Source organism: Aerococcus suis, from assembly GCF_900176325.1.
Taxonomy (GTDB): domain Bacteria; phylum Bacillota; class Bacilli; order Lactobacillales; family Aerococcaceae; genus Aerococcus; species Aerococcus suis.
The window spans coordinates 1-97,003 of record NZ_FWXK01000006.1; the positions used below are offsets into that span (position 1 = coordinate 1).

Annotated in this window: 85 protein-coding genes, 2 pseudogenes, 2 riboswitches and 1 other annotated feature; of the genes and pseudogenes, 71 read left to right on the forward strand and 16 right to left on the reverse strand. The window is 38.2% G+C overall.

Translation table 11 applies throughout. The features are described 5' to 3' along the window. Positions 1-217 (reverse strand): annotated as a pseudogene (locus B8955_RS05580) (IS6 family transposase); the annotation flags it as partial. Positions 218-381: 164 nt separating this feature from the next. Here B8955_RS05580 and B8955_RS05585 point away from each other — a divergent pair. The 7 genes from B8955_RS05585 (at position 382) to proS (ending at position 8,230) form a co-directional block, all read left to right on the forward strand. Continuing rightward, entirely contained in the window at positions 382-1,722 is a 1,341-nt protein-coding gene (locus tag B8955_RS05585; RefSeq protein WP_084099254.1) for an alpha-amylase family glycosyl hydrolase, read from the forward strand. Beyond that, positions 1,715-2,521 (forward strand): Cof-type HAD-IIB family hydrolase, encoded by an 807-nt coding sequence (locus tag B8955_RS05590; RefSeq protein WP_084099255.1) that lies wholly within the window; start codon positions 1,715-1,717, stop codon positions 2,519-2,521. The genes B8955_RS05585 and B8955_RS05590 overlap by 8 nt, the downstream gene beginning before the upstream one ends. Positions 2,522-2,582: 61 nt before the next feature. Further along, positions 2,583-4,580 carry a transketolase gene (tkt, locus tag B8955_RS05595; RefSeq protein ID WP_084099256.1) on the forward strand — a complete coding sequence of 666 codons (1,998 nt, stop codon included), beginning with the start codon at positions 2,583-2,585 and terminating at the stop codon, positions 4,578-4,580. Positions 4,581-4,751: 171 nt separating this feature from the next. Beyond that, complete coding sequence (locus B8955_RS05600; protein ID WP_084099257.1) at positions 4,752-5,366, forward strand: NUDIX hydrolase; 615 nt, start codon at positions 4,752-4,754, stop codon at positions 5,364-5,366. 1 nt (position 5,367) lies between these two features. Continuing rightward, positions 5,368-5,952, forward strand: coding sequence for an ECF transporter S component (locus B8955_RS05605; protein WP_084099258.1), 585 nt, complete (start codon positions 5,368-5,370; stop codon positions 5,950-5,952). A 16-nt stretch (positions 5,953-5,968) separates the two neighbouring features. Then, a complete protein-coding gene (locus tag B8955_RS05610) occupies positions 5,969-6,493 on the forward strand; it encodes an acyl-CoA thioesterase (protein WP_084099259.1) in 525 nt (174 codons plus the stop codon). Positions 6,494-6,532: 39 nt separating this feature from the next. Continuing rightward, positions 6,533-6,731, forward strand: a binding site (T-box leader). A gap of 44 nt (positions 6,732-6,775) precedes the next feature. Next, a complete protein-coding gene (proS, locus tag B8955_RS05615; RefSeq protein WP_084099260.1) occupies positions 6,776-8,230 on the forward strand; it encodes a proline--tRNA ligase in 1,455 nt (484 codons plus the stop codon). Between the two features lie 80 nt (positions 8,231-8,310). Here proS and B8955_RS05620 read toward each other — a convergent pair whose 3' ends face one another. Continuing rightward, entirely contained in the window at positions 8,311-9,600 is a 1,290-nt protein-coding gene (locus B8955_RS05620) for a uracil-xanthine permease family protein (RefSeq protein ID WP_084099261.1), read from the reverse strand. Between the two features lie 436 nt (positions 9,601-10,036). Here B8955_RS05620 and B8955_RS05625 point away from each other — a divergent pair, with 436 nt between their 5' ends. Further along, the gene (locus tag B8955_RS05625) at positions 10,037-10,930 is read left to right on the forward strand and encodes a LysM peptidoglycan-binding domain-containing protein (protein WP_084099262.1); all 894 of its coding nucleotides are present in this window, start codon (positions 10,037-10,039) and stop codon (positions 10,928-10,930) included. A gap of 92 nt (positions 10,931-11,022) precedes the next feature. Here B8955_RS05625 and B8955_RS05630 read toward each other — a convergent pair whose 3' ends face one another. Then, positions 11,023-11,262 carry a DUF896 domain-containing protein gene (locus B8955_RS05630; RefSeq protein ID WP_084099263.1) on the reverse strand — a complete coding sequence of 80 codons (240 nt, stop codon included), beginning with the start codon at positions 11,260-11,262 and terminating at the stop codon, positions 11,023-11,025. A gap of 196 nt (positions 11,263-11,458) precedes the next feature. Between B8955_RS05630 and tsaB the strand changes: the two genes are divergently transcribed. From tsaB to tsaD, 4 genes are read left to right on the forward strand one after another with little or no spacing between them, the layout of a single operon-like run. After that, positions 11,459-12,196: a tRNA (adenosine(37)-N6)-threonylcarbamoyltransferase complex dimerization subunit type 1 TsaB gene (gene tsaB, locus B8955_RS05635; protein WP_084099264.1), complete on the forward strand. Its 738-nt coding sequence runs from the start codon at positions 11,459-11,461 to the stop codon at positions 12,194-12,196. Further along, the gene (gene rimI / locus B8955_RS05640; RefSeq protein WP_084099265.1) at positions 12,177-12,761 is read left to right on the forward strand and encodes a ribosomal protein S18-alanine N-acetyltransferase; all 585 of its coding nucleotides are present in this window, start codon (positions 12,177-12,179) and stop codon (positions 12,759-12,761) included. The genes tsaB and rimI (B8955_RS05640) overlap by 20 nt, the downstream gene beginning before the upstream one ends. Continuing rightward, positions 12,754-13,218 carry a ribosomal protein S18-alanine N-acetyltransferase gene (gene rimI, locus B8955_RS05645; RefSeq protein ID WP_084099266.1) on the forward strand — a complete coding sequence of 155 codons (465 nt, stop codon included), beginning with the start codon at positions 12,754-12,756 and terminating at the stop codon, positions 13,216-13,218. The genes rimI (B8955_RS05640) and rimI (B8955_RS05645) overlap by 8 nt, the downstream gene beginning before the upstream one ends. After that, on the forward strand, positions 13,196-14,203 hold the full coding sequence (gene tsaD / locus B8955_RS05650) for a tRNA (adenosine(37)-N6)-threonylcarbamoyltransferase complex transferase subunit TsaD (protein ID WP_143238412.1): 1,008 nt from the start codon (positions 13,196-13,198) through the stop codon (positions 14,201-14,203). The genes rimI (B8955_RS05645) and tsaD overlap by 23 nt, the downstream gene beginning before the upstream one ends. A gap of 225 nt (positions 14,204-14,428) precedes the next feature. Here the strand turns inward: tsaD and B8955_RS05655 are convergent, their stop codons facing one another. Further along, positions 14,429-15,055 carry a redox-sensing transcriptional repressor Rex gene (locus tag B8955_RS05655; RefSeq protein ID WP_084099268.1) on the reverse strand — a complete coding sequence of 209 codons (627 nt, stop codon included), beginning with the start codon at positions 15,053-15,055 and terminating at the stop codon, positions 14,429-14,431. A gap of 318 nt (positions 15,056-15,373) precedes the next feature. On the opposite strand from B8955_RS05655, the gene B8955_RS05660 reads away from it, so the two are divergent. After that, positions 15,374-17,320 carry an ABC-F family ATP-binding cassette domain-containing protein gene (locus B8955_RS05660; protein WP_084099269.1) on the forward strand — a complete coding sequence of 649 codons (1,947 nt, stop codon included), beginning with the start codon at positions 15,374-15,376 and terminating at the stop codon, positions 17,318-17,320. A gap of 56 nt (positions 17,321-17,376) precedes the next feature. Here B8955_RS05660 and B8955_RS05665 read toward each other — a convergent pair whose 3' ends face one another. Continuing rightward, positions 17,377-17,580 (reverse strand): DUF4305 domain-containing protein, encoded by a 204-nt coding sequence (locus B8955_RS05665; protein ID WP_084099270.1) that lies wholly within the window; start codon positions 17,578-17,580, stop codon positions 17,377-17,379. A gap of 201 nt (positions 17,581-17,781) precedes the next feature. Here B8955_RS05665 and B8955_RS05670 point away from each other — a divergent pair, with 201 nt between their 5' ends. The 8 genes from B8955_RS05670 to B8955_RS05705 all read left to right on the forward strand — a co-directional run bounded on the left by B8955_RS05670 (position 17,782) and on the right by B8955_RS05705 (position 27,055). Continuing rightward, positions 17,782-18,051 (forward strand): co-chaperone GroES, encoded by a 270-nt coding sequence (locus B8955_RS05670; protein WP_084099271.1) that lies wholly within the window; start codon positions 17,782-17,784, stop codon positions 18,049-18,051. Between the two features lie 51 nt (positions 18,052-18,102). Then, a complete protein-coding gene (groL, locus tag B8955_RS05675; RefSeq protein WP_084099272.1) occupies positions 18,103-19,728 on the forward strand; it encodes a chaperonin GroEL in 1,626 nt (541 codons plus the stop codon). A 149-nt stretch (positions 19,729-19,877) separates the two neighbouring features. Continuing rightward, positions 19,878-20,420 carry a TIGR01440 family protein gene (locus tag B8955_RS05680; RefSeq protein WP_084099273.1) on the forward strand — a complete coding sequence of 181 codons (543 nt, stop codon included), beginning with the start codon at positions 19,878-19,880 and terminating at the stop codon, positions 20,418-20,420. Positions 20,421-20,515: 95 nt separating this feature from the next. Continuing rightward, the gene (locus B8955_RS05685; RefSeq protein WP_084099274.1) at positions 20,516-21,745 is read left to right on the forward strand and encodes a hypothetical protein; all 1,230 of its coding nucleotides are present in this window, start codon (positions 20,516-20,518) and stop codon (positions 21,743-21,745) included. Between the two features lie 120 nt (positions 21,746-21,865). Then, positions 21,866-23,260, forward strand: a complete 1,395-nt coding sequence (locus B8955_RS05690) for a sugar transferase (protein WP_200804275.1) — start codon at positions 21,866-21,868, stop codon at positions 23,258-23,260. Positions 23,261-23,492: 232 nt separating this feature from the next. Continuing rightward, the gene (locus B8955_RS05695; protein WP_234983537.1) at positions 23,493-24,914 is read left to right on the forward strand and encodes a nicotinate phosphoribosyltransferase; all 1,422 of its coding nucleotides are present in this window, start codon (positions 23,493-23,495) and stop codon (positions 24,912-24,914) included. A 2-nt stretch (positions 24,915-24,916) separates the two neighbouring features. Continuing rightward, entirely contained in the window at positions 24,917-25,744 is an 828-nt protein-coding gene (gene nadE / locus B8955_RS05700; protein ID WP_084099276.1) for an ammonia-dependent NAD(+) synthetase, read from the forward strand. Positions 25,745-25,939: 195 nt separating this feature from the next. Further along, the gene (locus B8955_RS05705; protein WP_084099277.1) at positions 25,940-27,055 is read left to right on the forward strand and encodes a lactate oxidase; all 1,116 of its coding nucleotides are present in this window, start codon (positions 25,940-25,942) and stop codon (positions 27,053-27,055) included. 43 nt (positions 27,056-27,098) lie between these two features. Here B8955_RS05705 and B8955_RS06890 read toward each other — a convergent pair whose 3' ends face one another. The 3 genes from B8955_RS06890 to tenA form a co-directional block, all read right to left on the reverse strand. Beyond that, positions 27,099-27,263: a hypothetical protein gene (locus B8955_RS06890; protein ID WP_159444441.1), complete on the reverse strand. Its 165-nt coding sequence runs from the start codon at positions 27,261-27,263 to the stop codon at positions 27,099-27,101. Between the two features lie 12 nt (positions 27,264-27,275). Beyond that, a complete protein-coding gene (locus tag B8955_RS05710; RefSeq protein ID WP_084099278.1) occupies positions 27,276-27,923 on the reverse strand; it encodes a YigZ family protein in 648 nt (215 codons plus the stop codon). A 101-nt stretch (positions 27,924-28,024) separates the two neighbouring features. Continuing rightward, a complete protein-coding gene (tenA, locus tag B8955_RS05715; protein ID WP_084099279.1) occupies positions 28,025-28,726 on the reverse strand; it encodes a thiaminase II in 702 nt (233 codons plus the stop codon). A gap of 60 nt (positions 28,727-28,786) precedes the next feature. After that, positions 28,787-28,875, reverse strand: a riboswitch (TPP riboswitch). Positions 28,876-29,090: 215 nt separating this feature from the next. Here tenA and B8955_RS05720 point away from each other — a divergent pair. From B8955_RS05720 to whiA, 30 genes are all read left to right on the forward strand, one after another. Continuing rightward, positions 29,091-29,936, forward strand: coding sequence for a DegV family protein (locus B8955_RS05720; protein WP_084099280.1), 846 nt, complete (start codon positions 29,091-29,093; stop codon positions 29,934-29,936). Positions 29,937-30,038: 102 nt separating this feature from the next. Then, positions 30,039-31,388: an ATP-dependent helicase ComFA gene (locus tag B8955_RS05725; protein WP_084099281.1), complete on the forward strand. Its 1,350-nt coding sequence runs from the start codon at positions 30,039-30,041 to the stop codon at positions 31,386-31,388. Next, positions 31,381-32,073: a ComF family protein gene (locus B8955_RS05730; protein ID WP_084099282.1), complete on the forward strand. Its 693-nt coding sequence runs from the start codon at positions 31,381-31,383 to the stop codon at positions 32,071-32,073. Before B8955_RS05725 ends, B8955_RS05730 begins: the two co-directional genes overlap by 8 nt. A 107-nt stretch (positions 32,074-32,180) precedes the next feature. Then, positions 32,181-32,744 carry a ribosome hibernation-promoting factor, HPF/YfiA family gene (gene hpf / locus B8955_RS05735; protein ID WP_084099283.1) on the forward strand — a complete coding sequence of 188 codons (564 nt, stop codon included), beginning with the start codon at positions 32,181-32,183 and terminating at the stop codon, positions 32,742-32,744. Positions 32,745-32,930: 186 nt separating this feature from the next. Next, positions 32,931-35,309 (forward strand): preprotein translocase subunit SecA, encoded by a 2,379-nt coding sequence (gene secA, locus B8955_RS05740; protein ID WP_084099284.1) that lies wholly within the window; start codon positions 32,931-32,933, stop codon positions 35,307-35,309. Between the two features lie 63 nt (positions 35,310-35,372). Continuing rightward, a protein-coding gene (prfB, locus tag B8955_RS05745) for a peptide chain release factor 2 (RefSeq protein WP_143238405.1) occupies positions 35,373-36,486 on the forward strand; the annotation gives its coding sequence in 2 pieces (ribosomal slippage) (positions 35,373-35,444 and positions 35,446-36,486; 1,113 coding nt in all). A gap of 61 nt (positions 36,487-36,547) precedes the next feature. After that, positions 36,548-37,303, forward strand: a complete 756-nt coding sequence (locus tag B8955_RS05750; protein ID WP_084099286.1) for a response regulator transcription factor — start codon at positions 36,548-36,550, stop codon at positions 37,301-37,303. Beyond that, on the forward strand, positions 37,304-37,747 hold the full coding sequence (locus tag B8955_RS05755) for a hypothetical protein (RefSeq protein ID WP_084099287.1): 444 nt from the start codon (positions 37,304-37,306) through the stop codon (positions 37,745-37,747). Between the two features lie 111 nt (positions 37,748-37,858). Beyond that, positions 37,859-39,094, forward strand: a complete 1,236-nt coding sequence (gene pnpS, locus B8955_RS05760; protein ID WP_327078281.1) for a two-component system histidine kinase PnpS — start codon at positions 37,859-37,861, stop codon at positions 39,092-39,094. 158 nt (positions 39,095-39,252) lie between these two features. Next, positions 39,253-40,101 carry a substrate-binding domain-containing protein gene (locus B8955_RS05765; protein WP_084099289.1) on the forward strand — a complete coding sequence of 283 codons (849 nt, stop codon included), beginning with the start codon at positions 39,253-39,255 and terminating at the stop codon, positions 40,099-40,101. Positions 40,102-40,226: 125 nt separating this feature from the next. Continuing rightward, on the forward strand, positions 40,227-41,099 hold the full coding sequence (pstC, locus tag B8955_RS05770; RefSeq protein ID WP_084099290.1) for a phosphate ABC transporter permease subunit PstC: 873 nt from the start codon (positions 40,227-40,229) through the stop codon (positions 41,097-41,099). After that, positions 41,099-41,914 carry a phosphate ABC transporter permease PstA gene (gene pstA, locus B8955_RS05775; RefSeq protein WP_084099291.1) on the forward strand — a complete coding sequence of 272 codons (816 nt, stop codon included), beginning with the start codon at positions 41,099-41,101 and terminating at the stop codon, positions 41,912-41,914. The genes pstC and pstA overlap by 1 nt, the downstream gene beginning before the upstream one ends. Positions 41,915-41,949: 35 nt before the next feature. After that, entirely contained in the window at positions 41,950-42,717 is a 768-nt protein-coding gene (pstB, locus tag B8955_RS05780) for a phosphate ABC transporter ATP-binding protein PstB (RefSeq protein ID WP_084099334.1), read from the forward strand. Between the two features lie 153 nt (positions 42,718-42,870). Beyond that, complete coding sequence (uvrA, locus tag B8955_RS05785) at positions 42,871-45,690, forward strand: excinuclease ABC subunit UvrA (RefSeq protein WP_084099292.1); 2,820 nt, start codon at positions 42,871-42,873, stop codon at positions 45,688-45,690. Between the two features lie 76 nt (positions 45,691-45,766). After that, entirely contained in the window at positions 45,767-46,189 is a 423-nt protein-coding gene (locus B8955_RS05790) for a cupin domain-containing protein (protein WP_084099293.1), read from the forward strand. Between the two features lie 337 nt (positions 46,190-46,526). Then, positions 46,527-47,870 (forward strand): APC family permease, encoded by a 1,344-nt coding sequence (locus tag B8955_RS05795; protein ID WP_084099294.1) that lies wholly within the window; start codon positions 46,527-46,529, stop codon positions 47,868-47,870. A gap of 116 nt (positions 47,871-47,986) precedes the next feature. Further along, positions 47,987-49,132 carry an exonuclease SbcCD subunit D gene (locus B8955_RS05800; RefSeq protein WP_084099295.1) on the forward strand — a complete coding sequence of 382 codons (1,146 nt, stop codon included), beginning with the start codon at positions 47,987-47,989 and terminating at the stop codon, positions 49,130-49,132. Beyond that, the gene (locus tag B8955_RS05805; RefSeq protein ID WP_084099296.1) at positions 49,133-52,216 is read left to right on the forward strand and encodes an AAA family ATPase; all 3,084 of its coding nucleotides are present in this window, start codon (positions 49,133-49,135) and stop codon (positions 52,214-52,216) included. A gap of 505 nt (positions 52,217-52,721) precedes the next feature. Then, positions 52,722-54,113: a DUF4097 family beta strand repeat-containing protein gene (locus B8955_RS05810; RefSeq protein WP_084099297.1), complete on the forward strand. Its 1,392-nt coding sequence runs from the start codon at positions 52,722-52,724 to the stop codon at positions 54,111-54,113. A gap of 42 nt (positions 54,114-54,155) precedes the next feature. Beyond that, a complete protein-coding gene (locus tag B8955_RS05815; RefSeq protein WP_084099298.1) occupies positions 54,156-54,434 on the forward strand; it encodes a PspC domain-containing protein in 279 nt (92 codons plus the stop codon). Further along, the gene (locus tag B8955_RS05820) at positions 54,435-54,791 is read left to right on the forward strand and encodes a phage holin family protein (RefSeq protein WP_143238409.1); all 357 of its coding nucleotides are present in this window, start codon (positions 54,435-54,437) and stop codon (positions 54,789-54,791) included. A 137-nt stretch (positions 54,792-54,928) separates the two neighbouring features. Next, positions 54,929-55,855, forward strand: coding sequence for an HPr(Ser) kinase/phosphatase (gene hprK / locus B8955_RS05825; RefSeq protein WP_084099299.1), 927 nt, complete (start codon positions 54,929-54,931; stop codon positions 55,853-55,855). A gap of 15 nt (positions 55,856-55,870) precedes the next feature. After that, positions 55,871-56,719, forward strand: a complete 849-nt coding sequence (gene lgt / locus B8955_RS05830) for a prolipoprotein diacylglyceryl transferase (RefSeq protein WP_084099300.1) — start codon at positions 55,871-55,873, stop codon at positions 56,717-56,719. 11 nt (positions 56,720-56,730) lie between these two features. Further along, entirely contained in the window at positions 56,731-57,801 is a 1,071-nt protein-coding gene (locus B8955_RS05835; protein WP_084099301.1) for an NAD(P)H-dependent glycerol-3-phosphate dehydrogenase, read from the forward strand. Between the two features lie 3 nt (positions 57,802-57,804). Next, a complete protein-coding gene (gene galU, locus B8955_RS05840; protein WP_084099302.1) occupies positions 57,805-58,680 on the forward strand; it encodes a UTP--glucose-1-phosphate uridylyltransferase GalU in 876 nt (291 codons plus the stop codon). Between the two features lie 62 nt (positions 58,681-58,742). Further along, on the forward strand, positions 58,743-59,675 hold the full coding sequence (trxB, locus tag B8955_RS05845; protein WP_084099303.1) for a thioredoxin-disulfide reductase: 933 nt from the start codon (positions 58,743-58,745) through the stop codon (positions 59,673-59,675). Between the two features lie 137 nt (positions 59,676-59,812). Beyond that, complete coding sequence (locus B8955_RS05850) at positions 59,813-61,540, forward strand: phospho-sugar mutase (RefSeq protein WP_084099304.1); 1,728 nt, start codon at positions 59,813-59,815, stop codon at positions 61,538-61,540. A gap of 80 nt (positions 61,541-61,620) precedes the next feature. Continuing rightward, complete coding sequence (rapZ, locus tag B8955_RS05855; protein WP_084099305.1) at positions 61,621-62,505, forward strand: RNase adapter RapZ; 885 nt, start codon at positions 61,621-61,623, stop codon at positions 62,503-62,505. A 6-nt stretch (positions 62,506-62,511) separates the two neighbouring features. After that, positions 62,512-63,573: a gluconeogenesis factor YvcK family protein gene (locus tag B8955_RS05860; RefSeq protein WP_084099306.1), complete on the forward strand. Its 1,062-nt coding sequence runs from the start codon at positions 62,512-62,514 to the stop codon at positions 63,571-63,573. Positions 63,574-63,592: 19 nt separating this feature from the next. Then, a complete protein-coding gene (gene whiA, locus B8955_RS05865) occupies positions 63,593-64,525 on the forward strand; it encodes a DNA-binding protein WhiA (protein ID WP_084099336.1) in 933 nt (310 codons plus the stop codon). Positions 64,526-64,608: 83 nt separating this feature from the next. On the opposite strand, the gene B8955_RS05870 is transcribed toward whiA, so the two are convergent. Then, a complete protein-coding gene (locus B8955_RS05870; RefSeq protein ID WP_084099307.1) occupies positions 64,609-64,980 on the reverse strand; it encodes a single-stranded DNA-binding protein in 372 nt (123 codons plus the stop codon). Between the two features lie 109 nt (positions 64,981-65,089). Here B8955_RS05870 and B8955_RS05875 point away from each other — a divergent pair, with 109 nt between their 5' ends. From B8955_RS05875 to thiW, 5 genes are all read left to right on the forward strand, one after another. Next, a complete protein-coding gene (locus B8955_RS05875; protein WP_084099308.1) occupies positions 65,090-65,818 on the forward strand; it encodes a response regulator transcription factor in 729 nt (242 codons plus the stop codon). Then, a complete protein-coding gene (locus B8955_RS05880) occupies positions 65,819-67,264 on the forward strand; it encodes a sensor histidine kinase (protein WP_084099309.1) in 1,446 nt (481 codons plus the stop codon). Next, complete coding sequence (locus B8955_RS05885) at positions 67,245-68,429, forward strand: class I SAM-dependent rRNA methyltransferase (RefSeq protein ID WP_084099310.1); 1,185 nt, start codon at positions 67,245-67,247, stop codon at positions 68,427-68,429. The genes B8955_RS05880 and B8955_RS05885 overlap by 20 nt, the downstream gene beginning before the upstream one ends. A gap of 50 nt (positions 68,430-68,479) precedes the next feature. Next, positions 68,480-68,568, forward strand: a riboswitch (TPP riboswitch). A gap of 90 nt (positions 68,569-68,658) precedes the next feature. Then, positions 68,659-68,991, forward strand: a complete 333-nt coding sequence (locus B8955_RS05890; protein ID WP_084099311.1) for a hydroxyethylthiazole kinase — start codon at positions 68,659-68,661, stop codon at positions 68,989-68,991. Beyond that, positions 68,978-69,466, forward strand: a complete 489-nt coding sequence (thiW, locus tag B8955_RS05895; RefSeq protein WP_084099312.1) for an energy coupling factor transporter S component ThiW — start codon at positions 68,978-68,980, stop codon at positions 69,464-69,466. The genes B8955_RS05890 and thiW overlap by 14 nt, the downstream gene beginning before the upstream one ends. A gap of 105 nt (positions 69,467-69,571) precedes the next feature. On the opposite strand, the gene B8955_RS05900 is transcribed toward thiW, so the two are convergent. Together B8955_RS05900 and B8955_RS05905 are read right to left on the reverse strand one after the other, a co-directional pair. Further along, complete coding sequence (locus B8955_RS05900) at positions 69,572-69,787, reverse strand: hypothetical protein (RefSeq protein WP_159444442.1); 216 nt, start codon at positions 69,785-69,787, stop codon at positions 69,572-69,574. Between the two features lie 15 nt (positions 69,788-69,802). After that, positions 69,803-71,062: a BaiN/RdsA family NAD(P)/FAD-dependent oxidoreductase gene (locus B8955_RS05905; protein WP_084099314.1), complete on the reverse strand. Its 1,260-nt coding sequence runs from the start codon at positions 71,060-71,062 to the stop codon at positions 69,803-69,805. A gap of 176 nt (positions 71,063-71,238) precedes the next feature. Here B8955_RS05905 and B8955_RS05910 point away from each other — a divergent pair, with 176 nt between their 5' ends. The 9 genes from B8955_RS05910 (at position 71,239) to B8955_RS05950 (ending at position 82,751) form a co-directional block, all read left to right on the forward strand. Then, positions 71,239-71,895 carry a glycoside hydrolase family 73 protein gene (locus tag B8955_RS05910; protein ID WP_084099315.1) on the forward strand — a complete coding sequence of 219 codons (657 nt, stop codon included), beginning with the start codon at positions 71,239-71,241 and terminating at the stop codon, positions 71,893-71,895. Between the two features lie 80 nt (positions 71,896-71,975). Beyond that, positions 71,976-72,632, forward strand: a complete 657-nt coding sequence (locus B8955_RS05915) for a GntR family transcriptional regulator (RefSeq protein WP_084099316.1) — start codon at positions 71,976-71,978, stop codon at positions 72,630-72,632. 175 nt (positions 72,633-72,807) lie between these two features. After that, positions 72,808-75,273, forward strand: a complete 2,466-nt coding sequence (locus tag B8955_RS05920) for a UvrD-helicase domain-containing protein (RefSeq protein ID WP_084099317.1) — start codon at positions 72,808-72,810, stop codon at positions 75,271-75,273. Positions 75,274-75,300: 27 nt separating this feature from the next. Beyond that, positions 75,301-77,304, forward strand: coding sequence for an NAD-dependent DNA ligase LigA (ligA, locus tag B8955_RS05925; protein ID WP_084099318.1), 2,004 nt, complete (start codon positions 75,301-75,303; stop codon positions 77,302-77,304). A gap of 32 nt (positions 77,305-77,336) precedes the next feature. Further along, positions 77,337-78,452, forward strand: coding sequence for a CamS family sex pheromone protein (locus B8955_RS05930; protein WP_159444443.1), 1,116 nt, complete (start codon positions 77,337-77,339; stop codon positions 78,450-78,452). Positions 78,453-78,527: 75 nt separating this feature from the next. Continuing rightward, on the forward strand, positions 78,528-78,833 hold the full coding sequence (gatC, locus tag B8955_RS05935; protein ID WP_084099320.1) for an Asp-tRNA(Asn)/Glu-tRNA(Gln) amidotransferase subunit GatC: 306 nt from the start codon (positions 78,528-78,530) through the stop codon (positions 78,831-78,833). After that, the gene (gene gatA, locus B8955_RS05940; RefSeq protein WP_084099321.1) at positions 78,833-80,281 is read left to right on the forward strand and encodes an Asp-tRNA(Asn)/Glu-tRNA(Gln) amidotransferase subunit GatA; all 1,449 of its coding nucleotides are present in this window, start codon (positions 78,833-78,835) and stop codon (positions 80,279-80,281) included. The genes gatC and gatA overlap by 1 nt, the downstream gene beginning before the upstream one ends. A gap of 14 nt (positions 80,282-80,295) precedes the next feature. After that, positions 80,296-81,726 carry an Asp-tRNA(Asn)/Glu-tRNA(Gln) amidotransferase subunit GatB gene (gatB, locus tag B8955_RS05945; protein ID WP_084099322.1) on the forward strand — a complete coding sequence of 477 codons (1,431 nt, stop codon included), beginning with the start codon at positions 80,296-80,298 and terminating at the stop codon, positions 81,724-81,726. A gap of 548 nt (positions 81,727-82,274) precedes the next feature. After that, positions 82,275-82,751, forward strand: coding sequence for an S-ribosylhomocysteine lyase (locus B8955_RS05950; RefSeq protein ID WP_084099323.1), 477 nt, complete (start codon positions 82,275-82,277; stop codon positions 82,749-82,751). 54 nt (positions 82,752-82,805) lie between these two features. On the opposite strand, the gene B8955_RS05955 is transcribed toward B8955_RS05950, so the two are convergent. After that, a complete protein-coding gene (locus B8955_RS05955) occupies positions 82,806-83,360 on the reverse strand; it encodes a TetR/AcrR family transcriptional regulator (RefSeq protein ID WP_084099324.1) in 555 nt (184 codons plus the stop codon). A gap of 163 nt (positions 83,361-83,523) precedes the next feature. On the opposite strand from B8955_RS05955, the gene B8955_RS05960 reads away from it, so the two are divergent. Next, on the forward strand, positions 83,524-84,225 hold the full coding sequence (locus tag B8955_RS05960; RefSeq protein ID WP_084099325.1) for an ABC transporter ATP-binding protein: 702 nt from the start codon (positions 83,524-83,526) through the stop codon (positions 84,223-84,225). 13 nt (positions 84,226-84,238) lie between these two features. Then, complete coding sequence (locus B8955_RS05965) at positions 84,239-86,968, forward strand: ABC transporter permease (RefSeq protein ID WP_084099326.1); 2,730 nt, start codon at positions 84,239-84,241, stop codon at positions 86,966-86,968. Between the two features lie 85 nt (positions 86,969-87,053). Here B8955_RS05965 and B8955_RS05970 read toward each other — a convergent pair whose 3' ends face one another. Further along, the gene (locus tag B8955_RS05970; protein WP_084099327.1) at positions 87,054-88,538 is read right to left on the reverse strand and encodes a DUF1846 domain-containing protein; all 1,485 of its coding nucleotides are present in this window, start codon (positions 88,536-88,538) and stop codon (positions 87,054-87,056) included. Positions 88,539-88,725: 187 nt separating this feature from the next. Between B8955_RS05970 and rlmD the strand changes: the two genes are divergently transcribed. Next, positions 88,726-90,105 carry a 23S rRNA (uracil(1939)-C(5))-methyltransferase RlmD gene (gene rlmD, locus B8955_RS05975; RefSeq protein ID WP_084099328.1) on the forward strand — a complete coding sequence of 460 codons (1,380 nt, stop codon included), beginning with the start codon at positions 88,726-88,728 and terminating at the stop codon, positions 90,103-90,105. A 58-nt stretch (positions 90,106-90,163) separates the two neighbouring features. Then, complete coding sequence (locus B8955_RS05980; RefSeq protein ID WP_084099329.1) at positions 90,164-90,952, forward strand: CPBP family intramembrane glutamic endopeptidase; 789 nt, start codon at positions 90,164-90,166, stop codon at positions 90,950-90,952. A gap of 93 nt (positions 90,953-91,045) precedes the next feature. On the opposite strand, the gene B8955_RS05985 is transcribed toward B8955_RS05980, so the two are convergent. Together B8955_RS05985 and B8955_RS05990 are read right to left on the reverse strand one after the other, a co-directional pair. Further along, a complete protein-coding gene (locus B8955_RS05985; protein ID WP_084099330.1) occupies positions 91,046-91,690 on the reverse strand; it encodes a potassium channel family protein in 645 nt (214 codons plus the stop codon). An 8-nt stretch (positions 91,691-91,698) separates the two neighbouring features. Beyond that, on the reverse strand, positions 91,699-93,033 hold the full coding sequence (locus tag B8955_RS05990) for a TrkH family potassium uptake protein (protein WP_084099331.1): 1,335 nt from the start codon (positions 93,031-93,033) through the stop codon (positions 91,699-91,701). Positions 93,034-93,195: 162 nt separating this feature from the next. On the opposite strand from B8955_RS05990, the gene B8955_RS05995 reads away from it, so the two are divergent. Then, on the forward strand, positions 93,196-93,687 hold the full coding sequence (locus B8955_RS05995) for a prolyl-tRNA synthetase associated domain-containing protein (protein WP_084099332.1): 492 nt from the start codon (positions 93,196-93,198) through the stop codon (positions 93,685-93,687). A 52-nt stretch (positions 93,688-93,739) separates the two neighbouring features. Here B8955_RS05995 and B8955_RS07135 read toward each other — a convergent pair. Next, positions 93,740-94,501 (reverse strand): annotated as a pseudogene (locus B8955_RS07135) (nitroreductase family protein). Between the two features lie 508 nt (positions 94,502-95,009). Between B8955_RS07135 and B8955_RS06005 the strand changes: the two are divergent. Continuing rightward, a partial coding sequence (locus B8955_RS06005) for a G5 domain-containing protein (RefSeq protein WP_143238410.1) occupies positions 95,010-97,003 on the forward strand: 1,994 nt, incomplete at its 3' end.

A 97,003-nucleotide genomic window follows, 5' to 3' on the forward strand; every position in this document is an offset into this window, starting at 1 on the left:
ATGAATAAAAGGATTTTTTATTTTTCTTTTTCCAAATTTGATAGAGTAGTTTGCCATATTCTTGCACCCAACGATAAATCGTCGTATGAGAAACGTTAATGCCACGATCATATAAGATTTCTTGAACTTCACGATAGCTAAGGTTATAACGAAGATAGTAGCCCACGGCTACAATAATCACATCCTGCTGAAATTGCTTTCCTTTAAAATGATTCATCGTCATTCCTCCTGCTATCTTTTTCTATTATTCTACCTTATTTGATAGTAGATTTAAAACTTTGCAACAGAACCCTTTTGAATATGCTAAAATGAACTTAGTTTGAAAACGATACCGTTAGTTAGTCAAATCGATAACTAACGACGCATTGAGGAGTGCAAAATATGGCGAAAGTCACTAATTTAACTTTACGACATAAAGTGGTTTATTATCTCTACATTCGTAATTTTACTGAGGAAGGAACGTTTCGAGCAGTTATTCCAGAATTAGAGCGATTACGGGATTTAGGGATTGATATTATTGTCCTACAATCTATTTTTCCAACGACAGATATTGTGCAAGAACCTTATCAACACGGCAATCCTTTTGTAGTGAAGGATTTTGATCAAGTGAATCCGGAATATGGAACGCCTGGAGATTTCAGAGATTTGGTTGATGCGATTCATGACTTAGGGATGCAAGTTGTCATTAACTTACCATTATTTCACTTAGCCAAAGATTCGAAACTTGTCACTGAACAACCAGATTTCTTTTTAAAAGATGATGATGGTAACTTCGTAAGTCGAATTTCCTTATTTGATTCCTCTTATGATTTAAATTACAACAATCCAAAATTATGGGATTACTTAATCGAACGGTTAGAATATTGGGCAACGTTAGTAGATGGCTTCAGTACAAACCATGCGCAATTGATTCGACCAGAATTTTGGTCAAGTGCTCGTGCCGAAGTGGAAGATGTTCATCCTTACTTCTATTGGATTGCTGGCATTATGCCAGATGTTTTTATGCAAAATGTGCGAATTATTGGAATGCCTTACTTAACGTATCATGAATTATCTAGCTTTTTCGATTTAATCGATAATGGCGCTTATATGACTTGGTTAGAACGTTTTTATTCAGGTAAGGTTAGTCTAGAAAATTTTGCGTACTTTTTAAATTGGAGCGAGTTAAATTCGCCAACAACGCTCGTTCGTCTGCAAGCTTTAGAATACACTTATAGTGAACGATTAGCGAAACGTTGTCATGATGTCACAATGCTAGCTAATTGGACAGCATTTTCATTCTTCCAAAAAGGAACAGCTAGTTTAGTGATGGGGCAAGAATATGGTAGTGAAGAAGCTGTTAACTACTTGAGTGATGATGTCATTGATTGGACAGTTAAGCATGATTTAACACCACTGATTCACCAAATGGCTCAAATTAAGAAACGAGAAGAATGCAAAAACGGCTATTACTTTATTGAAGCCTACGATCAAGATGTGTTGAAATGTTCTTATCACTACTATGATCGCCATTTAATTGGAGCGTTTAAATTACGCCCTAACAGTACACCATCAGAAGTCCAAACCAATATTCCAGATGGAACGTATACCAATTTACTGACTGAAGATACTTTTACAATTAAAGATGGGAAATTCTTAATGGCTGATACGCCAATTATTATTGCTTATCAAGGAAAATTACCTGTGCCAACGCTAATGGATAAAGGAGAAACGTATGTATAAATTATTTGTTTTTGATATTGACGGGACATTGGTAAATGATGCGAAGGAAATTACGCCTAAGACGCATGCTGCTTTAGTGAAGTTACATGACTTAGGGTATCATGTCGTTATTAGTTCTGGCCGTCCTTTTCCAGGAGTGAAACGGGTGGCTGAAATGGTCGGTGGCGATTTAGTTCAATATGCAAGCTGTTTTAATGGCGGATTAATTAAAGATATCTACTCCCAAGAAACACTCGTGCAAAGTGAATTAGCTCCTGATGATGTCTTAGAATTATTAGATTTTGCGATTCAACATGGGGTAGACCCTCATTACTACAATGATGAGCATGTGCTAACACCTGTCGCACCAAAATTTGATTATATTCATGCGGAAGAAGATTTATCAGGACTATCAATGAAAGTGATGAATCCAGATGAAGAAGCGATTCATACGCCTAAATTGATGTTTACAGCACCTCCAGAAATTCTTGAACAGGCAGAAGCTCAATTGCCAGAAGACTATTATCAACGCTTCAGTATTGTGAAAAGTGAGCCGTATTTCTTAGAGTTTAATCCATTAGGTGTTAGTAAAGGAAATTCCTTAGCGATGTTAGCAGATAAATTAGGCATTAAACAATCAGAAGTGATGACCTTTGGCGATCAAAATAATGATTTAAGTATGATTGAATGGGCAGGTAAAGGTGTTGCCATGGGAAATGCGATTACGGATTTGAAAAATGTTGCTGATTATGTGACAGATACAAATGAAAATGATGGGATTGCGCAAGCCTTAGAAGAATTTGTGTTCTCAAAAGAATAGTATTACTACATGAGTTTTGATATACTCAAAATAAGACTAAGCGTATAAAGGAGCTTATATAATGAGTGAAAATATTAAGCAAGATGCCATTTCGGCAATTCGATTACTAAGTATGGATATGATTGATGAGGCAGCCTCTGGACATCCAGGTCTTCCTTTAGGAGCTGCTCCTATGGCCTATGTTCTATGGGCAAATCATATGCATCAAAACCCATTAAACAGTCAATGGCCTAACCGCGACCGTTTTGTATTATCAGCGGGGCATGGGTCTGCTATGTTATATAGTTTATTACATTTATCAGGTTACAATGTCAGCATTGACGATGTGAAAAACTTCCGTCAATACGGATCAAAAACGCCTGGACATCCTGAAGTTCATCATACTGATGGCGTTGAAGCAACGACTGGACCTTTAGGACAAGGGGTAGCTAATGCAGTCGGTATGGCAATGGCTGAACGTCATGATGCTGCTCGCTATAATACAGATGATTATCAAATCATGGATCATTATACATTTGCCTTATGTGGTGATGGTGACTTAATGGAAGGTGTCTCACAAGAAGCCGCTTCATTAGCTGGTCACTTACAATTAGGTAAGTTAATTATGTTATATGATTCAAATGATATTTCTCTAGATGGCGAAACCTCTCAAGCCTTTACTGAAAATGTTGGCCAACGTTTCGAAGCGTATGGTTGGGAACACATTTTAGTTAAAGATGGTAATGATTTAGAAGCTATCGATCAAGCGATTGCTCAAGCGAAAGCAACAACAGATAAACCAACCTTAATTGAAGTCAAAACAATTATTGGTTACGGTTCTGAAGATGAAGGAACTAATAAAGTACATGGTGCGCCTTTAGGAGCTGAAGGAAGCCAAGTTGTTAAAGATAAATTTGGTTGGGATTACGATAAATTTGAAATTACTGAAGCTATCTATAACCACTTTAAAGAAGTCATTTTAGAAGATGGTAAACAAGCTGAAGCCGAATGGAAAGAAACCTTCAATGCTTATGCTGAAGCTCATCCTGAACAAGCGAAAGAGTTCTTACGGGCATATTCTGGTGAATTGCCTGAAGGTTGGGATGCAGAATTACCAGTATACGAATATGGCGACGAAGCTAAGGCTTCTAGAAAAACGAGCCAAGCTGCTATTCAAGCTATCGGGAAAGCTGTTCCTGAATTCTGGGGTGGTTCAGCTGACTTAAGTTCATCTAATAATACGATGAATGATGCCGATAAAGATTTCCAACCTGGTCAATATGAAGGCCGTAATATTTGGTATGGTGTTCGTGAATTTGCGATGGGTGCAGCAATGAACGGTATTGCGTTACATGGTGGTTCTAAAACTTATGCGGGAACATTCTTCGTGTTCAGTGATTATGTTCGTCCAGCGATTCGTTTAGCGGCACTATCACAATTACCAGTAACTTTTGTCTTCACACATGACTCTATTGGCGTTGGAGAAGATGGACCGACTCACGAACCAGTAGAACAATTAGCTTCATTCCGAGCAATGCATAATTTAAATGTGTTACGTCCGGCTGATGGTAACGAAGTGAACGCGGCATGGCGAGTAGCGATGACAAGTACGGATCGTCCAACATTATTAGTTCTTTCTCGCCAAAACTTACCAGTACTAGAGCATACTCAAGAATTGGCAGATAATGGGGTGAAACATGGCGCATATGTCGTATCTCCAAGTGAAAAAGAAACACCAGATGGTATTTTAATTGCTACAGGATCTGAAGTCGCTCTTGCGATTGAAGCACAACAACAATTACGTGACAAAGGACAAGATGTTCGTGTGGTTTCAATGCCATCACAAGAAATTTTTAATGCTCAATCTGATGATTACAAAGAAAGTGTCTTACCAAAAGCTGTGACAAAACGTGTGGCTATTGAAATGGGCGCATCATTTGGTTGGGAACGTTACGTTGGTTTTGACGGTAAAATTATTGCTATCGACCAATTTGGTGCTTCTGGTAAAGGAGACGTCGTTCAAAAAGAATACGGCTTTACTCCTGAAAATATTGTTGAGACTTTCGAAACGATGAAATAATAAGGTTATCTTAAGAGGAGTCTTCTCATGAAGTTTTTCTTAGATACGGCGATCAGCATAACGATTTTTGATGCACATTTCTCTAAATTATGGGAACATACGTTAACTGATAAAGATATCGAAAACTTTATGACAGACTAGGAAACCTTTTGTTCTAAGAGGTAGAGGCGAATGATGGATTTAGAAACGATTTTTGCTAATTATCAACCAAAACCATTGGGAACAAAGCGTTTCTATGCTGTGATGATTCCTGTTATTGAAATTGCTGGAGAGCGCGTGATTCTATATGAATCGCGCGCTTATGGTATTTCTCAGGGAGGCGACACAGCGTTCCCAGGGGGACGTGTTGAAAAGGGAGAAAGTTTTCAAGCAGCAGCGGTTCGTGAAACAATGGAAGAATTTGGTGTTGCTAGAGAACAGATTCAGGTGCTTGGAGAAATGGATTATTTGGTTAGCCAAGGAAGTGTTGTGGCGTGTTTTGTTGCTAACATTCATATTTCATCACTATCGGAATTGATGCTTAATGAAGACGAAGTGGCGTATGTCTTTACAATGCCGATTCGTGAATTATTACAACAACGGCCAGAGAAATATATGTTGCGAGGCGAAGGGAAATTAGGACCAAACTTTCCTTTTGATCGCATTCCAGGTGGTAAAAACTATCCATTTAATCGAAAATTTAGACGTGTAATTCCTTTTTATGACGCCGGCGATCAGAGTTTATGGGGAATGACGGCACGATTAACAGAACGATTTATTGATATTATAAGAGAAGAGGCTATTTAGGGTGCAACGGACAGATACAAAACGACTCACTTGGTTAAGTTTACTTATTGCGTTATTGATTATTCAAACCTTTGTTCCAGGAATTGGATATATTCCAATTGGCCCAATGCAAGCAACAATCATTCATATTACCGTGATTATTGGGGCCATTCTATTTGGTCCTAAAGATGGTGCTATTTTAGGCCTATCTTGGGGGATTTTACGATTAATTAAAGCCTTCATTATGCCGGATGTTATGTCACCGGTGTTTATGAACCCAATGATTTCTGTCTTGCCACGATTTTTAGTTGGATGGTTAAGTGGCTTGATTTATGTCGCATGCAAGCGTAAAATAAACCCGCCTCTCTCTCAAGTGATGACAGGTGTGATTGGTTCATTAATTAATACAGTTGCGGTATTAGGTTTAATTTATGTTTTTGAAGCCGAATCTTATGCTGAAATTTTAAATATTCCTACCGCAGCTTTATTAGCAACACTTGGTGGTGTTGTAGCAACTAATGGAATTTTAGAGGCCATTGTGAGTGGTGTCTTAACACCAATCATTACCACACCTTTAACTAAAATTATTCAAAAAAATAAACGTTAATTGAAAGGGTTATTTCATGCAAGAAATCACGTGTAAAGAAACGCTAGCTGTCCAAACACATTTAATTTTACCGTCACATACGAATTCATTTGGCAATATGTTTGGCGGTCAGCTACTAGCATTTATTGATAATATTTCAGCGATTGCAGCCATGCGCGTGACCCGACATCGAATTATGACAGCAGCTTTAGATAATATGAACTTTATCAATCCACTACCTGAACGAAATTCTGTATGTCTAGAATGCTATGTTTCTGGAACAGGTACTCGTAGTATTGAGGTATTTGTTAAAGTATTAGGGGAAAATATGCTGAAACATGAACGGTATATTGCCGCAACTTCTTATCTAACGTTTGTTGTCGTGGATGACGATCCGGATTTTGAAATGCCACGTATTGTCCCTGAATCTGATGAAGAAAAATTAGTCTGTGAAGGGTACGAGGAACGACGTCAAGCACGTAAAATAAGTCGTCAAAAAGATAAAGAATTACAAGAACAATTGAGTACGGGGATTTTTTGGTTAGAAGATCATAAGAAATAAAGTTGACAAACCAAAGACCCTACGTCAGAATAGACATGAATAGATGTGTAGACTAGTATTTTTTGATGGGTTTAGCGAGTGTCTGGTTGGTGAAAAGACATCCCCGCTCAAAGAAGAACCTCCTACATAAATTGCTCTAATCCAGCACGGTAGGTCCGTTATCCCTGTTAAAGTGAAGTAAAGTAAGTAACATTATTTTATTTAATAAAGGTGGCACCGCGAGCATATCGTCCTTTGATTTGGATGATATGTTCTTTTTTTTATAGAGAAAGGATGAAAAATATGGAAAAAAAACCAGAAACCCATTTACAAGAAACTGACTTTTCAAAATGGTTTTTACAAGCGATTCAACAAGGGGATTTATTTGCTTATGGTCCGGTTCGCGGCACGATTATTTTTAAACCAGATGGCTATGAATTATGGGAACATTATCAAGAAGCTTTCAATAAAAAATTAAGAGCAGAAGGTATTCGTAATGCTTACTTCCCAATGTTAATCCCAGAAAGCTATTTCTTAAAAGAAAAAGACCATGTCGAAGGTTTTGCCCCAGAATTACCTTGGGTGACTGAAGCGGCAGGAGAAGAGCTGGAAGAAAAATTAGCGTTACGGCCAACGTCTGAAACAGTTATCGGTGGGGCGATGTCTGAATGGATTAATTCTTACCGTGATTTACCAATGGAATTAAACCAATGGGCGAATGTCTTCCGTTGGGAAAAACGGACCTTACCATTCTTGCGAACATCAGAATTTCTATGGCAAGAAGGACATACGGCGCATGCTAGTGAAGAAGAAGCCCGTGAACGGACAATGCGGATGCTAAATATTTATGCCGATTTATGTGAGAATTTATTAGCAATGCCTGTATATGCGGGACAAAAAACACCATCTGAACGTTTTGCTGGTGCGGTTGATACGTATTCAATTGAAGCGATGATGAAAGATACAAAAGCTGTTCAAGCTGGAACGTCACATTATATGGGCACTAATTTTGCGGATGCTTTTGATATTAAATATTTAAATAGTGATAACCAACATACGCTTGCTTATACAACTTCATGGGGAACATCTACTCGTTTACTTGGTGCTCTAATTATGACACATGGTGATGAACAAGGGCTTGTCTTCCCACCAAAAATTGCGCCAACTCAAGTGGTCTTAATTCCAGCAGGTAACATGAAGAAAAATCCTGACGTCTTAGATAAATTAAAAGATATCAAACGTGACTTACAAGATGCTGACTTACGCGTACGTTTAGATGACTCTAATAATTCTGCCGGATATAAATTTAATGATGCTGAAGTTCATGGTGTCCCATTACGGATTGAATTTGGTCCACGTGATATGGAAAACAATCAAGTGATGATTAAAATGCGTGATTTAGATGATAAAGAAGCGTTACCATTAGACGGTTTAGTAGATGCAGTAAAAGAACGATTAGATAAGATGCAAACACGTCTACTAGAAACGGCTAAAGAATTCCGTCAAGCACATGAACACTATGATATTGACACGCTAGAAGATCTACAAGCGCATATTGAAAAATGTGAAGCTAATGGTGAACGTCCTGGCTGGATTTTAGCTGGTTGGGATGGTACCGACGAATCTGAAGCAGCTATCAAGGAAGCAACTGGATTTACGAGTCGAAATATTCCATTTAATCCGCCAATGGAAAAAACAGTTGACCTTTATTCAGGAAAACCAGCGAAACATACCGTTTGGTTCGCACGTGCTTATTAAAAGAAATAGAAAAAGAGCCTCAAGAATTTCTCGAGACTCTGGTTCGTTAAACCCGATGGCAGTCGCCATCGGGTTTTTTATTAATCTTCATCATTATCAGGTAAAATTAAGTTTAAGACAATTCCAGTAATAGCCGCTAAAGCTGTGCCAGAGAAGGTAGCAAAACCTAAGTCAAGAACAGCACCACCTAGTCCTAACACTAACATAGCTGAGGCAATGATTAAGTTTCTTACTCGGTTAAAGTTGATACGTTCTTCGATTAAAACTTTCAAACCATTGCTGGCAATAACTCCATAAAGAAGGATAGACATACCACCTAGAACCGCATTAGGAATGGTTGTAATTAGTGCCGTAAATTTACCTAAGCAACTTAATAAGATAGCGAAGATGGCAGCGTTACGTAACACTTTAATACTAGCAATTTTAGTCATACCAATAACACCAGTATTTTCACCATAAGTAGTGTTAGCTGGACCACCAAGGAAGGCAGAAACGGCAGTTGCGACACCGTCACCAATCAACGTACGGTGGAGACCAGGATCTTTTAAGAATGGACGTCCAACAATTTCGCTTAATACGGTATGGTCTCCAATATGTTCAGAAATTGTCACAATGGCGACTGGTAAAATGGCTAACGCTTCAGGCCCGAAATAGAAATGATAAGAATCGAAAACGCCACCTGTTTCAAATGGTAAGTAGAATTCTGGAATTTGTAACCATGGTGCTTCCATAACTGGCGTGAAATCAACAATACCCACAAGAATGGCCACAATGTAACCACCGAAAATACCGACTAAGAAAGGCACGACTTTGATAAATCCTTTTCCCATCGTATTGACAAACGCACAGATTAGGAAGGTAATCGTCGCAACTAACATATTCCGCCAATCGCCACCTTCAACAAAGTCCGCATTGCTGACGGCAGTTCCGGCTAAACCTAAACCGATAACAATAATCATTGGACCAATGACTACTGGGGGTAGTAAACGGTCAATCCAACCGGTACCAATCCATTTCACTCCTAGAGCAACAAGAACGTAAATTAAACCGGTTAAAATAACTCCTGTTTGAGCAGCTGAGACATCGCCACCCATTTGTTCAATTGCATATTGCATCGCAGCAATAAAGGCAAAAGATGATCCTAAATAAACCGGCACTTTACTTTTCGTTGCGAATTGATAAATGAGAGTACCAACCCCACTACAGAATAGAGCCACAGAAACTGGCATTCCTAAAATTAATGGAACTAAAATTGTCGCTCCAAACATAGCAAAGATGTGTTGCACACTCATAATTAATCCTTTACCTAATGGTGGTGTATCTTCCGGATTATAGAGCATGTTGACCTTTTTAATATCTAAACTTTCCATTCGTGTCAATCTCCTTTTGGGCATACAAAAAAAGCCCTTAGTATTGAGAAGGACTTTTACACGCAAAAGTATGTGATTAACTTGCACTTTTCTTACCTCACGGGATAAGTTTAAAAGTCCTAAACTGGTAAGATTATAGCAAACACCTCGCTATCACGCAAGAGATATTATGATAAAATTCACAAACAATCTGTACTTTTAAAACTTATAAATAATGAAATCGTTTTATAAAAACCCTTTCATTATAAAACTAAAAGTGTTATACTTCATTTGAGGCAATCTTAACCTCTACTAGATTGCATCATCCTTTCATTTTTGTTTTTTCCTTTTTCACCCTCTCGAGATGGAGGGTGTTTTTTTATGTGTCTAACCTAAAGTGTTAGACCTTTTTTTTTGAGATTTAGGAATACAATAAATGTAAGGAGGAGAGGCTACTTTGAAAAGAAATCAATTAATCAAAAAAGTAGGACTAGGTTTATTAGTGGCATCATTATTAGGAGTGGCTAGTCTGTCGTCTACTGATTCAGCTAATGCCCAAGAAAATACTGGTTTTATGACGTATCAAATTCAATCCGGTGATTATTTATATAAAATTGGTAAGAAATTTGGCGTTAGTGTTGACCAATTGATGACTTGGAATCATTTAAAACCTGGTTATATGTTACATCCCGGTGATGTGATTAAAATTAAGACAGACAGTAGTGAAAATGATACGACTTATACGGTACAACCAGGTGATTCTTTATGGAAAATTTCGCAAAAATTTAATATGAGCGTTGCAGAATTGAAAAAACTCAATGGCTTAGGTGTTGTTTATATGCTTCATCCAGGAGATACGCTAAAAGTTATTGAACAGACGACTAGTGATGTCCCTGAGGATGCGCAACCATTACCAAAAGCAAATGCTATCCCTACGAATTTTGATTCTTATGTGGTTCAGCCAGGTGATTCCCTATGGAAAATTGCCAATCGTTTTGGTATTAGTTTAGGCGATTTAACCGCTTGGAACCAATTAGGATTACATCCTATGCTTCATCCTAATGATATTTTGACTGTTAAAACGGACCGATTGAATTGGGTGACCGATTCAAACAATACGGATGAATTAACCGGTTTTGCCTTCGATAAAATTCAACAAGCCAATGCTTGGAAATATTATGCCCCAGAATATACATATCAAGGAAAACGGATTGATAATGATACGGTCCAAGTCGATGTGTATGAAGACCGACCAGAACGGATTCTGTTAGATTCTAGTTATCGCTACAATAAGAAAACGAATATCCTATATAAAATGGATTGGGGAATGAACGAGTGGATAGCTCAATAATGGCTAACTTACTTAAATGATAAAAGTGTCAAAAAACCGAAGATAAGAACGTTGATATTTCAGTGTTCTTATCTTCGGTTTTTAGTTGATTATTAGTGATCGTCAGACTGACGATTTTTTTGAATATTTTTGACTTTATCAGGGGTAACGTCATTACCTTCAGGGTCTTGAACTTTCGTGTTTAGTAACACTTCTTTGAAATTACTCCGGAAACGTTTTAAATATTCTTGACGGAGTTTTTGTTGTTCTGCTTTTTCATCGTCAGTTAATGTGCCAGCTTTTTTCTTAGCAGCTAATTCATTAATCCGTTTAATCAGTTGATCCATATCCATAATGATAGGCTCCTTTCTTACACGTTTGTAGGTGGGCATCGATTTCTCGATACTGTTTGATTATAGCGTTATTAGTTATGTCATTTCAAGGTATCTTCATTATTGTTGGGTCTCTCAGCAAAAGATGAAGAATTGTTAAATGGTAAGGGGTTTGATAAAATAGGAACAATTAGAGATGAGTTAGGGAGGATTATTTATGCGGACTTTAGCGATTGATACCGCAACGCAATCATTAAGTGTGGCTTTACTAATAGACGGCCAACTAATTGCTGAGACAACGACTAATACACGAATTCAACATTCCACACAGTTACTACCTTTAATTGATAATTTGTTTTCAACCGTGAAATGGAAACCAGAACAATTAGAACAAATTATAGTAACTAGAGGTCCAGGTTCATATACAGGATTACGAATTGGAGTCACAGCGGCCAAAACGTTGGCACAAACTCTTAATATCCCATTATTTTCAGTATCTAGTTTAGAAGCTTTACTTCCACAAGTCGCTTTTGAAACTGGAAAAGTTGTTCTTCCTTTTATTAACGCTAGACGGCAAACAGTATTTGCTGGCGCTTATCGGTTAACAGCAGATGGGTACGAATGTCTTCTCCCTGTTCGTCATCAACGATTCCAAGATTGGTTAGATAAAGTAGCAACACTTGATATCGCTACTGACCAAATAGAATTAGTGAGTCCAGATACACATGAATTTAAAGAAGCCATTGTGCAACAATTCGGTGAGGACTTCTTTAATAAACAAGTGAAATTAGCGATTATCCATGCCAGTGATTTGCCTCAGTTACAATTACAAGCAGAGGATGTTGCCGTATTTATTCCTGAGTATGGGAAACTAGCCGAAGCTGAAGAAAACTGGCAAAGTGCTCATCCTGATCAGGCGAAAGAAGCGCAATCTTATGTGGAAAGAACTGATTGATTCCTTTTACCAATATGTGTTAACCAATTGGTGGGAAGACCCTATTTGGATAGGAACTTATTTACAATTTAATGCGGCAACTTATCATTTACCTTGTGGGAAAACATTAACGTTGAAGTTGTCGAATACGAATTATATTCGTGAAATGGTAGCGGTAGAAACAGCAGCTTACCATGGCGAGACGGCATGGGGAATGCGTGATATTTTATTTGATATGACCCATAATCTTCAATCGGTTTATATTCAAGGATTTATTGATCAACAACTGATTGGATTTATTGGGTTGCGTCAAGACGCTGATGATGTGCATATTACGAATATTGTGGTTCATCCTACGATGCAATCACAAGGAATTGGGCATATTTTTCTCTATGAGGCTCAATTTTTAGCCATTCAAATGCAACGACAACAACTTTCTTTAGAAGTGCGGTTATCGAATACACGCGCTCAATCGTTTTACAAACATCATGGGTTTGAGATTGTCGCGCAAAAGCCTCATTATTATAAACGAGGGCATGAAGATGCTTTGGTGATGATATGGAAATGGGGAGAACCACATGATTAGACAGCTAAATAGTGATGATTCTAAAGCTATTCACCAGTTATTTCTTGAGGCGTATAATGGACATTGGCAATGGTCTGAGATGGAGATTTCGCAATCATTCAATAAAAACTACTATTATTATTGGGGTGTTTATTGTGACCAACAATTAATTGGTGTGGCACAATTAACGCTCCTCTTTAATGAGGCGGAGTTGATTAATATTGCCATTCTCCCTACCCATCAACAACATGGGTTAGGCAAGCAATTATTACAAGCAGCTTTAGAACAACTAAAACAACAGGGTATGACACAATGTTTATTAGAGGTACGTGAATACAATCAACCAGCCAAAGTATTGTATGAAAAATTAGGATTTATAAAAATTGATCAACGTCCTCACTATTACACAGATACACAAGAAGCAGCCGATATTTATCAATGGAAAGGAAACGATGATGACAAAAATTTTAGCCATTGAATCAAGTTGTGATGAAACAAGTGCAGCAGTTATTGAAAATGGAACACAGCAATTATCGAATGTTGTGGCTAGTCAAATTAAATCACATATGCGTTTTGGTGGGGTAGTTCCGGAAATCGCTAGTCGCCACCATGTCGAACAAATTACGCAAATTGTTGATACTGCGATGGAAGAAGCCGATTGTACTTGGGATATGATTGATGCGATTGCTGTGACGCAAGGGCCGGGGTTAGTTGGTGCTTTATTAATTGGAATAACAGCTGCCAAAACACTAGCCTTTGCTCACCACAAACCACTCATTCCCGTCAATCATATGGCAGGTCATATTTATGCGAATCAATTGGTGCAACCAATGGAATTTCCTTTATTAAGTTTAGTCGTGAGTGGGGGACATACCGAATTAGTTTATATGCCTGCTGATGGCGAATTTGAGGTAATTGGTGAAACACGTGATGATGCCGTAGGGGAAGCCTACGATAAAATTGGTCGGGTCTTAGACTTACCTTATCCTGGCGGTAAAAAAATTGATGAAATGGCGCAAGAAGGTGAAGATGTTTATGACTATCCTCGTGCCATGATAACAGAAGAAAATTATGATTTTAGTTTTAGTGGACTAAAATCAGCTGTAATTAATCATTTACATAATGCTGAACAACGGGGGGAACAATTAGAACCTCAACATATAGCGGCTAGTTTCCAAGCAGCAGCTGTAGATGTGTTAGTGGAAAAAACGCTACGTGCTTTAAAAGAATATCCAGTGAAACAATTACTCGTTGCAGGTGGTGTAGCAGCTAACTCTGGGTTACGTCATGATTTAAAACAACGTATGGCAACAGAAGCACCTGATGTGGCGCTCTACTTTCCGCCATTATCGTTGTGTGGTGATAATGCAGCGATGATTGGAGCAGCTGCTTATCATTTATATGGACAAAAAGTTTATGCCGATTTAGATTTAGATGCTAAACCTGGTTTGTTATTAGGATAATAAAAAGTAACCCTCAAATGTCGTTTTCAAAGACCACATTTGAGGGTTAATATTTTATGATATTTTAAAAGGCGACTCCATGGCTAACCGCAAATGTTCACACCCTTTGTAGTCGGGTTCGAAAAAGCAGCCATGGCGTGCGTTTCCCAAAAGCCTCCAATTTCTTAGCAGAAATCTCCGGTTTTGGTCCAACGTCCATGGCTAAGCGCTTTTTCTCACACCCTTTTAGTGATTAGAGGTGTGAATGTAATAAATAAGTGTTTGTAGTTCGTTGGTTAGGTCGACGTTTTGGATATGGATATTGCTGTCGATGTCGATTCTAACTGAGGTGAAGTTTAGAATACCTTTAACATTAGCGGCTTCTAATTGGGGAGCTAATGATTGAACTTCTGTTTCAGGAACGGTAATAATAACCACTTCGATATCCATTGCTTGAAGTTGAGTTTCAAGTTCAGACATATCATAGACAGGAACTCCATTATGGATTGTGCCAATAATATCTTCATTAACATCGAAAGCAGCATCGATACGAATATTATTTGATTTTTTGAAATTATAATTCAATAGGGCATTTCCGAGGTTACCGACTCCAATTAAGGCAACAGTTTGAAGACGATCTTGGGCTAGCGTTTTACCAAAGAATTCGAGTAAATATTCAATGTCATAGCCATAGCCACGTTTACCTAGTGCACCAAAATATGAAAAGTCACGACGGATGGTAGCACTATCGACTTTTACGGCTTCACTTAATTCAGTCGAAGAAATGCGTAGTTTTCCCATGTCATGAAAGGCTTTAAGATAACGATGGTATAATGGTAATCGTTTCGCAGTTGCTTTTGGGATTTCTTTCATCAAACTTCCTCCATCTCTCGTATTAGTGAATGATTCACAATTTTATAGTCGCATTTATTGTAGCATGGAAATAGGAGAATACAACCAAAGTTATTTGAAAAATTTCACAAGCATATATAGAAAGTAAAAGAGTAAAATCAAGGATAATTTTATATATAAAGTACAAGTTTGTTCACTAAATGAAACAAAATTGTTTTCATGAGAAACTTGTGAGTTAATGAGCAAAAATCCTCTATGAGTTATTAAGATTTGATTATTTTAACGTTTATTGGGATATGCTAAACTTGATTATATATTTGTTCGGAAAGGATCATAGTGATGATAGTATTACAAGCTTCAAACCTCGAACGTCGCTTTGGAAGTGACGTCTTATTTTCTGATGTCAGTCTAGCCATTCAATCCCATAGCCGTATTGCTTTAGTTGGACGCAATGGGACAGGGAAATCAACCTTATTAAAAATGTTAGCTGGAATTGAAAAACCTGATGAAGGGACTATTTCAAAATCTCGCAATGTATCGATTTCATATATGGATCAACATACGGCTGTTAATAGTGAGCGGACGATTTATGAAGAAATGTTAGCTGTTTTTGCTCCGGTATTAAAACTATTGGATGAAGCGCAAGTAGCTGCTGAAAGATTAGCTGATGAAACGTTAATGGCTGATGAACAAGCTTATGCGGAAGCACTAACCAATTATGATCAATTACAGGAAAAATTAAACCGCTATAACGCCTATGGGTATGAGTCCGAAATTCGTATGGTGTTACATGGTTTTCAATTTTATGAAGACGATTATGATAAACCAATTAATGAGTTATCAGGTGGGCAACGGACGCGGTTGGCTTTAGCTAAAATTCTACTCGAAAAGCGTGATGTGATGATACTTGACGAACCGACGAACCACTTAGATATTGAAACATTAACGTGGTTAGAAGAGTATCTCCCTAAATATCCTGGTGCGATTTTAATTGTCAGTCACGACCGATATTTCTTAGATGCGGTAACGAATGAAACATACGAAATGACTCATCATCGCATGAATTACTATAAAGGTAATTATTCTTACTATCTGAAAGAACGAGCAGTCAGACTTGAGCAAGAGATGAAAGCTTATGAAAAGCAACAAGATAAAATTGCGAAATTAGAAGACTATGTTCAACGAAATATTGTACGGGCATCAACGACGAAAATGGCACAAAGTCGACGTAAACAGCTTGAGAAAATGGAAAAAATTGAAAAACCTCAAGCGGATCAACGGTCAGTTAATATTCGCTTTTCGACGGAATGTGAAAGTGGGAATGTGGTGTTAACTGCTGAACAATTAGCGATTGGCTATCAGGGTGAAGTACTGGCTGAACCGATTGATATTAATTTGCGTAAACAACAAGCCATCGCTATTGTAGGACCGAATGGCATTGGGAAATCGACCTTATTGAAAACCTTAATTCAAGAGATTCCGCCAGTTGCTGGAGAGGTTCATTTAGGCGCAAATGTCGATATGGGATACTATGACCAAGAGTTAGGTAATTTAAATTCTAAAAAAGATGTTCTTCACGAGTTATGGGATGAACATCCAACGACTCCTGAACAAGATATTCGAACGGTACTCGGAGGATTTCTATTTTCAGGGAATGATGTAGAAAAATCGGTTGGTAGTCTTAGTGGTGGTGAGAAAGCGCGTCTAGAATTAGCCAAATTAGCGATGGAACATGATAATTTATTAATTCTGGACGAACCAACGAACCACTTAGATATTGATTCAAAAGAAGTATTGGAAGATGCCTTGATTAATTATGATGGAACGCTACTATTTGTTAGCCACGACCGGTATTTTATTAACCGCATTGCGACACAAGTTATTGAAATCGATGAATCAGGTAGTACCTTATATTTAGGAGATTATGATTACTATCTCCATAAAAAAGCGGAAGAAGAATATTTGGAAGCTTTGCAAGCAGAAGAAACACCAGAAAGTTCTCCCGAAGTGACTACTGAGGGGAATAGTGGTCAAGAAAATTATCAACGGTCTAAAGAACAACAAAAACGTGAACGGAAGCTAAAACGACAAATGGCAACTCAAGAAGAACGTTTAGAAGCCATTGAAACAGAGATTGATCAACTGCATGAAGCAATGACAGAGCCCGATAATATGCAAGACCATGAGAAATTGCAAGCTTTAACAGCGCAAGTTGATGACTTAGAAGCAGAACAGCTAGAAGTTATGTCTGCTTGGGAAGAGACTGCTGAAGCTTTAGAAGAATAAAATAAAAAGCGATTGAATGGAATCAATCGCTTTTTGTGTATCTGGGTAAATAGCCTCTATTTTTTGAAATAGTCATTAATATGCTTTTGTATACGTAACAATTTAATGGCATTTGTAATGTCAAATGTGGCGAAAATAATTAAAATAATCGCAAAGATATTCCAACCATTATCGTTGACACTGCCAACCGCTAAACTGATAAATAGTACAGCAAAAAGGACTTTAAAAAAGGTATTTCCTAAGACAATTTTTTTGTTCATTTAATCATCCCTTCTTTGGCTCGTACTATATCCAAAATAACCTAGATGAAGCGATATTTCAAGTCTTTGATTCAATTGGTCAAAAAAAGTCAAAAAATGCTTGCAATTTAAAAATGAGTGGTTTATCATAATTTATAGAGTTAGCACTTGAGGTTAACGAGTGCTAATCAGACAATGAAAGCAATGTAGTGGAGGGATTTTATGTTAAAACCTTTAAATGGACGTGTCGTTATTCAAGTAGAAGAAACAGAAGAAAAAACCACTTCTGGCATTGTATTACCTTCAGCTGCGAAGGAAAAACCACAAGTTGGGAAAGTATTAGCTGTTAGTGAAGATACAGAAGACTTCAAATCACAATTAGCAGTTGATGACCGCGTATTATTTGAAAAATATGCTGGTGAAGAAATCGAATATAAAGACAATAAATACTTAATTATGCGTGAAGCAGATATCATCGCGATTATTGATTAAACAAAAGATGAAAACAAACATTTAAGCATTGAATATTGAGGTGGATAATTAATGGTAAAAGATATTAAATTTTCTGAAGATGCTCGTCAATCAATGGTAAATGGTATTGATACTTTAGCAAATACGGTTAAAGTTACTTTAGGACCTAAAGGACGTAACGTGGTTCTAGAACAAAGCTTTGGCTCTCCATTGATTACTAATGATGGGGTAACCATTGCAAAAGATATCGAATTAGAAAATCGCTTTGAAAACATGGGGGCTAAATTAGTCACTGAAGCAGCTTCTAAAACAAACGACATTGCTGGTGACGGAACAACAACAGCAACTGTCTTAACTCAAGCAATTGTTCATGAAGGGTTAAAAAATGTGACTGCTGGAGCTAACCCAGTTGGTATTCGCCGTGGAATTGATAAAGCCGTACGTAAAGCAACAGAAGGATTAAAAGCTAATTCTGTATTAGTTGATTCTAAAGAAGCAATTGCTAACGTTGCAGCTATTTCTTCTGGTGATGACGAAATTGGTCAATTAATTTCTGAAGCGATGGATAAAGTTGGTCAAGATGGTGTCATTACAATTGAAGAATCTAAATCAATTGATACTTCATTAGACGTTGTTGAAGGTATGCAATTTGACCGTGGTTACTTATCACAATATATGGTTTCTGATAATGAAAAAATGGAAGCTGTATTAGATAATCCATATATCTTGATTACTGACCGTAAAATTACCAATGTTCAAGACATCTTACCAATCTTAGAACATGTTGTTCAAGAAGGTCGTCCATTACTATTAATTGCAGATGACGTCGAAGGTGAAGCACTACCAACATTAGTTCTAAACAAAATCCGTGGAACATTTAATGTCGTAGCTGTTAAAGCTCCTGGCTTTGGTGACCGCCGTAAAGCGATGTTAGAAGACTTATCTGTCTTAACAGGTGCTAAAGTCATTTCTCAAGACTTAGGTCTAGAATTGAAAGATGCTACTATGGATCAATTAGGTTCAGCTAAACGTGTCGTTGTGACAAAAGACAATACAACAGTTGTTGAAGGTGCTGGTAACTCTGATGAATTAAATCAACGTGTTGAATTGATTCGTCACCAAATGAAAGAAACAACATCTGACTATGACCGTGAAAAATTGCAAGAACGATTAGCTAAATTAGCTGGTGGTGTTGCAGTCGTTAGAGTTGGTGCAGCGACTGAATCTGAACAAAAAGAACGTAAATTACGTATTGAAGATGCCTTAAATGCCACTCGTGCAGCTGTTGAAGAAGGTATTGTTGCTGGTGGTGGTACAGCCTATATCGCTGTTCAATCTGCTATTCGTGAATTAGTTGATAGTCTTGAAGGCGATGAACAAACTGGTGCATTGATTGTATTACGTGCATTAGAAGCACCAATTCGTCAAATCACAGAAAATGCCGGTCTTGAAGGTTCTATTATTATTGAAAAATTACGTACACAAGATGAAGGTGTCGGCTTCGATGCTGCCAAAGGTGAATGGGTAGATATGGTTGATGCTGGTATTGTTGACCCAACAAAAGTGTCACGTTCTGCTTTACAACATGCAGGATCTGTTGCTGGATTAATTCTATCAACTGAAGCAGTTGTTGCTGATCATCCAGAACCTGAAAATAACCAATCAGATGCTGGCGCAGGTATGGGCGGCATGTACTAATAAATAAGTGAATGATTAGGATAAACAATCATTAGACTCTCTAAGATTAGGAGACCAGGTTTTGCCTGGTCTTTTTTGTGTTTTTTAAATTTTTTCTATAGCAACACCATGTTATACTTTAGCTAAAGTATTTGGAAAGAAGTGACACAATGATAACCAAAGAAACCATACAAACGACATTAAAAGAGATAGTATCTGAAGTTTTAGCAGCAGCTAATTTAAAAAAAGATGATATTTTTGTGTTAGGATGCTCAACATCAGAAATTCAAGGAGATCAAATTGGAAAAAATTCAAGTCCAGAAATTGGTCAATGGATTATTGAAACGATGCGTTCTGAATTAGCTCCCTATCATATTCATTTAGCGGTACAAGGATGTGAACATATTAATCGTGCGTTAGTTATGGAACGTCAAGTGGCGATGGCTAATGGTTTTGAAATTGTAAATGTTGTTCCCCAATATCATGCTGGAGGGGCTTGTTCCGTAGCGGCTTTTGAACAATTTGACGATCCAGTTGAAGTTGAACATATTACGGCTCAAGCAGGATTAGATATTGGAGATACGAGTATTGGCATGCATGTTAAACATGTTCAAGTTCCAGTACGTCCGCAACAAAAAAGTCTTGGGAATGCACATGTTACAGCCTTACGGTCACGTCCTAAATATATTGGCGGGCCACGAGCAGGCTACTAATATTTAATTTTTCTTAAAAATATATAGAGATAGCTTAATGAACGACCAACGAATGCTATTCTATTAGTAAATAGCGAACACGGGAGACTCAAGAGATGAAACATAAACACAACCACACTAAACTGATTGTTTTAAGTATCGTTTCTATTATTGTGATGATTGGAGTTAGCTTCCTTGCAGTGAAAGCTTTTGGAGGGAGCGAGGAACAACAGCGTCGTGATATTCAAGCAGCTGCTGAAAAAGTCAATGATCTTTATTATGATGAGGCCTATGTCTTTCTTAAGGAAGGAATTTCAGAACAGGAGGTTAATGACGCTAAGGCAGCAGTTGTTGATCTGAAAACAGGTAAAGAAGAAGGTCAATTAGAGCAACGGCTTAATGATATTAATGAACGCTTTGCGGCTTTACAAGCCACTAATCAATTATTTGAAGCCTTAGATGATAAGCAACCTTTAAACGGGGCAACATTACAAGAGTATGTCTTGGTAAACGGTGATACTCAAGAAGGAAGTATTCAAACGATTAGAGATAAATATCGCGATCAATTACAAGCTGGTGATGATGGCTTTTATGTCACGATTAGTTTATTGCTGGATGAAGCAACCGAACAGTATAAAACCTTTACATCAATTGATGGCCAGCTAAATAAATTACGCGATAATAATGAACTGACTTATGAGGACTTAACGGAATCTTTAGATCGCTTACGCAAAGAACTAGCATCTGAAGAAAATCCTTATGTAAAAGCACGTATTTTAGAAAAGATTGGGAAAGCAGATAAGGAATTAGTAGACGCTATTACCGATAAACGTGTCCAAGCTGCACGAGATGCGAAGCGCTCGGCTGCTGAAATTGCTCAAATTGAAGCAGAAGGGAAGTCTCAACGAGATGCATCGGTTGAACGGGTAAAAATGGACACTGAAGAACAAAATAAATTACGAAAAACAAGGCATCAAGTACGTCCAATACCAGGAGGCTTTTCACAATCAAGTCATCAGTCATCGGCGTCTAACGCTCAACCGGCTAAAGAAAAGCCATCAGAAACGCCACAACCAGTAGAGCCATCGCAATCAGAATCAGAAGAATCATCGACAAGTCAGCCACCAGCAGCATCTGGGGAGTCACAACCGCCACATATTAAGGAAGATGACGATTCGGAAAAAGATGAAGACGAACCATCCATATCACATGAATGGGTTCCTGAAATTAATCGACCCGCACCAGATAATGATCATGGATCATCTGGAGAATCTTCAGTGGTGCCTGATAACCGAGAGGAAAGTATTCCAGACTCGCAACTGCATATTGTAGATGATAATCATTGATTTTATAAAAAATTAACGGTTGATTCAGCGCATTAATCGGTAACTATGCTAAAATAAGAAGATAACTAAAAAGGTCTAGTCAAATAGACCTTTTTGAATCGAAATGAAATGAGTGAAATTATGCAAAAAAATGGTGAATGGACAAATTGGTACCGCATCGTTATTGTTGCTACGGAAGCCTTAATTTTGTTCTTATCTTATTTGGTTTCTTTCTTTATTCGCTATGGTCGTTACGTGCCAGCACGAAATTTTGAAGCATTTCAAGGAGCCATTGGTTGGATAATAATCATCTTTATTATTTTTAATATTTTATTTGGGGTATATATTTTATATAATAAGTCTAAAGGTGATTTATTCTTTATAACGCTAATTATTCAGGCATTACTTTCCGTTGTCGCTATGATGTTAAGTTTTGCTGGACGTTGGTTGGCTTTTCCACGTTCTGTTGTCTTAATTAATTTTGCTGTGAGTGTGGTTATGCTCTATTTATTTAGAGTGCTGATATTTAACTTATATCGTAAATATGCGACGACAAAACGTGTCATGATTGTTGGGAAAGAATCTGAAGTGATTCCAGCAATCTTTAATTTCAAATCAAGTAAAACGACCCGTCATATTGTGACTCATGTTGTCTTATCTAATTACTATAACAATGTGTTTGATCATATCGATGATTTTGATATTGTTTACTTGGCTTCACAAATCGATGAAACTGAAAAACTAAAAATTTATGATTTGTTGATGCGAGCGAATAAAAAATTATTCTTAAATTCAAAATTCGAAAACTTAGTGATGGTTAATCCTAATATTATGAACTTTGAAGATGAATCGATTATCGAAACTTCTGATTTCAAAATTCCAGCCGATCAAGCGGTGATTAAACGCGGCTTAGATATTATTATGGCATCAGTATTATTAGTCGTTGCTTCACCGATTATGCTGATTACCGCAATATTAATTAAGTTGACGTCGCCAGGACCTGTGTTCTATCGTCAAGTACGAATTACTAAAGGTGGCGAAGAATTTGAAATCTTAAAATTCCGTTCCATGTCAACAAGTGCGGAGTCTGAATCTGGTCCAGTTATCGCAACTAAAAATGATGCTCGAGTAACCTTTATTGGGAAATATATTCGTTCCTTGCGAATTGACGAATTACCACAATTGATTAACGTCTTAAAAGGTGAGATGTCAATGATTGGTCCGCGTCCAGAGCGTCCATTCTTTGTTAATCAATTCCAAGAACAAAATCCGCATTATTATCTACGGCACAATGTTCAAGCAGGAATTACTGGCTATGCACAAGTTTACGGGAAATATGCGAGTGACTTTAATTCTAAGTTGAATTTTGACTTAATTTATATTAAACGTTATTCGATTATTTTAGACTTCAAAATTTTCTTGCAAACGATTAAAATTTTATTTGATAAAGTATCAAGTAGTGGGGTAGACGAAGAAGCACGTCCCGCAGTCACTGCTGAAGAAATTGAAGCGATGAATATTACATTAATCCGTTAATCGGAAGTAAGCGAAGAGGCAGCTGAGCTGTCTCTTCTTTTTTATTACTTAATAGAGATATTTTTAGCCCGTTTTCATTACTTAATATAGATATATTAGGGATTTTAAAACCTTTTTGATTCACCCTTTCATATTTTTGCTATAATGAATAGAAAGGACATTTGGAGGTAATGTTGTGAATAATTATGCAGATGACAGCTTAGCTTTACATACCGACTTATATGAAATTAATATGATGAAAACTTACTGGGAAACAGGAAAAGCGGAACAGCGAGCGGTTTTCGAAGTCTACTTTAGAAAGCATCCTTTCAATAATGGGTATGCTATTTTTACAGGATTAGAACGTGTAATTAATTATTTAGAAAATCTTGCTTTCAGTGAGACAGATATTGCCTATTTACGAGAAGTCACCGATTATCCAGAAGAATTTCTTGATTATTTAAAAAACTTTAAATTTAAAGGATCCGTTCGTTCGATGTTAGAAGGGGAAGTTTGCTTTGCTAATGAACCATTAATGCAAATTGAAGGGACATTAGCAGAATGTCAGTTAATTGAGACGGCCATTTTAAATATTATTAATTTCCAAACATTGATTGCAACTAAGGCTTCACGTGTGCGCAACGTTTGTGGAGATGATAAATTATCTGAGTTTGGATCTCGGCGTGCTCAAGAATTAGATGCATCATTATGGGGAACACGGGCTGCTTATATTGGTGGCTTTGATTCGACAAGTAATGTACGTGCTGGTAAATTATTCGATTTACCAATCTCTGGTACACACGCTCATGCGATGGTCCAAGCCTTCCGTAGTGATTACGACGCTTTCAAAAGCTATGCCAAAACACATAAAGATTGTGTGTTCTTAGTGGATACATATGATACGCTTCGTTCTGGCGTACCGAATGCAATTCGTGTCGCTCGTGAAATGGGTGACCAAATTAATTTTGTTGGCGTCCGCATTGATAGTGGGGATATTACTTACCTATCCAAACAAATTCGTCAAATGTTAGATGAAGCAGGCTTTGAAGATGCGATTATCGTGGCTTCTAATGACTTAGATGAAAAAACGATTCTTAACTTGAAAATGCAAGGGGCTAAAATTGACTCTTGGGGAGTCGGGACACAACTTATTACGGCCTATGATCAACCAGCGTTAGGTGCGGTATATAAATTATGTGCCATTGAAGATGATAATGGCGAATTAGTACCAACAATGAAAATTTCATCTTCACCTGAAAAAACGACAACACCAGGTAAAAAACAAGTTTGGCGTATTATGCGCAATAGCGATGGAAAATCTGAAGGGGATTATGTTACTTTCGATACAGAAGATCCAAGAGAAGAAGACAGTATCTTTATGTTCCATCCAACCTACCATTATATTAATAAAACGGTGAAAAATTTCACAGCACGTCCCGTTTTACATACAATTTTTCAAGATGGAGTGCTTGAATATGATGTTCATCCTGATGTTCACACGATTAAACAATATTCAGCTGATAGTTTAGATTTATTATGGAATGAATATAAACGGATGTTGAATCCAGAGCCTTACCCAGTCGATTTATCACAAGACTTATACGATAGTAAGGTGGCTAGCATTCAAGCGATTAAAAAACGTGTGAATGCTATAAAAGATAATGAGGAGGAATAGTTGTGCGCCCTTTACAAGCAGAAATTAAAGCTGCGTTAAAAGTCTCACAAACCATCCAACCAGAAGAAGAATTAGACCGTTCCATTCATTTATTGACAGATTATCTTACACGCTTCTCGTTTTTAAAGACTTTAGTGTTAGGAATTAGTGGTGGTCAAGACTCAACATTAGCTGGATGGATTTGCCAAAAAGCGATTGAAAAGATGCGTACGACTACTGGAGATGATGAGTATCGATTTATCGCAGTTAAGTTGCCATATGGTGAACAAGCAGATGCTCAAGATGTTGAAGATGCTCTAAATTTTATGCATCCAGATCAAATTGTGACGGTTAATATTAAACCCGCCACAGATGCTCTCGTTCAAACGTTAGCAAATGATGGCCAATTAATCAGTGATTTCAATAAAGGCAATATTAAAGCGAGAGAACGAATGGTCGCGCAATATGCCATTGCTGGAGAACATCAAGGAGTGGTGGTCGGAACGGACCATGCTGCTGAAGCAGTCACTGGTTTTTATACGAAGTTTGGTGATGGCGCCGCTGATATCATGCCTTTATGGCGTTTAACGAAACGTCAAGGACGTCAACTGTTACAAACATTAAATTGTCCAAAACATTTATACGAAAAAACACCAACTGCTGACTTAGAAGATTTAAAACCAGGTTATGCAGATGAAGAGGCATTAGGTGTTTCATATGAAGCGATTGATGATTACTTAGAAGGCTATGAAGTGTCAGATGAAACGGCTGAAGTGATTGAAAGCTTATATCAAAAATCAGCCCATAAGCGGCAATTACCGATTAACTTATATGATAATTGGTGGCAGTAATATCACTCGTCCTTGTGAGGTAAAAACAATTTTTGTTTCACTAACACTAATAAAACCCTTGATTTATCAAGGGATTTTCTTGTGAAAAAAATAATATGAAAATTTATGAAACAAAATTGTAAACGTTTTTTTATAGATTATGATATAATGGATATATCGCATAGGCGTGATAAAAAATGAAGGAGAGTTTTATTTATGTCAGAAGAAACTTATAATGCCCCGACGGAAATCAAAGAATTAGAGATTTTTAATACAATTGAATTAGAAGACTATGCCAAAGAAGTAATGCCTCATGGTGGATTTGACTATTTAGCTGGTGCTTCTGGTGAAGAGTATACGCGGAAACGTAATGTGGAATCGTTTAAATCAAAAGGAATTTTACCTCGTGTCTTAGCAGACGTTGAATTTCCAGAAACTGATACGAAGATTTTTGAACATGATTTAAAAGTACCTTTCATTATGGCCCCAATTGCTGCTCATGGTTTAGCTCATGAAACAAAAGAAGCAGGAACAGCGAAAGGAATTTCTGAATTTGGTGGTACGATTATGTCCATTTCTGCTTATTCAGGTGCCACATTCTCTGAAATTGAAGAAGGATTAAACGGCAATCCGCGCTGGTTCCAAATTTATATGTCTAAAGATGACCAATTAAATAAAAACATTTTAGACGAAGCAAAAGCAGACGGTGCGACAGCTATTATTTTAACGGCTGATGCTACTATTTCAGGTAACCGTGATCGTGATGATAAAAATCACTTTGTTTATCCATTTGGTATGCCAATCGTCTCACGTTATTTAACAGGTTCAGGCGAAAACATGTCATTAAATAATATCTATGCTCAATCTAAACAAAAAATTACGCCTAAAGATGTCGAGTTTATTAAAGAATATTCAGGATTACCTGTTTTCGTTAAAGGGATTCAAACACCAGAGGATGCATTAAAAGCAATTGGTGCTGGAGCAGATGGTGTCTGGGTATCTAATCATGGTGGTCGTCAATTAGATGAAGCCCCTGGTTCATTTGAAGTATTAGAAGAAATTTCTGAAGCAGTCGCTGGTCGTGTACCAATTGTATTCGATTCAGGTGTGCGTCGTGGAGAACATATTTTTAAAGCATTAGCTTCCGGTGCTGATATTGTCGCGTTAGGTCGTCCTGTCTTATTTGGATTGGCTCTTGGTGGCTGGAAAGGGGTTAAATCAGTTTTAGAATACTTTGAAGAAGATCTAAAACGGGTGATGCAACTTGCTGGGGCACAAACGATTGATGATATTAAACATACACGACTAAAAGATATGAATAATTGGCAATAAAAAATAAGCCGTCATCTCAATTTAGAGGTGACGGCTTTTTAAGTTACCGTTTAAGTAATTTCCGACCAATAAAGTAAACGATAAGATAAATAACAATAAATGAGACAAAATCAGTGAGTAACGAATCAATCGTTATTATCTGACTCAAAATACTTTGTAAGATAAATGTAACCGCGAAAACAAGAACGTCAAAAATAAATTCTTTCATAATGGCTCCTTATTAGTGGTTATCGGGATTTACAGGGACATCGACATACGTTTCTTCGCCAACTTCAAATGAGGCTTGGTCACTGGTTAAATCAATAATTTCAGATTTTAATTGATCGACTTGGGCAGTAGGAACACCAAGATGATAAGTGACGTTTTCCATATAAGTTGTATCTTGTAATTGATAGGTAGAGTTTTCTAACCAATTTTCCATCATCCCAGATAATGAATAGTCAACAGTCACATCGACTGCTGTTTGGACTTGTCGTTCAACGACACCTACTTCATGCATCACTTCACTAACCGCGCTACTATAAGCACGGACTAAGCCACCAGCACCTAACTTAGTGCCTCCAAAATAACGGGTGACGACGACCACAACGTTATGTAAGTCATTCTGTTTCAACACTTCTAACATGGGGACACCAGCTGTTCCAGAAGGTTCCCCATCATCCAAAGCACGTTGGATTTCGTTACGATCTCCAATTTGAAAAGCGACACAATTATGAGTGGCTTTCCAATGCTCTTTTTTGATGGTATCAACAAACGCTTTGGCTTCTTCTTCACTGAACGCGCGGGCAATGTGTCCGATAAAACGAGAGCCTTTTATTTCAATTTCATGAGAGCCCCCACCTTCAGTAATGGTTTTATAAGTTATCATCTGATAAACTCCTTGCTTGTCTGATTACTGTGACTGAAATACTTACCCTTTATCTTACAATATTTTAAAAAGCGCTGACAAGTCAGGAGACATAGACCCTATTAGTAGGAAGTAGATGAGTGAGAGAAACTGTCAGGGGTTCGCCAGTTTTCTTGATTCCAGGCCATATCCCAGAATAGATATTCATAACGGCTAGTCGTTATGACAATATCTTCCAATTGTTCTAATTCACGCTCAGGTTTTCCAGCAGCTAATTCATCCATTAAAGTAATGGATTGATCAACTAATTCTTTGTAGTCATCATTAGAGTAAGTTTCAATCCAAGACCCATAATGAGGTTGGGAAGTGGCGTCTTCCTTTTTAGCTAATTCGTGACCGATATAATAATAAGACCAAACACAAGTTAGAATAGCTGCCATCACATTTTCCACGTTACCTGCCTGAGAGACATTTAACATATAAGAAGTATAAGCAGTCGTCACTTCAGCATTTTCAGTATTTTCGATATTTTCTAAAGAGAGGCCATATTCCTTAGCGTACTCTCGGTGACCATCCATTTCATCGAATAGCACACCATAGAGTAAGTCAGTAAAAGTTTGCATAATTTTTAAATTAGGCGCTTTAGCAGCTCCGATAGCGAATAGGCGAGCATATTCAATTAAATAGTTATAGTCTTGGATTAACCAATGTTGAAACTTTTTAGGATCTAGGGAGTCATCGCCTAACCCTTTAACAAATGGATGATCAAGATAAGTTGCCCATAATGGTTCCACTTTTGGCCAAATACGTTCAGAAAATGTCAAGAGTTATCGTCCTTTCTAAAATTAAAAGTAAAAAAGCAAGCCATCACATGGAGGCTTGCATAAGTGAGTCAAACAATTCCCTACGGCAGTTTTCTGCATCAGGTTCAATGAGTATTTCTCAGCTAAATTAAGCACCCCAATTGTTTATGATGAACTTTTGTCGTCATTATATAACTTAAAGTATCACTGTGCAATTAAGTCGATTATAGGAAGTTGTTTATTCCATGATATCCTTGGCGTTAAAGGCGTAAGAAATAGTCATATAAGGCTAGAAATACCTATGAATGGTAAAAAGTATTAGGACAGGGAGAAGTGACTGTGTTATACTATTTGAGAGTAAATGACAATGAAGGGAGTTCATACTATGTCTATAGCTATTGTAACTGACAGTACCGCGTATTTAGATCCAAGCTATATTGACGCACATCAGATTACGATTTTACCGCTATCTACTTCCTTTTCCGATGGGACATACATTGAGGGGCAGGATTTAACTGCTGACCAGTTTTATGACAAAATGGCTAAACTCGATGAAATTCCAACCACTTCCCAACCGAGTACTGGCTTAATTCAAGAAAAATTGCAACAGTTAGCTGAAACTTATGAAGAGATTTTAGTGTTAACGATTTCTAGTGGTATTTCAGGAACAGCTCAAACGGTCCAAACGATGGCTTCTGAACTTTCTAACACACGTGTGGAAGTATATGATTCAGAAATTACGTGCCATCCCCTCGCTTTTTTAGTGGAAAAAGCAGTCACCTTAGCTGAACAAGGCGAAGACATGTCCACAATTTTAGCGGCTTTAAATGAGTTAAAAGCGAATTTATCGGCTTATTTTGTCGTAGAAAACTTGAATCATTTGGCTAAAGGTGGACGATTAAGTCAAGCAGGCGCTATGATGGGCGGTTTGTTGAAAATTAAACCTCTTCTTTATTTTAAAGAAGGAAAAATTGAAGTTTTCGAAAAAGTACGGACAAGCAAAAAAGCAGTGACGCGAATTACCGATTTATTTGAGGAATCCTATACTAATAGTCAACAAAATTGGCAGATTGCGGTCATTGGTCCAGAAGACAATGCATATGTTCAAAGCTTATTAACGTACTTTAAAGAAAATCATCCTGATATTCCGATTAGTTTACATTATTTCGGACCGGTTATTGGAACGCATCTCGGTGCAGATGCATTCGGTGTCACTTGGACGATTCAATAATCACATAAAATATAATTTATATGCTATTATTCTGAGGCTAGAACAATTGTTCTAGTCTTTTTCGTATTTAAAAGTAACTTATACAAAAATGGGGAACATAAGATGGATGAACAGAGTCTTCTAATCGGGCGATTAGTTACCGCTAAAGAAGTAAATATGACAAGCCAAGAAATTGAAAAACTACCAAATCTTGTGCGTTATTCTGCGCTTACAAAAACATCATCTGGATATTGTTGCAACCGTTGTGGAGCGATTAAACCTCAGGACTTTTATCGAAATTATTGTCAGTGTGGGCAAGAATGTGTTTATTGTACGCGATGCTTAGCGTTTGGAAAATTACGTTTATGTGATAAGTTGTATCATTTACCGGCACAAGACTGGGAGGTTAATCAGGCAATCAGTTGTCAGTGGGAGGGAGAACTTTCCATCGCGCAACAACAAGTGGCTGATGACTTACTAGCAGCTGTGAAACATCAGCGAAATCATCTAGTATGGGCGGTAACTGGGGCAGGAAAGACAGAAATGATGTATCCAGCGATTACAGCGGTCTTGCGAAGAGGAGGGCGAGTTGGAATAGCAACACCTAGAGTTGATGTGGCTAATGAACTTTACTTACGTCTTAAGGTGGTTTTTGCGCAAGTAGATTGTTTATTATTACACGGGCAAAGTGACGACTCCTACCGATTAACACCTTTGATGATTTGTTCGACCCATCAATTGGTTCGCTTTAAGGAAGCTTTTGATTTATTAGTAATTGATGAAATTGATGCCTTTCCTTTTTATAATAATGCGATGTTAGGGCAAGCAAAAGATCGAGCTGTTAAGAAGATTGGCAGTCTGTTGCTGTTAACAGCTACTCCTGATAAAAAGTTACAAAAAGATTATCAAAACCAGTTATCGATTTTACCCGCACGTTATCATCGCCACGCTTTACCTGTTCCGAAACATTATTGGGTAGGTGACTGGCAGCGGGCAATTTGCAAGGGAAGATTACCTAGACAATTAATCACCTTAATTCAACGTTACGCGAAAGAACAACGACGATGCTTAATTTTTTTGCCCAATATTCAATTGATGAAACAGTGTGAAATGATTTGTCATCAATATTTTCCCGATTTACGTTTAGCGAGTGTTTCTTCTCAGGATGAGGAACGACAGTCAAAGGTACAAGCGATGCGTGATGAGAAATACGATTTTTTATTAACGACGCTTATTCTAGAGCGAGGAGTAACGTTTCCAGCGATTCATGTTATTGTTTTAGGCAGTGAAGATGCGACGTTTACGACATCGGCGCTTGTTCAAATTAGTGGTCGGGCTGGACGAAAACCGGAATGTCCGACTGGTGAGGTTAGTTTCCTTCATGAAGGAATGACACGAGCGAGTAAACAAGCGGTTAAGCAAATTCAGCAAATGAATCGTTTAGGAAGAGAAAGAGGTTTGATCGATGATTAATTGTGCATTATGTGGGGCGAGTGATTCACAAGTCGTTCAATTACGAGATATTTTTCTATGGCGTTCCTGTCAGCAACAGTGGTTATGTGCAGAATGTGAAAGCCACTTTCAGTGGATTGGGGAGACACATTGCTCCACCTGTGGCAGGTTAACCCATCAACTTAAGGAGACCCTATGTGCTGACTGTTGTCGGTGGCTAGAAAACCGTCAGTGGCAACCGCATAATTATAGCTTAGTAACCTATAATGAGGGATTTAAACGTTGGTTAATTCAATTAAAAGGAGTAGGAGATATTCGCGTGGCGAGTTATTTTAGCCCTCAGTTACAGAAAATTTACCAGCAATACCGTGAAGCTATTTGGGTGCCTATCCCGTCTTCTAGTCACAATTTACAAACACGTGGGTTTAATCAAACAACGGTGATTTTGGCAGAAGCAAAAATTCCATATCAAGAATTATTAATCTATCCGACCGAGACTCAAAAACAAGCATTACGGACGCGCCAAGAACGATTATCACGCGCTAATCCTTTTGAATGGAATCCTAATATCGTTCATCAACATATAGAGGAACCAATCGTTTTATTTGATGATGTTTATACGACTGGAATGACGATTTATCAAGCCGAACAAGTGTTAAAACAGCATCAGATAAATGTTGTACAAAGTATCACATTAGCAAGATAGGAAACAGGGCACTTGATTTTGTAAGCGTTTCAATATATAATATAGATACATTAAAGGAAGTCATGAAGGCTTCGCCAGATATATCTGGAATAGAAAGGATGACAATTATGTTTACATATAATATCCGTGGAGAAAATATCGAAATTACTCCTGCTATCAGAGAATATGCTGAAAAAAAAGTATCTAAAATTGAACGCTATTTCAAAGATAGTCCAGATGCGACAGCATATGTCAATGCTAAAGTCTATGACAATCATGACGCTAAAGCAGAAGTAACGATTCCTCTTTCAGGTGGCTTAACGTTACGTGCTGAAGAAACTAGCCAAGACTTATATGGAAGTATTGACTTGGTAGTTGACAAGTTAGAACGTCAAGTACGTAAACATAAAACGAAATTAAATCGTAAAGCGCGTGAAACTGGTAAAGCTGATATTGTCGCACCAGTTGAAGAGACTGAACCAGAAGAAACAGATGACGACATTAAAATTGTTCGTCGTAAATCAATCGCGATTAAACCAATGAGCCCTGAAGAAGCTGTTTTACAAATGGACATGTTAGGGCATAACTTCTTCTTATTCGAAGATGCAGAAACAGAAGGAATTTCATTAGTTTACAAACGTAAAAAAGAATCATATGGATTAATTGAAATTGAAGACGATATTATCGAATAAGTTGTGCCATAAACTTATCAAGGTCGAGGGAAGGTTTCCCTCGACCTTTTTTCGTAAAATCGTCTCATAAATGTGGATAATTAAACCTATTTATCTATCTGATAATTAGTGATATTATAAGATAGATGCAGTGTATTGTAGACTAGCTATGAATGCACATAACCAAGCGAGCAAAAGGAGAATACCATGGCTAACATTTTAAAAAAAATGTTTGATAATGATAAAAAAGAATTAAAAAAATTCGCTAAAATCGCTAAACAAGTAGAAGATTTAGGCGAAAAGTATGGTAAATATTCAGATGATCAATTAAGAGAAAAAACAGCGTCGTTTAAAGAACGTTTAGAGTATGGTGAAGACTTAGAAGATATTCTAGTTGAAGCCTTTGCGACGGTTCGTGAAGGAGCACGTCGAGTACTCGGCCTTTATCCTTTCCATGTCCAAATCTTAGGTGGTTTAGCCATTCATTACGGAAATATTGCCGAAATGAAAACCGGTGAAGGAAAAACGTTAACAGAAACGATGCCCGTTTATTTAAACGCATTGACTGGTAAAGGGGTTCATGTGGTAACGGTTAATGAATATTTAGCACGCCGTGACGCTGTTGAAATGGGAGAGTTATATGAATTTCTTGGTTTAACGGTTGGGTTAAATACGAATGATAAAGATTCTCAAGCGAAACGAGAAGCTTATAATTGTGACATTACGTATTCAACCAATAACGAATTAGGGTTCGATTACTTACGGGATAACATGGTAGTTTACAAAGAACAAATGGTTCAACGACCACTTTACTTTGCTGTTGTCGACGAAGTAGACTCTATTTTAATCGATGAAGCACGGACACCGTTAATTATTTCCGGACAAGTAGAACAATCAACAGCACTTTACCAACGAGCTGACTATTTTGTTAAAAGTTTAACTGAAGATGAAGACTATATTATTGATGTCTCTTCGAAAACCATTAGTTTAACTGAACAAGGAATTGAAAAAGCCGAAGAAGTTTTCCGTTTACCTAATTTATATGATGTTGAAAACGGTCGATTGATTCACCATATCGATACGGCATTGCGAGCAAATTATATTATGCTTCGCGATATCGATTATGTCGTTCAAGATGATGAAGTTAAAATTGTTGACGGCTTTACGGGACGGATTATGGATGGCCGTCGTTATTCTGATGGACTACATCAGGCCATTGAAGCGAAAGAAAACGTCCCTGTTGAAAAAGAATCCAAAACAATGGCTACGATTACGTTCCAAAATTATTTCAGAATGTATGAGAAATTGTCTGGGATGACTGGGACTGCTAAAACGGAAGAACAAGAATTCCGTGAAATTTATAATATGAATGTTATTCAAATTCCAACGAACCGTCCAGTACAACGGGAAGATGCTTCTGATATCATTTATCCTAACTTAAAAGCAAAATTCAATGCGGTTGTTGATGATATTGAAGCACGTCATGATAAAGGACAACCGATATTAGTAGGGACTGTTGCGGTTGAAACGTCAGAATTATTATCACGTGAGTTGAATAAACGTCATATTGCACATAACGTGTTAAATGCGAAAAACCATGAGCGTGAAGCCGATATTATTATGAATGCTGGACAACAAGGTGCCGTAACCATTGCCACGAATATGGCTGGTCGTGGGACTGACATTAAATTAGGCCCTGGTGTTAAAGAAGTTGGTGGACTAGCAGTTATTGGGACAGAACGTCACGAGTCTCGGCGAATTGATAACCAATTACGGGGACGTTCAGGTCGTCAAGGAGATCCAGGTTACTCTCGTTTCTACCTTTCTCTAGAAGATGATTTAATGCGTCGTTTTGGTTCTGAACGGATTCAATCATTATGGGAAACGTTAAATGTTGATAGTGATGACCAAGACTTAGCGATTGAAAATCGAATGATTTCAAAACAAATTGAAGGGGCTCAAGTCCGTGTCGAAGGGAACAACTATGATACCCGTAAAAACGTTTTAGAGTACGACGAAGTGATGCGTGAACAACGTGAAATTATTTATCGTCAGCGGCAACAAGTCATTGATGCGACAGAATCATTAGATTATGTCATGTGGCCAATGATTAAACGGACGATTGAACGGATCGTTGACGTATATACTGATGGTGACAAAGAAGATTGGAACTTAGAAGCCATTCTTGACTTTGCGAAGACAGAATTATTAAGTCCTGACGAGGTTGAAATGTCAGATTTAGAGGGCCGTAAACCTGAAGAAATGGTCGACTTTTTAGCGAATGCAGCTCATGAGAAATTTGAAACGAAAATCAATAGTATGGCTAATCCAGGTTTAGCCTTAGAATTTGAAAAAGTCATTATTCTAAAAGCTGTTGATGCGCGTTGGACCGATCATATCGATGCGATGGATCAATTGCGTCAAGGTGTTGGATTACGAGCTTATGCCCAAAATAATCCATTAGTTGAATACCAAACAGAAGGTTTTGATCGTTTTAATGAAATGATTGCTGGAATTGAACATGACGCGACACGTATGTTTATGAAAGCTGAAATCCGTCAAAACTTACAACGTCAACAAGTGTAATAACCGTTTGATGAGCATTCCGCCTATTGCGGTTTGCTCATATTTTTTGAAGGGGAGGCTATTATGGAATTATTTGAAATTAAAAACTTACTCGATGAAAATACTGAACAAATTGCTAGCTTTAGGGGGTCTCTTTGACTTAGAGACAATGGAAGCTGATTTAGCGGAATACCAACAAGAAATGGTTCAACCCGATTTTTGGGATGATCCGCAAGCCGCTCAAGCGTTAATTAATAAAAATAATGCCCTTAAAGATGTTTATAATACCTTCCATCACTTGGAAACGCAATTAGAGGACTTAACGGTCGCTTATGAATTGGTCAAAGAATCCGATGATGATGAATTACGGGCTGAACTTGATCATGACATCCAAGCATTTCAAAAGGATATCGAAAAATATGAACGCTTTTTATTATTAGATGGTGAATATGATAGTAATGATGCTATCTTAGAAATTCACCCTGGAGCTGGAGGCACGGAGTCTCAAGACTGGGCAAGTATGTTACTGAGAATGTATCAACGTTGGGGAGAACAACATGGTTTTACGGTGAATACGTTAGATTATCAAGATGGTGATGAAGCAGGAATTAAAAGTGTGTCAATTGAAATTAAAGGCACGAATGCTTATGGTTTCTTGCGCTCCGAACATGGTATTCATCGATTAGTACGTATCTCACCATTTGATTCCAATTCACGCCGTCATACTTCATTTGCTTCGGTAGAGGTAATGCCTTCTCTAGATCAAGATACCGAAATTGAAATTAATGAAGATGATTTACGGATTGATGTTTTCCGGGCTAGTGGTGCTGGAGGACAACACGTTAATAAAACATCATCCGCGGTACGAATTACTCACGAGCCAACGGGTATTGTCGTTTCCTCACAAAATCAACGGTCTCAATTACAAAACCGGGAAACAGCAATGAAAATGTTACAAGCAAAATTGGTACGGATTTTAGAAGAACAAAATGCTAAAGAATTAGATGAAATTCGTGGTGAAAAACAAGAAATTGCTTGGGGCTTACAAATTCGTTCTTATGTTTTCCATCCGTACAATATGGTAAAAGACCATCGTACAGGTGAAGAAACAGCCAATACACAGGCAGTTATGGATGGCGATTTCGATGCATTTATCGATAGTTATTTAAAATCTAAACTAACGACAGAAGAAAAATAGAGAAGTTAAGTCGAGTTGAAGATTGAGTAATTGATGCAATGGCATTTGACGGAGGGGTTAGATGAAACGTGTTTTAGTGGTTGATGATGAGCAGTCTATTCGGACATTATTAACATTCAATTTAGAAAAAGCAGGTTATGAAGTGACAAGTGCTGAGGACGGGGAAGAAGCCCTTAGCTTTATTCGCCAACAAACCTTTGATTTTATTATTCTAGATTTAATGATACCGAAGATTGATGGCATGGAAGTTTGTAAACGAGCTCGTCAAGATAAAATCGATACACCTATTTTAATGTTAACAGCAAAAGACGATGAGTTAGAGAAGATTATCGGTTTAGAATTAGGGGCAGATGACTATATGACGAAGCCTTTTAATAATCGAGAAGTCTTGGCGCGTATGAAAGCTATCTTACGTCGCTATGAAAAAAATCAAACACCTGGGACTCAAGTGGTGGCTCATCCGGAATCAGCTGAACCAAGTGAAACCGCTAAAGAAGTAGCAGCTAGTGATGAAATCATTACAGTCGGAGATATTGAAATTCACCTTGATGATTTTGAAGTGTTTGTTCGTGGAGAGCTGGTTGAAATGACGCCTAAAGAATTTGAATTATTAGCCTATATGGTGCAACGTTTGAATCGGACGTTATCTCGTGATCAATTGCTACAAAAAATTTGGCGATTTGACTATACTGGTGAAACACGTATTGTCGACGTTCATATTAGTCATTTGCGTGAAAAAATAGAAGAAGATATGAAGAACCCTAAATATATTACCACCGTCCGTGGTTTCGGTTATAAATTTGAGGTGCCAAAATAGATGAAGAAACTAACGATGATGATAACAACAGTGTTCGCACTGTTGTTTATTTTATATAGTGTGACCTTTTCAGTGATTACGAATAACGTTGTTTTTAATGCAGTGAACGATGAAACTAAAAATAATATGTTAGGAACCGTTGCTACCTTACGTCCAGCTTTTCGATTGCTAGATGAGAGTGATGTGAGTGATAAAACCAGTCAATGGGATGATGCGAAAAATGCGATTACTCAAACGCTAAATCCCAATGAACGCATTGCGATTTACGATGTCGATGAGAATCCAATTTATAGTTTTGGAAATGAGAAACTTATCGCTATTCAACCGAGTGAAGCAACTTTTGAAGATGCTAAACAAGTGGGAAATAATACGGCTGTAAAACCTAATGACGAAGGGAAAATTACCTATGCTTATATGGAAAAAATATACAATAATAAAAATTAAGTAATTGGTTATTTACAAATTTCTCGCTTTATTACGGATATTTCCCATATTCAACAGCAATTACTCTTATTCTCTATTATTGCGTCGGTTTCTATTGTTGTTATTCTGTTTATCTTACTTTTTCTTTATTTCCGGCGTTTATCCTTACCCATTCAAACGATTAATCGACAACTCGATAAGTTAGCAGTTGGTGACTATTCTGATGAATATACGCCAATGCGTTTAAACGAATTCGATATGATTGGGGAAAATGTGAATGCTTTATCTGATAACCTTCAACAACAAAATTTCCAAATTCAAATGCAAGATGAACGGTTAAGTTTAATGGTGGATTCGATGATTTTAGGTGTTTTATTAATTGAGTCCGATCGTCGGATTACTTTAGCTAATCCTGCTGTTTATCATATTTTAAGTATTGATGAGAGTGTGATTTCTAAAACATTTACGTCAGTATTAACGAGTTTCCGTTTAATTCAAATGATTGAAAAAAGTTTCAAAGACCGAGTGCCGTTGAATGAGGAAATTTATCTTTATCATCCGAAAGAAATGGTACTCGATGTTAACGTGATTTTTGTGGATGATCATGACAATGATGAAATGAATGAACAAGTTATTGTACTGATTTATGATATTACCGATATTCGTCGCTTAGAAAAAATACGGACAGATTTTATTGCCAATGCTTCTCATGAACTAAAAACCCCTGTTACTGCATTACAAGGTTTCTCAGAAACATTGTTAGAAGGCGCTATTGATGATAAGGATACAGCAATTGAGTTTGTAAAAATTATGAACAAAGAAAGTAAACGACTTAATCAACTGATTGCAGATATTTTAGACTTAGCGAAAATTGAACAAGACCAAGTCGGCCACCATCTTGAACCTATTGATTTACAAATGGCGGTAGATGAAGTGGTGCAACAAGTACAGATGGAAGCCGATAAAAAAGGGATTCATTTATCAACAGTCAATGCGGTGGGTAGTGAGATTATCTTTAATAGTGAAAAAGGGTTACTCAACCAAATTATTACGAATTTGGTTAATAATGCAATTAACTATACAGATGAAAAAGGTAACGTGACAATTGTGATTGATGACTTAGAAAATAATGTCCAAATTCAAGTGATTGATACGGGAATTGGTATTCCTGAAGATGATTTGCCAAGAATTTTTGAGCGTTTCTATCGAGTCAGTAAATCGCGGTCGACATCTAGTGGAGGCACCGGATTAGGTTTATCCATTGTCCGCAATATTGTTCAATCGTTAGGTGGTCGTATTGATGTGATGAGCCAATTAAATGAAGGTAGCGAATTTAGAGTCCTTTTACCTAAAAATACGGAGGAATAGGTTGTGAAAATGTGAATTTACATAAAATTTACATTAAATTAACAAAACACCTCTAAATTTACACGAATGAGACATTAGTTTTAATAAACAATCGTTATAATAGCGATTGAAGACGAAATGAATGTCATTCTTTAATATAATGAAAAGGTGGAAAGATGATGAAATTCAGTAAATTATCGAAATTAGTAGTAACTTTAGGTGCAACAGCTGCTTTAGCTGCTTGTGGTAACGGTGGTTCTGGCGATTTAATTTTTGTTGTTTCTCGTGAAGAAGGTTCTGGAACACGCGATGCGTTTACAGAAATTACTGGTGTCGCTGAAGACGATCAAGATAATACAGTTGATACAGCAACCATCCAAAATGGGACTGACCAAGTCATTACGTCAGTTTCTGATGACCCTTCAGCTATTGGATATATTTCATTAGGTTCTCTAAATGATAGTGTTAAAGCGGTCAAAGTTGATGATGTTGAAGCAACTGAACAAAATGTTGCTGATGATAAATACCCATTATCTCGTCCATTTAACATTGTATATCAAGGTGAATTAGAAGGCGCAACGAAAGACTTCCACGATTTCATCTACTCTAAAGAAGGACAAGACATTGCCTTAGACCAAGATTATGTGCCAGTTGATTCAAATGCTGAACCATATAAAGGGGATGGCGACCAATCTGGTAAAATTAATATTGTTGGTTCCACTTCAGTTGCTCCAGTATTAGAAGCAATGGCAGAAAAATATATGGAATTAAACCCAGACGTTAACATTTCAATTACAGCAAATGGTTCTTCTGCTGGAGTCCAAGCCGCTATTGACGGAACTGCTCAATTAGGTATGGCGTCTCGAGAATTAAAAGATGACGAACAATCTAAAGTAAAATCTGAAGAAATTGCTAAAGACGGAATTGCGGTAGTGGTTAATAATGATAACGATACTGAAGGGCTATCAATGGACCAAGTCAAACAAATTTTCACTGGTGAAATTACTGATTGGTCTGAATTAAACTAAAATAAAAGATAAAAGCCATCTATGCTGCTACTAATCTAGTAGCAGCATATTTTTCTTATTTAGCATTTATTTTCGCTTTCATTCTTTGGTATACTTACTAAGGATGATATAAGAAGGAGAGAAAGATGAATCAAAACAATGTTCTTGAAAACGTAATGAAGTGGGTGTTTTTCCTATCAGCGGTAACATCTATTTTGGCATTAGCAGCCATTTGTTATTTTATTTTTGCTCGCGGAATTCCGTTTATTGCTGATTACGGTTTTACGGATTTCTTGTTTGGTGAAAGATGGTCACCAACTAACGGAACGTATGGTATTGCGCCAATGATTGTTGGTTCCTTATACATGACATTAATTGCCATGATTCTTGGAATACCAACAGGAATTTTTACTGCAGTATTTATGGCATTTTATTGCCCACCCAAATTACATAAAATTTTGAAACCGGCTACTAACTTAATGGCTGGTATTCCATCAATCGTTTTTGGTTACTTTGGTTTAGTGGTCTTAGTACCAGCTATTCGTGATTTTGCCCGGTCGTGGGGAATTCCAACCAATGGGATGAGTATTTTAACAGCTGGCATCATTCTTGCAATTATGATTTTACCAACTATTATCTCAATGTCAGAATCATCTTTACGAGCTGTTCCAACGACGTATTATCACGCTTCAGTAGGATTAGGTGCGACACACGATCGTACAGCTTATCGTATTATGTTACCTGCTGCTCGCTCAGGAATTTTAGCGTCTGTTATCCTAGGATTAGGACGGGCAATTGGTGAAACAATGGCGGTTGTTATGGTGGCTGGTAACCAAGCAATCTTCCCACGCGGTTTATTCCACGGAGCTCGAACAATGACAGCCAACATCGTTTTAGAGATGGCTTATGCTTCTGGAACGCATCAGAATGCATTGATTGCGACTGGAGCCGTATTATTTGTCTTTATTTTAATTATCAACTCAATCTTTGCAATTGTGAAACGTCAGGGGGTTAAATAATGGATAAGGTATTACGTGGTTTAACTTATTTCTTTACATTTGTCACCTTTGGAACCTTGGCGTTTATCTTACTCTATATATTGGTCACCGGGATTCCACACCTATCAACGGATTTATTTGCTTGGAAATATACAACTGGTAACGTGTCAATGACACCAGCAATTATTACGACTTTATACTTAGTAGCTGGTTCTTTATTAATTGCGGTTCCACTTGGTGTTTTCGCAGGTTTCTATTTAGTTGAATATGCCGGTAAAAATAATAAATGGGTAGAAGCCATTCGTATCGCGACAGATACATTAACGGGTGTTCCATCAATTGTTTTTGGTTTGTTTGGTATGTTAGCGTTCGTATCTGCTGCCGGTTTCCAATATTCGTTAATTTCAGGGATTTTAACTTCTGCTATTATGGTTTTACCTTTAATTATTCGAAATACCGAAGAAGCTTTAATGTCTGTTAACGATAGTTTAAGAAATGCTAGTTTTGGATTAGGGGCTGGTAAATTACGGACAATCTTCCGTATCGTTTTACCAGTGGCAATGCCAGGTATTTTATCTGGGATTATTTTATCAGTTGGACGGATTGTTGGTGAAACAGCTGCCTTAATGTATACATTGGGAACAGCTACTTCATTACCAACGAGCCTATTCTCATCTGGACGGACATTAGCGCTCCATATGTATGTGTTGTCTAGTGAAGGGTTACACCGTGATCAAGCAAATGCAACAGCGGTTATCTTATTGATTGTTGTTTTAGCTATCAACGGTTTATCAACTTGGATTTCTGGACGTTTCGCTAAAGGAGGACAAAACTAAACATGGAAAATACTAAGCAAGATTTAAACATCAAAATGCAGGCTCGTAACATGGATTTGAGTTACGGATCATTTAAAGCGTTAGAAGATATTAACATTGATATTTATGAAAAACAAGTGACAGCATTAATTGGTCCTTCAGGATCAGGGAAATCCACTTTCCTGAAAAGTTTAAACCGAATGAACGATTTGGTTGAAGGATGTAAAATTACTGGTGATATCACTTTAGAAGGTAAAGATATTTTCAATCGTGATTTAGATGTTAACCAATTACGTAAAAATGTCGGAATGGTGTTCCAACATCCAAACCCATTCCCAATGAGTATTTATGACAATGTGGCTTACGGACCACGTACTCATGGAATCAAAGATAAAGAAAAATTAGACCAATTAGTTGAAGAATCCTTAAAAGGAGCCGCTATTTGGGATGAAGTCAAAGATGACTTAGGTAAAAACGGTTTAGCTGTTTCTGGTGGTCAACAGCAACGGATTTGTATTGCTCGTGCTTTAGCGGTAAAACCAGATGTCTTATTAATGGATGAACCAACATCAGCGCTGGACCCAATCTCAACATTAAAAGTTGAAGAATTGATTCAAGAGTTACGTAAAGACTATACAATTGTTATCGTAACGCATAATATGCAACAAGCTGCTCGGGTATCTGATTACACAGCTTTCTTCTATGCAGATCCTGAAAAAGGTGGCGGACATTCAACGATTATTGAATTTGGAGAAACAGAACAAATCTTCAATAATCCAAATAATGAACAAACAGCCGATTACGTTGCTGGTCGCTTTGGTTAAGATGATATTTCATTTCTAGAAATGATAGAAGAGTGGATGATTATCCACTCTTTTTTATTGCCGTAAAAAAGCATATAATGTTTTTTACTCGTGGAAAACATAGAATTAGCGTATGATAGTGTTGGGAGACGTACACAGGAAGGAGTTGACAGTATGAAAGATGAAATTGTCGTTCATGGTGCACGTTCGCACAATCTAAAAGATGTCGATATTTCGATACCAAAAAATAAAATGGTGGTTGTTACAGGATTGTCAGGATCAGGAAAGAGTTCCTTAGCGTTTGACACGCTATATTCTGAAGGACAACGACGTTATGTGGAAAGTTTGTCAGCTTTTGCGCGTCAATTTTTAGGAAATACAGACAAAGCCGATGTTGATTCCATTGATGGCTTAAGTCCAGCAATTTCGATTGACCAAAAAACGACAAACCGAAACCCTCGTTCGACGGTAGGGACTATTACGGAAGTCAATGATTATTTACGGCTATTATTTGCGCGAATTGGGGAACCGATTTGTCCTAATGATGGGACTAAAATTACGAGTGAAACAATTGATCAAATGCTTGATCGGATTTTAGAACTTCCTGAACGTAGCAAAGTCCAAATTTTATCACCTGTTGTTACTGGTAAAAAGGGACAACATAAAAAAATCTTAGAAGGTATTCGTAAACAAGGGTATTTACGTGTTCGCATTGATGGCGAATTGTATGATATTGAAGAATTACCTGAGTTAGAAAAAAATAAAAAACATGATATTGCCATTGTGATTGACCGCTTAGTCATTAAAGACGGCATTCGTGGACGTTTAGCCGATTCATTAGAAATGGCTTTACGCTTAGCGGATGGCTATGCCCTTTGTGATGTCATCGATGGGGAAGAAATTTTATTTTCAGAGCATTATTCATGCCCTCATTGTGGGTTTACAGTTGGAGAATTAGAACCTCGCCTCTTTTCATTCAATGCGCCATTTGGAGCTTGTCCTGATTGTGATGGGATTGGTATGAAATTAGAGGTTGATCCAGAATTAGTTGTCCCAGATAAAACAAAAACGTTAAGCGAAGGAGCCTTAGCTCCTTGGGATTCTAAAACATCGAACTACTACCCTCAATATATGGAAATGGCAGCTAAAGCATTTGGTGTGCCATTAGATGTCCCATTTAAAGACTTAAGTTCTGACCAACAACAACTCATGTTATATGGGTCAGGAGATAAGGAATTCCATTTTCATTACGAAAATAAATTTGGAAAAGTCCAAGATAAGATGACAACTTATGAAGGCGTCATTCCTAATGTTAAAAGACGTTACCATAATACGAGTAGCCAAGCTATGAGTGACGTCATGCGCCAATATATGACGGAATTAACGTGTGAAACCTGTCATGGGAAACGTTTAAATCGTCAAGCTTTATCTGTTAAAGTTGGTGGTCATGACATTGCTGAAGTGACGAACTATCCGATTAGTCAATCACGAGCATTTTTTGAAAACTTACAGTTAAGTGAACAAAATATAAGTATTGCCAAACCAATTTTACGTGAATTAAAATCGCGTTTGAATTTCTTAGACGAAGTCGGATTGGATTACTTAACGTTAGATCGTAGTGCGGGCACATTATCTGGTGGAGAAGCTCAACGTATTCGTTTAGCCACACAAATTGGGTCTAATCTATCAGGAATTATGTATGTTCTCGATGAACCATCAATTGGTCTTCACCAACGGGATAATGATCGTTTAATTAAATCGTTGAAACGGATGCGTGATTTAGGTAATACGTTAATTGTGGTCGAACACGATGAAGATACGATGATGCAATCAGACTACTTAATTGATATGGGACCCGGAGCTGGCGATTACGGTGGGAAAGTCGTTGCTGCTGGTACACCGGAAGAAGTGGCGAATAACAAAGAATCCATTACGGGACAATATTTAAGCGGACAAAAATCAATCCCTCTACCGAAAGAACGTCGAACAGAAGACCGCGGAATGATACACGTTCATGGAGCGGCAGCGAATAACTTAAAAGATGTTGATGTGGACTTCCCAATTGGTCGCTTGAATGTCGTTTCAGGTGTCTCTGGTTCTGGTAAAAGTTCATTAGTCAACGAAGTCTTGAAAAAATACCTACTACGAGAGTTGAACCGGAGTAAATCACCATATGGTAAGGTCAAAGATGTTTCAGGATTTGAAGAATTAGATAAAGTGATTGATATTGACCAAAGTCCGATTGGGCGGACTCCACGTAGTAACCCAGCGACTTATACGTCCGTTTTTGACGATATTCGTGAGCTATTTGCGCAAACGAATGAAGCTAAATTACGTGGCTATAACAAAGGTCGGTTTAGCTTTAATATTAAAGGTGGTCGTTGTGAAGCATGTCACGGCGAAGGAATTATAAAAGTCGAGATGCATTTCCTACCAGATGTCTTCGTCGATTGTGAAGTCTGTCATGGGGCTCGTTATAATGCCGAGACGCTTCAAGTACACTATAAAGGGAAAAATATTTCTGAAGTATTAGATATGCGAGTAGAAGAAGCATTAGATTTCTTTGATGCTGTACCTAAAATTCGTCGTAAATTACAAACCATTGTCGATGTTGGTTTGGGATATGTGACATTAGGCCAACCAGCGCCAACATTATCTGGTGGTGAAGCGCAACGGATGAAGTTAGCTAGTGAGTTACAACGAGTTTCTACCGGTAAAACGTTATATATTCTTGATGAACCGACAACTGGATTACATACGCATGATATTAAACGGTTACTAGACGTGTTGAATCGTTTAGTCGATGCGGGCAATACGGTAATTATTATTGAACATAATTTAGATGTGATTAAGACAGCTGATTATATTGTCGATATGGGACCAGAAGGCGGTGAAGGCGGTGGTACCGTTGTTGCTACCGGTACTCCGGAAGAAATAGCTGCTGTTCCAGAAAGTTACACTGGACAATATTTGAAACCGTTAATGAGAGACTAAAGGGATAAAAATACCTATTCAAATAAATTGTCTTTTGACAAAATTAGTCGTACGATAAGTTAAAGGAGGAGTTAGTATGACCTTTGATTATAAAGATTATGGTAAAAAACCTTATGTTGTGGATATGGAAGGCTATACACTCGATAATGACAACTTTCGTGCAACGCTTTGGACAGGTGAGAAATTACAATTAACTGTCATGAGTATTCAACCTGGTGATGACATTGGTTTGGAAATTCATGAAGGAACTGATCAATTTCTTCGTATTGAAGAAGGGAATGGATTGTGTCAAATGGGAGATGCAGAAGATAACTTAACGTTTGAACAAAAAGTATCTGCTGACGATGCCATTTTTGTTCCTGCTGATACTTGGCATAATGTCGTCAATACTGGTGATGAACCATTAAAACTTTATACGGTATATGCTGGTCCTGATCACGTTCCAGGTACAATTCATGAAACCCATGAAGATGCCAAAAATGACCCTAATGAAGATTAATGTCTAATAGCGAATAGTTTTGAATAACGGCAACCTATTGAGAAATCAGTAGGTTGTCTTTTTGTATGATAAAAAGGATAACTAATAGCGTGTAATGATTCACAAAACCAGCCCAAAATAAACTTTTATGTTATATTTGGGGGTAGTATTTTTGAAAGCGGTATTTTATAATGGTAATTGAGTGAAACACGGAGTTTTGAAAAAAATAGAAAAGAGATGGTGGCCATCGAAAAAAACATATTCTGAACGGTTATTGACCTGACAGTGACGGAGACTTGCCAGTAGTAACCGTTTGTCGTCTAACAACTCGGCATGTGTTATTGAAAGAAGGTCTACTATGGAAAACGAAGGGAAATTACAACAAAATATTACGCTAGTCCAAGCCATCGCGTTTTGTGTGGCACAAGTAATTGGGACGGGGATATTTCTAAAACCAACTCCTGTACTACAAAGCGCAGGAAGTACGGGAATGGCGTTATTAATGTGGGTACTTGCCGGTGTCATTACAATGTGTACGGCTTTAACAATTGCAGAATTAGCTTCATATAATCCTAGTGTTGGTGGGATGACAGCCTACATTACCCAATATAATGGGAAACGGATTGGTTTCTTATCTGGCTGGTTCTTTGCTATTTTAAATGACCCGGGAACATTGGCCGCTAACTCAATTGCTACGGCTACATTCTTATCAGCAATTATTCCAATGAATGATTGGCAATTACGTGTTTGTGCCTTTTTAATCATTCTACTTTTATGTTTATCCCAAATGTTCTCAGTGCAAGGAACGATGCAAACACAATTGGTTGGATCATTTATTCAAGCGACCCCATTAGTTGCCGTTATTATAGCCGGTTTAATTATGGGTGGCGCACCACATGATATTAACTTTAGTTTAATTGGTGATCCTGACAGCCCAGGTGTCTCACTAGGGTTAGCGCTATTAAGTGCGATGTGGGTTTATGATGGTTGGCAAGCCACTGCCAATCTTGGTGAAGAAATGGCTAATCCAAAACGTGACTTCCCAAGAGCGATTTTTGCTTCTTTAACATTCTTGACTGTTCTATTTGTGATGTTTAACTTGGTTGGTTTCAATTTGATGCCAATTGATGAAGCATTAACAACAGACAACTTTGGAGCAAGCATTTCAACTGCTTTATTTGGTAATGTCGGGAACTTTATTATGGCACTCTTAATGATGGCATGTAGTTTGTTCACTATGAATGCCGAAGTTGTTCAAGCAACTCGTGATATCTTATACCAAGCTCGTCATAATAACATTCCTGGTTCTAAATGGATTCGTCATATCCATCCAAAATATAATACGCCAATGAATGCCATTATTACTCAAGGTACTTTATCTATCTTGTTAATGTTAACAGGAACATTTGAAAGTATTTCTTTACTAATTATTTTCTTCACTTGGATTTTTACGATTATTGCTTTATTTGATGTCTTTAAATTACGTCGTCAAAATAAATTACAACGGACATTTAGTGTGCCATTATATCCAATCATTCCATTAATCGGATTAGTTGGTGCAGCCTTCATGTTAATTTCTTCTATCAGTTCTGATCCAGGTCGTTTCGTTATCGGAATTATCGTCTTAGCGATTGGTTTACCTGTTTATTACTTCTGTCATAAAGTACTATATAAAGGTGAAGAAGATGCGACAGCTGACTAACTAAAACAGTGAAGATTTCTTAAGAGCTAGACAATCGTCTGGCTCTTTTTTCTTTGACTATCGTTTCTAAATTGGAGTTTGCTATAATGAGAAAAAGTCGTTAAGGAGTATCATTTATGAAAATTATTCATACTGCAGATTGGCATATTGGAAAAGTGGTTAATAACTTCTCGATGTTAGACGATCAAATCGCATTATTAAATCCTTGGATTGACGAGGTCAATGATTTAAACCCTGATGTTGTATTATTAGCCGGTGATTTATATGATCGCAGTTTACCTAATCGAGAAACGGTAGCTGCGGTTAACCAATTGCTGACAAAAATGAGTGAGTCATTGTCTTGTCCAATTGTAATTATCGCGGGTAACCATGATAGTGGCGAACGGATTGATTATGTGAGTCAATTATTAGCCAATCAGTCGTTATATCTTGCTGGTTTACCAAGTCATCAGCCACAAAAAATTATGGTGAATAATGCCGATATTTATTTACTGCCGTTTGCTGATCATTTAACGATTGCTCGGATGTATCCAGATATTCCGATTCACAATATAGAAGATGCCGTTAAATATCAATTGTCATTAATAAAACAGGATTGGGATGCAGATAAATATCACTTACTGATGTATCACGGATATGTGACGCCCAGTCGTCATACAGATGAAGGGCATGAGGAGTTAGTGTATTCTGATTCGGAACGACCAACTGAAATTGGAACGAGTGAATTTATTCCTAGCCAACTATTCCGTGATTTTGATTACGTTGCTTTAGGCCATTTACATGCTGCCCAAAGAGTTGGTGCTGATAACATTCGTTATAGCGGATCGCCGTTAAAATATTCAAAATCTGAAGCAAGACATCGGAAGCAATATTTAGAAGTAGATTTAACCGCTAATGGTGTTGAAGTGACTTCACACGAATTCCGCCCCCCTCATGATTTACGAGTGATAAGGGGATTATTTGCGGATATTATCACAAAAAAATCAACAGATTATGTCTTTGTGGAGTTAATGGATGAAACGGTCATTCATGAAGGAATGGAACGATTAAGACGTCAGTACCCCCAAATTATGGGATTAGAATATGTTAACTTGGCGAGACGTCAACATCACCAAACCGCAGAAAATATGGCGCAATTAGCACAAAAATCCCCCCAAGCATATTTTGAAGACTTCTTTGTTGAAATGACTGGCAACGAATTAACGAATCATCAACGAGATATTGTAAAAGAGTTATGGCAGACAGTTGAGGAGGAAGAGTAAATGAGACCACTTATTTTAGAAATGGAAGCATTTGGTCCGTACTTTGAGCATACGGTCATTGATTTTAGTGTTCTTTCTCAACAACAATTGTTTCTCATTACCGGACCAACTGGTGGTGGGAAAACGACTATTTTTGATGCGATTGTTTATGCGTTATATGGTAAAACCAGTGGGGAGACGCGAAGTGAGAAGGAACTTAAATCTCAATATGCGGATGAAACCGTTCGAGCGTATGCGAAGTTAACGTTTACTGTCCAAGGAGAGACTTACCATATTCGTCGCGACTTGCCACAGACTTATGTGAACAAAAAAGGGAAAATTAGCCAACTAACAGTGAAACCAACGCTTGTCGGTCCAAATAATGAGTGGATTGGGAAAAAAGAGGTAAATGCGAAAGTTATTGAATTGTTAGGGCTGGATGACAAACAGTTTCGCCAAATTGTTATGCTTCCACAAGGTGAGTTTAAAGAATTATTGGTCGCAGATAGTGCACAGAAACAAACAATATTAGCGACATTATTTCAAACCGAACCGTATCAACGGTTTGAAGAAGCCGTTAAGGAACGGACTAAGACGTTTAATACGGATTTAAGGACGGCCAAACAACAACTATCACAAAGTGGAAAGCAACTGACAGAGTATTTACCAACGTTTGAAAATGACGAGATACTAGATGCTATTGACCAAGTTGATAATGGGGGGCTAGAAAGAGCGATTGAATCTAAACAAACAAAATATAAACACGATTTAATTCAGTTACGCGAAGAGATTCAACAGCAAACCAAACAACAAAATGACTTAAAAACAGAGCGCGACTTATTGAAAGAACAAGAAGAATTGAAGAAAATTGCTCAACAATTAGAGGAAGAACAGCCCGTTATTGATCACTATCAACAAAAATTAGAGCAATTAGCAGCTACCGATGATTACTACCAATTATTAAAAGCAGCGGATAAATTACAAACGCAAGAACAAGATTGGGAAAGAAAAAATAGCGAGTGGCACTCAGAAAATGAAGCATATCAGGCACTGACCAAAGAGTTTAAGGACTTTAAGACGAAATGGCAACCCGCTATTGATCAACTTCCTAAGTGGCAAGAGCAGTCGCAAACACTAAAACAAGCGTTACAAACTTGGGAAAATTATCACCAACAATTGAGTGAGTGGCAAGAATTAGTGACTCGCATCAAATCCGAAACTGAAAAGCAAACACAACAAAAAGAGGCATTACAAGCAGCTGATGAACAAGTACAGCAAAAAGATAAGGAACGCCAACATGTTGAAAAAACAATGCCTAATTATCAGCAATTATCTCAACAAATGCAAAATTGGCAAACGAATGATAATCGTTGGAAGCAAGAGAAAGCGGATTATGATGAAGCTAAGAAAGGAAAACAAGCTATTGAGGAGCAAGAGACACGTTTTCTCAAATTACACCAAGATTACCAACGTGACCAACAAGCATTTCAACAAATTGAACGTCAGTATTACAATCATCTTGCTGGCATTTTAGCGGATGAATTGGTGGATGGCGAGCCGTGTATGGTTTGTGGAAGTCCAACTCATCCTAACCCAGCACGTATGAGTAATGACGATGTTTCTAAAGAAACAATGGAAGAGCGAAGAGAACAACTCAACCAGCAACAAATATCGGTGGAAACAACCGCCAATTCTCTCAATCGTTTAAAAAATGAATACACTCAGTCATTAGAAACCGCTCATCAAGAAGACCTCCTAAGTTGGAAACAAAGCTTAGATAAGAAAGAAACAGAGTTATCGGAGGAAAAGGCTCGGTTAACGAAGCGTGAAGCGGATTGGGCCAAACAGAATCAAACACTTAAAGTACTGACAACTGATTTAGAATCAGCCAAACAGCACCAACAAATGACTCAAGTGTCTTATGAGCGAATTGAGGAACGACTAAATAGTCTCCACAACGAAGAAAGCAGAGCTCAACATAAACTTGAAGAAATCAAAAGCAACATAAGCGATAGTAGTGAAGAAGAAATAACGCAAGCATTAACTGCCATTCATCAAAAAATGACAGAAGCGAACACAAAACAAGATGAAAAGCAGCAATATCAAGAACAATTAACCAGTCAAAAAGCACGTTTAGATGCGAATAAAGAGACATTAAAAGAAAACAAAGAAACGTTACTAAATGAACGCAAAGTGAATCAAGAAATGATAGCCGCTCAAGATGTGACCTTAAGTGAAGCATTAGTACGGGAAATCCATCAAATGTCATCACAAGAAATTAACCAAAAACGGGAGATAATCAATCAGTTTAATAATAAACACTATGCTTATAAACAACAGTTGGCAAGAAATCAGCAGGCATTAACACAATATCATTCAGGACTCTCTCTTACTGAGATTAATGATAAAATAACTTCTATTGAAGGGCATATTGAACAGCTAACTGAGCAACGTGAAGCATTAATTAGCGAACAAGCAAACTTTAATCAATTACAAGAAACATTTAATAGGTATTGGGAAACCTACCAACGAACCGAGACGGAGTTTGGAGATATGGATTTAATTAATCGCGTAGCACGCGGCTTAGATAGTCAGTTAGGTCGTTTAAGTTTCCAAACTTATGTCCTAAGTCGATATTTAGAAAATATTTTGCTATTTGCTAATGATCGGTTATTGGCGATGACTCAAAATCGTTATGAGTTTCGCCGCGTGAGTGAACTTAGTGGCAGCAATACGGCACAAGGATTAGATTTAAATGTTTACGATTATCAAATTGGCGAAGAACGTAGCGTGAAAACATTATCTGGTGGTGAGAGTTTTAAAGCGTCACTAGCCCTAGCACTAGGGTTAAGTGATGTGATTCAAAATTATTCAGGTGGCGTTCATGTGGATACGCTATTTATTGATGAAGGATTTGGAACATTAGATAATGAATCACTACAGTCAGCGATTGACACTTTAATTGATTTACAAGCTTCTAGTGGTCGTTTGATAGGAATTATTTCCCATGTGGAAGAATTAAAAAATCAAATCCCGACTCACCTAGAGATTACGACAACCATGAGTGGTAGCCATGCGCATTTTACTGGTATTGAAGAGAGTTAAGTGATAGATTCTCAGGCGTCGGTTTTGGCCCAACGCTCCATGGCTAATCGCTTTTTCTCACACCCTTTAGTTGGGTTCAGAAACGCTGATTCGAAGCCTCTTCAGAAAAATCACTCGTTTCAAAGAGCGAAACTTGGTGCTTTTTCTTCCAGATGTTCGAATCATAGCGCGTTTCTTCACACCCTGTGTAGTCGGGTTCGAATTTGCAGCTCCTCTGGATTTTTCAGAAAATACGGAATTTCAGAGAGCGAAATCCGTTATTTTCTTCCAAAATCAAGGAGCTAAGCGCAAATGCTCACACCCTGTGTAGTCGAGCTCTAAAGCACAACCACGGCTGCGTTTCCCTAAAGAGCTCCTTCTCTCTTGTGGAGAGTCGTCGCTTTTAGGTCCAACGACCATGGTTACCCGTGCTTTATCACATCCTATCCGTAAATAGTCCTTTAGACCTATGACTTTGTTTCGGGATTTTGTCATAATATGAATAGACTTAAAGGAGGTCATTATTATGATAAATGACAAAGAGCGGATTATGAACCTCGTCGCTGAAGGGGTTATTACCACCGAAGAAGCGTTAATTTTATTAGAAAATCGTCAAGAAACGACAGAAACAACAGATAAAACGACTGATGAACAAACGATTGAAGATTTTTTAAATGATATTCCGAATATGCAAGCAACAGCAGAAAAATCTTCGCGTGACCAAAAATATCAATTACAAAAAAAATATGAACAAGAGCTAGCACAAAAGTTACAAGAAAAACAAGCGTTACTTTCTGAGGAACCCAATCCAGCAGACGATAGTGAAACAGCTATTCTTGTTAAACGCTTAGACGAAGAAATCAATCAATTAACTGAACAAGTGGACTACTTGAAACAAGAAATTGATGCGATGGACCGTCAACAAGCGAAGCAGGAAGGGGCTCGTCGTCAACCATATTCTTCAAAACAACGAGAAACCAACCATCCAAATAATGAAAGTTTAATTCAAAAGACACGTTCAGGTTTACATACTGCGAAAAAACGGTTCAATCAAACGGTATCTTTTGAAAAGTCAGCAGCTGGTATTCCTATCCCTAAATTAAAAATGCATGCTTACGAAGATCAACAAATGTTTGCTGGGGATGATTTATCTGTTATTGATGTGAATGTCACTAAAGGAAACATTACGTTAGAAACATGGGAAAAATCAGAATTATCGGTTCATGTTTCTGGACAATTAGTTGGTGATTATGAAGAAGATACGGCCTTAGAAGCTTTTCAAGCACGTAGCGAATTGAGTTACGAAGCTGGAACATTACAATTCAATTTATTAAGTCGTTTACTAACTAGTCATGTGACGATTAAAATTCCTAAACAAGCGATTGATTATGTTAAATTGCACAGCTTAACTGGAAAAATGACCATTAATGGATTAGCTTGTGATGATTTAATGATGCAATCATTAGATGGTGATATTGTCTTAAATGGTGTGACGGCTCAAATGGTAGAATTAAATGCGAAAAATTCACGTATTGAAATATTAGATGCCGATATTACAGACTTAATCAGTAAAAATTTAAATGGGGATCAACGGTTAATTGGTATCGTACAAAATGCGGAATTGCAAACGGGTAATGGTGACGTTCGTTTAACTTATAGTGAAGCACCTAAACGGTTATTAGCAACAAGTAAAAATGGTGACTTGAAGTGTCATTTCCCTGAACATACGCCAATTGATGGGTTTGCCCAAACAAATTCAGGCGCTATTTTATTTAGAAATGATGATTTAACCATTCGTAAGTTAAAAGATGATCAATTCAATCATCAAGCGACTTTCCAATATCGATTAGAAGATCAACCGACTTATGTCACATTAAAAACAATTTCTGGAAATGTCCAAGTTAAAGGTGACCAATAAGCGAATTCATTGTATATTGGTATTAAGAGAGGAAGGATACAGATGAAACAAGTGAAAAAATCAAATGACAATCGTCTATTAGCCGGAGTTTGCGGTGGAATTGCTGAGTACTTCAACATCGACCCAATTATCACGCGGATTATTGCTGTTTTCCTTGGCTTTATGAGTCTTGGAGGAGCTGTTTTAATTTATCTAATCTTGATGGTTGTTTTACCAGAAGAAACGGAACGAAATCAAGGACCAGTTAATGACTATCAACATAAACGTCCGATGAAAGAAGCCGAAAAAACAGAAGAAGATGACAATTGGAGCGATTTTTAGATGATATTACGATTTATTTTAGGATTAGTCATTGATGCCCTAGGTTTAATGGGGATTTCATGGCTATTAGCCCCAGGAGTTTATGTGGCTGATTTTGGGTCAGCGCTATTGGTAGCGTTAGTATTAAGTTTGGTCAATAGTTTAATTCGACCAATCGTTAGCTTATTAGCGCTCCCCCTTAACTTATTAACATTTGGCTTATTCCGCTTTGTGATTAATGGGTTAATGTTTATGTTAGTCGCTGCATTATTTAGTCATGGCTTTGTTTTTCAAAACTTAGGCTATGCGATTTTAACCGCCATCTTATTTGCACTATACCATTGGGTATTTGAAAAATTTTTAAAAGCGATGGCATAAAAAGAATATTAGGAGAAGGGCATGTGTCGCACATGCTCTTCTTTTTTTGATGATAAACTTCAGGAGCCGAAGATATTTATTCTTAGTGAAGTATGATAGAATGAAAGGGAATTTATCGGGTGGGAAAGGATAATATTATGGCTGAAGTAAAAGTACGTGATTTAGTGGAAGACCTCCAGTTGCGTGTAATCAGTGGGGACGATTATTTAGATAGACCAATCGTTACTAGCGATATTTCACGCCCTGGTTTAGAAATTACCGGATATTTTAACTATTACCCTAAAGAACGGGTGCAATTATTTGGTCGAGCTGAAGCGACTTATCTTAGCAAGATGACGAGTGATGAACGCTTATTGATTATGCGGCGATTAGCTAAAGAAGAAACACCAGCGTTTGTTTTTTCACGTGATCAATACCCTGCTTATGAAGCGATTCAAGCAGCGGATGAGAATGGAATTCCTATTTTAGGGTCACCAATTACAACGACACGTTTATCTAGCTCCATGGCTGACTTCCTCCATGCTCGTTTAGCAGAACGGGTATCAAAACATGGGGTATTTGTTGAGGTTTATGGACTAGGCTTACTGATAATGGGAGCTAGTGGTGTTGGTAAGTCAGAAGCGGCACTCGAATTAATCAAAAACGGGCATCGATTAATTGCAGATGATCGTGTCGAACTCTATCAAAAAGATGAATTAACGATTAATGGCGAAGCACCAAAAATCTTACAAAATTTAATTGAGATTCGCGGCTTAGGAATTATTGATGTGATGACATTATATGGTGCTGGTGCTGTCCGTAATGAACAAGAATTGAATTTGATTATTTATTTGAAACGCGTTGAAAAAGGGGATAATTTTGATCGCTTAGGTTCTAATCAAGAGATTGAAGAAGTACTAGATGTTAAAATCCCTCGTATTACGGTTCCTGTTCAAATGGGACAAAATATTTCCAACATTATTGAGGTTGCTGCGATGAACTTCCGAGCTAAAAATATGGGTTATGATGCAACGGAAACCTTCGCCAATAATTTATCACAATTAATTAAGGATAATTCAAACTAGGAAAGGGTTGTTAGCATGCAGTTCATATTACAAGGGTTAGCGAATACGATTAACCCAGTAGCGTTTCATCTCTTTGGGTGGCCCGTTTATTGGTATGGCGTCATTATCGGTGGAGCGATTTTATTAGCAATCACGCTAGCCTCTCGAGAAATGCGTCGCAAAGGATTTAATGATGATTTTGTCCTGGATTTAATGATTTGGGCGATTCCGATTGGATTTTTAGGAGCGCGACTATATTATGTCATTTTTGAATGGCCTTACTATCTTGCTCATCCAACAGAAATCTTTGCGATTTGGCAAGGCGGTATTGCCATTTATGGTGGTGTCATTGCGGGTGCCTTAACAGTTTATTTTTATTCTAAATACCGCGGCTTTTCACCCTATTTCATTCTAGATTTGGCAGCACCTTATTTATTATTAGCCCAAAGTATTGGGCGCTGGGGAAATTTTGTGAATGGTGAAGCCCATGGTGGACCTGTCAGTGAATCCTTTTTGAGTCATACCCTTCATTTACCACAGTTCATTGTGGATGGGATGTTGATTGATGGTACGTATTATCATCCAACATTTTTATATGAATCGTTATGGAACGTATTAGGTGTTATCTTATTATTGATTTTACGGCGCCAACAGAAGACATTGAAACTAGGCGAAACCACTTTGTTATATCTTATATGGTATGCTTTCGGACGATTTTTCATTGAAGGAATGCGAACAGATAGTCTTTACTTAGGTCCATTACGTATTTCACAAGTGCTTGCTTTAGTGATTTTTATTTTAGGTATTGGTTTAATCATTTGGTTACGTCACCGTCCAGTTAAACGACCATATTATTCAGAAATCAGTCATTCTGAACAGAAATAAGAGGAGGTTCTATGGCACAGTTAACGATTTTAGGAGCAGGGTCTTGGGGATCTGCTTTGGCTATGGTATTAGCTGAAAATGGTCATGAAGTGACACTATGGAGTCATAATGAATATCATGCGCAAATGATGCAAGAGACACGACAAAACACGCGCTACTTAGAACAGTTGACCTTTCCAGAAAATGTCACGATTACGGCAGATTTAGCTACTGCAGTTCGTGATGCGGCGTTAATTAATTTTGTCGTGCCAACGAAGGCGATTCGTCAAGTGGCTCAACAAATAAAACCTTATTTGAAAGATAAGCGAACTGATGAATGGCCAATTATTATGCATTCAAGTAAAGGATTAGAACAAAAAACGTATTTGCGAATTAGTGAAGTATTAACGGAAGAATTAAATTTAACAGAGGAACATCCTGTTGTAGTGCTATCTGGACCAAGTCATGCCGAAGAAGTGGCAAATCATGATGTAACGGCGATTACAGCAGCTAGCCAAAGTTTAGAAGCAGCGGAACGTGTCCAACAATATTTCATGACGGATGATTTCCGAGTATATACGAATCGTGATGTGATTGGTGTTGAAACTGGTGGGGCATTAAAAAATATTATTGCCTTAGGTGCCGGAATTTTAGCTGGTACGGGTTATGGCGATAATGCCAAAGCGGCGCTAGTCACACGTGGTTTAGCTGAAATAAGTCGCTTGGGTATTGCGGTCGGCGCCGATCCATTGACGTTTATGGGACTTAGTGGGGTTGGTGATTTAATTGTTACTGCAACCAGTTCGCATTCTAGAAACTGGCGTGCTGGGTATCAAATAGGCCAAGGAGCTCCGATAGACACCGTCGAAGAACAGATGGGAATGGTGGTTGAAGGAATGGCCACGACGATTGCTGGGTATGAGGTCGCTCAAAAATTACATGTTGAGATGCCGATTACGACTGCAATTTATGAAGTGATTACTGAACAAACCACTCCTCAAGCTGCAATTCAACAATTAATGCGACGCGATAAAAAAGGGGAAGTCCATTTTACCGACCTACAATCTGTGTTAACCCCATTAGAACAAGATAAAGGAGAATAAACGATGCAAAAAGTTAGAAAAGCTGTGATTCCAGCCGCTGGATTAGGAACGCGTTTCTTACCTGCTACTAAAGCGATGGCGAAAGAAATGTTACCAATTGTTGATAAACCAACCATTCAATTTATTGTTGAAGAAGCGATTGCTTCAGGAATTGAAGACATTTTAATTGTCACTGGTAAAAGTAAACGTCCTATTGAAGACCACTTTGACTCTCATCTTGAGTTAGAAGCTCATTTAGAAGCTAAAGGGCGTCAAGACTTACTCGATGAAATTAAAGATACTGTTGGATTAAATCTATTCTTCAAACGTCAATCTTATCCAAAAGGGTTAGGGGACGCGGTCTTGCAAGCAAAAGCATTTGTAGGGAATGAACCATTTGTTGTCATGCTAGGGGATGACTTGATGGTTGATGACGTTCCATTAACTAAACAATTGATTGAAACATATGAAGAAACACATGCTTCAAATATTGCGGTAATGCCGGTTCCTGAAGATGAAACAGATAAATATGGTGTGATTGATCCCGAAGCGAAATATGCCGAGGGAATTTATAATGTGCGTCAATTTGTGGAAAAACCAAAACCTGAAGATGCCCCAAGTAATTTAGCTATTATTGGTCGTTATTTATTAACCCCAGAAATCTTTGATTTATTAGAAACTCAAGAAAAAGGGGCCGGAAATGAAATTCAATTAACGGATGCCATTGACCGGTTAAATAAAACGCAACGTGTCTTTGCAAAAGAGTTTAATGGCAAACGTTATGATGTTGGAAATAAATTAGGTTATATGGAAACCGTCATTGAATATGGCTTACAACATCCTGATATTAAAGATGACTTAAGTACGTATTTAAAACAATTAGACAATGAGTTAAATTAAGCAAAATAGTCTTGACACTTAAAAATAGGTGTTATAATCATTGGGCAAAGGAAGGTGTCTTAATGAGCGAAAATAAACAATATGATGTCATCGTTATCGGGTCTGGACCTGCTGGGATGACAGCAGCTTTGTATGCCTCAAGAGCAAACTTATCCGTCTTATTACTAGAACGAGGCGTTCCTGGTGGGGAATTGATTAATACGGCTGATGTTGAAAATTACCCAGGCTTTACGAATATTCAAGGACCAGAACTTGCCGAAAAAATGTATGATTCAGCTATGCAATTTGATGTTGAGTATGCATATGGCTTAGTTGAAGGCATTACGGTTGGTGATCCCATTCACCAAGTGAAAACGGATAGTGAAGTTTATGAAGCGCCAGCTATTGTGATTGCTACAGGCTCTGTTCACCGCAATTTAAATGTTCCAGGTGAAGCGGAATATGCTGGACGCGGTGTTTCTTATTGTGCGGTTTGTGACGGCGCATTTTTCCGTGATAAACAAATTAAAGTTGTTGGCGGTGGTGATTCTGCAGTTGAAGAAGGGACATATTTAACCCAATTTGGTGAACGCGTGAATATTATTCATCGTCGGGATAAATTACGTGCCCAAAAAATTCTACAAGATCGTGCAATGGCTAACGATAAAGTAGACTTTACGTGGAATACAGTTGTCAAAGAAATCCAAGGCGACGGTAAAAAAGTCACACAAGTCGTGTTGACTGATCAAACCACTGGTGAAGATCACGTTGAACCGGCGGACGGCGTGTTTATCTATGTCGGGTTACTACCAAATACAGATAATTTCCGTGATATTGGTATTACGAACTCTGAAGGTTGGATTGAAACAGATGAAAACATGCATACGGCGGTTACTGGTATTTTTGCTGTCGGTGATGTTCGGCAGAAAAAATTACGTCAAATCTCTACAGCTGTTGGTGACGGCGGTATCGGTGGCCAAGAAGCCTATAACTATGTTGAATCTCTAAAAGATTAAAAACGACTGAAGTGATAAGAGGAGATGCTCTTATCACTTTTTTTATAGAATAAAACCAATAATTTTGACTTCTGTATGCATTTACAATCAGAGTTTTGATACAATAGACTCATGATAAAAAAAGAGGAGTCGATATTATGACGTGGGAAGCTACTTACCACATGTGGCAAGATTTTACCGATTTAGATGCAGAAATGAAAGAAGATTTAGACCGTATGGCAGATGATGAGGAAGCATTAGAGGACGCTTTTTATCAACCATTGAAATTTGGGACTGCTGGTATGCGTGGTGTCATTGGTGCGGGAATTAATCGCATGAACATTTATACCGTGCGTCAAGCAACAGAAGGCTTAGCTCAACTGATTACAAGTTATGGGGAAGAAGCGAAACAACGTGGCGTGGCGATTGCTTATGACTCCCGTCACTATTCACCAGAATTTGCTTTAGAAGCAGCTAAAACTTTAGGTGCTCACGGTATCAAAGCATACTTATTCTCTAGTTTACGTCCAACGCCAGAACTATCGTTTGCGGTGCGTGAATTACATGCGATTAGCGGAATTATGGTAACAGCTAGCCATAATCCTCCTGAATATAATGGCTATAAAGTTTATGGTGAAGATGGTGGCCAAATGCCGCCAGAAGCTGCTGACCAATTGACAGAATATGTCACAGCTATCGAATCTCCATTAATAATTGAAGTAGCCGATGAAGAAGAATTAAAAGCACAAGAATTATTAGAAATCATTGATGAAGCAGTTGATGCGAAATACCTTGAAGCAGTTAAAGGTGTGACGGTTCGTCCAGAAATTATTGCAGAACAAGCAGATAACTTAAAAATTGTTTATACGCCATTACATGGTACGGGTCAAATGTTAGTTGAACGTACATTAGCTAATGCAGGATTTAAACATCCTATTTTTGTCGATGAACAAAAAGAACCGGATGCGAACTTCTCTACCGTTCAATCACCAAACCCAGAGGAAAGTGGTGCTTTCGAGGTGGCAGAGAAATATGGTCGCGCCTATGATGCTGATTTATTAATTGCGACCGACCCTGATGCTGACCGTATGGGAGCAAGTGTTCGTCGTCCAGACGGATCATATCAAGTCATTACCGGAAACCAAATTGCTGCGTTAATGACGCATTATATTTTGACAGCTAAACAAAGTCAAAATGACTTACCGACTGATGGTGTGATTATGAAATCCATCGTTTCTAGTGAAATGGCAGCTACCATTGCCAAAGACTTTGATATCGAAACGATTGATGTCTTAACTGGTTTCAAATTTATTGCCGAAAAAATTCATCAATTTGAACAAGATCACAGTCATACGTTCTTATTTGGTTTCGAAGAAAGTTACGGTTACTTAGTGGAACCATTTGTGCGTGATAAAGATGCCGTTCAAGCGACTGTTTTATTAGCAGAAGTTGCTGCTTATTATCAAGCACAAGGACAAACCATTTATGATGGTTTACAACAGTTATATGCAACATATGGTTATTTCTTAGAAAGAACCGTATCAATCAAGATGGATGGACAAAGTGGCCAAGCAAAAATTAAAGCGCTAATGGATGATTTACGAGCAAATCCACTTACACAATTAGCAGAGACATCAGTTGTTATGAGTGAAGATTATGACAGTTTAGAACGACGTCATGATAATGGTGACGTTGAGAAAATGGCCTTTGATCAAGCGAATGTTCTAAAATATTATTTAGCGGATAATTCATGGTTTGCGATTCGTCCAAGTGGAACAGAACCAAAAATTAAATGTTATGTTGGGGTTGTCAGTGATACTGCTGACGAAAGTCGAGCGAAAGTTGATCGTTACGAAGAAGCAATTGCTCAACTATTAGCTGAATAAAGAATAGTAATGGCTCATCAGCAGTGGTTGATGAGCCATCCTATTAAGAGGAAAGAATTTAAAGAAAGTGGGACCTAAACATGCCAAAAAGCGATAATTTAAAATTAGTCGTGATTACTGGGATGAGTGGTGCGGGCAAAACGGTTGCCATGCAAAGTTTTGAAGACATGGGGTACTTCTGTGTTGATAATATGCCACCATCATTATTACCTAAATTTTGGGAACTAATTAAAGATTCAGGAAAAATAACGAAAATTTGTTTAGTGATTGATTTGCGTTCACGGGCATTTTTTACGGAGTTAGTGGATGCGATTGAAGAAATGGACAATACCCAATTCATTTCTTTAAATATTGTCTTTTTAGAAGCTAACGATAGTGAATTAGTTTCTCGTTATAAAGAAACGCGACGTTCTCACCCATTACAAGTCGATGGCGGTTCAGTGCTTAAAGGCATTCAAGCCGAACGCGAACAATTGAAAGCAATCCGTGAACAATCGCATTTAATTATCGATACAACATCCATTACGCCACGTGAATTAAGAGCAGAGTTAACTCGAGAATTCCAAATCTCAGATGATCAAAACTTTTTTGTTGAAGTGTTATCATTTGGATTTAAGTACGGCATTCCAATCGACTGTGATATCGTTATGGATGTGAGATTTTTACCTAATCCTCACTATATTCCAGAATTAAAACCCTTAACAGGATTAGATCAACCAGTCTATGATTATGTGATGGCACAACCCGATACTCAAACCTTCTACAAAAAATTTATTGATTTAATTGATTTTACGTTACCACTCTATAAAAAAGAAGGGAAATCTTCTATGACCATTGGCATTGGATGTACAGGTGGCCAACATCGCTCCATTGCCTTAGCCCAACGGACAGGTGAACATATTCGTGAACTCGGCTATCGTACGAATATTAGTCACCGCGACCGTTCCAAAAGAAAGCCACGGTGATAACTAATGACTCATGAAGCCAAACGGACAACACAAACACATTTTGATACGTTTAATCTGAGTAAACTGACCGATAAGAAGCATCCTAAAGTGACCGTCATTGGAGGCGGAACGGGATTGCCGATTCTATTGTCTGGTCTAAAAGCAGCGAAATGTCGGACCACAGCCGTCGTAACGGTTGCTGATGACGGAGGAAGCTCTGGTTCACTACGGACATCATTAAATACTATCCCTCCTGGAGATATTCGTAATTGTTTAGTTGCTTTATCCGATGCTAAACAAATTTATAAAGATATTTTTCAATATCGGTTTGCACCAGAAGATAATGAATTTTCCGGTCATGCCATCGGAAATTTAATTATTGCGGCGTTAGCGGAAATGCGTGGGGATGTTTATCATGCACTCAAATTATTACAAGTAATGATGGAAATTGATGGGCATGTCTTACCAGCATGTGCATCACCATTAGTGTTACAAGCACATTATGATGATGGCTCAATTGTTGAAGGAGAAACGACCATTGTGAGTCAAAAACGACCAATTGATCATGTGACTGTTCGTCATGTGAATGATGGGCCCTTAGCTGATGAAAAACCAGTAGCTGGACCTCACGTCGTTGAAGCCATTATGTCAGCAGATTTAGTGATTTTAGGGCCAGGATCGTTGTATACATCAATTTTGCCTAATGTGGTTATCGATGATGTTCGGCAAGCTTTGGTTGACACACCCGCAAAAGTTGTCTATATTTGTAATATTATGACGCAACTTGGTGAGACTGAGCATTTTAGTGATGCGGATCATTTAGCGGTTGTGAACAAGCATATCGGACAAAAAGTCATTGACTATGCCTTAATTAATGCGACTACCGTTCCTTTTGAATATATTGAGAGCGAAGAAACGCCAGAATATCTTGTTCAAGTGACCCATGATAGAGATGGATTGCGCCAACAACAGGCAACGATTATCAAATCAGATTTATTGAATTTAAAAAAATCGGGTGTCTATCATGATCAAACCAAGTTGGTTGAAGAGATATTAAAAATTTATCAACAATCAATAGAAAGATAGGAAGTTTTTAAACGTTATGGTGTCATTCGCTGCTGATGTCAAAAAAGAATTGACGCAAATCACAGTTGACTATGAACATGGACGCTCTGAACTCGCTGCAGTTATTCGAATGAATGGGTCTGTTTCTATGGTAAATAAGGAATTACTCCTAAACATTCAAACGGAAAATGCGGCTATCGCGAGACGGATTTACACGCTATTGAAGGAGCATTTCCAGACGATTAGTGAACTTGTCGTGCGTCGAAAAATGAAATTGAAGAAAAATAATGTCTATGTGGTTCGAGTTCATGATAATGTATCAGAAATACTTGAAGCGTTAGGTATTGTGGATATGTTAATGATTAAACCGCATATTTCTGAAGAAATTATGACGAACGATCAACGGAGTCGTTCCTACTTAAGAGGGGCTTTTTTAGCTGGAGGTTCTGTTAATAATCCAGAAAAAAGCAGTTATCATTTAGAAATTTATTCTGTCTATGAAGAACATAACAATGATATTGTGGAAATGATGAATCATTTTAACTTAAATGCTAAAGCCATTGCTCGTCGGAATGGGTACATTGCTTATATTAAAGAGGCAGAAAAAATAGCTGACTTTTTAGCGGTAATTGGTGCTTATAATGCCCGCCTCAAATATGAAGACATTCGCATTGTTCGGGATATGCGAAATTCCGTTAACCGAATTGTTAACTGTGAGAGTGCGAATCTGAATAAAACAGTCAGTGCAGCTGCCAAACAGATTGAAAATATTGAATTTATTCAAAATCAAGTAGGATTAGATAAATTACCAGACAAACTACATGAGGTTGCGCTTCTGCGGCTGGAACACCCTGATGTGTCATTGAAGGAGTTAGGGGAACTCGTGCCATCAGGTGAAGTATCTAAATCAGGTATGAATCATCGATTCCGCAAAATTAAAACATATGCTGAAAAATTAGGGATGTCATCTTAATATCACTGGCAAAGTCGTTGTGATGTGGCATGATAAATGAATAAAAAAGGCTTCGAATTTTTTTCGAAGCCTTTTGCTGTTGATTACTGAGCTATTTTTTCATCGGGATTTCCGACTAAATCATCAAATGTTAAAGATTGATTTTGCTTTTTGCGTAAAAAAGTGAGTTCTGAGATAACCACTTCTAACGCATGGACAGTTTGCCCTTGCTGGTTTTCATAATGATAGGAATGCAAATGACCAACGATGCCGACTTCATCACCTTTTTGTAAGTAATCGGCCATTAATTGAGCACGTTGGTTCCAAGCAATAATAGGAATGAAATTAGCATTTTTATCGTGATGGCGATAATTATTCACAGCAATAGCATTACGGACAATTTTTTTTTGATCTTGTCCGACTGTTTGTAAGGTGACATCTCGGACGATACGACCAATAAGTTGTACTTGATTCATAAGGTCACTCCTTTCGTTCTATTTATAGATACGAGAGATTTTATAAAAATTTACAACGATTATCGGGTAAAGTAAGTTACAATACATATGAAGATAGGGGGATTAGCCCATGAATATTTTAATGATTGAAGACGATGAACATATTTGTGAAATGATGGCCATGTATTTTGAAATGGAAGAAGATTGGCAGACGACGTTCATTTATGATGGTGAGGAAGGCTGGCAATATTACAAAGAACATAAAGATGATCTCGATATGGTTATTTTAGATTTGAATCTCCCTGGTAAAAATGGATTAACAATTTGTCATGATATTCGACAAGAAAATCCTTATATTCCGATTATTATGTTAACGGCCTTAGACAATGAGAGTGACCAAGTGTTTGGATTAGAAACAGGTGCAGATGATTATATTACGAAACCTTTTGATCCGCAGACGGTGATGGCAAGAATGCGAGCTTTAAATCGTCGAGCCCAATTAACGAGTGAACGACTACAACCTTCACAATCTAAAGACAACTCAAATGATTATGATATTGTGACGAATTATTTGCGTATTAATGAACGAACGCGCGAGGCTTATTTCAACGATCAAATGATTGAAGGATTGACGCCTAAAGAATTTGATATTTTAGCGTTACTTGCTAGTTACCCACGTCAAGTTTTCTCTAGGGATCATCTTTTACGCACACTATGGGAAGATCCGTTTTTCGGGGATGAACGAACCGTGGATGCGCATATTAAAAAATTACGCCAAAAAATGGAAAAATATGGTCCTCAACTGATTCAAACGGTATGGGGAGTCGGCTATAAATTAGATGAATCGGATGTGGAGTAGATGCGTTTTTTCTATCAAAAAATGATTGCCTTTATCATCGTGATTTTAGTTATTATTTTAACGATGGGGACAACATTAATCCGGTTTTCTAGAGAGCAAGTATATTTACGCCAACAAGATGAATTGAGTCAGATGGCAGAATACCTCGTTGGTCAAGACATTACCTTTGATTACTTAAAACAAATTCAACCGATTCTGGATTCTGCTAATATGAAAGTTTATTACTATAACGAAGATAATGAAAGACAATATCCTGCCTTTCTGGATGATAAACAACAAGAAATGCCGTTATCATCGAGTGAGAAACAACAATTGAAATCAGGACAACGCCTATCATTACGTCCTTATGATATGGGATTCCAAAAAGACAAACTAGATAGTATGAGTATTTTTATTCCGTTAGAAAGACCGAATAATCAACAATATGCGGGCTACCTTGTATTAGGGGCACCAGCTTATATGACGAATGAGGCGTTGGATGAGCTTAACCGATCTGTCTTTCGCGCTATTCTTATTTCCTTAGCGGTTGCTGGTTTCTTAGCATGGTTACTCGCTTACTATCAAAACCGTAGTATCAAACGGTTAGGAGATGCGACGAAAGAAATTGCGAATGGCAATTATGATGTACAGTTACGCCTCAAAACTGGGGATGAATTTGATGACTTATCGCAAAACTTTAATCAGATGGCCGAAGCATTAAAAGTTTCTCAAAAAGAAATTAATCGTCAAGAAACGTTACGACATCAATTAATGATGGACGTAGCTCATGAGATGCGGACCCCATTAACGACAATGCTTGGAATGTTAAAAGGTATGAAAGATCACGTCTTCCCGCAAGAGAAATGGGACCGATCAATAACACTCGTTTATAAAGAAACGGAGCGTTTAAAACGGTTAGTGAATGAGAGTTTAGATTATGAAAAAATTCGCGCCAATGAAATTAAACTAGCTAAAGCCGTGTTTCCTGTTCAAGACGTGGTGAATGATATTGCGATGCAACTGCAACAAGAAGCTGATAAAAAGCACACGACGATTACGGTTTCCTGTCCTGAACAAGCCACCGTGTATGCGGATCCCGATCGGTTTCGCCAAATTGTGGTCAATATTGTTAAAAATGCGGTGCAATTTACCGATAAGGGTGACATTCAACTGACAGTCGAAGAGACTGCTGATGATACTGCGATTCGCGTAAAAGATACTGGTATGGGAATGACAGCTGAGCAAATTGAAAATATTTGGCAGCGTTTCTATAAAGTTGACACCTCAAGAAAAGCGATGGCTTATGGGGAATCAGGGTTAGGATTATCAATTGTGAAACAAGTCATGAATCGACATCACGGAGAAGTGACTGTCAATAGTGAGTTAGGTGTTGGTTCTGAATTTATTTTGACATTTCCAAAACAAGAAGCTTTAGAGGAGGATAAGGGTGCAAAAACTGAAGATTAGAACGCAAGCACAACAAGCATTTAAAGACGGACTTAAGCTAGTGAAACAGAATGACTTTGTTCATGACCCTCAGTTTGAAGAAGGCGAAATTGTGGAGTTAGTGGATGAACGTGGTCATTTCGTTAAACAAGCTTATTTAGCTAAGCAAAACAAAGGAATTGGCTGGATTGTTGATGAAGCTTTTGCCCATGTTAGCTCAGCATCTTTTTTCACGAAAGTCTTCGCTAAAGCAAAAGAAAAACGCGAAGCCTTGATTAAAGATGAATTAACCACTGCCTACCGTATTTATAATGGCGAAGGGGATGGCGTTGGTGGCTTTAGTATCGATTGGTATGACGGTTATGCTCTTATCCAATGGTATTCATTAGGGATTTATCGTTATCGAGAAGCGATTTTAACCGCAATTCGTACCATTTATCCCGATTGCCAAGGTGTTGTTGGTAAAAATCGTTTTAAAGCAGAAAACTTACCGAAAAGTGAAGTGTTAGCTGGTGATATTCCAGAAACGGTAACCGTGTTAGAGAATGGCCTCTCTTATGTCACTCGTCTTAATGATGGCTGGATGACTGGAATTTTTCTAGACCAACGAGATGTGAGACAGTATATTCAATGGGAATTAGCACCTGGACGGACGTTGCTCAATCTCTTTTGTTACGCAGGAGCTTTTTCTGTTGCGGCTGCAATGGGAGGCTCTTATGCGACAACGAGTGTGGATGTCGCAAAACGAACGACGGATTTAGTTACAGAAGGTTGGGAAATCAATGGATTACCAACTGACGGCCATGATATTTATATTATGGATGTATTCGATTATTATGATTACGCTGCCAAAAAAGGGCAAACATTTGATGTGATTGTGATGGATCCGCCAAGTTTTGCGCGCACGAAAAAACATACTTTTAAAGCCAGCAAAGACTATCATCAATTAGTCACTAAAGCATTGGATTTACTAGCTCCTGATGGTTATCTCGTTTGTTCAACCAATGCGGCTAACGTGTCACGAGATCACTTTATGCAACTTATTCGCAAAGGAAGTAAAAAAGCACAACGGAAGTTAAACAACTTACAATCATTTGGTTTACCGGCAGATTTTCCAGTGCCTGCAGGTAATCCAGAGTCTGATTATTTAAAAGTAGAAGTTTTTCAATTAACTGATGAAGACTAAGTCAAAATGTTGACAATAAAGAAATTATTTTCTACACTATATGCATAATAATTAATCTTTTGGGGTGCCATAGCGCTGAGATCATACCCGTTGAACCTGTTGAGTTAGGACTTGCGCAGGGAGAAGAATCACGACTTATGAGTGATAATAGAGTAATGATATGATGATAAGTGAGAGCGCCCAAGTCGATTTTGGCGCTCTTTTTATTTTGTCAATGAAGGGGTAAGGTATGAAAGTTTCAGATTTACAAACAACGGTAGAAAAAACGTTGGCGAAACAGCCAATGGTACCATCGCTAACTAATATGGTGACGATGACATCAGTAGCTAATATGCAAATTGCTGTTGGTGGGTCTCCAGCGATGTTTTTCCTAGCAGATGAAGGGGAAGATTTAGCGGCAACTTGTGATGCCTTATATATTAATTTGGGTACATTAATGTCAGAATACCAAAATGCGAAAGACTATTTAACCGCTGCGTTATCCACTCAGCTTGATTTAGGAGAAGGCTCTGGTCCACTTGATCATGGGTATCGTTTAAGAGAAGTTAATGATGAAGCTTAGAAAATGGACATTTCTAGGGATGTTTATTGCCCTATCTTTTGTGTTATCGACTGTCATCGTGTTCCCTAATATGGCACCGGCGCAACATATGATGAATGTTATAGGTGCGGTGATGCTAGGGCCTGGTTACAATGCTTTAGCGGCCTTTTTGTCAGGAGGTTTGCGCATGATGTTATCAGGTCGACCATTAGTAGCGACAAGCGGCTGGATAGGGGCATTCTTATCTGGTTTAGTGTATCGGAAAACACATTGCTTATGGTTGACGGTGGCGACTGAAATGATTGGTTCAGGCATGATTGCGGCAGTGTTATATTACTATCCAATGACAGCATTTGTTGGTGCCGACCTACCATCGCCTCTATTCTATATTCCGTTCTTTCTCCCGTCAGCGATAGTCGGTGCTATCATTGGAGGAATCGTTCAACATCTTTTAAGAAAGCATCAAATCATTAATCAAAAAATTACTCATAATTAAAAACGCGCCAAGTGAGGGGGATTACTTGGCGTTTTTAATTAAAGAAAGTATTGAGGTCCAACGACCGTGGTTAAACGTGCTTTATCGCGTCCTGTATAGTCGGGTTTAGAAACGCTGATTCGAAGCCTCTTCAGAAAAATCACCCGTTTCAAAGAGCGAAACTTGGTGTTTTTTCTTCCAGATGTTCGAATCAGAACGCGTTTCTTCACACCCTGTTTTAGTCGGGTTCACATTTGCAGCTCCTCTGGATTTTTCAGAAAATATGGAATTTCCAAGAACGAAATCCACTATTTTCTTCCAAAATCGAGGAGCTAATCGCAAATGTTCACACCCTGTTTACTCCATACTTTTCCATGCGGCGTTTTCTCCGGCTGTGTGTCCGGTGACGAAAGCGGCGGTAATGTTATAGCCACCTGTATAGCCGTTGATATCCAATACTTCACCACAGAAAAAGACATTATCATGGAATTTACTTTGCATAGAGTGTGGCTCAATTTCTTTAAGATGAACGCCACCACCTGTAACAAATCCTTTTTCGATTGGCCATGTTCCCGTTACTTTAAAAGTGAATTTCTTCATTAATTGAACGATTTGGTCAATTTGTTTTGGGGTTAGTTGATTGAACGGTAATTGACTATCGATAGCGGCTTGATCGCATAGGAAAGTCGCATAACGCTCAGGCATCCAAGCTTTTAAGACATTGGCTAATGCTTTTTTATTATCTTTTTGCCGAGCGAGCAAGTCTTGAGTGAGTTCATTGGCTGAACGGTCAGGAACGATGTCTAAACACATGCGAACGTATTTACCACCTTCTTTTTTCAAGGTTGTATTGACGAACATTGAACATCTAAGAACAGCAGGACCGCTGACACCAAAATGCGTAAAAATCATATCCATATCATGACGAATCACGGTTTTACCGTTCTGGTCGATGACGCTTAGCGAAATATCTGGCAACGTAATCCCTTGCAATGTTTTATCCTTAATAAACGGTTCATCTGAAGTAACGGGTGCTTCAGTAGGGAAGAGGTCTGTTATGGTATGACCGAGTTGTTTCGCAAACCGATAACCATCTCCAGTAGTTCCGGTTCGTGGATACGCCTTACCACCAGAAGCAATAATCAACGTTTTACTGGCAATTTTTTCGCCATCTTCCAAGATAACTCCTTGATAATGCCCATCATCTAACCACAGCGATTGGACGGGCGTTTGTTTCCGTACCTCAATATTTAACCGTTGAATTTCACGTAAAAAGACATCTAAAATGGTTTGTGACTTATCTGTAGTAGGGAACATCCGACCGTGGTCCTCTTCCTTCAATTCCACGCCACGTGAGGTGAAAAAGTCGATAATGTCATAATTATCGAAAGCTGAGAAAGCAGAGTAAAGGAATTTTCCATTCCCAGGAATATGTTTAATCACTTCCTTAGCCGGACGATTATTGGTCACATTGCAACGTGTACCGCCTGTTAATTTTAATTTTTTACCGAGTTTACGATTTTTATCCAAAATAAGGACTTGGCTGCCATTTTCTGCAGCAGTGACGGCTGCCATCATACCACTTGTGCCACCGCCAATAACGATTACATCATGCATTTGTTTGACTCCTTTACCTATCTTAGTTTCATTTTAGCAAGAAGGGAGAATCTTGCCAATAGAATTGGAGATTTAGAGATGGGGCTTAAGATGGAATTTAGCAAGAAAGCCGATAATTATTCAATTTATAGACAAAATTTTGGTATACTATTTTCACTTAAACAAGGAGGGGTGTTATGGCAAAATGGAAATGGCGACGTCACGTCAGTCCCATTAAAATCTGGCATCGTTATCAACGAATGAGTCGCAAACGGAAACGATATCTTCAGTTATATTTAGGAGCATTAATTGTCGTATTAGGACTATTAATCGGATTAAAAACAATCGCTACAAATAATCAAGCAGACGCGAATAATGATGAGTCGTTATCTAGTGAGGAACAATTTATTGAAACGATTGGTCAATTTGCTCATGAGAATTATCAGCAATCTCACGTTTTGCCATCGGTGGTGACGGCCCAAGCAATACTTGAGTCTGACTTTGGACGGAGTGAGTTGTCAGCGAATTATCATAATTTATTTGGCCGTAAAGCATATGGGAATGAACCCTCCGTGTCGTTAGCAACGAATGAAGTGGTTAATGGTGAAACCATCACCATTTCTGGTCGCTTCAAAGTGTATGATGATGATCAAGCGGCGATTATCGACCATGGGAAATTAATGACAGAAGGCGTTAACTGGGATCCTCAACTCTATCATGGCGTTGTTGGTGAAAAACGATATAAAAAAGCCACGAAAGCATTGCAACAAGCTGGCTATGCGACAGATCCTAATTACGACGATAAGTTAAATGATCTAATTGAAACCTATGATTTACAACGGTTTGACCCATAATCGTTATTGCATTTTGATTAATTAAAGTGTAAGCTATACAATATTAATAGAGATTGTACTTTTTTAGAAAGGGTGAGTGCATGCCAAAAAATAAAAGCTACGCAACCATTGCTTATGAGTATTTGAAGGATCAAATTGATAGCAACTTATTGTTGTCAGATACTCATCTAAAAGAAGTGGAAATTGCTGATTTTTTAGGTATGAGTCGGACGCCCGTTCGTAAAGCCATGTTACAGCTTGAGCGTGAAGGCTATATTCAAATGGAACCCTATAAAGGGGCTGTGGTGGCTAAAAGTTCTCTAAACTCCCGTGCTATCGTTGAACGGTTACAGTTTATCGAATTGTTAGTGATGAATCTGTTACAACAAATGGAAAATAAGGCGATTACGCTAGATAAAGAACGGCTAAAACATTTAGAACAAGATATTCTTCATCATTTAGTGAATGAAGATTTAAAAGGGTATTTCAATGCGGAATATGCGTTTTTCAGTCATTTAGCTTCTTATTATTCTAATAATTACTTCCGCCAAGTGACACTTAATACGATTCGCCCATTACATGAAATCTATTACAATGAAATTACGCATAATCATATGTCATTTGAACGTGAATTAAGGGATATGCGAACGATTTATCCTAATTTATTTGAAGCATTGATGGCACATGACTTTGCGAGTGCTAGAAAACAAGTGCGGATTTGGGTCAATCAATTAATCTTATATCAAATTAATAAATAATCGATTAGAAACTAGGGCATCATTTAGGTGGTGCGCTAGTTTTTTAACCGTTTAATGGGGATTACCACGGCTTTTATTTGTCAGAAAATAACGATAATTTCCCATAACGAAACCATTTGAAGGGGTATTCGAGTCGTGATAGACTAATGTAGAGAGAATGGAGGAATAGCGCCTTATGACGGCAGAACAGTTAACGAGTGGCTTAAATGATAAGCAACAAGCAGCAGTACGACATACCGAGGGACCGTTACTCATTATGGCAGGTGCCGGAAGTGGGAAAACTCGGGTATTAACCCATCGCATGGCGTATATTTTAGCAGAAAAAGAAGTGAATCCGTGGAATATTCTAGCGATAACCTTCACAAATAAAGCTGCTCGGGAAATGAAAGAACGGGTACGACAAATTGTTGGACCACAAGCAGATAATATGTGGGTATCAACGTTTCACTCAATGTGTGTCCGCATTTTACGTCGAGAAGCGGAAGCTATTGGCTATTCGCGTTCTTTCACGATTGCCGATCCAGCAGAACAACAAACGTTGATGAAACGGATTATGAAGGAATTGAATTTAGATTCTCAAAAATTTAAATATAAAATGTTATTAGGCAAAATTAGCGAAGCCAAAAATAACTTACAAACACCTGTTGAATATCGCCAATCACATTCTGGTTACATTGAAGATATTGTAGCGGATTGTTACGAACGGTACCAACAAGCATTGACTGAAGCTCAATCCTTTGATTTTGATGATTTAATTATGCAGACGGTACGGCTTTTTCAACAACAACCCGATATTTTAAAATATTACCAACAAAAATTTCATTATATTCATGTGGATGAGTACCAAGATACTAATGAAGCACAGTATAAATTAGTTCTCTTGTTAGGAGATTTATTCCGCAATGTCTGTGTGGTTGGGGATGCTGACCAAAGTATTTACGGTTGGCGTGGTGCCAATATGGAAAATATTTTGAATTTTGAAACAGACTATCCGGATGCGACAACCATTTTATTGGAACAAAATTATCGTTCGACTAAAAATATTTTACATGCTGCCAATAATGTCATTGAAAATAATGATCAACGGAAAGATAAAGAATTGTGGACAGCGAATCAAGCTGGAGATAAGATCACTTATTATACCGGCCAGAGTGAGCAAGATGAGAGTCGTTATGTGATTCAACAAATTCAAGAATTGGTGCAAAAGAATGACTATCAATATGGTGATTTTGCGATTCTGTATCGTACCAATGCCCAGTCACGGGTAATTGAAGAAAACTTAGTGAAAGCCAATTTACCTTATCGAATGGTCGGGGGACATAAATTCTACGACCGTAAGGAAATCAAGGATATCTTAGCTTATTTACGGTTGTTAGCGAATCCAGATGATAATTTAAGCTTTACCCGAGTTATTAATGTGCCTAAACGCGGTGCGGGTCCAGGAACCTTAGATAAATTACGTCAATTTGCGGACTCACAAGGTCTCAGTTTATTAGCGGCGGCGTCAGTAGTCGATTATGCGCCTATAACAGGTAAAGGGGCTAAAGGCATCAAAGACTTTGCCCAAATGTTTATCAACTTACAAAAACAACGAGAATATCTATCAATTTCAGAAATTACGGAAGCTATCTTGGAACAAAGTGGTTACTTAAATAGTTTAAAAGCTGAAAAATCACTAGAAGCTGATGCACGTATTGAAAATATTGAAGAATTCCTTTCAGTAACGGCAGAATTTGATAAACGGTGGGAAGACAATCGTGAAGCTCGTGAACAAGAAGCAGAAGAATTAGCTTCTGACGAAGCATCACGGGATGTCCAAGTGATGCCTCCTGAATCCACACAATCAACGACTGAACAGCCAGGAGAAAACATTGAATTGTTTGATGAGCAAACGTTAAATGCGCAAATTCCTGCGACTATTCAAGCCGCAACCGTTGATGATGCCGTCATGGAATTTATTACCGACTTATCATTGGTACAAGACCGAGATGATGAAGAAGTGGTTCAAGAGTTAACATTAATGACGTTACACGCTGCTAAAGGATTAGAATTTCCAGTGGTCTTCTTAATTGGTATGGAAGAAGGCATCTTCCCATTGAAACGGGCAGCGGAAGATGAGGATGAGTTAGAAGAAGAGCGTCGCTTAGCTTATGTAGGTATTACGCGGGCTGAGAAAAAACTCTATCTAACCAATGCTTATTCACGATTATTATATGGTCGCCAACAATCAAATTCTGCGTCTCGCTTTATTGGTGAGATTGATGACGAGGTATTAGAAGAGACAGGATACCAACAAACCTATAACCAACCGTTTGGTCAACGAACTGGCAGAGGTACTTCATTAAATGATTACTTCAGTCGTCGTCAAAATCGTGCTCAAAGTCGTCCAGTCCGTCGTAAACCAGATCCGAAACGGTCGATTTTTACAGCAGAACGAGGCAGTAAGATTGATCCTGATATTGATAATTCTGCAACGACTTGGGCAGTAGGCGACAAAGCGCAACATAAAAAATGGGGAGTCGGAACCGTCGTTAAAGTTAATGGAGAAGCAAATGATCAAGAATTAGATATTGCTTTCAAAGAACAAGGCATTAAACGATTATTAGCCGCTTTCGCCCCAATTACTAAGGTGAATGAATAAGAATTAAGCGAAAAAGGAGCCATTCATATGTCGGAACAACACGATTTAGACCGTCTGAATGAATTAGTCGCATTATTAAATCAATATGCACACGAATATTACACTCTCGACCAACCGTCAGTCACAGATAGTGAATACGATGCCTTATATCAAGAACTCGTTCATTTAGAAGCCACTTATCCAGAAGCGATTTCACCTGAATCACCGACACAACGGGTGGGTGATACGACAGATAGTGCCTTTGAAAAAGTGACCCATACGACTCCGATGCTGTCATTGAGTAATGGATTCAATAAGGAAGACATTGAACGTTTTACCCAAAATGTTGAAAAAGAATTAGGGCACGATGTTGATTACGTTTGTGAACTTAAAATTGATGGGTTATCTGTCTCTATCACTTATGAAGACGGGAAGTATGTTCGAGCAGCGACACGAGGAACCGGTGAAATTGGAGAAAACATTACCAAAAATGTTAAAACCATTGACTCTGTACCTAAGCAATTGGATGAGCCATTAGATATTGAAGTTCGTGGCGAAATTTTTATGCCGAAAGCATCTTTTGCTCGTTTAAATGCGGTGCGTGAAGAAGCAGGGCAACCGCCATTTGCGAATCCGCGAAATGCAGCGGCTGGGTCAATTCGTCAACTCAATCCCAAAGTCACCGCTCAACGTCAATTAGATGTGTTCTTGTATTCAGGGGTGTTTGGTGATGATATTCCAATTCATTCGCAAGCTGATTTATTCCGCAAGTTTCCTGAGTATCACTTCAAAGTCAATCCATTGTTTGAAGTGTGCCATAACAGTGATGAGATTTGGAACTACATTGAACGGATGAGTGAACAACGCCACGATTTAGACTATGAGATCGATGGCATTGTCATCAAAGTGAGTGACTTCACCAATCAACAGGCTTTAGGACGGACAGTTAAAGCACCTAAGTGGGCCATTGCTTATAAATTTCCAGCTGAAGAAGTCGAAACCACCATTCATGATATCGAGTGGACAGTTGGGCGTACCGGAGTAGTCACGCCGACTGCAGTTATGGATCCGGTATTATTAGCTGGGTCAACCGTGCAACGTGCAAGCTTGCATAATATGGATTTAATTGCGGATAAAGATATTCGTGTGGGAGACACGGTAGTCATTCACAAAGCTGGAGATATTATTCCTGAAGTGGTGCGAGTGGTTTTAGATGAGCGCCCTAACGAGAGCGAAAGTTATCCAGCGCCAACAACTTGTCCTGTCTGTGATAGTGAGTTAGTGCATTTAGAGGATGAAGTTGCCTTACGTTGTGTAAACCTTGCCTGCCCAGCTCAAGCTAAAGAACGATTGAATCATTTCGTGTCACGAGATGCGATGAATATTGATGGCGTCGGTCCTCGTGTCTTAGAACAATTGTATCAACGAGAACTCGTTCATGACCCGAGTGACTTATACCAATTGACGGCTGATCAATTAATAACGTTGGATAAATTTGGTGAAAAAGCCACTCAAAATACGCTAGATGCGATTAATAATAGTAAGGAAAATTCGCTAGAACGCATCTTATTTGGGTTAGGTATTCGTCACGTTGGTGCCAAAGCCGCTAAACAAATTGCCGCTCATTTTGGTACAATGGCAGCAATCATGTCAGCATCAACCGACGATTTTGTCGCTATTGATGGTATTGGAGAAATTATTGCGGACTCAATCGTAGAATTTTTCCAAACGGAGGCGACCCAAGACTTGATTCAACGGTTAGTTGACCAAGGCATTAATATGACCTACTTAGGTCAGTCACCCGAGCAAGTGGCTAACCAAGAGACTTTCTGGCAAGGAAAAACCGTCGTCTTAACAGGTAAACTAGAGCATTATACGCGACCTGAAGCAAAAAAACAGATTGAAGCCTTAGGTGGTAAAGTGACGGGCTCAGTTTCCAAAAATACAGATATTTTGGTGGCTGGTGCGGATGCTGGAAGTAAATTAACGAAGGCGCAAACCCTAGATGTGACCATTTTCTCTGAAGAGGATATGGTGGCGCATTTTGACTAATAATGAGGGATAAAAGGGAAAGGAACGTAACAATGGTAAAAAAAACGTGGCAAATGTTGACAATCACGGCGTTAACGTTAAGTTTAGCAGCATGTCAACAGTTTAAAGAATTACCAGATCCTAATGAATCATCTGATAAAGTTTCTAACGAATCAACTCAACAATTATCTGATGACTATTATCAAGCCGTTGTTGAAGATAATAATTATGAAGTGAACCAAACAAGTGGATTAACTGTGGGGCCAACTTCACAAGCGAATACGGAAAACTTAGAAGAAGGCTTGTATCAATTAGCTCAAGGGGCTTTTCCAACTGACGAGTACTTACTAAAAGAAGGAACGGCGATATCAGAGGAAACGGCTAATAATTGGTTAGGAACTAAAAATGATGATAATCCAGAAGGGTTAAATCCTGATGGGTATAATGCTTCATCACGCGATAAGTTTGAACCGCGTTACCTAAATAGCATCATTGAATATGACTTAATGCAAGAGCAAGATGACGGCTCAATGAAATTAGGCGGCATTAGTATTGCTTTAGCAATGAATGAAAGTGATACCTTTACGTCTGATGACGATAGCGAAGAATCCGTTGAGATTAAACGGGACACGCAAAAAGCAAAAGGCCAAGAAATGGCGAAAGAAATTGTGTCACGCTTGCGTAAACAAGATAAGTATAAAGACGTTCCTATCCAAGTGGGTATTTTTGCGAATGCTCCAAGTGATGATGTCGGTGGCGGTACCTTCATTAGTGAAGCAATGGCTTCTGAAGGGAAAAATTTGGATGATTGGACCGAGTATAAAACGGATTATATCGTGTTTGGAGTGGATGATGCGCCAAATGAAGAAGATTCAGAGGCATTCCAAACATTCCAATCAGATGTTGAAGATTTATTCCCACAACTTAGTGGAATCACTGGCGTTGGTCGCTATGAAGATGGCGATTTGGAACATATTGATGTGACGATTAATAGTCAGTTTGATGGCTATACCGAAACCGTCGCCTTAACGCAACGGACAATGGATTCAGCCGAAAACTTATTTAATAAAAATATTGCGGTTGATATTGAAATCATTTCTCCAGAAGGTACACGTGCGGTTTTAAGTCGTCCAGCTGGAGCTGATACTTTTACATCAACAATTTCTTAATAGTAGTGAGAATTGTTGCCTGGTAACCAGTATGCTAAAATAATGAAGAATGAGAAAAATTAGGAGGATATTTGCATGGCTATTTCTAAAGACGAAGTACAACGTATTGCCAAGCTAGCAAAATTTGAATTTACTGATGATGAAATTGATCAATTTACGGATCAATTTGGTCATATTTTAGGAATGTTTGAAGAATTACAAACAGTCGACACGACGGATGTCCCAGTCATGTCATGGGCAATTGACAAATCAGATGTGATGCGTGCTGATGAAGCACAACAAGGAACTGACCGGGATGTCTTATTCCGTAATGTAAAATCATCTGAAAATGGCTTTATCAAAGTGCCCGCAATTATTGATACTGAAGGAGGTAACGCGTAATGACAACGGATATGATGACAATTCGCGAATTAAACCGCCAATTAGTGGCTGGAGAAACGACTTCAGTTGAATTAGTCCAAGCAGCATTAGATCGAATCAACGCAACAGATGAAACGATTCATGCGTTTATTACGTTGAGCGAAACAGCGCTTGAAGAAGCAAAAGCGAGTGATGAAAAAGGGTATAGCACCGATCGTCCATTACAAGGAATTCCATTAGGGATTAAAGATAATATTTTAACAGATGGTATCCGGACAACAGCAGCTTCTCGAATGTTAGAAGATTTCGTTCCATTCTTTGATGCGACAATTATTGAAAAATTAAAAGCTGCCGGAGCGATTATCATCGGAAAAACGAACATGGATGAATTCGCTATGGGAGCCTCTTCTGAAACATCATACTTTGGTCCAACGAAAAACCCTTGGAATACTGACTATGTTCCTGGTGGATCAAGTGGGGGTTCAGCAGCAACCGTTTCTGCTGGACAAGTTCTTGGTGCGCTAGGTTCTGATACGGGTGGTTCCATTCGTCAACCGGCGTCATTCACTGGTATTGTTGGGATGAAACCAACTTACGGTCGTGTATCACGTTGGGGTGTGATTGCTTTCGCCTCATCATTAGACCAAGTCGGACCGATGACACATAATGTTGAAGATAACGCCTTAATGTTAGAAACTATTGCAGGTCATGATGACAAAGATTCAACCTCAGCAGAATTAGATGTTCCTGCGTTTGCTGCAAACTTAGATAAAGGCGTTAAAGGCATGAAAATTGCTGTTCCTGAAGAATACTTCGGTGCTGGTGTGGACGAAGAAACACAAGCCACTGTTAAAGCAGCGATTAAACAATTAGAAGATTTAGGAGCAACAGTGGATACCGTTCATCTTCCACATATGAAATATGGGGTACCGGTTTACTATATCATTGCCTCAGCTGAAGCTTCTTCTAACTTACAACGTTATGATGGTATCCGTTACGGTTACCGTGCTGAAGATGCTGAATCATTAGAAGACTTATACATTAAATCTCGTTCTGAAGGATTTGGTATGGAAGTTAAACGTCGCTTGATGACCGGAACATTCTCAATTGCTTCTGAAAACATCGATGATTACTTCATGCAAGCCGGACGTGTACGTTCACTAATCAAAGAAGACTTCAAAAAACTCTTCAATGATTATGACTTAGTCGTTGGACCAGTAGCACCATCACCAGCATATAAATTTGGTGAAAATGCGGATGATCCAGTCGCTGCTTACCAAGCTGACTTATTAACAGTTCCAGTTAACTTAGCAGGATTACCAGGTTTATCATTACCTGTTGGCTTTAGTGAAGCGGGACTACCAATCGGATTACAAATCATCGGTAACTACTTTGACGAAGAACGTATTTACCAAGCAGCTTATGCACTTGAACAAGTAAATGACGCGAGTCAACAACGACCAGAGTAAGAAAGGGGTACTTCATGAATTACGAAACAGTCATTGGACTTGAAGTCCATGTGGAATTAAAAACGGATTCAAAAATGTTCTCACCATCACCAGCTCACTTTGGTGCAGAACCAAATGCGAATACAAATATGATTGACTGGGGATACCCTGGTGTCTTACCATCAATCAACCGTGGTGGGGTAGAATATGCGATTAAAGCAGCCTTAGCATTAAACTGTGATATCAATCCAGTGCAACACTTTGACCGTAAAAACTACTTCTACCCAGATAATCCAAAAGCTTACCAAACAACACAATTGTGGGAACCAATTGGTGAACATGGTTGGGTAGAAATCGAAGTCAATGGTGAAACGAAACGTATCGGTATCGAACGTTTACACTTAGAAGAAGATGCTGGTAAAAACATGCACGGTGAAGGTGGCTACTCTCACGTTGACTTAAACCGTCAAGGAACACCATTAGTCGAAATCGTTTCTGAAGCAGATATGCGTTCACCAGAAGAAGCATATGCTTACTTAGAAAAAATTAAAGAAATCATCCAATTTACAGGCGTTTCTGACGTGAAAATGGAAGAAGGATCTATGCGTTGCGACGCCAATATTTCCATTCGTCCATTTGGTCAAGAAGAATTCGGAACCAAAGCCGAAATTAAAAACTTGAACTCATTTAACTTTGTTCGTCGTGGATTAGCGTACGAAGAAAAACGCCAAGCACAAATTTTAAATAGTGGTGGTGTGATTGAGCAAGCAACATTACGTTATGACGAAGCGAGTGGTAAAACACAAGTTATGCGGGTGAAAGAGGGAGCAGCTGACTATCGTTACTTCCCAGAACCTGACCTACCACCATTTCACGTGAGCGATGACTGGCTAAATGATATTAAAGACTCACTACCAGAAATGCCAGCTGATCGTCGAGCACGTTACATTGAAAACTATGAATTACCAGAATATGACGCGCAAATTTTAACGCAATCCGTTGAAATGTCTGATTTCTTTGACGAAACCGTCGCAAACGATGCTGATCCTAAACAAGCATCTAACTGGTTAATGGGTGAAGTCTCTGCTTACCTAAACGATAAAGATTTAGAATTAGCAGATATTGAATTAACACCTGAAAACTTAGCTGGTATGATTAACCTTATCCAAGACGGTACGATTTCAAGCAAACAAGCGAAAAAAGTCTTCCGTCTATTAGCGGAAAAAGGTGGTAATGCCAAAGAAGTTGTTGAAAAAGAAGGTTTAGTTCAAATCTCTGACCCAGAACAACTCTTACCATTGATTACAGATGTTCTAGATAATAACCAACAATCAATCGACGACTACAAAGCTGGTAAGAAAAAAGCGACTGGATTCTTAGTGGGTCAAATTATGAAAGCCACTCGTGGCCAAGCCAACCCACAAGTTGTTAACCAATTATTGACACAAGAATTGGATAAACGCTAAGAAGACAAAGGAGTAGTGAGGAGAGGTTAAGTGCCTTTTCTCACACCCTAGTTGGGTTCAGAAACGCTGATTCGAAGCCTCTTCAGAAAAATCACTGGTTTCAAAAAGCGAAACTTCGTACTTTTTCTTTCAGATGTTCGAATCAGAGCGCGTTTCTTCACACCCTTTAGTTGGGTTCGTATCGCTAGACTTGACGTTCTTTCGCATTTCCCCTTTGTTTGTTTCACAAACTCCGGTTAAATGTCTCCAAGAAGTCAAGTCTAAACGGCGCTACCCACACCCTGTTTTAGTCGGGTTCAGAAACGCTGATTCGAAGCCTCTTCAGAAAAATCACTGGTTTCAAAAAGCGAAACTTCGTACTTTTTCTTCCAGATGTTCGAATCAGAGCGCGTTTCTTCACACCCTGATAGTCGAGCTCTAAAGCACAACCACGGCTGCGTTTCCCTAAAGAGCTCCTTCTCTCTTTCAGAGAGGCGTCGCTTTTAGGTCCAACGACCGTGGTTAAACGTGCTTTATCGTATCCTATATTTCATGGAGGGAATTTTGTTATGGCGAAAGTAGAAAGTTTTTCTTTAGATCATGATGCAGTGAAAGCCCCTTATGTTCGTATTGCTGGTCAAGAGCAAGGGCCTAATGGGGATAAAGTGACGAAGTTTGATTTACGATTTGTTCAACCAAATCAAGCAGCGTTACCAACCAGTGCCATTCATACAATGGAACATTTAATTGCTGCTTATATTCGTGATTATATGGATAACGTGATTGATGTCTCACCAATGGGATGTCGGACAGGTTTCTATATGATTACTTGGGGTGATCGTACAGTTGAAGAAGCAACTAAGGCGATTACTAAGACCCTTGAAGATTTAGTTAATAGTACTTGGGATGATGTTCAAGGAACCGAACGTCAAGAATGCGGAAACTACCGTGACCATTCACTATGGGCAGCTCAAGAATATGCCAAAGAAATTTTAGCCCAAGGATTCAGTATTGATCCGTTCGAACGTAAAAGTTTAGAAGACTAACCAGAAAAACCGCCAAGAGTCATTTCTGATACTCTTGGCGGTCTTTTTTGTTTATTAAAGTTCTCGTGTTCCGAAGAAAGCTACTTTATAAATAATTTCGGTCATTTCTTCTGGTGATTCTTCGCCACCATTCAATACCCATTGTTTAATGACATTACTGATTGCGCCACTATAAGCTTGAATGGCATATTTTGCAGGAATATTTTTATATTGTTCGACAATTTCTTCGATATCTTCTGAGTTTTCTTGGAGTAAAATACCGATGAGTTTATGTACAGCTGTTTCAAAATTCACATACGGCACTGTATAGAGTACTTGAATAAAATCAAACTCCGCATTAGCTTCAATAAAAATCTGATAGATAAGATCGTGGATTTGTTCGGTAGGGGTGTCTTTGACGAATTGATAGATATGATAAAGGGTATCTTGTTTTAGTTTGTCCATCAAATCATATTTATCTTCATAATGATGGTAGAAAGTCCCTCGATTTAACTCAGCAGTTTGGCAAATTTCAGTAACCGTAACTTCTTCAAACGGTTTTTGCTGGAGGAGTTTTGTAATTGCGTGTTTAATTTGTTGTTTACTTTTAGTTTGTCTTATTTGTACCAACGTAAAAACTCCTTTATAATAAGTATATTAGGTGTTCCTTAGGATATTTTGCTTCTTGCACTTATTTTTTATTTATCAATAACTAAAATAGACACTTTGTCCATTTTATTGTAGCATTACCCTAAGTCAACATCAAATAAATTTTATAGATAGGGTGATTAATGTGGCATATATTGAAGTTAAAAACTTGGCCAAACGTTATCAACAGGGAGATACCGAGATTGCGGCCAACGAAGATATTAACTTTGAAATCGAGAAAGGTGAATTAGTGATTATCTTAGGCCAATCCGGTGCCGGTAAATCAACGTTACTGAATATCATTGGTGGAATGGACACGAATGATGACGGAACCATTAAGATTGACGATATTGAAGTTTCCAAAATGGATTCGCATGAACGAACAGAATATCGTCGAAACGATATCGGATTTGTTTTCCAATCTTATAACTTGGTGGAAAACTTAACGGCCAAAGAAAATGTTGAATTAGCATCTGAAATTGTTGAAGATGCTCTAGATGCTGAAGAAGTATTAGAATCTGTTGGTTTAGGTGAACGGATTAATAACTTCCCAGCACAATTATCAGGTGGGCAACAACAACGGGTGTCTATCGCTCGTGCCCTTGCGAAACGTCCAAAACTATTGCTTTGTGACGAACCAACTGGAGCACTAGACTCAGGAACGGGTCAAAAAGTGCTTAAAACCTTGAAAAAAATGGCAGACGAACAAAATACCACCGTTATTATCGTTACCCATAACTCTGCATTAGCAGATATTGCGCATCGTGTGATTCGTATGAAAGATGGGACAATTTCTGAAATTGAAACAAACGATAATCCAGCTGATATTGATTCATTAGAATATTAGGAGGGGAGGTTCTATGTCAGATAAAAAAATCTATTGGAAAGACATGCGGCAAGCCTTTACTTCTTCATTAGGTCGTTTCTTATCTATTTTCTCATTAATGATGATTGGTGCGATTGCGCTTATCGCGTTAAAAGTGACAGGACCAAACTTGGAACAATCTGCCCAAAACTTTATTGATGATCAAAATATGTTTGACCTTGCTGTGATGTCAGAATATGGAATTACAGAAGACGATTTAGAGGATATTAAATCATTAGACGGGTCAACGGTTGAAGCCGGTTATTTTACCGACCTAACAGAAAAAGATACCACGAATGCGGTTCGGGTCTTTTCTAAACCAGATAAAATTTCTCAATTTGAAGTAATTGATGGGGAATTACCAAGCAAGGATAATGAAATCGCGTTAGCCCCAACTATGCAAGACGACTATGATATTGGTGATGAAATCACCTTTGAACAAATTAATGACAATAATCAAGATTTGTTGAAAGGCAATACTTATAAAGTCACCGGATTTGTGAATTCTTCTGAAATTTGGGATAACGAATCTATGGGTAGCTCCAATGCTGGATCAGGTGAATTATCTGGTTATGGTGTAGTGACTCCGGATGCTTTTGATTCCGAAGAATATACGATTGCTCGTTTACGTGTCGATGACTTACGTGGCAAGTTATATACTTCTGATGAATTTAGTTCTAAACAAAAAGACTTACAAAAAGAATTAGAGGACAAATTAGCCGATAATGGCGAACGTCGTCTAAACGATATTAAATCAGATATCCAAGATCAAATTGATGACGGAAAATCCGATGTGAAATCAGCGAAAAAAGAACTTAAAGATAATGAGTCTAAAATTAAAGACGCGGAATCAAAAGTTGAAGATGGTGAAAAAGCTGTCGAAGCTGGTTTAATTCAAGATCCAAATCAAATTTCTGAATTGGAAAAATCAAAAAAAGATTTGGATAAATCGAAAAAAGAATTTAATGACAAAAAATCAGATGCGGAATCTGAAATCAAAGACGCAGAAGCTGACATTGACGACGCTGAGAAAGAAAAAGATGATTTAGAAGAACCAGAATATACGGTTTACACACCAGCAACGATTCCAGGTTCTGATGGTTATAGTACGTATGACCATGCGGCAACTGCTATTTCATCTATTGGTAATATCTTCCCAGTCGTCTTATATATTGTGGCTGCGATGGTAACCTTTATGACGATGACACGTTTTGTCGACGAAGAACGTCAACACGCAGGATTATTCAAAGCCTTAGGATATACGAATAATCAAATTATTGCGAAATTCGTTCTTTACGGTTTAATTTCCAGCTTCTTAGGAACAATTGTTGGTATTTTAATTGGTAACTATTTCGTTGCGCCAATGATTGCAGATGTTATTTCGCAAACAACCGTAATCGGGGAAACCGATTTATTCTTCTACCCAACTTATATCATTATGACATTAGTTCTGGCGTTAATTTCTGCTGTGTTACCAGCTTACTTAATTGCTCGTCGTGAACTATCTAAAGAACCCGCATTCCTAATGCGTCCAAAACCACCAGTGACTGGCTCTAACATCCTACTTGAACGGATTAGCTTCATTTGGGAGCGTATGAGCTTTACGCAAAAAGTAACGGCTCGTAATATTTTCCGTTACAAACAACGGATGTTAATGACCATCTTTGGGGTGGCTGGTGCCGTTGCCTTACTATTTGGTGGATTAGGAATCCGGTCATCAATTGCTGGTGTTTCTGATAGTCAATTCGGTGAAATTTTCAAATATGACTTAATTGCGGTTGAAGCAGAGGATCCAAGTCAAGACGCCAAAGATGAAGTTGATGACTTGTTGAATAGTGACAGAGTAAAAGAAGATTTACCAGTCTACCAAGAAGCGACTTCTCAAAGTATTGATGGCGTGACGGATGACCAAGATGTCACGGTTATCGCAACAGGTAGTGACGACTTCGATCAATTTGTAAAATTACATGATCGTGACGATGATGAAAAAATTAATTTATCCGATGATGGCATTGTCATTAGCGAGAAATTAGCTGATCTTTATGATGTTGAACCGGGTGATAACATCACCTTTAAACTCGAAGATAAAGATGTTGAAGCAAAAGTGGCGGATGTGACAGAAATGTACACTGGACACTTTATCTACATGACGGATAACTATTATGAAGAACTAACCGACAAAGATTTTGATACCAATGCTTACTTGATTACCTTAGATAATTCTGATTCTGATGAAACCGAAGAACTTTCTGAAGAATTCTTATCACTTGATGGTATTCAAGGCGTGGTCCAAAATACTGGTCTTGTTAAAGTATTAGATTCTATTTCAGGACAACTAGAATCTGTTATGTTAATCTTAATCGTGATTTCTATCCTACTTGGTGTCGTTATTCTATATAACTTAACGAACATCAACGTGGCAGAACGTAAAAACGAATTATCAACTATTAAAGTTCTTGGTTTCCACTCTAAAGAAGTTACCATGTACATTTATCGTGAAACGATTATTTTATCGATTGTTGGTATTCTAGTTGGTTTAGTTGCTGGTCGTATCCTACATCTTGTCTTATTAGATGTGATTGGTAACGAAGAAATTATCTTCGACCCAACCGTTACGACCGAAGTTTGGGCAACCCCTATCATTGCGATTACGTTAATCATTATTGTTCTAGGCTTCTTAGTCTATAGACGAATGAAACGTATCAACATGTTAGATGCCCTATAATCAACCACTTAGACAAATATAAAAGGAGCTATGGCGTTAACGTCGTAGCTCCTTTTTACGTTGTGTGATAAATGTTGTCGTTAAATTAAGCGCGGAAGAAACGGTCATGTTGGTAGATAGGGTCGAAAGTTACGTTAATGCCTAAACGACGGAGAACCGTTTGATCTTCTTCAGGAAGGGTTACTGTTGAGTGGACTTCAGAACCGCGTAAGTTACCTAATTGATTCATCGCTTTAGCCGCATCTTGATTGGTTTTTGCAGTAATGGCTAGCGCAATTAAGATTTCGCTAGAGTGTAGGCGCGGATTGTGTGCGCCTAAATGATTCACTTTTAATCCTTGAATAGGAGTCACGTATTCTGGTTCAATCAAATGCACGTCTTTAGCGATACCCGCTAAGTTTTTAATTCCGTTAATGATGACCGCCGCAGTTGGCCCGAATAAATCAGATGTTTTACCAGTGACAATATCGCCATGTGGTAATTCCATCGCTAAGGCTGGGTTACCTGTCGCTTCTGCTTTTTGGCGGGCCACTAATGTGACTTGACGGTCCTCAGGAGAAATGCCTAAGTCATTCATTAGTAATTCAATTTTCTTAATGGCGGATTGGGGCACGCGGTCACGTTTGTAATCAGCGAGCGTTTGATAGTAGCGGCGAATAATTTCTTCCTTAGAAGCTTCAATCGCTGCTTCTTCATCCACAATAGAGAAACCGACCATATTAACGCCCATGTCAGTTGGTGATGCGTATGGGGATTTGTCCATAATCCGTTCAAAGGTCCGGTTAAGCACAGGGAAGACCTCAACATCACGGTTGTAGTTAACCGCTTGTTTACCGTAAGCTTCGAGATGATAAGGGTCAATCATATTCACATCATCTAAGTCAGCTGTAGCAGCTTCATACGCCAAGTTAACAGGGTGGTGAAGAGGTAAGTTCCATACAGGGAACGTTTCAAACTTCGCATACCCTGATTTAATGCCGCGTAATTGGTCGTGATACAGTTGAGAAATGCAGGTAGCTAACTTACCAGCACCTGGTCCTGGCGCAGTCACGACAATTAAATTACGTTCCGTTTCGATATATTCATTTTGTCCCATGCCATCAGGTGAGACAATATGATCGATAGCGGTTGGGTAACCTTCAATTGGATAGTGGAGATAAGATGGAATGTCATGTTTAGATAAGATTTGACGGAACGCTTTAGCAGCGGGTTGATTATTAAATTGAGTAATCACGACGGACCCGATATATAAGTCTAAGTTGTGGAAGGTATCAATTAAACGTAAGACTTCTTGGTCATAAGAGATGCCTAAGTCGCCACGTACTTTAGAGTGTTCAATTTGGTCGGCATTAATCGCAATGACAATTTCGACTTGATCTTTAAGTTCTTTTAAGAGCTTAATTTTATTATCAGGTTCATATCCAGGTAAGACACGAGCTGCGTGCGTATCCTCTAGCATTTTGCCCCCAAACTCCATATAGAGTTTGCCGTCGAATTGGTTAATTCGCTCTAGGATATGATCACGTTGTAAACTTAAATATTTATCAGAATCAAACGCTATTTTTTTCATCTGTCATCCCTCTTATCTCTTATTTTTACCTTAAACAGGTATTCATACATTAAGCTATCTTAAAAGATTTCCACTAATTACGCAAATAAAAATTTGTAAAGAATCATTAGGGAATAGGAGGAATCATTAAGAAACGATAGGAAATATGCTAGAATAAAAGCCAATAGAGAAGTAAGGAGTTTTAGTTATGGCAAAGCGTCAATTACCGGTGCATAAAAACGAACAACGAGACATCACAATTACCGATTTAACCTATGAAGGAATGGGAGTTGCCAAAGTCGATGGTTACCCATTATTTATTGCGAATGCTCTCCCAGGAGAAACCGCACGTATTCACGTCATGAAGGTCGGCAAAAAATTTGGTTTCGCCAAAGTCATTGAACGATACCAAGACAGTGAAGACCGTGTCCCTTTACGTGATGAAGATGGGTTACGAACAGGAACCATGGCGCTGCAACATATGACTTATGACGCGCAATTATCCTTTAAACAAAAAACAGTGCAAGATAGTTTAGCAAAATTTGTGTCGTTACAAGATGTGGATGTGAAGCCGACTCTAGGAATGTCAGATCCATGGGCTTATCGAAATAAAGCACAAGTACCGATTGGTCAAGATGACCAAGGACGCTTGTTTACCGGTTTTTTCCGTAAAAATAGCCACTCATTAGTTCCAATCACTAATTACCAAATTCAATTACCAAAAATTGATGAAATGCTACAAACGGTGATTCAAATTTTAAATGAATATAACCTCACCGCTTATGATGAACAGACCCATCAAGGCCTCATCCGCCACCTAGTGATTCGTCAAGGGTATCATACGGATGATGTCATGATAATTTTAGTCATTAATGGTGACGAACTACCTCACCAAGCAGCGATTACCGAAGCCATTGTGGCGCAAATTCCAAACTTAGCCTCATTAATCGTGAATCATAATACACGGCGGACGAATGTGATTTTAGGTCAAGAAGAAACCTTATTATATGGAGAGCCGTATTATCGCGATCAAATGCTCGGGTTAGATTTCATGATTTCTGCGAAAAGCTTCTTCCAAGTCAATACGCCTCAAGCGGAAGTGTTATACCAACAAGCTTTGGAGGTAGGTGACATCCAAGCAGATGATGTCGTCATTGATGCCTATTGTGGAATTGGATCAATTTCGCTCTGTCTGGCTCAACGCGCAAAACATGTCTACGGTGTTGAAGTTGTATCAGATGCGATAGAAATGGCGCAAGCGAACGCTAAAATGAATAACTTAGGTAATGTGACCTTCGTTGCTGGTAAAGCGGAAGATGTTATCCAAGAATGGCAAGCAGCAGGTATCGAACCCAATGTGGTCGTTGTTGACCCGCCACGCAAAGGACTTGCGTCAACCTTTACCGACACTGTCATTGAATTAGCGCCTGAGAAGATTGTCTATGTTAGCTGTAATCCCGCAACATTAGCGCGAGATATGAATCGTTTGGTAGCAGCTGGTTACCATGCCGAAACGGTTCAACCGGTCGACCTCTTCCCACAAACACCGCATGTGGAATGTGTGACGTTGTTGATGAAGAATCGCTAGAAGTATAAAGAATCAAATATAATGACGAAGCAATCAATAGAAAAGTCGTGACAATAAAATGAAAAAATTAAGTTTGACGCTAGCTAAAACGCTCATCTTCTTCATTATTTGGGCAATACTAGCAAGTGTCCTTCCGATTCCTCAAACTACTAATGATGCGATTTGGCGCTTTTGGGCAGAGGTAATGCCCTTTGTCGCTATTGTCGGCTTGACAGGTGTCTTTTGGTTAATGGAACGTCGGAAACTACCTTTATATTTAACGTCTCATCCCATAAAAAATACCCTTTATGGAATAGGGCTAGGAAGTGTTTGGATAGGCGTCGTCATTGCCTTATTAATGGTGACAGGTAAGATGACAATCGGTAACCAGCAACCGGTGACGATGCTTTGGTTATGGCTGGTGTCAGCGTTTATTAATACGGTGATGCAAGAGTTACTGGTTCGTGGGTATTTATATCAACTATGGAAAAATAATTATTCCTGGCCAATAGCAGTAGTGATTTCGACGGGATTGTTTACACTTATGCATGGTGGCGCATTGGGAGCAGGGGTGATTCCTGTTCTTAATATTGTGACGATGAGTCTGATGATGACAGTGATTTTAGAATACTCTTCCTCATTAATGGCTCCAATCATGATGCATTTTATATGGAATAGTGTCGGTGGCATTATATTAGGCAGCGTATCGTTGGCGGATGATTATCCGCATCTCTATCAAACGATATTGACAGGAAACGATTTATTATCAGGAGGCGTCCTTAAGATGGAGGGTAGCCTTATAGTCCTGCTAGTGAATGTTTTATTCATTGTCTATTTCGGCTATTTCATCCAAAAACAACGGACTTAATGATGACATCAAAAAAGACTGGCTCTTTGTAGTGACCTCGCAAAGTTGTAAAGAACAACTTCTGAGGCAGTACATTTTGCCAGTCTTTTTCTGTTAAGCTTGAATTTTTTCGATATGGTTTTTCGGTCCAATAACTAACATATAATCTTCAGGTTGAATAATATAGTTAGGGTCAGGGTTGATATGACTATAAGTGTTACTTTTAATTGCAATAACATTTAAGTCATGGTTTTGACGTAAGTCTAAATCATCTAACCGTTTATTAACCCATTTTTGTAGCGGTTTAATTTCGGCAATCGCATAATCCACTGAGAAATCCATATAGTCGAAAATATTATCATTCGTCAGTTTTTTCGCTAATCGAATAGCTGATTCACTTTCAGGAATAATCGTGCGATCGGCACCAATTTTAGTTAAGATTTCCGCATGGAGTTGGTCTTTGGCTTTGACAATCACTTGATTAACGCCTAGTTTTTTGCAGACAGCTGTTGAGAGAACCGCCGCTTCGAAGTTAGAGGCAATCGCAATAATCGCTGTATCGAAATTTCCCACGCCAGCAGATTTTAAATTACTTTCGCTCAAATGATCAATATAAATCGCATGAGTCACTACCTTACTCATATCATCAACGGTTTCTTCATTATTATCAATGAGTAAAACGTCATACCCTTCACGCGTCAATTCTGTGGCGCAGGCCGCACCAAAGCGCCCACACCCAATCACAACAAATTGTTTCATAATATCTCCTATCCAATCATAATATCTTCATGTGCTTCTTTATATTCTTTCGGATGTTTATTACTTGATAAGCCGAATAAAATCGTTAAGGAACCGACACGACCAATGTACATTGTTAAAATAATTAAGAGTTTTGAAATGGCTGAGAGGCTACTTGTAAAGTTTCGACTCAAGCCCACGGTCGCAAAGGCAGACACGACTTCATAAATGACCTCTAAGTAACGTGCATTTTCAACCATCAAAATAATAAAGGTAACTAATAATACCCAAACTAAGGAAATCATCATCAAGGCAATGGCTTTTTTCACCGTGGTCCAACGTAGGCGACGGTGGAAAACTTCGATTTCTTCATTCCCCTTAATTTCGGATAAGGCGACGATAATCAATAAGGCAAAGGTCGTGGTTTTAACCCCACCACCTGTTCCGGCTGGTGATGCCCCGACAAACATGTTGAAAACAGATAAGGCGCTGGAACTATCAAGTAATGCGGTTTGACTAATCGATTGGAAACCAGCTGTTCTTAGCGTTGACGCTTGGAAGAACGCATTTGATAACTTGTCACCAACTGAAAGAGACGCTAACGTTTCTGGATTATGATACTCTAACACGAAAATTAATAATGTGGTTAGACCGAGTAATAATCCAGTAGTAGTCATCACGATTTTAGAATGTAAGGACAGTTTTCGGAAGTGGAAATGATTTTCCATCAAGTCGGTCATCACTGTAAAACCGAGTCCTCCCAGAATAATTAAGACGCCGATGACAGTCAGTAGAAAAGCATCCGTATTAACATCAATTAAGGAATTCGCGCCAATCAAATCGAATCCCGCATTACAGAACGCCGAGATCGAATGGAAAATACCATAAGCAATGCCTTTTGCTCCGTACATTGGAATGAAGCGGAACATCAGTAAGATGACCCCGACAAACTCAATCATAAATGTATACACTAAGATATGTTGAATTAATCGCACCAATCCGCTCATCGTTAAGCTGTTGGTTTGTTCCTTAATGATGAGCCGATTTTTTAGACTGATTTTGCGCCGTAAGACTAAGGCCAATAAGCTCGCAAAAGTCATAAAACCAAGCCCTCCCACTTGGATTAAACTAATAATGATGACTTTGCCGAACGTGGTCCAAGCTGAAAAGGTTGGCACCGTGACGAGTCCCGTGACACAGACAGCCGAAGTAGACGTAAACAAACAGTCCAAATACGTCACATCAGGTGCTTGTTGACTAATCGGCAACGCTAATAGGAACGAACCGATAAGAATTAAGATAAAAAACCCCAAGAGTAATACTAAGGGTGGGTTGTTTTCTAAATAATGTTTATAAGTTTTCATGAAGCAAGCGTACACCACTCCAACGCGAAAGTAAATAAAGATAATTGTTAAATTTTACTAGAAAATGATGCGATGAAAACGTCAGATAGAAATGATGGACAATTCTTGGTCCCACACGAAATTTACGTTAAGATGGATAAAAGCTTAAATGAGGAGATTATAATGAATAAACAAGCGATTTTAACCTATTTAGATGACCATCAAATTCCCTATGAATTGACCGAACACGAACCCGTCTTCAGTATGGAAGAAGTTTTTGCTATTGACATGCCTTATCCAGAAGGCAATGCAAAAAACTTGTTCGTACGGGACAAGAAGAAACGGCATTATTATTTAATTACGGTAAAAGGCGAAAAACGCGTCGACTTAAAGAAAATTCGTGATGAATATGGGACGACGAAATTAAGTTTTGCCTCAGCCGATGATTTAGAACAATTATTAAACTTAAAGCCAGGTGAAGTATCCCCATTCGGTCTATTAAATCCCCATGACACCGATATTACCTATTTTATGGATGAGGAGCTCTTCAATGGTATTGGAATGACAGGTGTGCATCCTGGTGTGAACACGTCGACGGTTTGGTTAAAAACCACGGACTTAGAGCAACTCATCGCTGATAATGGGATTCCGGTTCAACGCATTGCCATCTCATAACGATCAAAAAGGAGGAAACGATTGAACGTTTCCTCCTTTTAACCTAATCAAATTAATCTTCTATATTTAAGTCAAACCCTTGATTTTTCACGACTCGTAACAATTCATTACGTTTCTCATTAGGATTTTCAACTTTACGAATAATTTGTTTCGTATACGAATCCGACCGTTGATTTTTTTGTCGCGTATCATAGTAATGAGTCATTTCTTCATCATATGGGGCTAAATCCGCTAAGATATCCTCTGAATGCGGATAACCATTTTCGCCTACTTTTAAGTCTGATGGCATTCGCGGTTTTAATTCGGGATCGTCATCTGGATAACCGAAAATCACGCCTAAAATTGGGAAAGTCAGTTCCGGTAAGTCTAAAATATCAATCATTCGTTGAGAATCATTTAAAACGGATCCTAAGAAAGTCGCTCCTAAGCCAAATGATTCAATCGCGGTCGTTAAATTTTGCGCGTTTAAATAAGCATCGGCCACCCCTTGGAAGAAGACATTCATACTACGGTAATCGTCGCCGTCACTGCCACTCGCTTGAGCGATTTACTTCATTCGATAAGCATCCACTAAGAAAATAAATAACTCAGGGGCTTTCGCGATATAGGCTTGGTTGGACACTTCAGAAATTTGTTGTTTCTTATCATCGTCGGTGACGCGAATCACAGACGCGGTTTGAAGTCCGTTTGATGTCGCGGTACGGTTCATCACCGTTAATAAATGGTCCATCAGTTCGTCTGGAATGGGTTTATCTTGGAAGAAAAGAATCGTCCGATGATTTAATTGATGATTAGTTGTAAAATTTGAATCCATAATAACTCCTTTCAATTTTGCTTACTTATGATTAGTGTAACATAAGTGAGGAGAATCTTCGTTTAAAGTGACTAAGTCTCTAATTAATCGGTCGGGACCCTGCAATAAGTTCTTATCAATTCATTATAAATAATCATGATAATGAAAACCGTGATTTAATATATTAATTACGAGAAACCGTCATCTTTAAGTTTAAATGATAAAATTCACAAGATACAAAATTGTATTATTATACCGGTTCCACACTTAAAAAGTCACAAATTTGAAGAAAGTGTTTATAAAGAAGAAAAAGTAAGAAAAGGTTAGAAATCCCGTGATATCAATAACAATTCTAATTTAAATTGTCAGAAGATTGTTGAATTGTGATTTTTTATGAAGAAATCGTGACTTTTTGTGTCAATTTTTAATTGACTTTGCTGTCTATACTTGGCTTAATGGTATTATTAGTAAATTAATCATTGTTATTTGAATGATTTAGAGCATAACTTTTACTAAATGGAGGAATAAAATGAATTTAAGTAAAAATAACTTAAGTGAACGCCAACGTCGTAACTTACAAAAAATTACAAAATATGGAATTCGTAAATTGAGTATAGGTGCAGCATCTGTTGCCTTATCTTCACTCTTTTTTTTAAATGCTGGAACAGTTCAGGCTCAAGAAGTCGGACCATCACTAGAAATCGATGAAAGAGCGAACTTAGAAGCAAATATTGCTGAATCCCCAAGTCAAGAACAAGTGTCAGAGACTTTGAAAGAGAATGTTAATGAAGTAGAAGAAACTGAAAAACCAAATGAATCTTCAGAAATTGTTTCTCAAGAGCATGAGACTCAAATTGATAAGAATGAAAATCAAATTAGTGAGGAAACATCAAAAGTAGCTGAAGAATCTACTCAAGAAGTATCAGAAAGTTCAGACGATCAATCAGTAGAAGAAACAAGCACTGAAGAATCGAAAGCTATTGATACTCCGGACATTCATCAAGATAAACAATCTGAAGATACTGTAACAACAAAAGTCACAGAACCTACTCAGGAGTCCTCAGTTGAAGAAACCGAAGAAGCTGTTGAGGAATCACAAGCACCAGAAGTTGAAGAAACATCTGGAATACAAGAAAATGAAAAAATTGAAGAAGTTAAAGTGATTCAGGAAAAAGATGAAGATAGATTTTCTGGATTAGATGGCAAAACATTGAACACTACTTTATCTACGGAAGATATCGATGTGCCAGAAGAGTTTAAAGAAAAATTTAATAAATCAGAGGATAAAGAAGGTTATATAGAAAGCTACGTAGAAAAAGCTTACGGTTCTGAAATGGCTAAGAATTTATCTAATGATTTAGGAGAAGTAGACTTTGATGAATTAAATAATCAACAGGCATATAAAGCAATGCTGGATTTAACCCTAAATCAAAGAACCACACCGGAATCTAAAGCAGTAACTACATTCTCGACTGCTGCTACTACTCAAGCGTCGTCTATAGAAGACCTAAATGCAACATATGAAGGAATCGGTGCAGTATCAACTAATAATAGTATACCAGCTTATTATACAGTAGATGTAGTTGATAATGGTGATAGTTTGACTTATAAAGTGAAATATCGTGTGGATTCAGGAAGATCACATGATATGGATTTAGTGGGGTTTCAATTTGGTGATGCTTTTGATGTACCGGACCAGATTCAAGTTAATGGTTATTTTGTTGAAAGGGAAGACTTCGATCCTTCACAACTAAATAGCACGATGAGGAGATATTATGAAAATCGTACGGGTGCTTTTGCCCCTATTACTGGATACTTACAACAAGGTGCTCGCACAGGCACTCCCGCAGGATACGCATTAACTACCCCTAGGTCTAAGAATACCTTTAATTATGTAGATTGGATGCTGGAGTTTACTGTCCCTATTACAGACAGAGAAGCAGATACAACGTATCGTGGTTATATTCCAATGTATTCTACAGGTACTAGTAACGATTATGATAGTTATTGGAATTATTTTCACGATCAAGACCTGATTACTAATGAAAATAACTCTGGGCCTGAAAATCCTGATATAAATTTTGATAAAGAAATTGTAACAGAACAATATGAAATTCCTTATGAGACAGTATATACATTATCTGAAGATGTACCGTACGGTGAAGAGCTTGTTATTAAAATTGGTGTGAACGGTACTGGACAACGTGTGATTCAAAAGACAAGTTACAATGGAGAATTAATTGGTCAATTTGAATTGGAGAATTCAGTTCTTACTAATCCAGAAGCAGAGGTTATTGCTTTAGGTATTGGCGGATTGAGAGGCCAAGACGGTGAAAACGGTCAAGATGGTCGTTCAATCACTGCAGTTACTGAACCAGGCGAACAAAATGGCCGAACAGGTACATGGATACGTATTTATGAAGTAAACCCAGATGGCTCACCCGGTGACTTAATAGAAGAGAGCTTCGTCGCTGACGGTGTAGACGGACAGACTCCGAATATCGAAGTTGTACCAAGTGAAGA

What these genes read in the sequence shown, in the direction of transcription:
- B8955_RS05585 (WP_084099254.1), top strand. Translation starts at nt 382, where the DNA reads ATGGCGAAAGTCACTAATTTAACTTTACGACATAAAGTGGTTTATTAT.
- B8955_RS05590 (WP_084099255.1), top strand. Translation starts at nt 1,715, where the DNA reads ATGTATAAATTATTTGTTTTTGATATTGACGGGACATTGGTAAATGAT.
- tkt (WP_084099256.1), top strand. Translation starts at nt 2,583, where the DNA reads ATGAGTGAAAATATTAAGCAAGATGCCATTTCGGCAATTCGATTACTA.
- B8955_RS05600 (WP_084099257.1), top strand. Translation starts at nt 4,752, where the DNA reads ATGATGGATTTAGAAACGATTTTTGCTAATTATCAACCAAAACCATTG.
- B8955_RS05610 (WP_084099259.1), top strand. Translation starts at nt 5,969, where the DNA reads ATGCAAGAAATCACGTGTAAAGAAACGCTAGCTGTCCAAACACATTTA.
- proS (WP_084099260.1), top strand. Translation starts at nt 6,776, where the DNA reads ATGGAAAAAAAACCAGAAACCCATTTACAAGAAACTGACTTTTCAAAA.
- B8955_RS05620 (WP_084099261.1), bottom strand. Translation starts at nt 9,600, where the DNA reads ATGGAAAGTTTAGATATTAAAAAGGTCAACATGCTCTATAATCCGGAA.
- B8955_RS05630 (WP_084099263.1), bottom strand. Translation starts at nt 11,262, where the DNA reads ATGGATATGGATCAACTGATTAAACGGATTAATGAATTAGCTGCTAAG.
- tsaB (WP_084099264.1), top strand. Translation starts at nt 11,459, where the DNA reads ATGCGGACTTTAGCGATTGATACCGCAACGCAATCATTAAGTGTGGCT.
- rimI (WP_084099265.1), top strand. Translation starts at nt 12,177, where the DNA reads ATGTGGAAAGAACTGATTGATTCCTTTTACCAATATGTGTTAACCAAT.
- rimI (WP_084099266.1), top strand. Translation starts at nt 12,754, where the DNA reads ATGATTAGACAGCTAAATAGTGATGATTCTAAAGCTATTCACCAGTTA.
- tsaD (WP_143238412.1), top strand. Translation starts at nt 13,196, where the DNA reads ATGACAAAAATTTTAGCCATTGAATCAAGTTGTGATGAAACAAGTGCA.
- B8955_RS05655 (WP_084099268.1), bottom strand. Translation starts at nt 15,055, where the DNA reads ATGAAAGAAATCCCAAAAGCAACTGCGAAACGATTACCATTATACCAT.
- B8955_RS05660 (WP_084099269.1), top strand. Translation starts at nt 15,374, where the DNA reads ATGATAGTATTACAAGCTTCAAACCTCGAACGTCGCTTTGGAAGTGAC.
- B8955_RS05665 (WP_084099270.1), bottom strand. Translation starts at nt 17,580, where the DNA reads ATGAACAAAAAAATTGTCTTAGGAAATACCTTTTTTAAAGTCCTTTTT.
- B8955_RS05670 (WP_084099271.1), top strand. Translation starts at nt 17,782, where the DNA reads ATGTTAAAACCTTTAAATGGACGTGTCGTTATTCAAGTAGAAGAAACA.
- groL (WP_084099272.1), top strand. Translation starts at nt 18,103, where the DNA reads ATGGTAAAAGATATTAAATTTTCTGAAGATGCTCGTCAATCAATGGTA.
- B8955_RS05680 (WP_084099273.1), top strand. Translation starts at nt 19,878, where the DNA reads ATGATAACCAAAGAAACCATACAAACGACATTAAAAGAGATAGTATCT.
- B8955_RS05685 (WP_084099274.1), top strand. Translation starts at nt 20,516, where the DNA reads ATGAAACATAAACACAACCACACTAAACTGATTGTTTTAAGTATCGTT.
- B8955_RS05690 (WP_200804275.1), top strand. Translation starts at nt 21,866, where the DNA reads ATGCAAAAAAATGGTGAATGGACAAATTGGTACCGCATCGTTATTGTT.
- B8955_RS05695 (WP_234983537.1), top strand. Translation starts at nt 23,493, where the DNA reads ATGATGAAAACTTACTGGGAAACAGGAAAAGCGGAACAGCGAGCGGTT.
- B8955_RS05705 (WP_084099277.1), top strand. Translation starts at nt 25,940, where the DNA reads ATGTCAGAAGAAACTTATAATGCCCCGACGGAAATCAAAGAATTAGAG.
- B8955_RS06890 (WP_159444441.1), bottom strand. Translation starts at nt 27,263, where the DNA reads ATGAAAGAATTTATTTTTGACGTTCTTGTTTTCGCGGTTACATTTATC.
- B8955_RS05710 (WP_084099278.1), bottom strand. Translation starts at nt 27,923, where the DNA reads ATGATAACTTATAAAACCATTACTGAAGGTGGGGGCTCTCATGAAATT.
- B8955_RS05720 (WP_084099280.1), top strand. Translation starts at nt 29,091, where the DNA reads ATGTCTATAGCTATTGTAACTGACAGTACCGCGTATTTAGATCCAAGC.
- B8955_RS05725 (WP_084099281.1), top strand. Translation starts at nt 30,039, where the DNA reads ATGGATGAACAGAGTCTTCTAATCGGGCGATTAGTTACCGCTAAAGAA.
- B8955_RS05730 (WP_084099282.1), top strand. Translation starts at nt 31,381, where the DNA reads ATGATTAATTGTGCATTATGTGGGGCGAGTGATTCACAAGTCGTTCAA.
- hpf (WP_084099283.1), top strand. Translation starts at nt 32,181, where the DNA reads ATGTTTACATATAATATCCGTGGAGAAAATATCGAAATTACTCCTGCT.
- secA (WP_084099284.1), top strand. Translation starts at nt 32,931, where the DNA reads ATGGCTAACATTTTAAAAAAAATGTTTGATAATGATAAAAAAGAATTA.
- B8955_RS05750 (WP_084099286.1), top strand. Translation starts at nt 36,548, where the DNA reads ATGAAACGTGTTTTAGTGGTTGATGATGAGCAGTCTATTCGGACATTA.
- B8955_RS05755 (WP_084099287.1), top strand. Translation starts at nt 37,304, where the DNA reads ATGAAGAAACTAACGATGATGATAACAACAGTGTTCGCACTGTTGTTT.
- B8955_RS05765 (WP_084099289.1), top strand. Translation starts at nt 39,253, where the DNA reads ATGAAATTCAGTAAATTATCGAAATTAGTAGTAACTTTAGGTGCAACA.
- pstC (WP_084099290.1), top strand. Translation starts at nt 40,227, where the DNA reads ATGAATCAAAACAATGTTCTTGAAAACGTAATGAAGTGGGTGTTTTTC.
- pstA (WP_084099291.1), top strand. Translation starts at nt 41,099, where the DNA reads ATGGATAAGGTATTACGTGGTTTAACTTATTTCTTTACATTTGTCACC.
- pstB (WP_084099334.1), top strand. Translation starts at nt 41,950, where the DNA reads ATGCAGGCTCGTAACATGGATTTGAGTTACGGATCATTTAAAGCGTTA.
- uvrA (WP_084099292.1), top strand. Translation starts at nt 42,871, where the DNA reads ATGAAAGATGAAATTGTCGTTCATGGTGCACGTTCGCACAATCTAAAA.
- B8955_RS05790 (WP_084099293.1), top strand. Translation starts at nt 45,767, where the DNA reads ATGACCTTTGATTATAAAGATTATGGTAAAAAACCTTATGTTGTGGAT.
- B8955_RS05795 (WP_084099294.1), top strand. Translation starts at nt 46,527, where the DNA reads ATGGAAAACGAAGGGAAATTACAACAAAATATTACGCTAGTCCAAGCC.
- B8955_RS05800 (WP_084099295.1), top strand. Translation starts at nt 47,987, where the DNA reads ATGAAAATTATTCATACTGCAGATTGGCATATTGGAAAAGTGGTTAAT.
- B8955_RS05805 (WP_084099296.1), top strand. Translation starts at nt 49,133, where the DNA reads ATGAGACCACTTATTTTAGAAATGGAAGCATTTGGTCCGTACTTTGAG.
- B8955_RS05810 (WP_084099297.1), top strand. Translation starts at nt 52,722, where the DNA reads ATGATAAATGACAAAGAGCGGATTATGAACCTCGTCGCTGAAGGGGTT.
- B8955_RS05815 (WP_084099298.1), top strand. Translation starts at nt 54,156, where the DNA reads ATGAAACAAGTGAAAAAATCAAATGACAATCGTCTATTAGCCGGAGTT.
- B8955_RS05820 (WP_143238409.1), top strand. Translation starts at nt 54,435, where the DNA reads ATGATATTACGATTTATTTTAGGATTAGTCATTGATGCCCTAGGTTTA.
- hprK (WP_084099299.1), top strand. Translation starts at nt 54,929, where the DNA reads ATGGCTGAAGTAAAAGTACGTGATTTAGTGGAAGACCTCCAGTTGCGT.
- lgt (WP_084099300.1), top strand. Translation starts at nt 55,871, where the DNA reads ATGCAGTTCATATTACAAGGGTTAGCGAATACGATTAACCCAGTAGCG.
- B8955_RS05835 (WP_084099301.1), top strand. Translation starts at nt 56,731, where the DNA reads ATGGCACAGTTAACGATTTTAGGAGCAGGGTCTTGGGGATCTGCTTTG.
- galU (WP_084099302.1), top strand. Translation starts at nt 57,805, where the DNA reads ATGCAAAAAGTTAGAAAAGCTGTGATTCCAGCCGCTGGATTAGGAACG.
- trxB (WP_084099303.1), top strand. Translation starts at nt 58,743, where the DNA reads ATGAGCGAAAATAAACAATATGATGTCATCGTTATCGGGTCTGGACCT.
- B8955_RS05850 (WP_084099304.1), top strand. Translation starts at nt 59,813, where the DNA reads ATGACGTGGGAAGCTACTTACCACATGTGGCAAGATTTTACCGATTTA.
- rapZ (WP_084099305.1), top strand. Translation starts at nt 61,621, where the DNA reads ATGCCAAAAAGCGATAATTTAAAATTAGTCGTGATTACTGGGATGAGT.
- B8955_RS05860 (WP_084099306.1), top strand. Translation starts at nt 62,512, where the DNA reads ATGACTCATGAAGCCAAACGGACAACACAAACACATTTTGATACGTTT.
- B8955_RS05870 (WP_084099307.1), bottom strand. Translation starts at nt 64,980, where the DNA reads ATGAATCAAGTACAACTTATTGGTCGTATCGTCCGAGATGTCACCTTA.
- B8955_RS05875 (WP_084099308.1), top strand. Translation starts at nt 65,090, where the DNA reads ATGAATATTTTAATGATTGAAGACGATGAACATATTTGTGAAATGATG.
- B8955_RS05880 (WP_084099309.1), top strand. Translation starts at nt 65,819, where the DNA reads ATGCGTTTTTTCTATCAAAAAATGATTGCCTTTATCATCGTGATTTTA.
- B8955_RS05890 (WP_084099311.1), top strand. Translation starts at nt 68,659, where the DNA reads ATGAAAGTTTCAGATTTACAAACAACGGTAGAAAAAACGTTGGCGAAA.
- thiW (WP_084099312.1), top strand. Translation starts at nt 68,978, where the DNA reads ATGATGAAGCTTAGAAAATGGACATTTCTAGGGATGTTTATTGCCCTA.
- B8955_RS05905 (WP_084099314.1), bottom strand. Translation starts at nt 71,062, where the DNA reads ATGCATGATGTAATCGTTATTGGCGGTGGCACAAGTGGTATGATGGCA.
- B8955_RS05910 (WP_084099315.1), top strand. Translation starts at nt 71,239, where the DNA reads ATGGCAAAATGGAAATGGCGACGTCACGTCAGTCCCATTAAAATCTGG.
- B8955_RS05915 (WP_084099316.1), top strand. Translation starts at nt 71,976, where the DNA reads ATGCCAAAAAATAAAAGCTACGCAACCATTGCTTATGAGTATTTGAAG.
- B8955_RS05920 (WP_084099317.1), top strand. Translation starts at nt 72,808, where the DNA reads ATGACGGCAGAACAGTTAACGAGTGGCTTAAATGATAAGCAACAAGCA.
- ligA (WP_084099318.1), top strand. Translation starts at nt 75,301, where the DNA reads ATGTCGGAACAACACGATTTAGACCGTCTGAATGAATTAGTCGCATTA.
- B8955_RS05930 (WP_159444443.1), top strand. Translation starts at nt 77,337, where the DNA reads ATGGTAAAAAAAACGTGGCAAATGTTGACAATCACGGCGTTAACGTTA.
- gatC (WP_084099320.1), top strand. Translation starts at nt 78,528, where the DNA reads ATGGCTATTTCTAAAGACGAAGTACAACGTATTGCCAAGCTAGCAAAA.
- gatA (WP_084099321.1), top strand. Translation starts at nt 78,833, where the DNA reads ATGACAACGGATATGATGACAATTCGCGAATTAAACCGCCAATTAGTG.
- gatB (WP_084099322.1), top strand. Translation starts at nt 80,296, where the DNA reads ATGAATTACGAAACAGTCATTGGACTTGAAGTCCATGTGGAATTAAAA.
- B8955_RS05950 (WP_084099323.1), top strand. Translation starts at nt 82,275, where the DNA reads ATGGCGAAAGTAGAAAGTTTTTCTTTAGATCATGATGCAGTGAAAGCC.
- B8955_RS05965 (WP_084099326.1), top strand. Translation starts at nt 84,239, where the DNA reads ATGTCAGATAAAAAAATCTATTGGAAAGACATGCGGCAAGCCTTTACT.
- B8955_RS05970 (WP_084099327.1), bottom strand. Translation starts at nt 88,538, where the DNA reads ATGAAAAAAATAGCGTTTGATTCTGATAAATATTTAAGTTTACAACGT.
- rlmD (WP_084099328.1), top strand. Translation starts at nt 88,726, where the DNA reads ATGGCAAAGCGTCAATTACCGGTGCATAAAAACGAACAACGAGACATC.
- B8955_RS05980 (WP_084099329.1), top strand. Translation starts at nt 90,164, where the DNA reads ATGAAAAAATTAAGTTTGACGCTAGCTAAAACGCTCATCTTCTTCATT.
- B8955_RS05985 (WP_084099330.1), bottom strand. Translation starts at nt 91,690, where the DNA reads ATGAAACAATTTGTTGTGATTGGGTGTGGGCGCTTTGGTGCGGCCTGC.
- B8955_RS05990 (WP_084099331.1), bottom strand. Translation starts at nt 93,033, where the DNA reads ATGAAAACTTATAAACATTATTTAGAAAACAACCCACCCTTAGTATTA.
- B8955_RS05995 (WP_084099332.1), top strand. Translation starts at nt 93,196, where the DNA reads ATGAATAAACAAGCGATTTTAACCTATTTAGATGACCATCAAATTCCC.